This is a genomic window from Winogradskyella aurantiaca (assembly GCF_003362725.1).
Lineage (GTDB): Bacteria > Bacteroidota > Bacteroidia > Flavobacteriales > Flavobacteriaceae > Winogradskyella_A > Winogradskyella_A aurantiaca.
This window is the reverse complement of record NZ_QKTV01000009.1, coordinates 1-115,343: the sequence shown is the minus strand read 5'-3', so window position 1 is coordinate 115,343 and position 115,343 is coordinate 1. Positions and strand designations below refer to the sequence as shown.

112 protein-coding genes, 2 tRNA genes, 1 rRNA gene and 1 pseudogene (1 of these 116 running past the window's edge) are annotated in these 115,343 nt (G+C 37.0%); 36 read left to right on the top strand and 80 right to left on the bottom strand.

The features are described from left to right. Positions 1–1,219, top strand: partial view of an ATP-binding protein gene (locus DN064_RS13840; protein WP_115463252.1) — the 3' portion only. It extends 824 nt beyond the left edge of the window; the window shows 1,219 of its 2,043 coding nt (coding positions 825–2,043); its start codon lies off the left edge, out of view; its stop codon occupies positions 1,217–1,219. Positions 1,220–1,253: 34 nt separating this feature from the next. Continuing rightward, positions 1,254–1,880: pseudogene (locus DN064_RS13835) on the top strand (chromophore lyase CpcT/CpeT). On the opposite strand, the gene ctlX reads toward DN064_RS13835, so the two are convergent. Continuing rightward, entirely contained in the window at positions 1,877–2,809 is a 933-nt protein-coding gene (ctlX, locus tag DN064_RS13825; protein WP_115463250.1) for a citrulline utilization hydrolase CtlX, read from the bottom strand. The pseudogene DN064_RS13835 and the gene ctlX overlap by 4 nt on opposite strands. Before the next feature lie 107 nt (positions 2,810–2,916). On the opposite strand from ctlX, the gene DN064_RS13820 reads away from it, so the two are divergent. Further along, positions 2,917–4,656 carry a M14 family metallopeptidase gene (locus DN064_RS13820; protein WP_115463289.1) on the top strand — a complete coding sequence of 580 codons (1,740 nt, stop codon included), beginning with the start codon at positions 2,917–2,919 and terminating at the stop codon, positions 4,654–4,656. On the opposite strand, the gene DN064_RS13815 is transcribed toward DN064_RS13820, so the two are convergent. Continuing rightward, positions 4,649–5,230 carry an NUDIX hydrolase gene (locus tag DN064_RS13815; RefSeq protein ID WP_115463249.1) on the bottom strand — a complete coding sequence of 194 codons (582 nt, stop codon included), beginning with the start codon at positions 5,228–5,230 and terminating at the stop codon, positions 4,649–4,651. The two genes, DN064_RS13820 and DN064_RS13815, sit on opposite strands and share 8 nt — an antisense overlap. A 119-nt stretch (positions 5,231–5,349) precedes the next feature. Between DN064_RS13815 and pyrE the strand changes: the two genes are divergently transcribed. Beyond that, positions 5,350–5,994 carry an orotate phosphoribosyltransferase gene (pyrE, locus tag DN064_RS13810; protein ID WP_115463248.1) on the top strand — a complete coding sequence of 215 codons (645 nt, stop codon included), beginning with the start codon at positions 5,350–5,352 and terminating at the stop codon, positions 5,992–5,994. An 8-nt stretch (positions 5,995–6,002) separates the two neighbouring features. Further along, positions 6,003–6,398 carry an SRPBCC family protein gene (locus tag DN064_RS13805; RefSeq protein ID WP_115463247.1) on the top strand — a complete coding sequence of 132 codons (396 nt, stop codon included), beginning with the start codon at positions 6,003–6,005 and terminating at the stop codon, positions 6,396–6,398. Between the two features lie 6 nt (positions 6,399–6,404). Here DN064_RS13805 and DN064_RS13800 read toward each other — a convergent pair whose 3' ends face one another. Next, a complete protein-coding gene (locus tag DN064_RS13800) occupies positions 6,405–7,136 on the bottom strand; it encodes a biotin--[acetyl-CoA-carboxylase] ligase (protein WP_115463246.1) in 732 nt (243 codons plus the stop codon). A gap of 95 nt (positions 7,137–7,231) precedes the next feature. Between DN064_RS13800 and rsfS the strand changes: the two genes are divergently transcribed. From rsfS to DN064_RS13770, 6 genes are all read left to right on the top strand, one after another. Beyond that, positions 7,232–7,603, top strand: coding sequence for a ribosome silencing factor (rsfS, locus tag DN064_RS13795; RefSeq protein ID WP_115463245.1), 372 nt, complete (start codon positions 7,232–7,234; stop codon positions 7,601–7,603). A 20-nt stretch (positions 7,604–7,623) separates the two neighbouring features. Beyond that, positions 7,624–9,597 carry an ATP-dependent zinc metalloprotease FtsH gene (ftsH, locus tag DN064_RS13790; protein WP_115463244.1) on the top strand — a complete coding sequence of 658 codons (1,974 nt, stop codon included), beginning with the start codon at positions 7,624–7,626 and terminating at the stop codon, positions 9,595–9,597. A gap of 105 nt (positions 9,598–9,702) precedes the next feature. Next, positions 9,703–10,311, top strand: coding sequence for an LUD domain-containing protein (locus DN064_RS13785; RefSeq protein ID WP_115463243.1), 609 nt, complete (start codon positions 9,703–9,705; stop codon positions 10,309–10,311). Then, positions 10,312–11,133 carry a phosphatidate cytidylyltransferase gene (locus DN064_RS13780; RefSeq protein WP_115463242.1) on the top strand — a complete coding sequence of 274 codons (822 nt, stop codon included), beginning with the start codon at positions 10,312–10,314 and terminating at the stop codon, positions 11,131–11,133. After that, positions 11,123–11,776 carry a phosphatidylserine decarboxylase family protein gene (locus DN064_RS13775; RefSeq protein ID WP_115463241.1) on the top strand — a complete coding sequence of 218 codons (654 nt, stop codon included), beginning with the start codon at positions 11,123–11,125 and terminating at the stop codon, positions 11,774–11,776. Before DN064_RS13780 ends, DN064_RS13775 begins: the two co-directional genes overlap by 11 nt. After that, positions 11,773–12,039 carry an acyl-CoA-binding protein gene (locus tag DN064_RS13770; RefSeq protein WP_115463240.1) on the top strand — a complete coding sequence of 89 codons (267 nt, stop codon included), beginning with the start codon at positions 11,773–11,775 and terminating at the stop codon, positions 12,037–12,039. Before DN064_RS13775 ends, DN064_RS13770 begins: the two co-directional genes overlap by 4 nt. 3 nt (positions 12,040–12,042) lie before the next feature. Here DN064_RS13770 and DN064_RS13765 read toward each other — a convergent pair whose 3' ends face one another. The 37 genes from DN064_RS13765 to rpsL form a co-directional block, all read right to left on the bottom strand. Next, on the bottom strand, positions 12,043–12,954 hold the full coding sequence (locus DN064_RS13765; RefSeq protein WP_115463239.1) for a dimethylarginine dimethylaminohydrolase family protein: 912 nt from the start codon (positions 12,952–12,954) through the stop codon (positions 12,043–12,045). A 45-nt stretch (positions 12,955–12,999) separates the two neighbouring features. Beyond that, a complete protein-coding gene (locus tag DN064_RS13760; RefSeq protein ID WP_115463238.1) occupies positions 13,000–14,286 on the bottom strand; it encodes a citrate synthase in 1,287 nt (428 codons plus the stop codon). A 162-nt stretch (positions 14,287–14,448) separates the two neighbouring features. Beyond that, the gene (locus DN064_RS13755) at positions 14,449–15,990 is read right to left on the bottom strand and encodes a glycogen synthase (protein WP_115463237.1); all 1,542 of its coding nucleotides are present in this window, start codon (positions 15,988–15,990) and stop codon (positions 14,449–14,451) included. A 157-nt stretch (positions 15,991–16,147) separates the two neighbouring features. Next, complete coding sequence (gene eno / locus DN064_RS13750) at positions 16,148–17,437, bottom strand: phosphopyruvate hydratase (RefSeq protein ID WP_115463236.1); 1,290 nt, start codon at positions 17,435–17,437, stop codon at positions 16,148–16,150. A 152-nt stretch (positions 17,438–17,589) separates the two neighbouring features. Then, positions 17,590–18,693, bottom strand: coding sequence for a glutamine-hydrolyzing carbamoyl-phosphate synthase small subunit (gene carA, locus DN064_RS13745; protein ID WP_115463235.1), 1,104 nt, complete (start codon positions 18,691–18,693; stop codon positions 17,590–17,592). A gap of 116 nt (positions 18,694–18,809) precedes the next feature. Further along, complete coding sequence (rplQ, locus tag DN064_RS13740; RefSeq protein WP_115463234.1) at positions 18,810–19,283, bottom strand: 50S ribosomal protein L17; 474 nt, start codon at positions 19,281–19,283, stop codon at positions 18,810–18,812. Between the two features lie 69 nt (positions 19,284–19,352). Then, positions 19,353–20,345 carry a DNA-directed RNA polymerase subunit alpha gene (locus DN064_RS13735; protein WP_115463233.1) on the bottom strand — a complete coding sequence of 331 codons (993 nt, stop codon included), beginning with the start codon at positions 20,343–20,345 and terminating at the stop codon, positions 19,353–19,355. Between the two features lie 94 nt (positions 20,346–20,439). Next, positions 20,440–21,045 carry a 30S ribosomal protein S4 gene (rpsD, locus tag DN064_RS13730; RefSeq protein ID WP_115463232.1) on the bottom strand — a complete coding sequence of 202 codons (606 nt, stop codon included), beginning with the start codon at positions 21,043–21,045 and terminating at the stop codon, positions 20,440–20,442. Between the two features lie 89 nt (positions 21,046–21,134). Further along, on the bottom strand, positions 21,135–21,518 hold the full coding sequence (gene rpsK / locus DN064_RS13725; RefSeq protein ID WP_115463231.1) for a 30S ribosomal protein S11: 384 nt from the start codon (positions 21,516–21,518) through the stop codon (positions 21,135–21,137). 106 nt (positions 21,519–21,624) lie between these two features. Then, the gene (gene rpsM / locus DN064_RS13720; RefSeq protein WP_115463230.1) at positions 21,625–21,999 is read right to left on the bottom strand and encodes a 30S ribosomal protein S13; all 375 of its coding nucleotides are present in this window, start codon (positions 21,997–21,999) and stop codon (positions 21,625–21,627) included. A gap of 2 nt (positions 22,000–22,001) precedes the next feature. Beyond that, on the bottom strand, positions 22,002–22,118 hold the full coding sequence (gene ykgO, locus DN064_RS13715) for a type B 50S ribosomal protein L36 (protein ID WP_008269159.1): 117 nt from the start codon (positions 22,116–22,118) through the stop codon (positions 22,002–22,004). Between the two features lie 22 nt (positions 22,119–22,140). Beyond that, positions 22,141–22,356: a translation initiation factor IF-1 gene (gene infA / locus DN064_RS13710; protein ID WP_007094967.1), complete on the bottom strand. Its 216-nt coding sequence runs from the start codon at positions 22,354–22,356 to the stop codon at positions 22,141–22,143. A 9-nt stretch (positions 22,357–22,365) separates the two neighbouring features. Then, on the bottom strand, positions 22,366–23,718 hold the full coding sequence (gene secY, locus DN064_RS13705) for a preprotein translocase subunit SecY (protein WP_115463229.1): 1,353 nt from the start codon (positions 23,716–23,718) through the stop codon (positions 22,366–22,368). A gap of 12 nt (positions 23,719–23,730) precedes the next feature. Further along, complete coding sequence (gene rplO, locus DN064_RS13700) at positions 23,731–24,183, bottom strand: 50S ribosomal protein L15 (protein ID WP_115463228.1); 453 nt, start codon at positions 24,181–24,183, stop codon at positions 23,731–23,733. A 13-nt stretch (positions 24,184–24,196) separates the two neighbouring features. Further along, the gene (rpmD, locus tag DN064_RS13695) at positions 24,197–24,379 is read right to left on the bottom strand and encodes a 50S ribosomal protein L30 (protein WP_115463227.1); all 183 of its coding nucleotides are present in this window, start codon (positions 24,377–24,379) and stop codon (positions 24,197–24,199) included. 11 nt (positions 24,380–24,390) lie between these two features. Then, positions 24,391–24,915, bottom strand: coding sequence for a 30S ribosomal protein S5 (gene rpsE / locus DN064_RS13690; protein WP_115463226.1), 525 nt, complete (start codon positions 24,913–24,915; stop codon positions 24,391–24,393). Positions 24,916–24,921: 6 nt separating this feature from the next. Continuing rightward, a complete protein-coding gene (gene rplR, locus DN064_RS13685) occupies positions 24,922–25,278 on the bottom strand; it encodes a 50S ribosomal protein L18 (protein ID WP_115463225.1) in 357 nt (118 codons plus the stop codon). A gap of 10 nt (positions 25,279–25,288) precedes the next feature. Then, on the bottom strand, positions 25,289–25,831 hold the full coding sequence (gene rplF, locus DN064_RS13680; protein ID WP_115463224.1) for a 50S ribosomal protein L6: 543 nt from the start codon (positions 25,829–25,831) through the stop codon (positions 25,289–25,291). A 12-nt stretch (positions 25,832–25,843) separates the two neighbouring features. Continuing rightward, positions 25,844–26,242 (bottom strand): 30S ribosomal protein S8, encoded by a 399-nt coding sequence (gene rpsH, locus DN064_RS13675; RefSeq protein WP_115463223.1) that lies wholly within the window; start codon positions 26,240–26,242, stop codon positions 25,844–25,846. 65 nt (positions 26,243–26,307) lie between these two features. After that, entirely contained in the window at positions 26,308–26,577 is a 270-nt protein-coding gene (gene rpsN / locus DN064_RS13670; RefSeq protein WP_115463222.1) for a 30S ribosomal protein S14, read from the bottom strand. 1 nt (position 26,578) lies between these two features. Beyond that, positions 26,579–27,130, bottom strand: a complete 552-nt coding sequence (gene rplE, locus DN064_RS13665) for a 50S ribosomal protein L5 (RefSeq protein ID WP_115463221.1) — start codon at positions 27,128–27,130, stop codon at positions 26,579–26,581. Positions 27,131–27,132: 2 nt separating this feature from the next. Continuing rightward, on the bottom strand, positions 27,133–27,444 hold the full coding sequence (rplX, locus tag DN064_RS13660; RefSeq protein ID WP_115463288.1) for a 50S ribosomal protein L24: 312 nt from the start codon (positions 27,442–27,444) through the stop codon (positions 27,133–27,135). 11 nt (positions 27,445–27,455) lie between these two features. Beyond that, positions 27,456–27,824 carry a 50S ribosomal protein L14 gene (gene rplN, locus DN064_RS13655; RefSeq protein ID WP_115463220.1) on the bottom strand — a complete coding sequence of 123 codons (369 nt, stop codon included), beginning with the start codon at positions 27,822–27,824 and terminating at the stop codon, positions 27,456–27,458. Between the two features lie 2 nt (positions 27,825–27,826). Next, complete coding sequence (gene rpsQ / locus DN064_RS13650) at positions 27,827–28,084, bottom strand: 30S ribosomal protein S17 (protein WP_053991431.1); 258 nt, start codon at positions 28,082–28,084, stop codon at positions 27,827–27,829. Between the two features lie 16 nt (positions 28,085–28,100). Beyond that, complete coding sequence (rpmC, locus tag DN064_RS13645; RefSeq protein ID WP_115463219.1) at positions 28,101–28,292, bottom strand: 50S ribosomal protein L29; 192 nt, start codon at positions 28,290–28,292, stop codon at positions 28,101–28,103. A gap of 13 nt (positions 28,293–28,305) precedes the next feature. Further along, the gene (rplP, locus tag DN064_RS13640) at positions 28,306–28,725 is read right to left on the bottom strand and encodes a 50S ribosomal protein L16 (RefSeq protein WP_115463218.1); all 420 of its coding nucleotides are present in this window, start codon (positions 28,723–28,725) and stop codon (positions 28,306–28,308) included. 20 nt (positions 28,726–28,745) lie between these two features. Further along, positions 28,746–29,456, bottom strand: coding sequence for a 30S ribosomal protein S3 (gene rpsC, locus DN064_RS13635; RefSeq protein WP_115463217.1), 711 nt, complete (start codon positions 29,454–29,456; stop codon positions 28,746–28,748). A gap of 9 nt (positions 29,457–29,465) precedes the next feature. Further along, entirely contained in the window at positions 29,466–29,873 is a 408-nt protein-coding gene (rplV, locus tag DN064_RS13630; protein ID WP_115463216.1) for a 50S ribosomal protein L22, read from the bottom strand. 5 nt (positions 29,874–29,878) lie between these two features. Continuing rightward, a complete protein-coding gene (gene rpsS, locus DN064_RS13625) occupies positions 29,879–30,157 on the bottom strand; it encodes a 30S ribosomal protein S19 (protein WP_115463215.1) in 279 nt (92 codons plus the stop codon). A gap of 10 nt (positions 30,158–30,167) precedes the next feature. After that, positions 30,168–30,995 carry a 50S ribosomal protein L2 gene (gene rplB / locus DN064_RS13620; protein ID WP_115463214.1) on the bottom strand — a complete coding sequence of 276 codons (828 nt, stop codon included), beginning with the start codon at positions 30,993–30,995 and terminating at the stop codon, positions 30,168–30,170. Between the two features lie 10 nt (positions 30,996–31,005). Next, positions 31,006–31,296: a 50S ribosomal protein L23 gene (gene rplW / locus DN064_RS13615; RefSeq protein ID WP_115463213.1), complete on the bottom strand. Its 291-nt coding sequence runs from the start codon at positions 31,294–31,296 to the stop codon at positions 31,006–31,008. Positions 31,297–31,304: 8 nt separating this feature from the next. Next, positions 31,305–31,934, bottom strand: coding sequence for a 50S ribosomal protein L4 (rplD, locus tag DN064_RS13610; RefSeq protein ID WP_115463212.1), 630 nt, complete (start codon positions 31,932–31,934; stop codon positions 31,305–31,307). Beyond that, positions 31,934–32,551, bottom strand: coding sequence for a 50S ribosomal protein L3 (gene rplC, locus DN064_RS13605; RefSeq protein ID WP_115463211.1), 618 nt, complete (start codon positions 32,549–32,551; stop codon positions 31,934–31,936). The genes rplD and rplC overlap by 1 nt, the downstream gene beginning before the upstream one ends. Positions 32,552–32,689: 138 nt before the next feature. Then, complete coding sequence (gene rpsJ / locus DN064_RS13600; RefSeq protein ID WP_007650482.1) at positions 32,690–32,995, bottom strand: 30S ribosomal protein S10; 306 nt, start codon at positions 32,993–32,995, stop codon at positions 32,690–32,692. 11 nt (positions 32,996–33,006) lie between these two features. Next, positions 33,007–35,133 carry an elongation factor G gene (gene fusA, locus DN064_RS13595; RefSeq protein ID WP_115463210.1) on the bottom strand — a complete coding sequence of 709 codons (2,127 nt, stop codon included), beginning with the start codon at positions 35,131–35,133 and terminating at the stop codon, positions 33,007–33,009. Between the two features lie 7 nt (positions 35,134–35,140). After that, a complete protein-coding gene (gene rpsG / locus DN064_RS13590) occupies positions 35,141–35,617 on the bottom strand; it encodes a 30S ribosomal protein S7 (RefSeq protein ID WP_115463209.1) in 477 nt (158 codons plus the stop codon). 22 nt (positions 35,618–35,639) lie between these two features. After that, positions 35,640–36,014, bottom strand: coding sequence for a 30S ribosomal protein S12 (gene rpsL / locus DN064_RS13585; RefSeq protein ID WP_008269190.1), 375 nt, complete (start codon positions 36,012–36,014; stop codon positions 35,640–35,642). A 260-nt stretch (positions 36,015–36,274) separates the two neighbouring features. Here rpsL and DN064_RS13580 point away from each other — a divergent pair, with 260 nt between their 5' ends. From DN064_RS13580 to rlmB, 6 genes are all read left to right on the top strand, one after another. After that, positions 36,275–37,879: a POTRA domain-containing protein gene (locus DN064_RS13580; RefSeq protein WP_232827501.1), complete on the top strand. Its 1,605-nt coding sequence runs from the start codon at positions 36,275–36,277 to the stop codon at positions 37,877–37,879. Positions 37,880–37,926: 47 nt separating this feature from the next. Further along, entirely contained in the window at positions 37,927–39,570 is a 1,644-nt protein-coding gene (locus DN064_RS13575; RefSeq protein ID WP_115463207.1) for an aryl-sulfate sulfotransferase, read from the top strand. A 729-nt stretch (positions 39,571–40,299) separates the two neighbouring features. Further along, entirely contained in the window at positions 40,300–43,533 is a 3,234-nt protein-coding gene (locus DN064_RS13570; protein WP_232827500.1) for a SusC/RagA family TonB-linked outer membrane protein, read from the top strand. 13 nt (positions 43,534–43,546) lie between these two features. Further along, positions 43,547–45,220 carry a SusD/RagB family nutrient-binding outer membrane lipoprotein gene (locus DN064_RS13565; RefSeq protein ID WP_115463206.1) on the top strand — a complete coding sequence of 558 codons (1,674 nt, stop codon included), beginning with the start codon at positions 43,547–43,549 and terminating at the stop codon, positions 45,218–45,220. Positions 45,221–45,229: 9 nt separating this feature from the next. Beyond that, positions 45,230–46,156, top strand: coding sequence for a hypothetical protein (locus DN064_RS13560; protein ID WP_157962321.1), 927 nt, complete (start codon positions 45,230–45,232; stop codon positions 46,154–46,156). A gap of 96 nt (positions 46,157–46,252) precedes the next feature. Then, positions 46,253–46,984 carry a 23S rRNA (guanosine(2251)-2'-O)-methyltransferase RlmB gene (rlmB, locus tag DN064_RS13555; RefSeq protein WP_115463204.1) on the top strand — a complete coding sequence of 244 codons (732 nt, stop codon included), beginning with the start codon at positions 46,253–46,255 and terminating at the stop codon, positions 46,982–46,984. Here the strand turns inward: rlmB and DN064_RS13550 are convergent. Further along, a complete protein-coding gene (locus DN064_RS13550) occupies positions 46,981–47,706 on the bottom strand; it encodes a rhomboid family intramembrane serine protease (RefSeq protein WP_115463203.1) in 726 nt (241 codons plus the stop codon). The two genes, rlmB and DN064_RS13550, sit on opposite strands and share 4 nt — an antisense overlap. A gap of 75 nt (positions 47,707–47,781) precedes the next feature. On the opposite strand from DN064_RS13550, the gene DN064_RS13545 reads away from it, so the two are divergent. Next, entirely contained in the window at positions 47,782–49,059 is a 1,278-nt protein-coding gene (locus DN064_RS13545) for a replication-associated recombination protein A (protein ID WP_115463202.1), read from the top strand. Here DN064_RS13545 and DN064_RS13540 read toward each other — a convergent pair. From DN064_RS13540 to radC, 4 genes are read right to left on the bottom strand one after another with little or no spacing between them, the layout of a single operon-like run. Continuing rightward, entirely contained in the window at positions 49,053–49,904 is an 852-nt protein-coding gene (locus DN064_RS13540) for a hypothetical protein (protein ID WP_115463201.1), read from the bottom strand. The two genes, DN064_RS13545 and DN064_RS13540, sit on opposite strands and share 7 nt — an antisense overlap. Before the next feature lies 1 nt (position 49,905). Continuing rightward, positions 49,906–50,595, bottom strand: a complete 690-nt coding sequence (locus DN064_RS13535) for a YjjG family noncanonical pyrimidine nucleotidase (protein WP_115463200.1) — start codon at positions 50,593–50,595, stop codon at positions 49,906–49,908. After that, on the bottom strand, positions 50,585–51,883 hold the full coding sequence (locus DN064_RS13530) for a polysaccharide deacetylase family protein (protein WP_115463199.1): 1,299 nt from the start codon (positions 51,881–51,883) through the stop codon (positions 50,585–50,587). Before DN064_RS13530 ends, DN064_RS13535 begins: the two co-directional genes overlap by 11 nt. Positions 51,884–51,900: 17 nt before the next feature. After that, positions 51,901–52,599 (bottom strand): RadC family protein, encoded by a 699-nt coding sequence (radC, locus tag DN064_RS13525; protein WP_115463198.1) that lies wholly within the window; start codon positions 52,597–52,599, stop codon positions 51,901–51,903. A gap of 60 nt (positions 52,600–52,659) precedes the next feature. Here radC and DN064_RS13520 point away from each other — a divergent pair, with 60 nt between their 5' ends. From DN064_RS13520 to DN064_RS13505, 4 genes are read left to right on the top strand one after another with little or no spacing between them, the layout of a single operon-like run. Then, the gene (locus DN064_RS13520; RefSeq protein ID WP_115463197.1) at positions 52,660–53,103 is read left to right on the top strand and encodes a DUF1569 domain-containing protein; all 444 of its coding nucleotides are present in this window, start codon (positions 52,660–52,662) and stop codon (positions 53,101–53,103) included. Next, entirely contained in the window at positions 53,103–53,693 is a 591-nt protein-coding gene (locus DN064_RS13515; RefSeq protein WP_115463196.1) for an FMN-binding negative transcriptional regulator, read from the top strand. The genes DN064_RS13520 and DN064_RS13515 overlap by 1 nt, the downstream gene beginning before the upstream one ends. Before the next feature lie 13 nt (positions 53,694–53,706). Then, positions 53,707–54,594, top strand: coding sequence for a dienelactone hydrolase family protein (locus DN064_RS13510; RefSeq protein ID WP_115463195.1), 888 nt, complete (start codon positions 53,707–53,709; stop codon positions 54,592–54,594). A gap of 26 nt (positions 54,595–54,620) precedes the next feature. Further along, entirely contained in the window at positions 54,621–57,095 is a 2,475-nt protein-coding gene (locus tag DN064_RS13505; RefSeq protein WP_115463194.1) for a mechanosensitive ion channel family protein, read from the top strand. Between the two features lie 17 nt (positions 57,096–57,112). On the opposite strand, the gene DN064_RS13500 is transcribed toward DN064_RS13505, so the two are convergent. The 10 genes from DN064_RS13500 to DN064_RS13455 form a co-directional block, all read right to left on the bottom strand. Continuing rightward, positions 57,113–58,465 (bottom strand): UDP-N-acetylmuramate--L-alanine ligase, encoded by a 1,353-nt coding sequence (locus DN064_RS13500; RefSeq protein WP_115463193.1) that lies wholly within the window; start codon positions 58,463–58,465, stop codon positions 57,113–57,115. A gap of 69 nt (positions 58,466–58,534) precedes the next feature. Then, entirely contained in the window at positions 58,535–59,959 is a 1,425-nt protein-coding gene (locus tag DN064_RS13495; RefSeq protein WP_115463192.1) for a TolC family protein, read from the bottom strand. A 3-nt stretch (positions 59,960–59,962) separates the two neighbouring features. Continuing rightward, complete coding sequence (locus DN064_RS13490; RefSeq protein ID WP_115463191.1) at positions 59,963–61,312, bottom strand: HlyD family secretion protein; 1,350 nt, start codon at positions 61,310–61,312, stop codon at positions 59,963–59,965. An 11-nt stretch (positions 61,313–61,323) separates the two neighbouring features. Next, positions 61,324–62,982 carry a peptidase domain-containing ABC transporter gene (locus DN064_RS13485; RefSeq protein ID WP_115463190.1) on the bottom strand — a complete coding sequence of 553 codons (1,659 nt, stop codon included), beginning with the start codon at positions 62,980–62,982 and terminating at the stop codon, positions 61,324–61,326. Next, complete coding sequence (locus tag DN064_RS13480) at positions 62,972–63,661, bottom strand: TetR/AcrR family transcriptional regulator (RefSeq protein WP_115463189.1); 690 nt, start codon at positions 63,659–63,661, stop codon at positions 62,972–62,974. The genes DN064_RS13485 and DN064_RS13480 overlap by 11 nt, the downstream gene beginning before the upstream one ends. A 105-nt stretch (positions 63,662–63,766) precedes the next feature. Next, a complete protein-coding gene (locus tag DN064_RS13475) occupies positions 63,767–64,729 on the bottom strand; it encodes a tetratricopeptide repeat protein (protein WP_115463188.1) in 963 nt (320 codons plus the stop codon). Positions 64,730–64,810: 81 nt separating this feature from the next. Continuing rightward, positions 64,811–65,341 carry a DUF4136 domain-containing protein gene (locus DN064_RS13470; protein WP_115463187.1) on the bottom strand — a complete coding sequence of 177 codons (531 nt, stop codon included), beginning with the start codon at positions 65,339–65,341 and terminating at the stop codon, positions 64,811–64,813. Between the two features lie 44 nt (positions 65,342–65,385). Continuing rightward, on the bottom strand, positions 65,386–66,108 hold the full coding sequence (locus DN064_RS13465; RefSeq protein WP_198659450.1) for an ion transporter: 723 nt from the start codon (positions 66,106–66,108) through the stop codon (positions 65,386–65,388). 1 nt (position 66,109) lies between these two features. Continuing rightward, entirely contained in the window at positions 66,110–67,108 is a 999-nt protein-coding gene (gene obgE / locus DN064_RS13460; protein ID WP_115463185.1) for a GTPase ObgE, read from the bottom strand. 21 nt (positions 67,109–67,129) lie between these two features. After that, entirely contained in the window at positions 67,130–68,239 is a 1,110-nt protein-coding gene (locus DN064_RS13455) for an adenylate kinase (RefSeq protein ID WP_115463184.1), read from the bottom strand. A gap of 148 nt (positions 68,240–68,387) precedes the next feature. Here DN064_RS13455 and DN064_RS13450 point away from each other — a divergent pair, with 148 nt between their 5' ends. Both DN064_RS13450 and purE read left to right on the top strand, forming a co-directional pair. Beyond that, the gene (locus DN064_RS13450; protein WP_115463183.1) at positions 68,388–69,545 is read left to right on the top strand and encodes a 5-(carboxyamino)imidazole ribonucleotide synthase; all 1,158 of its coding nucleotides are present in this window, start codon (positions 68,388–68,390) and stop codon (positions 69,543–69,545) included. 11 nt (positions 69,546–69,556) lie between these two features. Next, positions 69,557–70,036, top strand: coding sequence for a 5-(carboxyamino)imidazole ribonucleotide mutase (purE, locus tag DN064_RS13445; protein WP_115463182.1), 480 nt, complete (start codon positions 69,557–69,559; stop codon positions 70,034–70,036). Positions 70,037–70,205: 169 nt separating this feature from the next. Here purE and DN064_RS13440 read toward each other — a convergent pair whose 3' ends face one another. Next, a complete protein-coding gene (locus DN064_RS13440; protein ID WP_115463181.1) occupies positions 70,206–71,225 on the bottom strand; it encodes a LamG-like jellyroll fold domain-containing protein in 1,020 nt (339 codons plus the stop codon). Between the two features lie 91 nt (positions 71,226–71,316). Between DN064_RS13440 and DN064_RS13435 the strand changes: the two genes are divergently transcribed. Genes DN064_RS13435 through DN064_RS13425 form a run of 3 tightly spaced genes read left to right on the top strand, consistent with a single transcriptional unit; the run spans position 71,317 to position 74,242 of the window. Further along, positions 71,317–73,344, top strand: coding sequence for a M3 family metallopeptidase (locus DN064_RS13435; RefSeq protein ID WP_115463180.1), 2,028 nt, complete (start codon positions 71,317–71,319; stop codon positions 73,342–73,344). 51 nt (positions 73,345–73,395) lie between these two features. Beyond that, positions 73,396–73,950, top strand: a complete 555-nt coding sequence (locus DN064_RS13430) for a sigma-70 family RNA polymerase sigma factor (protein WP_115463179.1) — start codon at positions 73,396–73,398, stop codon at positions 73,948–73,950. Between the two features lie 25 nt (positions 73,951–73,975). Next, a complete protein-coding gene (locus DN064_RS13425) occupies positions 73,976–74,242 on the top strand; it encodes a hypothetical protein (RefSeq protein WP_115463286.1) in 267 nt (88 codons plus the stop codon). On the opposite strand, the gene DN064_RS13420 is transcribed toward DN064_RS13425, so the two are convergent. Continuing rightward, positions 74,210–75,049, bottom strand: a complete 840-nt coding sequence (locus tag DN064_RS13420; protein WP_115463178.1) for a UbiA prenyltransferase family protein — start codon at positions 75,047–75,049, stop codon at positions 74,210–74,212. The two genes, DN064_RS13425 and DN064_RS13420, sit on opposite strands and share 33 nt — an antisense overlap. Positions 75,050–75,167: 118 nt before the next feature. Between DN064_RS13420 and gcvP the strand changes: the two genes are divergently transcribed. The 4 genes from gcvP (at position 75,168) to DN064_RS13400 (ending at position 80,642) form a co-directional block, all read left to right on the top strand. Further along, a complete protein-coding gene (gcvP, locus tag DN064_RS13415) occupies positions 75,168–78,017 on the top strand; it encodes an aminomethyl-transferring glycine dehydrogenase (RefSeq protein ID WP_115463177.1) in 2,850 nt (949 codons plus the stop codon). A gap of 150 nt (positions 78,018–78,167) precedes the next feature. After that, the gene (locus DN064_RS13410; protein WP_115463176.1) at positions 78,168–79,232 is read left to right on the top strand and encodes a 3-oxoacyl-ACP synthase III family protein; all 1,065 of its coding nucleotides are present in this window, start codon (positions 78,168–78,170) and stop codon (positions 79,230–79,232) included. Positions 79,233–79,254: 22 nt separating this feature from the next. Then, complete coding sequence (locus tag DN064_RS13405; protein WP_115463285.1) at positions 79,255–79,785, top strand: class I SAM-dependent methyltransferase; 531 nt, start codon at positions 79,255–79,257, stop codon at positions 79,783–79,785. 8 nt (positions 79,786–79,793) lie between these two features. After that, positions 79,794–80,642, top strand: coding sequence for a glycosyltransferase (locus DN064_RS13400; protein ID WP_115463175.1), 849 nt, complete (start codon positions 79,794–79,796; stop codon positions 80,640–80,642). On the opposite strand, the gene pafA is transcribed toward DN064_RS13400, so the two are convergent. Next, positions 80,639–82,297, bottom strand: a complete 1,659-nt coding sequence (gene pafA / locus DN064_RS13395) for an alkaline phosphatase PafA (RefSeq protein ID WP_115463174.1) — start codon at positions 82,295–82,297, stop codon at positions 80,639–80,641. The two genes, DN064_RS13400 and pafA, sit on opposite strands and share 4 nt — an antisense overlap. Before the next feature lie 113 nt (positions 82,298–82,410). On the opposite strand from pafA, the gene DN064_RS13390 reads away from it, so the two are divergent. Continuing rightward, the gene (locus tag DN064_RS13390; RefSeq protein ID WP_115463173.1) at positions 82,411–83,148 is read left to right on the top strand and encodes an MlaE family ABC transporter permease; all 738 of its coding nucleotides are present in this window, start codon (positions 82,411–82,413) and stop codon (positions 83,146–83,148) included. After that, positions 83,148–83,915 carry an ABC transporter ATP-binding protein gene (locus DN064_RS13385; RefSeq protein ID WP_115463172.1) on the top strand — a complete coding sequence of 256 codons (768 nt, stop codon included), beginning with the start codon at positions 83,148–83,150 and terminating at the stop codon, positions 83,913–83,915. Before DN064_RS13390 ends, DN064_RS13385 begins: the two co-directional genes overlap by 1 nt. On the opposite strand, the gene DN064_RS13380 is transcribed toward DN064_RS13385, so the two are convergent. From DN064_RS13380 to porU, 11 genes are all read right to left on the bottom strand, one after another. Then, the gene (locus DN064_RS13380) at positions 83,916–85,418 is read right to left on the bottom strand and encodes a DUF389 domain-containing protein (protein WP_115463171.1); all 1,503 of its coding nucleotides are present in this window, start codon (positions 85,416–85,418) and stop codon (positions 83,916–83,918) included. 5 nt (positions 85,419–85,423) lie between these two features. Beyond that, a complete protein-coding gene (locus DN064_RS13375) occupies positions 85,424–86,509 on the bottom strand; it encodes a mannose-1-phosphate guanylyltransferase (RefSeq protein WP_232827498.1) in 1,086 nt (361 codons plus the stop codon). Positions 86,510–86,539: 30 nt separating this feature from the next. Then, on the bottom strand, positions 86,540–87,133 hold the full coding sequence (locus DN064_RS13370) for a SprT-like domain-containing protein (RefSeq protein WP_115463170.1): 594 nt from the start codon (positions 87,131–87,133) through the stop codon (positions 86,540–86,542). An 18-nt stretch (positions 87,134–87,151) separates the two neighbouring features. Beyond that, positions 87,152–91,195: an FG-GAP-like repeat-containing protein gene (locus DN064_RS13365; protein ID WP_115463169.1), complete on the bottom strand. Its 4,044-nt coding sequence runs from the start codon at positions 91,193–91,195 to the stop codon at positions 87,152–87,154. A 38-nt stretch (positions 91,196–91,233) separates the two neighbouring features. Beyond that, on the bottom strand, positions 91,234–91,866 hold the full coding sequence (locus tag DN064_RS13360; RefSeq protein ID WP_115463168.1) for an HAD family hydrolase: 633 nt from the start codon (positions 91,864–91,866) through the stop codon (positions 91,234–91,236). Between the two features lie 3 nt (positions 91,867–91,869). Further along, a complete protein-coding gene (locus DN064_RS13355) occupies positions 91,870–92,553 on the bottom strand; it encodes an SDR family NAD(P)-dependent oxidoreductase (protein ID WP_115463167.1) in 684 nt (227 codons plus the stop codon). A 74-nt stretch (positions 92,554–92,627) separates the two neighbouring features. Beyond that, the gene (locus tag DN064_RS13350; protein ID WP_115463166.1) at positions 92,628–94,253 is read right to left on the bottom strand and encodes a pyruvate dehydrogenase complex dihydrolipoamide acetyltransferase; all 1,626 of its coding nucleotides are present in this window, start codon (positions 94,251–94,253) and stop codon (positions 92,628–92,630) included. A gap of 3 nt (positions 94,254–94,256) precedes the next feature. Next, positions 94,257–95,255, bottom strand: a complete 999-nt coding sequence (gene pdhA / locus DN064_RS13345; RefSeq protein WP_115463165.1) for a pyruvate dehydrogenase (acetyl-transferring) E1 component subunit alpha — start codon at positions 95,253–95,255, stop codon at positions 94,257–94,259. 154 nt (positions 95,256–95,409) lie between these two features. Continuing rightward, entirely contained in the window at positions 95,410–95,892 is a 483-nt protein-coding gene (gene cdd, locus DN064_RS13340) for a cytidine deaminase (protein ID WP_115463164.1), read from the bottom strand. A 24-nt stretch (positions 95,893–95,916) separates the two neighbouring features. Then, on the bottom strand, positions 95,917–97,164 hold the full coding sequence (gene porV / locus DN064_RS13335) for a type IX secretion system outer membrane channel protein PorV (RefSeq protein ID WP_115463163.1): 1,248 nt from the start codon (positions 97,162–97,164) through the stop codon (positions 95,917–95,919). A gap of 62 nt (positions 97,165–97,226) precedes the next feature. Then, a complete protein-coding gene (porU, locus tag DN064_RS13330) occupies positions 97,227–101,093 on the bottom strand; it encodes a type IX secretion system sortase PorU (protein ID WP_115463162.1) in 3,867 nt (1,288 codons plus the stop codon). Positions 101,094–101,344: 251 nt separating this feature from the next. On the opposite strand from porU, the gene gldJ reads away from it, so the two are divergent. After that, positions 101,345–103,024 (top strand): gliding motility lipoprotein GldJ, encoded by a 1,680-nt coding sequence (gldJ, locus tag DN064_RS13325; protein WP_198659449.1) that lies wholly within the window; start codon positions 101,345–101,347, stop codon positions 103,022–103,024. 70 nt (positions 103,025–103,094) lie between these two features. Next, positions 103,095–104,381, top strand: coding sequence for a UDP-N-acetylmuramoyl-tripeptide--D-alanyl-D-alanine ligase (locus DN064_RS13320; RefSeq protein WP_115463161.1), 1,287 nt, complete (start codon positions 103,095–103,097; stop codon positions 104,379–104,381). Positions 104,382–104,430: 49 nt separating this feature from the next. Here the strand turns inward: DN064_RS13320 and DN064_RS13315 are convergent. The 8 genes from DN064_RS13315 to DN064_RS13280 form a co-directional block, all read right to left on the bottom strand. Further along, positions 104,431–104,505 (bottom strand) — tRNA-Val (locus DN064_RS13315). Positions 104,506–104,540: 35 nt separating this feature from the next. Next, positions 104,541–104,615, bottom strand: a tRNA-Val gene (locus DN064_RS13310). Between the two features lie 61 nt (positions 104,616–104,676). Then, entirely contained in the window at positions 104,677–105,852 is a 1,176-nt protein-coding gene (locus DN064_RS13305; RefSeq protein WP_317047374.1) for a bifunctional folylpolyglutamate synthase/dihydrofolate synthase, read from the bottom strand. A gap of 47 nt (positions 105,853–105,899) precedes the next feature. Beyond that, the gene (locus DN064_RS13300; RefSeq protein WP_115463159.1) at positions 105,900–106,748 is read right to left on the bottom strand and encodes an energy transducer TonB; all 849 of its coding nucleotides are present in this window, start codon (positions 106,746–106,748) and stop codon (positions 105,900–105,902) included. Between the two features lie 3 nt (positions 106,749–106,751). Continuing rightward, complete coding sequence (locus tag DN064_RS13295) at positions 106,752–107,144, bottom strand: ExbD/TolR family protein (RefSeq protein ID WP_115463158.1); 393 nt, start codon at positions 107,142–107,144, stop codon at positions 106,752–106,754. Further along, positions 107,144–107,839, bottom strand: coding sequence for a MotA/TolQ/ExbB proton channel family protein (locus DN064_RS13290; RefSeq protein WP_115463157.1), 696 nt, complete (start codon positions 107,837–107,839; stop codon positions 107,144–107,146). Before DN064_RS13290 ends, DN064_RS13295 begins: the two co-directional genes overlap by 1 nt. Positions 107,840–107,907: 68 nt before the next feature. After that, positions 107,908–109,299, bottom strand: a complete 1,392-nt coding sequence (gene nhaD / locus DN064_RS13285) for a sodium:proton antiporter NhaD (protein ID WP_115463156.1) — start codon at positions 109,297–109,299, stop codon at positions 107,908–107,910. A 115-nt stretch (positions 109,300–109,414) separates the two neighbouring features. After that, positions 109,415–110,488: an anhydro-N-acetylmuramic acid kinase gene (locus DN064_RS13280; protein ID WP_115463282.1), complete on the bottom strand. Its 1,074-nt coding sequence runs from the start codon at positions 110,486–110,488 to the stop codon at positions 109,415–109,417. An 89-nt stretch (positions 110,489–110,577) separates the two neighbouring features. On the opposite strand from DN064_RS13280, the gene DN064_RS13275 reads away from it, so the two are divergent. Then, the gene (locus tag DN064_RS13275; protein ID WP_115463155.1) at positions 110,578–111,720 is read left to right on the top strand and encodes an acyl-CoA dehydrogenase; all 1,143 of its coding nucleotides are present in this window, start codon (positions 110,578–110,580) and stop codon (positions 111,718–111,720) included. 46 nt (positions 111,721–111,766) lie between these two features. Here the strand turns inward: DN064_RS13275 and DN064_RS13270 are convergent, their stop codons facing one another. From DN064_RS13270 to rrf, 3 genes are all read right to left on the bottom strand, one after another. Beyond that, the gene (locus DN064_RS13270) at positions 111,767–112,960 is read right to left on the bottom strand and encodes an acetate/propionate family kinase (protein WP_115463154.1); all 1,194 of its coding nucleotides are present in this window, start codon (positions 112,958–112,960) and stop codon (positions 111,767–111,769) included. A 3-nt stretch (positions 112,961–112,963) separates the two neighbouring features. Continuing rightward, positions 112,964–115,063, bottom strand: a complete 2,100-nt coding sequence (gene pta / locus DN064_RS13265; RefSeq protein WP_115463153.1) for a phosphate acetyltransferase — start codon at positions 115,061–115,063, stop codon at positions 112,964–112,966. 170 nt (positions 115,064–115,233) lie between these two features. Next, positions 115,234–115,341: ribosomal RNA gene (rrf, locus tag DN064_RS13260) — 5S ribosomal RNA — on the bottom strand. Between the last annotated feature and the right edge of the window lie 2 nt (positions 115,342–115,343).

Sequence of the window (115,343 nt, the reverse complement as noted above, 5' to 3'; positions counted from 1 at the left end):
TTCTGAAGGACTGGCTATTTCATTAAATGGACTTGGCAACTTAAACTATCAGAGAGGTAAGTTAAGAACAGCTGAAAGCCAATTATTAGAAGCCTATGCAATTGCAGATAAAAGCGATTTAAAACCAGAACTTTTAGAAAATTACCTAATTCGTATTCAATTAGATTCGACTAGGGGTTACTTCCAAAATGCTTTCAAATGGCAAAGTGCGTATTACGAGTTACGAGATACCATGACTTCTTCAAAGGATTCAAAAACTAATCTCAACTCAGAAACAACAAGAGTCAACCCTATTGATTTTGGTTCAGTTGATTCCGACACCAAAGTCTCATTAGAAAATCCTTCCAAGACTCCAGACTGGTGGTTCTATGGATTACTTGTTATATCATTTGGGCTTTTATCCCTACTAATTATTCAAGCAGTTAGAAATCGTGGTATTCGAGCATCACTTTCAGATCAAAAGGAACAAATTGGAAACTTAAGAACTGAGACTAAATCCCTAAAAATTACCAAAGACGAACTTGAAGAAAGCAATCAGGTAAAAGACAAGTTATTTTCTATTGTATCCCACGATTTAAAGGATTCCATATCATCCATTAAAGCGTTTCTGGATCTGTTGAGAGAAGACAGTATTAGTAAAGAGGAGTTTAATGAGCTGATTCCCGAATTGAGTGAAAATGCCAATAATGCTTCTGCTTTACTGTTTAATTTATTGAATTGGTCGAAGTCTCAGCTTCAAAGTTTGGAGCCTAAACCAGAGATGTTTAATATCCAGGAAGTGTTTAGGGATAAGATGGATCTCGTAGAGCAAAAGGTTGAAGAAAAGAGTATAATTCTTATTGATGAAAGCGAGCGGGATTTCGTCTATGCGGACAAGAGTATGATCGAAATTGTAATTCAAAATCTTATTACCAATGCCGTTAAGTTTAGCCGAAACGGAGACATGATAACCATTTCCAATATTGACAAAAATGGAAAATCCCTTATTTGTGTTGAGGATACTGGTGTTGGTATCTCTGATGAAAATCTTGATAAATTATTTAATGCAGCTAATAACTTTACAACCCGTGGTACTAAAAATGAAAAAGGTACAGGTTTAGGTCTGAGTATCGCCAAGGATCTTGTGGAACTAAACCAAGGAAAAATCTGGGTAGAAAGCACTTTAAATGTTGGTAGTAAATTCTTTATTGAACTTCCAAAAGCAGCACCTCAATCTTAATTTTATTTACATTAGCCCTCTAAATCAAGCTTAAATGAAGGCACCCGTAATTTTACTCATTTTATTATCAATTTTCTTCAAGCCAGAAATTGACACCACTCATACTTTTAATCAGGATAAAGAGCTAAGTGAACTTCATAAATTAATGCAAGGATCCTTCAATTCTGAGTTGCAATCTCAGCAGGATTCAAGCTACTATAACATCTCTTTGCATATGTATCCTATCTGGAAGGATCAAGGACATTTCCTCTACGTGGAACAGGCACTTAACAGCATGCAAGACAAACCCTATAGACAACGGGTCTATGAAATTACAAGAATAACTGACTCAACGTTTAGTTCTGCCGTGTATGCCCTTCCTAACGAAAAAGAATGGATAGGAAAATGGAAGACTTCAAAATCATTTAATAAGATTTCGAAATCAGATCTTATTCTACGAGATGGCTGCGAAGTCATTTTAAAACGACTTGACAAGAACCATTTCAAAGGAAGTACAGGCGAAAACTAATGCAACAGTTCCCTTAGAGGTGCCAGCTATGCTACGAGCGAGGTTGAACTAACCAAAGGAACCATCATTTCCTGGGACCGCGGTATGGACGGTGATGGTAATCAGGTTTGGGGCGCCGAAAAAGGCGGGTATGTTTTTAATAAGATTAACTAAGCCTTCGGTAAAAATACTTCGGCCATCATACAACGGGCCGATCCACCTCCTAAAGTTTCAATGGTATTTATATCGCTATACAAAATAGGGCAATGTTGTTCAATTTTTGCAACCTGATCAGGCCTAAGACTGTGGTAAGCAGTGGCACTCATAATTAATAGTGGCTGATTGTTTTTTGAGACTACTTGAAGCATATTGCCTGCAAATTGATGCATTTGCGCTTCGGTGATATCAATAACTTCTTTACCATCTTCCTTTAAGTTACTCAAGACCAGTTTGCGCTCTTTCTTGTCATCAATTGAAGCAGTACATATCACGGCAAATGTTTCGGCTATACACATCATTACATTGGTATGATAGATGGCCAAGCGCTGACCATTTACGCTTTGATACGCGTTGAAAATCACAGGAGTATATTCAAAGTCCTCACAAAATTCAATAACTAAATCCTCATCTGCTCTAGGTGACAATGCGCAATAGGCTTTTTTATTTTCTCTATCTAAGATGAGACTTCCTGTTCCTTCCAGAAACAAACCCTCATCTTCTGCACCGGTATAATCAACTATTTCGGCAATTTTAAAGCCGTCTGATTCTATGAGATCAAATACCTCCGTCCGTCTCTCTGTTCTTCTGTTTTCGGCAAACATAGGATATACAGCGACATCTCCATTGGCATGAAAACTCACCCAATTGTTAGGAAAAACAGCATCTGGTGTATCCTTACTGGCTCCACTACGATCAACAATTACGTTAACACCCGCATCTTGTAACTTCTTTACAAAGGCATCAAACTCCTTCTGAGCTTGTGCATTAATTTGCTCTGCTGACCCTTCTAATTGTTTTTGAAAATAGTTATTAACTGCTGTCTGTTCATTGGCCCTTATTCCATCCGGGCGAATCATTAAAATTGAATTGCTTATTTGTCGCATGAATAAAATTTAGCAGCACAAAATTATGGTTTTATACGTATTTACAAATTGTGTTTAACAAAAGAATTTGACTAAGTTTGAAGTTTAATTCCAGACCCAACTTTCAAATGAAAAAACTTCTAATTGTACTTATTCTTGTAACCTCATGTGCCAAGAAAAGTCCTTATGTTGATTTTGATTTCACCACTACATTTGAATCTTCAGAAGGACAAGAGACGGCTACCTATCCAGAAGTTATTGAATACTACAAGGCTTTAGCTGACACCTATTCTGAAATTTCAATTGACAGTATGGGTCTGAGTGATTCAGGAGAACCACTACACTTCGTTACCTATAATCCATCCTCCAATGGGACAGATTTTAATACACTGCGCAAGGAGCATAGCATTTTACTCATTAATAATGGCATTCACCCTGGAGAATCAGATGGTATCGACGCCACCATGATGCTCTATAGAGATTTAGCACAAAATAAAATCGACTCTCCGGAAAACCTCATACTTGTAACCATCCCTGTCTATAATATTGGAGGAAGTCTTAATAGAAATTCTGGAACCAGAACCAATCAAAACGGACCAAAATCCTACGGGTTTAGAGGTAATGCTCAAAACTATGATCTCAATAGAGATTTCATAAAAGCCGATACACGCAATGCTCAAGCCTTTGCTCAAATTTTTAATACAATTCAACCCGACGCATTTATAGATAACCATGTAAGCAACGGTGCTGACTATCAGTATACTCTAACCCATCTTTTTACACAACACAATAAGCTTGGTGGTCCCCAGGGTACTTATCTGCATGAGTTTCTTATGCCTCAATTAGAAAAGGACCTCCTAGACAATAACTGGGATATTACCCCTTACGTCAATGTATTTAATAGAGTCCCTGAAACTGGTTTTTCGCAGTTTATGGATTCACCAAGATACTCAACTGGCTATACCACCTTATTTAACACTCTAGGAATGATGGTGGAAACGCATATGCTAAAGCCTTACAAGAAACGAGTGGAAAGCACCTATCAGTTAATGAAATCTATGATTACAATTGTTGATTCCAATTCAGAAACTATTAAGTCTTTGAAACAAGACCAATTAAATTTCTGGCAATCATCTAGCTACTACCCTACCCAATGGGCCATTGACACCACTAAAACAAGTACCCTTAATTTCAAGGGCTATGAAGGCACATACTTAGAAAGTTCCTTAACTGGTGGCCAGCGTCTAAAATATGACCAAAGCAAACCCTTCACAAAACCCGTAACTTATTCTAACTACTTTAAAGCTACAGACAGTATATCAATTCCTGAGGCTTACATTATTCCCAAAGGTTGGCATCATGTTATTGATCGCTTAACAGAAAATGGAATTGCAATGCAGCAATTTGAGAAGGATACAATGATCAAGGTGGAACAATATAAAATTAAAGATTACAAAACCCGGACCCGACCTTACGAAGGGCATTATTCACATTATAGGACAACCGTTTCTTCGAAAGAAACTGAACTACAATTTTATAAAGGTGATTATATTGTAAAAACGGCACAACCGGGGATTCGATACCTAATTGAAACTTTAGAGCCAACTGCAGTTGATTCGTTCTTTAATTGGAATTATTTTGATACCGTTTTACAACAAAAAGAAGGATTCTCGCCTTACGTTTGGGAAGACAAAGCTTCTGAATTGCTCAGGGCTAACCCTCAATTACAAATTGACTTTAATCTCAAGAAAACATACGACAGTGATTTTGCCAATAATTGGTATGCACAATTAGACTGGTTACACAAACAAAGTAATAATTATGAGAAGGCACACATGACCTATCCGATATTCAGGGTAGCTAAATGAGGATCCTGATATTAGCATAGCTATGTTCTAATGCTTGCCTGGATTCTTTCTTATTTAGCCATTGCACTTTGGTAATTCCTTCTTTAATCTGTGGTTTTAGTTTTCCACTGTAGTTTGTAGTCATTTCAAACCAATAGGTCACTTTTATACGGTGCTTTCCGTTGCGTTTGAATATATGATAAGTGGTCTGAAGGGGTTTAGAAATTTTAAGTCCTTCCACACCAGTTTCTTCTTCAACTTCTCTAATGGCAGTTTCTTCAATACTCTCTTTGGCCTCGGCTCGTCCTTTAGGCAGATCCCATTTATCATTTCTGTAAATAAAAAGTATTTCGTTAGCATCATTAAAAACCTTACCACCGCCGGCAACAGTATTTGGAAGTAGCTTTAAAAATCGTTTTAATAAATTTTCAGAATCCTTGTCATATAAATGAACAGCCTTCAAATCAGTTTGGTTTAATAACTTAATAACCTTACCAATATTAACAGTACGTAAGAGAAAGGTTTTATGATTGGTCTCTTTCTCGAAATTTGAAGTTAGAATAATGGGTTTATTCCCGACAAAAATGGTTTGCACTCTTACAATTTTATCACCTTATTATTGGACTAAATTATCAAATTAAAATTTCAAGTCACAAAGGCATAAATTAAGTTATCAATAAATAACTGTTTACTAAAATTAGTTAATTTTGCCGCATGATTTTAAATGAGCAAACAGCCAAAAAAACTGCAGAACTTTTATTGCAAATTAATGCGATAAAGTTAAGTCCAGAAGATCCTTTTACATGGGCTTCAGGATGGAAATCTCCAATTTACTGTGATAATCGAATTGTATTATCTTACCCGCAGATAAGAAACTACGTAAAGTCAGCAATGGCAACTGGTATCGAGGAATTATACGGAAAACCAGATGTGATTGCCGGTGTTGCTACGGGTGCCATTGGTATTGGGGCATTGGTTGCTCAAGAAATGAATCTTCCCTTTGTTTATGTACGCCCAGAAGCCAAAAAGCATGGTCGACAAAATCAAATTGAAGGTCAACTTGACAAACACCAAAGAGTAGTTGTTATAGAAGATCTAATAAGTACTGGAAAAAGTAGTCTTAATGCTGTCAAGGCCTTGAAAGACGCCGAAGCAGACGTCAAAGGTATGATTGCTATATTCTCATACGGTTTTAATGTGGCTCTAGAGAATTTCAAAGCAGCTAATGTGCAATTACACACTTTAAGCAATTATGACAGCCTTTTAAACGAGGCACTGGAAACAAACTACATAACCAACAAGCAGCTTGAGGTGTTATCCTCCTGGAATAACAACCCAAGTGAATGGTCACTTAAATAAAAACACCTATGAAATTAGAATCTCCCAAAGTATCAGTACCTAAAAACCAGCAGGCTATTTTTGACTTTTTATCGGATGTCAAAAATTTTGAAAAATTAATGCCTGAAAATATCAGCAAATTTGAATTGTTAGAGGAAGACAAATTTTTATTTGCCTTAAAAGGTATGCCTGAAATTGTATTAAAGAAAAAAGAGGTTCAGGCACCAAACAAAATTGTTCTTGGAGCAGCAGGAGGAAAACTCGACTTCTCATTGACTGGAGAAATTCAATCTACCGATAGTGACAATAGTGATGTGCAACTTAAGTTTGAAGGTGATTTTAATCCAATGATGAGTATGATGATTAAAGGTCCCATAACTAAGTTCATAGAGACCCTCAGCAAGAATATTCCTGAAGCTCTATAACACCATCTAATAGAGTAGGCGTATTTCTTTCATATCATAAGTTCTGATAATGGCGTCCTCGGTTAGGACCTCCAAATGGCCCTGATGATTAATACCATTAATATAGCCTGTCAAATGCTGCCCGTCTTCTACCATAAAAGTGGATGGTTTATGGATTCTAAACAATTGTTCTTCGTATTCGGATTTTAAGGCACCCAACTCTTTATTCATGAGTCTTTGGAAAAAGTGCATTAATTCTTTTATAAATACATCTAATACCTCATCAACGTTATAAACTTTTCCAGACTGCAGTAAAACCGAAGAGGCCTTAGGTAAATCATCAAAAAAACGCTGGTTAACATTAATACCAACTCCAACAATGGCGCTTTTAAGCTCATTGTTTTTAACTACGTTTTCTATTAATATCCCTGAGATCTTGAAAGTTTCTGACAAAATGTCGTTAGGCCATTTAATCTTAATGTTAGGAGTTTTGAGTTTTTTTAAAGTTTCAGCAACTGCTAAAGCCGTGACAATACTAATAAAATACTGCTCTTCAAATTTTAAAAACGAAACATCCTTAAACACACTGACAGTAAGGTTTTTGCCAGATTCGGATTGCCAAGAGGTTCCCATTTGACCACGACCTTTAGATTGTGTATTTGCCTGTATAATGGTATAATCTTCCAATGGCTGCTCCGCACTAATTCGTTTCAAATACGAATTGGTAGAATCAGTGGCATCAAGTTTGATTATAGGCATGATTGAGAAGGAATTATTTTTATGGTTTTCTTATGACTATAAGGTAAAACTTCAACAAAAATTATAATAAATTTGTATAAATATAATTCAATTGAATGACCAACAACAAAAGTAATGCAGACCTATTAATAACAACAATTTTAAGTGGTATTGAAGAGGTAAAAGGGAAGGAGATCACGATTTTAGATTTAAGGGAAATAGAGAATACGGTTTGTGATTACTTTATCATCTGCGAAGGTACATCTAATACTCAAGTTAGTGCCATCGTAAATTCAATCCAGAAACAAGTTAGCAAATCTTTAAAAGACAAACCTTGGCACGTTGAGGGTATGGACAATCAAGAATGGGTCTTGATTGATTATGTCAATGTGGTTGTACATGTATTTCAAAAACACATTAGAGAATACTATGACATTGAGAGTTTATGGGGAGATGCTAAAACCACAGAAATAACAACAAGCTATTAAATCTTAAGATTAATAATTAGATGGCAAATACTAAAAATTCTAATAAAAAACCGAAGTTCAGTCCCTATTGGATATACGCAATTATCCTTGCTGTTTTCTTTGGTATTCAAATATTTTCAGGAGGATTTGGAGGACAAAATGGTAACGAAACTACCCCTGCAGACTTTTTCTCCTTTCTTAAAGATGGTGACGTCAAGAATGTTGAAATCGTAAACAATCGTGAAGCACGGGTGTATTTAACCACCGAAGCCTCCCAAAAAGAAATTCACAAAAAAACCAGACCAGGTGGGATGTTTCCATCAGTAGGACCAGTTCCTAATTACCGTTTTGAGTTTGGTGATTTGAAACTTTTCCAGGAAGAGATTAATAAAATAAATCAGGAAAACAACTTAAACGTTCCCATAGCTTTTAAGACTGAGAGTAACGCCTGGGGAGAATTCCTTATCTCCTTGTTGCCCTTTATTCTCATCATTGGTGTATGGATCTTTATAATGAGACGTATGTCAGCAGGGGGCAGCGGTGGCGCTGGAGGCCAGATTTTTAATATAGGAAAATCTAAAGCCAAACTCTTTGATGAGAAGACAGATACTAAAACATCGTTTAAGGATGTGGCAGGACTTGAAGGTGCTAAAGAAGAAGTTCAGGAAATTGTAGACTTTTTAAAGTTTCCAGAAAAATATACCTCTTTGGGAGGTAAAATTCCAAAGGGTGCATTATTAGTAGGCCCTCCAGGAACAGGTAAAACCCTTTTAGCGAAAGCCGTAGCTGGCGAGGCCAAAGTTCCATTCTTCTCATTATCTGGATCAGATTTTGTTGAAATGTTTGTTGGTGTTGGAGCATCACGAGTAAGAGACCTATTTAAACAAGCCAAAGAAAAATCTCCTTCTATCATATTTATTGATGAAATAGATGCTATTGGCCGTGCACGAGGTAAGGCTAATTTCTCAGGTTCTAATGACGAACGCGAAAACACGCTCAATCAATTACTGACCGAAATGGATGGTTTTGGCACCAATACTAATGTGATTGTCTTGGCAGCTACAAACAGAGCTGATGTTCTTGATGGGGCGTTAATGCGAGCGGGAAGATTTGACCGTCAAATTTATGTTGATCTTCCAGATGTGAGAGAGCGTAAAGAGATATTTGAAGTACATCTAAGACCACTTAAAAAAGATGACTCACTCGATATTGAATTTTTAGCAAAGCAAACACCAGGATTTTCTGGTGCTGATATTGCCAACGTCTGTAATGAAGCCGCACTGATTGCAGCTAGAAAAGGAAAAAAATCGGTAAATAAACAAGATTTCCTTGATGCGGTAGATCGTATTGTAGGTGGTCTAGAAAAGAAAAATAAAATCATTACCCCAGAGGAGAAACGTGCTGTTGCTTTTCATGAGGCTGGACACGCCACCATTAGCTGGATGCTTGAACATGCCGCTCCTTTAGTAAAAGTGACGATTGTTCCAAGAGGCCGTTCCCTCGGTGCTGCCTGGTACTTACCAGAGGAACGATTAATCGTTAGACCTGAGCAAATGCTTGATGAAATGTGTGCTGCCCTCGGAGGCCGTGCTGCAGAAAAAGTAATCTTCGATAAGATTTCAACCGGCGCTTTGAGTGATCTTGAAAAAGTGACAAAGCAAGCAAGAGCAATGGTGACGATTTACGGCCTTAGTGATCAAGTTGGTAATCTCACTTATTATGATTCATCAGGTCAATCTGAGTATGGGTTTACCAAACCATATAGTGAGCAAACTGCCGAATTGATTGATAAAGAAATATCAGCAATTATTGAAGAACAGTATCAGCGTGCTATTAAAATTCTCGAAGCAAACAAAGATAAATTGACACAACTGGCTGAAGTACTTCTTGAAAAAGAAGTGATTTTTAAAGACAATTTGGAGAAGATCTTTGGGAAGCGAAAATTTGAGAAAGCAGAAACGCTTCAAATTGACAGTGAATCTCCTGCGCTCAGTGCTGCTGATGAAGAAGAGTAAAACCTCTCTTTTTGTCGAAAAAAAGCCTTACAACTAGGCGTTGTAGGTAGTTTTGTTATCTTTGGAAATATTCCTTTTAATTGACAGTAATAGCTAGGTAGTTAAATGAGTATATTTAAAAGGCTTTTCGGAAGAAAATCAGAAAAAACCGAGGAGCAAATTCCAAATCACGAACGGGGCAAATACATGCCTGAAGTGAAGTTGCCTGCAGACGAGAGATTTACAATTAATTTCAATGCTAATGGTGGCAAATTTCTCTATTGTGAAAATTTGCAAGAGATCAACGAAAGCCTACAGAATATACTCAGTGAAAATAACTGGTCAGACAAAACAGCCTTAATCTTAGATGATCGTTTGGAGCGTAAATTTGAGGGCTTCCAGTTAAAAACCAGTAAAAATCCTTCTGAAGCAACCTTTTTCTTTTCTACTTGTGAGTATTTAATTTCAGATGATGGCTCCTTACTCATTTCTTCCAACCAAATAGCGGAGAAGAAGTTAAAAGAATTGCCATCGAATTTTATCATTTTTGCCACAACCAGTCAGTTTGTAGAGACTATTGGCGAAGGATTAAAAGGCATAAAGGAAAAGAACAAATCTAAAATCCCCACCAATATCACAACGATAAAACACTTTAAGACTGTTGAGGATAAAGACTTTATGACTTATGGCAGCAGTTCCAAAAATCTTTACCTACTTCTACTTGAAGACCTTTAAATGAAAGAACTTGCAACTAGAGCTATATCCGGAGCTCTGTATGTATCGCTTTTAGTTTTATCGCTGTATACACGATTATCCCTGTTTTTGATTTTAATGGTATTTGGCCTTATGGCAACAGCTGAATATATCAAATTAATAGAATTAAGGTCTAAAATTGCCTATATCATATTTCTCTTGATATATATAAGCTTTGGTTATTGGATGCTTTATACAGACTATCAAAAAGGTAGCTCTGACGCCTTACAGATTTATCTGGTTACAACCATTTTTGTGAATCTGATACTTATTAAGGATTTACTATCTGAAAAAGTAATTCCTCTTTTTGAATCAAAGCGGTATTTAACCATTACCTTTTATCTAACGTCAGGATTTGTCTTTATGTTGATGATCGCTAACTACCAGAACAATTTTACTCCGTTTTTACTTCTTGGTAGCTTTATTTTAGTTTGGGTTAATGACAGTTTCGCCTATTTAGTGGGTAAAAACTTTGGTAAACAGAAACTCTTTCCACGTATTTCGCCTAAGAAAACCGTTGAAGGATTTCTTGGTGGGCTATTTTTTTCAGGGATTGCCAGCTATTTTATTGCAAAATTCACTGATACACTCGAATTTTCTAACTGGTTAATACTATCAATTATTGTAAGTGTTTTAGGCACCTTAGGAGATTTAATTGAGTCCAAATTCAAACGCCAAGCTCAGGTTAAGGACAGTGGCGTTATTATGCCTGGGCATGGAGGTATACTTGATCGCTTAGATAGTATTATCTTTGCGGCACCATTTATTTACTTATTTCTCAGAATCATCAATTATGTTTCATAAGGAAGGGCAAAGCATCATTTTTATTTCATTAGTAATTGTAGTACTCTCGTTTTTTACAATTGATTATTTTATAACCATTGAATGGCTGAGAATGACTCTCATGCTAGTTATATTGGCTTTATTTATTCTAATTCTACAATTTTTTAGAAATCCGAAGCGTTATACAAACCTTGACGATAATACCATAACATCTCCAGTGGATGGAAAGGTGGTAGTTATTGAAGAGGTTATGGAAAACGAATATTTTAACGATAAACGCATTCAGGTTTCCATATTTATGTCTCCTTTAAACGTTCATGTCACCAGATACCCAAATTCTGGTGAGGTTACTTTTAGTAAGTACCATCCTGGCAAATACCTAGTTGCTTGGCATCCCAAGGCCAGCGAAGAAAATGAACGTACCACGGTGGTTGTAAAGAATGCAACAATTGGTGAAATTTTATACCGTCAAATCGCAGGTGCTTTAGCTAAACGCATTGTAAATTATGCGCAGAAGGACTTAAGAGTCTTGCAAGGAGCTGACTCAGGATTTATTAAATTTGGTTCAAGAGTTGACGTCTTTCTTCCCCTTGATGCGGATATTAAGGTCTCACTTAATGATAAAGTTAGGGGTGGCGAGAGTATTATTGCCCAAATAAAATGAGTCCCGAAGAATTAGATAAGGAGTTTCATAAAGCTGTTGAGCAAGTGAATGCTCATATGGATCCATTTCCTGCTGATTTCTTGCTACGTCTTTATGCTTATTATAAGAAGGCCACCAATGATTATGGGCGTCCTAGCAGTAAAAAAGCGATTATTAATGCCTTTAAGACCAATGCCTTATTTCAAACCCAGGATATCACTCCTGAAGATGCTAAGCGAGAATATATAGAATTAGTGAGAAATTATTTTTTGTATCGGGAGTAAATTTTAATCCCTAATCAAGGGCATAGTCGAGCACCTTAAAAGCCCTTCTTGTTTTGCAATTTCAGAATACTTAACTTCTTCTACCTTTATAGAACAATCTCTTAACCAATTATTTAACCTGGTAAAATTTCTTTCAGAAATAACCACGTCTTCTGAAATTGAAAATACATTACTGTACATATCGTACATTTCGTCCTTTGTGATTTCAAATATATTTTCCTTTCCAAAGAAATTCACCAGCCATTGATATTCCTCTTCTACAAGAAATCCATTCTTATGAAGGATGGCTTTATCTTTTCCAACAGGTTGAAAACAACAATCCAGGTGTAGGGCATTTTCCTTGGGATTGGTATTATGCTTGCGTAGTTCAAAAGACTTGACAATCTTATTAGGAAAAAGCTCCCGAATCGCCGCCACTGCCGCCATATTAGTGCGGGCCGTGATATATGATGAATAATCAGATCCCGAATATGTTCCTATAAAAATATAATCATTCCATGGCATCACATCACCACCCTCTACGTGACACTCGTCGGGTAGAATAATACGATTGGCTTTATCGACATTTATCCAGACATATTCTGTGGCCTCGACCTCTCGTTTGCGGTCTGGCAAAATATTAGCAATAATAATCTTGTTGTCAATTACAAATGAAATATCTCTTGCAAAAATCTGATTGTAATTCTCCAGAACTTCGGGTCTGTAAACGGTAACATCGTATTTTTTCAACACTTCAGCTACTCCTTCCATTTCCAGAATCATATCGTTCTCTTTTGGGTAAGTTCCCGCAATGACGTGCTCCCGACTTTTTGGATCGTAACATTCCTCTACACTAGGTGTAGGTCCATTACTCTTAGCTGTACCAAGAATTACCGCTCTTAAACGCGATGTTTCATTTGTAATATTTAATTCCATGAAATAAATAGAAAAAGCTTCATTGGTATGATGAAGCTTTGCTGATTATCTTTCGCTAAGTGATTTAAATGGTCTATATGTTTCACCAACATATAATTGCCTTGGACGACCAATTGGTTCTTTTCTTAGTCGCATTTCTCTCCACTGGGCTATCCATCCTGGTAAACGCCCTAATGCAAACATAACGGTGAACATTTCAACTGGTATCCCCATAGCTCTATAGATGATACCAGAATAAAAGTCAACATTTGGATAGAGCTTTCTGTCCACAAAATACTGATCTTCTAAAGCCTCTTTCTCTAGCCCTTTGGCAACATCTAAAATTGGATCCTCAATCCCAAGATCACCTAAAACTTCATCCGCCGCCTTTTTTATAATTCTAGCTCTTGGATCGAAATTTTTATAAACTCTATGTCCAAAGCCCATCAATCTAAACGGATCTTCTTTATCCTTTGCTTTTGCCATATACTTCTTAGTGTCACCACCATCTTCCTTAATAGCTTCAAGCATTTCTAATACGGCTTGATTAGCTCCTCCATGCAATGGACCCCAAAGTGCCGAAATTCCAGCTGAAAGGGAAACAAATAAACCTGCATGTGATGAACCTGTGATTCTTACTGTTGACGCCGAACAATTTTGCTCATGGTCAGCATGAAGGATTAACAGTTTGTTTAAAGCATCTATCAAAACTGGGTTTTGTTCGTATTCGCTATTAGGACTCTTAAACATCATTTTAAGCACGTTCTCAACATAGCTTAGATTGTCATCTCCATAAATTAGTGGAAGCCCTTGCTTTTTTCGCATGGTCCATGCCACTAGTACAGGAAACTTACCGAGAATTTTAACTATGGCATTATACATCTCATCATTATTACGAACGTCAACAGTAGATGGATTAAATGCAGTTAAAGCACTGGTCAATGACGATAATACTCCCATTGGATGGGCCGCCTTTGGAAAAGCATCAATGATTTTTTTAACATCCTCATCAACAACAGCATGTGACTTAATATCTGTATAGAACTTGTCCAGTTCTTCACCAGTTGGTAATTCTCCAAAAATCAAAAGATAAGCCACTTCTAGAAAGCTTGCCTTTTCAGCGAGTTCCTCTATTGAATAACCGCGATACCTTAAAATACCCTTTTCACCATCTAAGAATGTAATTGCACTCTCACAACTACCCGTATTTTTATATCCAGGATCAATAGTAATGGCACCTCCAGTAGACGATCTCAGCGCCTTAATATCAATTGCAACCTCATTTTCAGTTCCTTTGATAAGAGGCAATTCATGCTTATTTCCATCGATTTCTACTATAGCTTTGTCTGACATTTAATAATTGATTTTTTGATTCTAAAAAAGGTACGCGAATTTACGAAAACTATAACGATTTCGAAAGTAGAATTAACATGGATTTGGTAAATTGAAATAGCTATTCTATTAGAATGAACGGAATTTTAACACGTATTTTCTTACTGATGTCATCTCTTTGTATCACGAGTCAATCAGGTAAAGACTTTTGTAGTATTCCTCCACCGATTTACTCCAAGTAAATCGTTGTTTTTTCGCGGATTTTTTAACACTTTTCCACTGTTTCGGGTCATTAAAAAATAAGTCCAATACTTTGGTGAATGAATTAATAAAATCAACACCCTTTTCTTCTAGGTTATTTCCTTTAAAATGAAATCCTGTTTCTTGATCTTCCACGGTATCTATGAGACCACCTGTAGCATGTACCAGGCAAGGCTGACCATTACGCATTGCCAGCATTTGACTAATACCGCAGGGTTCAAATAGACTTGGCATCAAATACAAATCTGATTCAGTATAAATTGAATCTATTACCTCCTCTGACTGGCCATTAAAGAACACCAGATTCTTATGTTCTCTACTGATATTGCGAAGTAGTTCTTCATATTCCGGAGCACCTGTCCCAAGAACCACATAAATTCCATTGCGTTCTTTCAATAGATCAAGTATCTCAATTAAAATTTGAGGATTCTGTTTAAAAATGTAGAACTTCTGTTCCGTTAACCTGGCGACACTGGCACAAACAAAGTTGGGCTTGTCCTTCATTAAATCGGCTATTTTTTCGCCTGTATGTATGAGAAACTCATACTTGTATTCCTTGTCAGGTTTCTGAAGCCATTTAAAAATGGCCTGAACAGCATTTGAATAGAAGGCACCTCTTTTAGCCTTATTAATGTTCTTATAATTACAACCATTAAGGATTCCAAATAATCTTCCTTGCCCGTTCGCTTCTATTAAATCCCGCTCTAGTCCTTCTCCACCGACAAAATTTGGGAAATCACTTGGTTTCTGAATATCCTCCATATAAGATGGAGATACCGTATGAACAGCATCTGCTAATCTAATTCCAACAGACATAAGATTAATACAATCCAAATACCTGTGATCCTGGATATCAGCATCCACTAATTCGAGTTCTGGATAGAATGCTTGTATAGACGCATAATTATCCCGTAAGGGACGAATACCTTGAATTGCCAGATTATGTATAGAATAGACCATTGTTATATTCTTAAGACGGCCAAAATCAGGATGATATGACCTTAAAAAGAGAATAAGACTGGTATGCCAATCATGCAAATGAACAATGTCCAGGATACCAAAAACTTCATCCTTAATAGCCTGCGAAACGGCAGTACAGAATAAAGAAAACATACAGGAATCTGTAAAAAATGGCTGATCCTCATCATTAAAATAAATATCGGCTATGTTCCCTGACTCAATATCGTCATGATGAATTACATAGTGTGTCAGTCCCTCAAACTCCTTTTTGGGCGGCACTCTATATAATTCAAGAATTGTAGTCTTACCACGATAGTTAATTTTAATTTCTGAGATTACGCTACCATTCTTATGAAGTCTGCTATAAGATGGGGTGACAACATGAACGGTATCTCCCTTTTCTGCAATAACTCTGGGTACATCTCTAACAACATCTCCCATGCCACCAGCCTTGCAATTTGGAATACCGTCATTTTCTGCACATACGAATAAGAAATTGGCCATAGTCTAATTCTCAGTTTGAATATTTAAGCCTCGAAATTAACCAATTAGAACATATGAATACCGCAATGTTCTTTAAATTGAGGTTAATATTTATTTCAATTACAATAACTAAAAAAGCCCTCTTAGCAGAGGGCTTCTTATTTGGATATAATATCCATTAGTTAATTTTAAATGCTTTCTCTTTTGGATAGTAAGCAACATCAGCCAATTCTTCTTCAATTCGAAGTAACTGATTGTATTTTGCCATACGATCACTTCTGGAAGCTGAACCGGTTTTAATTTGACCCGTATTCAGCGCAACAGCTAGATCAGCAATTGTATTATCTTCTGTTTCGCCAGATCTATGAGACATCACGCAAGTATATCCTGCATTCTTAGCCATATTAACCGCTGCAATTGTTTCGGTCAATGATCCAATCTGGTTTACTTTGATAAGGATTGAATTACCCACACCGGTATTAATTCCTCTTTCTAAACGTTCAACATTAGTTACAAATAAATCGTCACCAACCAATTGAACTTTATCCCCTATTAAACTTGTTAAGTACTGCCATCCTTCCCAATCATTCTCATCCAATCCATCCTCTATTGAAATTATTGGATACTTTGAAGCTAGTTCTGCCAAATAATCGGATTGTTCTTTACTACTGCGTACTGCGCCTGATTCTCCTTCAAAAATGGTATAATCGTATTTTCCATCCTTATAGAATTCTGCTGAAGCACAGTCTAAGGCAATCATAACTTCATCTCCAAACTTATAGCCCGCTTTTTCAACTGCTTTACCAATGGTATCAAGTGCATCTTCTGTTCCGTCTAAAGTAGGAGCAAATCCTCCCTCATCACCTACAGCAGTACTTAAGTTTCTATCGTGAAGAATCTTCTTAAGGTTATGGAATATTTCGGTTCCCATTTGCATAGCATGGGTAAAGGATTCTGCTTTAACAGGCATGATCATGAATTCCTGAAAGGCAATTGGAGCATCTGAGTGCGATCCACCATTAATGATATTCATCATAGGAACGGGAAGTGTGTTAGCAGACACACCTCCTACGTAGCGATAAAGTGGCTGACCCAATTCATTTGCAGCCGCTTTAGCTACTGCCAAAGATACACCCAATATGGCGTTAGCACCTAACTTCGATTTATTTGGGGTTCCGTCAAGATCAATCATAATCTGGTCAATCAGGTTCTGTTCAAATACAGAAACACCCAATAATTCCTGAGCAATTATGGCATTGACATTCTCAACTGCCTTTAAAACACCCTTCCCCATATAGGTATCACCACCATCTCTAAGTTCTACAGCCTCATGTTCTCCTGTAGATGCACCAGATGGAACCGCTGCTCTACCCATTACACCATTTTCTGTGATGACATCAACTTCTACAGTTGGATTTCCACGGGAATCTAAAATTTGTCTCGCATGGACGTTAATTATAATGCTCATAATGATTGTTTTAATCGTTTTTATTCACTCAAAATTACGAAAATATGAAACTCGTAAAACTAGCATTTATCATATTTACGATTAATATTTACGATAATGTTTTCGGAACGAAAAAACCGCAACAGAATCGAAATTTTGTTGCGGTTTTTTTACTAGTTTTTACTGATATTCTCTATAAACTGATCAAACAAGTACATAGAGTCATGAGGCCCAGGGCTTGCCTCAGGGTGGTATTGAACTGAAAAACAGTTTTTGTCTTTAATTCGTATACCTGCAACAGTGTCATCATTTAAATGAAGATGTGTAATTTCTACATTAGGGTTGGCTTCAGTTTCGTCACGATTAATGGCGAAACCATGGTTTTGTGAAGTGATCTCACCTTTTCCACTTAAGAGGTTCTTTACCGGATGATTGATACCTCTATGACCATTGTGCATCTTATAAGTAGAAATACCATTTGCTAAGGCTATAACCTGATGCCCTAGGCAAATTCCAAATAATGGTAGATCGCGTTTTAGTACTTCTTTAGCCAGTTCCTGTGCCTCTACCAATGGTTCTGGATCACCAGGTCCATTGGATAAAAAGTAACCGTCAGGATTAAATGCTTCTAGCTCTTCAAATTTAGCATTGTATGGAAACACCTTTATATAAGCTCCACGCTTAGCGAGGTTTCTTAGAATGTTCTTTTTAATTCCAATGTCTAAGGCTGCAATTTTATACTGAGCACTTTCTTCACCATAATAATAAGGTTCTGTTGTAGACACCTGAGAAGCTAATTCCAATCCATTCATGGATGGGACTTCTGCTAATTGTTTTTTTAAGCCTTCAATATTATCAACCTCGGTTGAGATAACGGCGTTCATTGCACCATTTTCTCTAATGTAACTCACCAAAGCTCTAGTGTCTACATCTGAGATGACCATCTTATTATGTCTTTCAAAAAAGGACTGCAATGATTCATCGGCAGCAGGTCTGGAATATTCGAAACTAAAGTTTCTACAAATTAATCCAGCTATTTTAATATCATCAGATTCTACTTCATCGTTGGCTGCTCCATAGTTTCCTATGTGCGCATTTGTAGTCACCATTAATTGTCCATAATAGGAAGGATCTGTAAATATCTCCTGGTATCCTGTAGTCCCCGTATTGAAACAAACCTCCCCAAAAGATGTTCCTTCCATACCAATTGATTTTCCATAAAAAATGGTTCCATCTGCTAAAAGAACCAAGGCTTTTTTTCTTTGCGTATACTTCATTAGAGCAACTATATTATTTGATTAAGATGGGTGGGCATTTTAGCCACACAAAAATCCAAAAAAAAGGGATAAACTTAAAAAGCTTACCCCTTATATTTATCAATGCTTATTAACATTTATTCTTCTTCGTTAGAAGCGTTAGTTTCTGGTACGACAGCTGTTGCAGCTTTCTTACCTCCTCTTCTACTTCTTCTCGTTGTTTTCTTAGCAGGCTTACCGGCATTGTAAAGCTCGTTGTAATCTACAAGCTCAATCATGGCCATATCAGCATTATCACCAAGTCTGTTACCAAGTTTTATGATACGTGTGTATCCACCTGGTCTGTCACCAACTTTTACAGCCACATCCCTGAACAATTCAGTTACTGCATCTTTTTGTCTTAATCTAGACATTACAACACGTCTGTTGTGAGTAGTATCTTCTTTAGACTTTGTAATAATTGGTTCTACAAATTGCTTAAGAGCTTTGGCCTTAGCCACGGTAGTATTGATACGCTTGTGCTCAATTAATGAACAAGCCATATTAGCTAACATAGCTTTTCTATGCGCTGTCTTTCTACCTAAGTGATTGAATTTTTTTCCGTGTCTCATGACATTCTTTTAAGTAACCATCTTGCTTCCAGATTCTAACAACAGTTAGAAGAGCAAACTATGGTTAAGTTAATCCTTATCTAATTTATATTTACTTAAGTCCATTCCGAAATTAAGACCCTTTACACTAACAAGCTCTTCAAGCTCAGTTAAGGACTTCTTACCGAAGTTTCTGAATTTCATTAAGTCATTTTTGTTAAATGAAACTAAGTCACCTAAAGTATCAACTTCAGCAGCTTTAAGACAGTTTAAGGCTCTTACAGAAAGATCCATGTCTACAAGCTTTGTTTTAAGAAGTTGTCTCATATGTAATGACTCTTCATCATATGTTTCAGTCTGTGCAATCTCATCTGCTTCTAATGTAATACGCTCATCAGAGAATAACATAAAGTGGTGGATCAGGATCTTGGCTGCTTCTGTTAAGGCATCTTTAGGATTGATTGACCCATCAGTGATGATTTCAAAAACTAATTTTTCATAGTCAGTTTTTTGTTCAACACGAAAATTCTCAATGCTGTATTTTACATTCTTGATTGGAGTGTAAATTGAATCTGTAAAGATGGTTCCAACTGGTGCTGAAGATTTTTTGTTTTCTTCAGCAGGAACATAACCTCTACCTTTCTCAATAGTTAACTCCATATTGATGTTAACTTTAGGATCAAGATTACAGATTACCAAGTCTGTGTTTAACACCTGGAATCCTGAAATAAACTTCTGGAAATCACCAGCAGTAATTTGATCCTGACCTGAGATAGAAATAGTTACTGTCTCGTTATCAATCTCATCAATTTGACGCTTAAAGTTCACTTGCTTTAAATTCAAGATCATCTCTGTAACGTCTTCAACAACACCAGAAATTGTAGAAAACTCATGATCTACTCCTTCTATTCTAACAGATGTTATTGCAAAGCCTTCTAAAGAAGATAACAACACACGTCTAAGTGCATTACCAACTGTTAATCCATATCCTGGTTCTAATGGTCTGAATTCGAATTTACCTTCGAAATCAGTAGAATCAATCATGATTACTTTATCAGGTTTCTGAAAATTTAATATTGCCATTTTTTTCTTCGTTTTAATTGTTATCTGGTTGCGCGGTTTAAAAGTTTGAAGAAGACTTTAAACCCTTTGGCCAAATACCAATGTGATTAATTTATTATTTAGAATACAATTCAACGATGAACTGCTCGTTGATCTGCTCAGGAATTTGAATACGTGCAGGAACAGATACATAAGTACCTTCCATAGTATCGTTATTCCACGTAATCCACTCATAAACCTGGCTTGCATTTGCCAATGAATTCTGGATAACTTCAAGAGACTTAGATTTTTCTCTTACAGCAACAACATCACCTGCCTTTAATTGGTAAGAAGGAACATTTACTTTCTTTCCATTTACTGTAATGTGTCTGTGAGATACTAATTGTCTTGCAGCACTTCTAGAAGGAGCAATTCCCATTCTAAACACTACATTGTCTAATCTAGACTCACAAAGTTGAAGTAATACCTCACCAGTAATTCCTTGTGCAGCGGTAGCTTTCTTAAACATGTTTCTAAACTGACGCTCTAATACACCGTACGTATATTTAGCTTTCTGCTTTTCCATTAACTGGATAGCATATTCAGATTTTTTACCACGTCTACGGTTGTTACCGTGTTGACCAGGAGGGTAGTTTCTTTTTTCGAAAGATTTATCTTCTCCGAAGATAGGTTGCCCGAACTTACGAGCGATTTTAGTTTTTGGACCAGTATATCTTGCCATTTTAAATTGTTATTGAGAGGTTCTTTTAAATTAAGGTCTATATCTTATCCTTTAAAAGATGGATTCCCCTCGGTTGATACTTAATTAAATTAAACTCTTCTACGTTTTGGAGGACGGCATCCGTTATGTGGTAGTGGAGTTACATCGATGATCTCTGTAACTTCAATTCCTGAATTATGGATAGATCTGATAGCAGATTCTCTTCCGTTTCCAGGACCCTTAACATAAACTTTTACCTTTTTTAATCCAGCCTCTTTAGCAACACCAGCTGCATCTTCAGCTGCCAATTGTGCTGCATATGGAGTATTTTTCTTAGATCCTCTAAAGCCCATTTTACCGGCTGATGACCATGAAATAACATCTCCTTTTTTGTTTGTTAAAGAAACGATGATGTTGTTAAAAGATGCGGCGATGTGCGCTTCTCCAACTGCATCAACAATTACTTTACGTTTTTTAGTACTTGACTTTGCCATATTACTTTAGTTTCTAGTTGTTAGTTTTAGTTATTAGAATCCTAAACATTTCTATTTCAAACAGATTCATCTAACTTCTAAACACTAATTGACTAACGTCTATCTTTTATTTAGTTGCTTTTTTCTTGTTTGCTACGGTTTTTCTTCTTCCTTTACGTGTTCTTGAGTTGTTTTTAGTTCTCTGACCACGTAATGGTAAACCAGCTCTATGACGGATTCCTCTGTAACAACCAATATCCATCAAACGCTTGATGTTTAATTGTGTTTCAGAACGTAATTCACCCTCGATTGTGTATGAACCTACAGCTTCACGGATTGCCCCGATTTCAGCGTCAGTCCAATCTTGAACCTTAGTGCTTTCGTCAACTTTTGCAGTGGCTAAAATTTCTTTAGCTCTACTTCTACCTATACCAAAAATATAGGTTAAAGAAACTACACCTCTTTTGTGCTTTGGAATGTCTACACCTGCTATTCTTGCCATAATTACCCTTGTCTTTGTTTGAACCTTGGATTCTTTTTATTAATTACGTAAAGTCTACCCTTACGACGTACCAACTTACAATCGGCACTTCTCTTCTTAACTGATGCTCTTACTTTCATCTGTCTAAATTTTTAAATACTACTAGTATCTATAAGTTATACGAGCCTTCGTTAGATCGTAAGGACTCATTTCTAATTTTACTTTATCACCTGGTAATAATTTAATGTAATGCATACGCATTTTACCAGATATGTGTGCTGTCACAATGTGACCATTCTCTAATTCTACACGGAACATGGCATTAGATAATGCCTCTATTATCGTCCCGTCTTGCTCTATTGCTGCTTGTTTTGCCATAGTATATGCTTAAGCTACTGCTTTTCTATTTTTACCAGATTTCATCAAGCCGTCATAATGCTTATTTAACAAGTATGAATTTACCTGCTGCATAGTGTCGATAGCCACACCTACCATAATTAATAGTGATGTCCCACCAAAGAACAAGGCCCATCCCTGTTGTACATTCATAAGCTTAACAATAAAGGCAGGAAATACTGCAATTAATGCTAAGAATATAGACCCAGGTAATGTGATATAAGACATGATCTTATCTAAATATTCTGATGTTTCAGAACCAGGTCTGATTCCTGGAATAAAACCACCGCTTCTCTTAAGATCATCAGCCATTTTATTAGTAGGAACAGTGATTGCCGTATAGAAATATGTAAATATGATAATCAACAAGGCAAAAACTAAGTTGTACCAGAAACCAAAAATATCAGAGAAATTAGCCTGCATCCACTGACCAGCACCTGTATCTTTCATTAAAGACGAACCACCTATCAAGCTTGGCACAAACATAATTGCCTGAGCAAAGATGATTGGCATTACACCAGAGGCGTTTAACTTTAATGGCAAGAATTGACGCGATCCAAATACATTGCGCTCATAACCACCAGAAGCAGTTCTTCTTGCATATTGTACTGGTATCTTACGCACTGCCATTACCAATAATACTGAAGCCAAGATGATTAAGAACCAGATAACTAGTTCTATTAAAATCATCATGAAACCACCATTACCAGCACCTTCTAATCTAGAAGCAGAATTCAACAAGAATGCCTGAGGCAATGTAGCGATGATACCTACCATAATTAATAAAGAGATACCATTACCAATACCCTTATCAGTAATCTTCTCACCCAACCACATCGCGAAAATACAGCCTGTTACCAGGATTACAATTGATGAAAAGTAAAACAATCCACCTGTTCCTAATAAGAAGGCACTTTGAGGAATACCTAAAGATGGTAAACTAGCCAAATAACCTGGTGCCTGCACCAAACAAATTGCTATTGTTAACCAACGTGTGATCTGGGTTATTTTTTTACGTCCACTTTCACCTTCCTTTTGTAGCTTCTGTAAATAAGGAATAGCAATACCCATTAACTGCACTACAATTGAGGCAGAAATGTACGGCATAATTCCTAAAGCAAATACAGAGGCATTGGCAAAGGCACCGCCAGTAAAGGCATTTAATAAACCAAGTATACCACCATCAGTGCTATCTTGTAAACCACCTAACTGACTGGCATCAATACCAGGAAGTACTACTTGAGCACCAAAACGATAAACCAATAACATTCCTAAGGTTAGTATAATTCTATCCTTTAGTTCTGTTATCTTCCAAACGTTTTTTAATGTTTCAATTAATTTCATGGGCGCAATATCTTATAAAGTTACAGCCTCACCACCAGCAGCTTCGATTGCAGCCTTAGCAGAAGCGGTAAATTTATGAGCAGTTACATTTAATTTAGACGTTAATTCTCCTCTACCTAGAATCTTTACAAGATCGTTCTTGCCTGCAAGACCTAAATCAACAAGAGTATTAAAATCTACTGTGTCTTTTATCTTTTTATCATCCACCAATTGTTGTAGGGTGTCTAAGTTGACTCCTTGATATTCTACTCTATTGATGTTTTTAAAACCGTATTTAGGAACACGTCTTTGAAGTGGCATTTGACCTCCTTCAAACCCTAATTTCTTAGAATAACCTGAACGAGACTTTGCCCCTTTGTGACCTCTGGTAGCGGTACCACCTTTACCAGATCCTTGTCCACGACCAACGCGTTTTCCCTGACTTTTTACTGAACCTTCTGCAGGTTTTAAATTACTTAAATCCATTATCTTTTAAGTATTATTTTGTTTCCTCTACAGAAACTAAATGTTCAACTTTTCTAACCATTCCAAGGATGTTTGGAGTCGCATCATGCTCAACAACCTGACCAATTTTCTTTAAGCCTAAAGCCTCTAAAGTTAGCTTTTGGTTTTTAGGACGATTGATAGCGCTCTTTACTTTCGTTACTTTAATCTTTCCCATTCTTCCTTGAATTATCCGTTAAATACTTTTTCTAGTGAAATACCTCTTTCTCTAGCGATTGTTTGAGCGTCTCTCAACTGTAACAACGCATCGAAAGTGGCCTTTACAACATTGTGTGGGTTAGATGAACCTTGAGACTTTGAAAGTACATCATGTACTCCAACAGCTTCTAAAACAGTTCTCACAGCACCACCAGCAATAACTCCTGTACCAGGGGCAGCAGGAATAATATTTACTCGTGCACCACCATATTTACCTTTTTGCTCGTGTGGTAAGGTTCCTTTAATGATAGGAATTCTAACTAAGTTTTTCTTAGCATCTTCTACCGCCTTAGCAATAGCAGTTGCCACATCCTTAGATTTACCTAAACCATGACCTACAACACCTGCTTCGTCACCTACAACAACAATTGCAGAGAAACCAAATGCTCTACCACCTTTAGTTACTTTAGTCACACGCTGGACACCAACTAATCGATCTTTAAGATCTAATCCGCTTGGCTTAACTAATTCTGCATTTTTATACTTCTGATACATAATTTCTTAAAATTTTAAACCAGCTTCTCTGGCGCCTTCAGCTAATGATTTTACTCTACCATGATACAGGTAACCACCTCTATCAAATGAAATAGTCTCTACCCCAGCCTTAACTGCTTTATCGCCAACAGCTTTACCTACTAACTTAGCAATCTCAGACTTGGTTCCTTTTTCTTTATTTATGTCTTTATCTCTTGAAGATGCAGCAGCAATAGTCTTACCAGTCACATCATCAACGATTTGAGCATAAATCTCTTTATTACTTCTAAAAACAGACAATCTTGGTCTTTCTGTAGTACCAGAAACAACTTTTCTAATTCTGTTTTTTATACGAGTTCTTCTTTCGTTCTTTGTTAATGCCATAACTTAATTATTAAGCTGATTTACCTGCTTTTCTTCTAATTTCTTCACCAACAAACTTCACACCTTTTCCTTTGTATGGCTCTGGCTTTCTAAATCCGCGGATTTTAGCAGCTACCTGACCTACAAGTTGCTTATCGTGTGATGTTAATTTTACTATTGGGTTCTTTCCTTTTTCACTTACTGTTTCAATTTTCACCTCAGGAGCAATGTCCATAACGATGTTGTGTGAAAATCCTAAAGCAAGATCTAATTTTTGACCCTGGTTAGAGGCTCTGTAACCTACACCAACTAATTCTAATTCTTTAGTCCATCCTTGAGACACACCGTGAATCATGTTAGCGATAAGAGCTCTATATAAACCGTGCTTAGCGCGGTGATCTTTCTTATCTGAAGGGCGACTTAATGTCACTACACCTTCTTCGATTTTAATATCGATATCTGAAAACTCTTGAGTTAACTCACCTAGTTTTCCTTTTACTACAATTGTGTTGTTGTTTACTTCAACAGTAACACCATCAGCAATTGAAATTGGATTATTACCTATTCTACTCATGACTTACAGTTTTTAGTAAACGTAACATAATAATTCACCACCAACATTGGCCTTGTTAGCTTGCTTACCTGTCATTACTCCGTGAGAAGTAGAAACAATAGCAATACCTAATCCATTAAGGATACGAGGCATTTCGTTGGCACCTGCATACTTACGTAAACCTGGTGTACTAATTCTTTGAATTTTCTTGATGACAGACTCTTTAGTGTCTTTGTTATACTTCAGGGCAATTTTAATAGTACCCTGAGCAGTTGAATCATCAAACTTGTAACTTAAAATATACCCTTGATCGAATAATATTTTAGTCATCTCCTTTTTTAAATTAGAAGCAGGAATCTCTACCACTCTGTGGTTGGCTTTCACAGCATTTCTAATTCGCGTTAAAAAATCCGCAATTGGATCTGTATACATAACTATTGATTTACGGTTTTGGTTTTTGCAGCAACTGCAAACCTAAAACCCATTACTAATTTATTTTACCAGCTCGCTTTTTTCACTCCAGGAATAAGACCTTGATTAGCCATCTCTCTGAAGGTAACACGAGAAATTCCAAACTGACGCATATAACCTTTTGGCCGTCCCGTTAATTTACAACGGTTATGCATACGGATTGGAGAAGCGTTCTTTGGTAGCTTTTGTAATGCCTCATAATCTCCAGCCTCTTTAAGGGCTTTACGCTTAGCGGCATATTTTGCTACTGTTTTTGCACGCTTCACTTCACGTGCTTTCATTGATTCTTTTGCCATATTAATTCTTTTTAAATGGTAATCCTAGTTCTGTTAAAAGCGATTTTGCTTCTTTATCAGTCTCAGCTGAAGTTACGAAGGTGATGTCCATTCCAGAGATCTTGTTGATCTTGTCAATATTGATCTCAGGGAAGATAATCTGCTCAGTAATACCTAAGTTATAATTACCTCTACCATCAAATCCGTTAGCCTTGATACCGTTAAAGTCTCTTACACGTGGTAAAGCTGAAGTAACAAGTCTATCTAAAAACTCATACATCTGCTCACCTCTTAAAGTAACTTTAGCGCCAATTGGCATTCCTTTTCTAAGCTTAAATGAAGCAACGTCTTTTTTAGAAATTGTAGCCACGGCTTTTTGTCCAGAAATCTTAGTTAATTCCTCAACTGCGTGATCAATTAATTTCTTATCAGCTACTGCAGCACCAACACCTTTAGAAATAACAATTTTCTTAAGTTTTGGAACTTGCATTACGTTCTCATATCCAAATTCGTCTGTAAGGGCCGGAACAACTTTTTCCGCATACTCCTTTTTTAATCTTGCAACGTAAGCCATAATTAAATTACTTCATTTGATTTGTTAGAAAATCTAACTTTCTTATCGCCTTCCATTCTATATCCCACTCTTGTAGTCTCACCTTTAGCTGTTAATAACGAAAGGTTTGAGATATGAATAGCTGCTTCTTTCTCAACAATTCCACCTTGAGGATTCTGAGCACTTGGCTTTGTATGGCGTTTCACCATATTAATACCCTCAACAATAGCTTTGTTCTTATCTCTTAGCACTTGTAACACCTTACCTTCAGATCCCTTGTGATCTCCAGCAATAACTTGTACAGTGTCTCCTGATTTAATTTTCAATTTTGTCATCATACTAGCTTTTAAAGCACTTCAGGTGCTAATGAAACTATTTTCATGAATTGCTTGTCACGTAACTCTCTGGCCACAGGACCAAAAACACGTGTTCCTCTCATTTCACCTTGAGGGTTCAATAAAACACAAGCGTTATCATCAAATCTAATATAAGAGCCGTCTGGTCTTCTTACTTCTTTAGCAGTTCTCACTACTACAGCAGTAGAAACAGCACCTTTCTTAACACTTCCATTTGGAGTGGCAGATTTAACTGATACTACAATTTTATCACCAACAGAGGCATAACGTTTCTTCGTACCTCCTAAGACACGGATCGTTAAAACTTCTTTAGCGCCCGTATTGTCTGCAACTTTAAGTCTTGATTCTTGTTGTACCATAATTACTTAGCTCTTTCTATAATTTCTACTAATCTCCAACACTTGGATTTACTCATAGGTCTTGTTTCCATGATCTTTACAGTATCACCAATGTTGCAGTCGTTTGTCTCGTCGTGTGCAACGTATTTCTTCGTTTTTAAAACGAATTTCCCGTACATAGGGTGTTTTACTTTTTTAACCTCAGATACAACAATTGACTTTTGCATTTTGTTGCTGGTTACTACACCAATACGTTCTTTTCTTAAATTTCTTTTTTCCATCTTTCAGCAGATACAATTATTGATCGTCTCTTTTACTTAACTCAGTAGCCATTCTTGCAACACTTCTTCTGAGGTGCTTTAATTGAATTGGATTCTCCAACGGCGAAATGGCATGAGCCATTTTAAGATCAGTATAACTCTTTTTCGTTTCACCAAGTTTTTCTTGTAACTCAGCTGTAGATAAGCTTATAATTTCAGATTGTTTCATAATAAACTACTTTTTAAGCTTCGTAATCTCTAGCTACGATAAACTTAGTTTTAACTGGAAGCTTTTGAGCTGCCAAACGCAATGCTTCTTGAGCAACGTCTAATGGCACACCACTAACTTCAAATAAAATACGACCTGGTTTTACAACAGCTGCCCAGTATTCTACCGCACCTTTACCCTTACCCATACGTACCTCAAGAGGCTTTTTAGTAATAGGCTTGTCTGGGAAAATTTTGATCCAAAGAGATCCTTCCCTTTTCATGTAACGTGTAGCGGCAACACGAGCTGCCTCAATTTGTCTTGCTGTTATAAATGAAGAGTCTAACGACTTGATTCCAAAGGTACCGTTTGACAACATATGACCTCTTCCAGAGTTACCCTTCATGCGGCCTTTCTGCTGCTTACGAAATTTTGTTCTTTTAGGCTGTAACATTTCCTTTTTGCTTTAAAAAATTACTTTCTGCGACGCATCTTGTTATTTCCGCGTCCACCTTTACCTTGTTTCTTAGAAAGGCCAACTAATGGAGATAGCTCACGCTTACCATAAACCTCACCTTTCATGATCCAAACCTTTACACCCAATCTACCGTAAGTAGTATGAGCTTCAACTAAAGCATAATCAATGTCTGCTCTGAATGTTGATAATGGAATTCTACCTTCTTTATAGTGCTCAGAACGTGCCATTTCAGCACCGTTTAAACGACCACTAATTTGAATTTTAATTCCTTCAGCATTCATACGCATTGCCGCAGCAATAGCCATCTTAATTGCACGTCTGTATGAAATTCGGCTTTCAATCTGACGAGCAACACTTGACGCTACTAAATACGCATCTAGCTCAGGTCTCTTAATTTCAAAGATGTTCAACTGAACCTCTTTGCCGGTAATTTTCTTAAGCTCTTCTTTTAACTTGTCTACCTCTTGGCCACCTTTACCAATAATGATACCAGGTCTTGCCGTAGTGATAGTAACGGTTACAAGCTTTAAAGTACGCTCGATAATTACTCTTGATACACTAGCCTTAGAAAGACGAGCGTGAACATATTTTCTAATCTTATCGTCTTCAGCAAGCTTATCTCCATAATCATTGCCACCATACCAGTTAGATTCCCATCCTCTGATAATTCCTAAACGATTTCCGATTGGATTTGTCTTCTGTCCCATATCTCTATCTTAGCTTTGTGTATTGTTTAATGAATCTACAACCATAGTTACATGGTTAGATCTTTTTCTAATTCTGTGTGCTCTTCCCTGAGGTGCCGGACGTAAACGCTTCAGCATTGTACCACCGTCAACTCTTATTTCCTTGATAAAAAGATCTGCCTCTTCAATATCAGCATCCTCATTCTTAGCTTGCCAGTTAGCTATCGCAGAAAGCAATAACTTCTCTAGTCTCTTAGAAGCTTCTTTTGGACTAAATCTTAATATCTGAAGCGCCTTATCAACTTTCTCACCTCTTACTAAATCCGCAACTAAGCGCATTTTTCTTGGCGAAGTAGGACAGTTGTTTAGCTTAGCAAAAGCAACTTGCTTCTTTTCGGCTTTAATGGCTTCTGCCATTTGTTTTTTACGACTTCCCATTGCGCTTATTTTTTACCTTTATTTTTAGCACCAGCGTGACCTCTAAACGATCGTGTTGGTGAAAATTCTCCGAGTTTGTGACCTACCATGTTCTCAGTAACATATACTGGAACAAATTGTCTTCCATTATGAACCGCAATAGTCTGTCCAACAAACTCAGGTGAGATCATTGAAGCTCTAGACCAAGTTTTGATTACGGTCTTTTTGTTAGCTGCAACATTAGCTGCAACTTTCTTTTCTAATGAATGATGGATGTATGGTCCTTTTTTTAATGAACGTGCCATAGTCTTCTAATTATTTCTTTCTGCGTTCTACGATGTACTTGTTACTAGCTTTAGTCTTAGAACGGGTTCTGTAGCCTTTAGCTGGAATTCCTTTTCTTGATCTTGGGTGTCCACCAGACGAACGGCCTTCACCACCACCCATTGGGTGATCAACTGGATTCATTACTACAGCTCTAGTTCTAGGTCTGCGTCCTAACCATCTACTCCTACCTGCCTTACCAGATACCACTAACTGGTGATCTGAATTGGAAACCACACCAATAGTAGCCATACAGCTAACTAAGATTAAACGGGTTTCACCTGAAGGCAATTTAACAGTAGCAAACTTTCCATCTCTCGCCATTAACTGTGCAAATGCACCAGCACTACGAGCCATTACAGCTCCTTGACCAGGATGTAATTCAATACAAGAAATAATTGTTCCTAATGGAATTTCACTCAATGGCATCGCATTCCCAATTTCTGGGGCAACTCCTGTTTTACCAGAAACGATTGTTTGACCAACAGTTAATCCATTTTGTGCAATTACATAACGCTTTTCACCATCTTGGTAATTTACCAAAGCGATGAACGCAGTTCTGTTTGGATCATATTCAATTGTTTTAACCTCGGCTGGAATACCAACTTTCTCGCGCTTAAAATCAATGATACGATACTTCTTTTTGTGACCACCACCTAAATAGCGCATGGTCATTCTACCTTGACTGTTTCTACCACCAGACCTTTTTTTCGGAGCAAGTAAACTTTTCTCCGGCTTGTCAGTAGTAATGGCGTCAAATCCATTAACTACTCTAAAACGCTGGGCTGATGTGATCGGCTTTAACTTTCTTACTGACATTGTTGTCTAATTACATGTTAGCGTATATATCTATAGTCTCACCTTCCGCCAGTTGTACAATCGCTTTTTTAACAGCGTTTGTTTTACCATGCTGAATACCTGTTTTTGTATAACGGGTTCTTCTATCTGGACGGACGTTTATTGTACGAACTTTTTCAACAGAAACACCATAAGCTTCTTCAACAGCTTTTTTGATTTCTACCTTGTTCGCCTTTGTATTCACCTCAAATGCGTACGCATTAAGCAACTCACTTTGCATGGTCGCTTTTTCGGTGATGATAGGTTTTATTAAGATACTCATCTCTGTTTCTATTTACTTAAATTCGATTCAATTCCTTCTAACGCACTTTCTAAAAGAACTACTTTATTAGCTCTCATAATCTTGTAAGTACTTAATTCTGAGTTGGTTACAACTTCAGAGCCTTTTAAATTGCGCGACGACAAATATACGTTATTATTTGAGTCACCCAACACGAACAAAGACTTTTTGTTTTCTATCTCTAATGCCTTTAGCACGTTAACAAAATCCTTAGTTTTTGGAGCTTCAAAATTAAAGTCCTCTACAACCACGATGGATTTGTCATTTGCCTTAAGAGTTAAGGCAGACTTTCTAGCTAAACGCTTAAGATTTTTGTTCAATTTAAACCCGTAATTTCTAGGTCTAGGACCAAACATACGTCCACCACCTTTAAACACCCCAGACTTGATACTTCCCGCACGAGCTGTACCAGTTCCTTTTTGTTTTTTGATCTTACGAGTACTACCAGTAATCTCACCTCTTTCTTTAGCCTTGTGAGTTCCTTGTCTTTGATTAGCCAAGTATTGCTTCACATCTAAATAAACAGCGTGATTGTTTGGTTCAATAGCAAACACTTCTTTAGAAAGCTCTGCTTTTCTACCAGTGTCATTTCCTTTAATATCTAAAACTGCTACCTTCATTACTTCTCAATAATTACATAAGAGTTCTTATGACCAGGCACACATCCTTTAACAACTAATAAGTTCTTTTCAGGAACAACCTTGTACACTCTTAAATTTTGAACTTTAACTGTTTCACCGCCCATTCTACCGGCCATTTTCATTCCTTTAAATACTCTTGCAGGATATGAAGCGGCACCAATAGAACCTGGAGCTCTTAAACGGTTATGTTGACCGTGAGTTGCTTGACCAACACCAGCAAAATTGTGGCGTTTAACAACCCCCTGGAATCCTTTACCTTTAGAAGTTCCAGAAATATCAACAAACTCTCCTTCCATAAAGTGATCTACAGTAATAGCATCACCTAATTTGTACTCCTCATCAAAACCTTTGAATTCAACGACTTTGCGCTTTACAGAAGTACCAGCTTTCTTAGCATGACCTAAGTCTGCTTTAGTAGCACTTTTCTCTGTCGCGTCATCGAAACCAAGTTGTAAGGCATTATAACCATCAACTTCTTCGGTTCTGACTTGGGTAACGATACATGGACCTGCTTCAATAACGGTACATGGAATATTCTTTCCATTCTCGTCGAAGATGCTGGTCATACCGATTTTCTTTCCAATTAACCCAGACATTTTAATTATTATTTATTGTTACTATTTATTATTCAAAATTCAAGGCCGAAATACATTTCAGCCTTGAATTGTATTTTTACCGTTTTTCCTTCGCTCGCAGCTCCGGACATGTTTTCCTGAACAATTCAGGATTTATACTTACACTTTGATCTCAACTTCAACCCCACTTGGCAACTCTAACTTCATTAAAGCATCAATTGTCTTTGAGGACGATGAGTAGATATCCAATAATCTCTTATAAGAACTTAATTGGAACTGCTCTCTCGACTTCTTGTTTACGTGAGGAGAACGTAATACTGTAAAGATTTTTTTGTGAGTTGGTAACGGAATTGGACCTGTTACAACCGCTCCTGTACTTTTTACAGTTTTTACAATCTTATCAGCAGACTTGTCTACTAAGTTGTGATCGTATGATTTTAATTTTATTCTGATTTTCTGACTCATTTTCTTAAAATTTAAGCTTCAACTCCTTTTGCTGCTTTAATCACCTCTTCCGAAATGTTAGAAGGTGTTTCAGCATAGTGTGAAAATTCCATAGTAGATGTTGCTCTACCTGATGATAATGTTCTTAATGATGTTACATAACCAAACATTTCAGATAATGGCACATTTGCCTTAACAACTTTAGATCCTGCTCTATCGCTCATGTCATTTACCTGACCACGACGACGGTTAAGATCTCCAACAATATCTCCCATGTTTTCTTCAGGAGTTAACACTTCCAATTTCATAATTGGCTCCATGATGACGGCTTTAGCAGCTTTAGCAGCAGCTTTAAAACCTAATTTAGCAGCCAATTCGAATGATAACTGATCAGAATCCACATCGTGGTAAGATCCATCAGTTAAGGTAACCTTCATAGCATCTACTTCATAGCCTGCCAATGGGCCATTTACCATAGCTTGCTTAAACCCTTTCTCTACGGATGGAATAAATTCTTTAGGTACGTTACCACCTTTGATATTAGAAACAAATTCTAAACCTTGCTTTCCTTCTTCAGCAGGCTCAAGAGTAAATACGATATCAGCAAATTTACCACGTCCACCAGATTGTTTCTTATAAACTTCTCTGTGTTGTGCAACTTGGGTAATTGCTTCTTTGTACTCTACCTGAGGCTGACCTTGGTTAACCTCTACCTTGAACTCACGTTTAAGACGGTCTACAATAATATCTAAGTGAAGCTCACCCATACCAGAGATAATCGTCTGACCAGAAGCTTCATCAGTTCTAACAGTAAATGTTGGATCTTCTTCAGCTAACTTAGCTAAAGCAATGCCCAACTTGTCAACATCTGCCTTTGTTTTAGGCTCAACTGCAATACCGATTACCGGATCAGGGAAGTCCATTGATTCCAATACAATTGGAGACTTCTCAGCCGATAATGTGTCACCAGTTTTAATGTCTTTAAATCCTACAGCAGCTCCAATATCACCAGCCTCGATATACTCGATAGCATTTTGCTTATTAGAGTGCATCTGGTAGATACGTGAAATACGTTCCTTTTTACCAGATCTATTATTCAATACGTAAGAACCAGCGTCTAAACGACCTGAATAAGCTCTGAAGAATGCTAAACGTCCAACAAATGGATCTGTAGCAATCTTAAATGCTAAAGCTGAAAATGGCTCTTTAACATCTGGCTTTCTTGAAACTTCCTCATCAGTGTCAGGATTAGTTCCAACGATAGCGTCTTTATCAACTGGTGATGGTAAATAACGACATACACAGTCTAATAAGAACTGAACCCCTTTATTTTTGAACGCAGAACCACATACCATAGGAATGATAGCCATATCCATAACGGCAGCTCTCAATGCCGCATGAATTTCTTCTTCAGTAATAGAGTCTTCATCTTCGAAGAACTTCTCCATTAACTCCTCATCATATTCAGCAACAGCTTCGATTAACGCAGCTCTGTACTCGCTAACTTCATCTTGCATCTCTGCAGGAATATCTACAACATCGAATGTAGAACCAAAGTTCTCTTCGTGCCATACAATAGCTCTATTTTTTACAAGGTCAACAATACCTCTAAAATCAGCTTCGTCACCAATTGGCAATACAATTGGCACCGCATTAGACCCTAACATATCCTTTACTTGCTGACATACCGCTAAGAAATTAGATCCTTGACGGTCCATTTTGTTTACAAAGCCCATGCGAGGTACTTTATAATTATCAGCTAGTCTCCAGTTAGTCTCAGATTGTGGCTCAACACCATCAACAGCACTAAATAAGAATACTAATCCATCAAGTACACGTAATGATCTATTTACCTCAACAGTAAAATCAACGTGACCTGGGGTATCAATAATATTGAAATGGTAACCCTTAGCATCTGCAGTTGGTTTACCTTGCTCAGTTGGAAACTGCCAAGTACAAGTTGTTGCAGCTGAAGTAATAGTAATACCTCTTTCTTGCTCTTGCTCCATCCAGTCCATAGTAGCAGCACCATCGTGAACCTCACCAATTTTATGCGATACACCCGTGTAAAATAAAACACGCTCTGTAGTAGTAGTTTTACCAGCGTCAATATGCGCGGCTATACCTATATTTCTAGTATATTTTAAATCTCTTCCCATTTGTTAATTAGAATCTAAAGTGAGAGAATGCTTTGTTAGCTTCTGCCATTTTATGAGTGTCAACTCTTTTCTTCACTGCAGCACCTTCTTCTTTTGAAGCGGCTATGATTTCAGCAGCTAGCTTTTGAGCCATAGACTTCTCATTTCTTTTACGGGCATATCCAATCAACCACTTCATTGCAGTTGACACCTTTCGGTCTGGACGTATTTGCATTGGAATTTGGAATGTAGCTCCACCCACTCTTCTACTTCTTACTTCTACGTGTGGCATTACATTAGATAACGCATCTTTCCAAAGCTCTAATGCTGTCTTTTCTTCGTTATTGTTTTTTTCTTCAACAATATCAATGGCATCATAGAAAACCTTAAATGCCACAGACTTCTTTCCATCCCACATCATCATGTTAACGAATCTAGTTACTAACTGATCGTTAAACTTTGGATCTGGTAAAAGAGGTCTTTTCTTTGCTTGTCTTTTTCTCATGTCTTCTTCTTAAAGTGTTTAATTACTTCTTAGGGCGTTTTGCACCATACTTAGATCGCCTCTGTGTTCTACCTGCTACACCGGCTGTATCCAATGCACCACGAACAATGTGATATCTAACACCTGGTAAATCTTTTACCCTTCCACCTCTAACCAATACTATCGAGTGCTCCTGGAGGTTATGTCCTTCACCACCGATGTATGCGTTAACCTCGTTTCCGTTTGTTAAACGAACCCTTGCAACCTTTCTCATTGCTGAGTTAGGTTTCTTTGGAGTCGTTGTATAAACACGAGTACATACACCACGTCTTTGCGGACACGAATCCAAAGCAGCCGATTTACTCTTCTTGGTTATTTTGGCTCTTCCTTTTCGTACTAATTGTGAAATTGTTGGCATATAATATTATTATATAAATTTAAAACCCTCACTTTTGAGGGCTGCAAAGGTAGAAATTAAAATCAATAATTCAAATAGTACTTTCCTTATTTTCAAAAAGAAAAAAGCATCAAATCAAATTGCTTATATAATAAGGTCTATTTTTACGTTCTTAAGATAGTTTTTGAACGGAGTCAATGATACCAAATCGGTTTCTTTATTTTATACTACTTCTCTTTATAAGTTCTCTTAAGGGAGTTGGCCAAACACTCCAACTTAACTTGTCGACTTTAGATTCAATAAACCAGCGCACTTTAGATTCTATTGGTTATCAAAATAAACATGCCAGTATTAAAAGTCTGACAGCTGAGATTGATACACTGCAATACAAAATTATAAGACTAGGGTACATCGATTCTTATCATACCGAGATAATGAAAGAAACCGACTCGCTTTATACATCTGAATTCTATCTCGGCGAACGCGTAAGGAGTATACAAATACAGCTAGATTCGACTATATCTGATAAGATACGACTTCAATTTCTACAAGATCCCAAATTAAATTATTTGGAGATCCCAATAGACCAATTAGAAACTGTTTTAACCAATTTAAATACAGCCTTTATTGAAGATGGGTATCCATTTTCAAAACTCAAACTCGACAACATACAAAAGGTCAGTCCTTCTTTGATGAGTGCAGATTTAAAGATCATCTCAAACCAAGCCAGGCGTATTGACAAAATAGTCGTCAAAGGTTATGAGAAATTCCCGAAGTCATACGTAAGACGCTATTTAAAAATTAAAGAAGGAGATATCTTTAAGCTGGCAGAGCTCAAAGAACGAACCGATCAGCTATCAAATTTGATTTTTGCCAATCAAGTAAGAGAACCCGAAGTACTATTCACAAAAGATTCAACTGTATTGTATCTATATATAGAAAAGGACCCCAGTAATAATTTTGACGGTTTTCTTGGTTTTGGCACCAACGAGCAAACGAACAAACTAGAACTGGATGGATATCTAAACCTTCATCTTATTAATAACCTTAATTACGGTGAGTCCTTAAAAATCTCATACAAGAGTGACGAAATAGATCAACAAACAATTGATGTTCAAGTCTCAACGCCTTACCTATTTAGGTCGCCAATTGGAGCAGAATTCAGACTCAATATCTTTAGGAAAGACACCACATTTGTAACCACCAATCAACATTTAAAAGTCAATTACCAGGTCAACCCAAAAAGTCGGCTAAGTCTTGGTATTTCTGGCATTACTTCAAGTAATTTACAAGATGATACTAGTACCTTCATTGAAGACTATAAAAGCACCTTTTATTCATTAACATATGACTTTGTGATACCCCAGTATTACGATGATCTTTTTCCAGTTAACTTTTTAGTGGATCTAAGTCTTAATCAGGGTAATAGAAAGACAGATGTAGAGACTACCAATCAATCCAAAATATTACTCAATACTTATAAATTGTTCAATTTAAACACACGCAATAGTATTTATCTTAGGTTTAATGGCGCAGCCTTAATATCTAACAATTACTTTGACAACGAACTATTTAGGTTTGGCGGTATTAATTCCATTCGTGGATTTGAAGAAAATAGCCTAGTGGCTAATCTTTATGGAGTCATTAATACCGAATACCGGTATCGCCTTAGCAATAACCTCTTTGTCAATTCAGTCATTGATGGTGCCTACTATCAAAACCAGTTAATAGATGTTGAAGAAAAATTGTTTGGATTTGGTTTTGGGTTTGGTCTATTAACAAACACAGGTTTATTTAGATTCAATTATGCAGTTTCAAAGGTTGATAATCAACCCTTTCGACTCTCAAATTCAAAAGTTCATATAAGCCTAGTTGCCAGATTCTAATGCGTTGATATTTTCCTTTTATATTTACGACCAATTTTAAAAAGCACATGATCAATAAAATTACTCTTCTCATATTACTCTTGTCCTTGATCGGGCATTCTCAGAATACCATTGGAACGATAAGCATAGAAGAAGGTGTTTATGACGCTTACACCTTGGCGACGGTCCATAGAGAGTCTTATTTAATAAACAATTGCGGTGAGATAATTAATCAGTGGACAAGTGATTATTTGCCCGGCACATCTGTTTACCTCCTTCCAAACGGCAACTTATTAAGACCAGGAAGGTTAGATGATGGAAGTAGTGATATTGGTTTTGGTGGGCAAGGTGGTATTGTGGAATTATTCAATTGGGAAGGTGATAAAATTTGGGAATACGTCTACAGTAGTAATTCTTTTAGACAGCATCATGATGTTTACCCCCTACCAAATGGAAATATCTTGATTTTGGCAGCTACGGTTGTTGAAGGTACCGATGCCATCCAGGCAGGGCGCAATCCGGCTTTATTATCAGAAACCAATTTATACAATGAACGGATTTTTGAAATTGAACCCAATGGCTCTAATGGTGGGACTGTAGTCTGGGAATGGAATGCTATTGATCATGTGATTCAAGATTTTGACAATACCAAAGATAATTTTGGAGTGGTTGCTGATTCCCCAGAAAAAATTGATATCAATTTCCTCAATGGTAATGATCCCAATTTGAATTGGCTTCATATAAACTCAATTCAGTATAACGAGGATTTAGATCAAATTGTCATTAGCACCCGTAACCTTTGTGAAATTTGGATTATTGATCATTCAACTACCACGGCTGAAGCGGCATCCTCAAGTGGGGGCACCTATGGCAAAGGCGGGGATCTTTTGTACCGTTGGGGAAACCCACAAGCATACAAGCAAGGAGATGCTTCTGATCAAAAATTATTTGGCCAACACACTCCATATATCATACCTAATGGTTTACCAAATGCAGGAAAACTAATGGTTTTCAATAATGGGTTTAAAAGAAGTCCAAGTTTCTCTCAAGTGGATATTATAAATCTACCAACAAGCGCACCTGGATTTTACCAATACACCCCAGGCACTGCCTATGGTCCATCGGAAACTGACTTTACATTCCCAGAGACCCCCCCATTTGAAGATTCTGAATTTTACTCGGCTATTGTGAGTAATGCCCAACAATTACCCAATGGAAATATCTTAGTTTGCGAAGGACGTGAGGCCATTTTCTTTGAACTTGACAACAACAATAATATTGTTTGGAAATACCTTCTACCAGTTAGTAATGCTGATGGTACTTTGTACCAACAAGGAGATACCCCCCCGGTCAACGCATTCTCTTTTAGAGCTATTAAATACCCATTGGATTATGAGGCATTCGATGGAAGAGATCTAACACCGGGTGACACAATAGAATTTAATCCTGATCTATCACCTTGCGAATTATTAGGGATGGAAGAAGATAACTTCACCAATGTATTACTCTATCCCAACCCAAGTCGAGACTTCGTTACTATTAGAAGTGCAGACCCAATAACTTCTATCAGCTTATTTAATATAAATGGGCAATTAATCTCTACTCAAACAGGAGGGAACAGTATTGATTTGCGTCGAATTGAAGATGGCATTTACTTTGTAAAAATTTCATCAAATTTTGGAAGTTTTGTAAAAAAATTAATTAAAAAATAAATCCATCGCTTTGTTTATTCTAGAAATAAATTTGCAATGGCTTTTCCTTCAATTTAGTAATATATGTTTATCAAGTGGTGAATCTTCAATTATTTGAAAAGAAAATATGATTTCTTTTAGTTGTATTTTTATGAATCCGCCTTTCTACAGGGACCCCTCGATTCAGAGTAAAAAATATCCATAGATAATTAAATTCAATAATAATTACTGCTACAGCTTTAGGTACCTTTTATCACTTCCCAGTTCCGCATTTAATAAAAAACATACGTAGCATGATTATACAATCGTGGTAGTATTGTTTCTAAAAACTCATTAATAAAACGAGTCATAGGTTAGAGATGAACATTTTTAAAACAGAACTCTATCATCGCTGAGTTACATGATTTATTTCCCTGATATTCTCATCTTTAGATAGCAAATCTGAAAAATTCATCTTGCTTTTTATTAAGTATACAGACTTAGTCATTATTGTATTTATACTTTTTTAACTCTTTTACTGTGATTTTTCTATTAAAAACCAAAATAATTTAAAAATAAATATTTTTTATTAACAAGTAAATCTAACTTGATAATTAAATTTTATTACTGAATATCAGAACATTACAGTTCCTTTCTAAATTTAATATTACATTACATCTATTACATGTTAACATTTTGTTAAGTCGCTATTTTTGGATATTAACATTTATTTAGCATTTTCGCCCCAACTAACACATTCAAATATTATTTATGAAGTCAAAAATTCTACGATTTTTGGTGTTCTTCTTTGCTCTTGGTGTGCTTTCCATGCAAGCCCAAGAAAAGGAGATTACCGGTACAGTAACTGACGAATCTGGCATTCCACTACCAGGCGTTAGTGTTTTAATTAAAGGAACAACTAGTGGAACCCAAACGGATTTTAATGGTAACTACAATTTAGCCGTTAATCTTGGCGATATTGTTGTTTTTTCCTACATTGGAATGACAACCCAAGAAATCACTGTGGGCGATAATTCCGTTATAGATATTTCATTGAAAGAAGACAGTGAGGTACTTGAAGAAGTTATTGTAACGGCACAAGGGATTAAGAGAGAAAAGAAAGCTCTTGGATACGCCGTGAGTACAGTCGAATCTCAAGAAATTGAAGACAGACCTGAAGGAGATGTTGGTAGAATTTTAAGAGGAAAGGCATCTGGTGTTCAAATCACTCAACAAAGCGGTCTATCTGGTTCTGCAACAAACATCAACATCAGGGGGCAAATTTCATTTAATCAAAATAATCAACCTTTATTCATTGTTGACGGTGTACCATTCAGTTCGGACACCAACGCCTCTGGGGATTTCGTTGATGGAAACTCGGGTTCAAGTAGATTTTTAGATCTAGATCCCAATAATATCGAAAGTATCAATATCCTTAAAGGTTTTTCTGCTGCAACTATCTATGGTGAAGCTGGTAAAAATGGTGTCATTCTTATTACGACAAAAGGTGGAGCACTGGGGCAAACAGCCAAAAAAACTGAAATAACTATTAATCAAGGATTGTTTTTTAATGAAATTGCTTCTATGCCAGATTACCAATATCAATACGGTAATGGCTTCGACCAGGCTTTTGGTTGGTTTTTTAGTAATTGGGGCCCAAGTTTTAATGAAGACGGCCCTGCAGGTTGGGGTAATCAAAGTTCTATAGATGAAAATGGAACATTAGCGCATCCTTATTCAACGGCTTCATCAGCAACGGGAATTCCACAGGCCTTTCCAGAATTCGCGGATGCAAGATATGATTGGAAACCCTACAGAAGTGTTGAGAACTTCTTTAGAACAGGTGCTGTTGTGAGCACTTCAATTAATGCCGCCGGTTCAAGTGCTGATGGCAGAGTTGCTTATAATGTCAATTTTGGCCGTTTAGAAGATGAAGGTTTTACACCAGGTAATAAGCTTACAAGAACCAATTTTAGCGTTGGTGGAAGAGCTCAATTGAGTAATAACTTTACCGTTTCAGGTACAATGAATTTTAGCCGAACTGATTTCACAACTCCTCCATTTGCTGCGAGTCAAGGTAATGGTTCATTCGGTGAAGGATCTTCCATATTTGGAAATCTATTCTTCACTCCAATTAGTGTCGATCTGTTAGGATTACCATACCAGAACCCCGTAACTGGTGGGAGTGTCTACTACAGGCAAAATAATAGTATTCAGCACCCTCTATGGACTCTTAATAATGCTCAAAATCGTCAGTTGACTAATCGCGTTTACGGAAACTTGACTACGCAATATGATTTCAATGACAATTTAAATCTAGTATATAGAGTTGGCTTTGACTTCTATAATGAGCGGAATATTAATTTTCAAAATAAGGGTGGAGTGGATCTGCCTGCAAGAACAATTAGCGGTGTACTAGATACGTTTGACAATAATAATATGATTTGGGATCATAATTTTATTTTAAGTGGAAATTATGATTTAACTGACAAATTGGATTTACGATTTAACGCTGGTGCAACCTCAAGATATACCAATTATGACCGTCAAGGCGTAAGTAGCTCAGGTCAAAATGTCTTTGGTGTATTAAGACACTTCAATTTTGATTTACAACAAGATATTCAGTTTACAACTTACCAAAATATTGTTGGATTGTATGGACAATTTGAATTTGGCTATGATGACTTTTTATTTTTAACACTCAACGGTCGAAATGACTGGGCTTCAAATCTGCCGGAGGCCAATAATTCACTATTTTATAAGGGGGCTTCTGTTTCCTTTTTACCAACAGCTGTATTTGAAAATTTAAAATCAAACACCCTTAATTATCTTAAGGTAAGATTGGGCTATGGTGAATCTGCTGGATTTGCTACTGGGTTTCCAGCATCGAGCAATCTATTTATAAATACCCAAGCTTGGCTTGATGAAGGAACCACAGTAGTAACCAATACATTAGACAATGTTTTAGCTAATCCAAATATTAAGCCAGAACGTTATACAGAGTTTGAAGCAGGTTTTGAATCTCGATGGTTGGATAATAGAATTAGATTTGATTTCTCGTTTTTTGATAGAGTAACTAAAGATTTAATTGTTAATAGGCCATTGGATCCCGCTACTGGTGGGACTGAAATTCAAACCAATGTTGGAGAGGTAACCGGATGGGGGTTAGAAGCTGATTTAGGTATAGACATTATAAGAAGTGCTGAACCGACTGGATTTAATTGGGATATTAAATCAAACTTTACGTTGCTAAGATCCAAGGTTACAGATTTGGGTGCTGATACAGATATCATAATTTATGAAGGATTTTCTAATTTAGGAAATGCAGCTATTGAAGGGTTTCAACTAGGAACAATGGTTGGAAGTCGAATTGGAAGAGATGAGAATGGGAATTTTTTAGTTGATGCAAATGGTGATTATATAATTGAAAATCAAGATGAAAATGGCAGAATCCCAGTGATTGGTGATCCTAATCCAGATTTCATTTTAAACGTTGGAAGTGGCTTAAAGTTTAAAAACTTTAATTTCAACTTTTTATTCAATTATGTGCACGGAGGTGATGTCTATAGTTCAACAGTTGCCACCCTACTTGGTAGAGGATTAATTACAGAAACTGTTGATAGAGAAAGTACCTATATTCTTCCAGGAATTAATGCTGCCACTGGTGAGCCAAATACCACACAAATTAATAACTCAACATATTATTTTAATAATGTACTATTTGGTCCAAATGAGCTTCAGGTATATGATGCTACAACTATTAGACTTCAAGAGATATCTCTTAGTTATTCATTACCAAAAGAATTTCTTAAGAAATCCCCATTCGGATCAGTGACTTTTACAGCCCAAGGGTTTAATTTATGGTATAGAGCTGTAAACATTCCTAAGGGAGCAAATTTTGATCCTAATGTGGCAGGTCTAGGGGTCGGTAATGGCCAAGGCTTCGACTTTTTAAATGGCCCGAGTAGCAAAAGATATGGGTTCAGCGTTAATTTAACTTTTTAAGAACTAGATGATCATGAAAAAATTAATAAAATATACAGCAATTTTTATAGTCTTAGCATCATACATTTCTTGTGAAACCACAGATCTTGATTTAAGAACTAATCCAAATGCGCTTAGCCCTGAACAGGCTGATCCTAACTCTCTACTGAATAATATCCAACTGGAATTTATTGATGCAATTGATGGTAATGGCGATGGGTTTGGGAGAGTCGGTGCTGAGTTATCCAGAATCGACTACATGTTTGGTAGAAACTACACTAACAATTATAGCCCTTCAGATTTTGATGATGAATGGCAAAGCACTTATGCAGATATGATGGCAGATATAAGGGTCTTGACGCCATTAGCCGAAGAAGCTAATTTCACTCATCATCTTGGAATTGCGAAAACTCTAGAAGCCTATCTATTGATAACCTTAGTCGATTTTTTTGGGGATGTACCCTATTCTGAAGCAATTCAAGGAATAGCTAATCCAAACCCTAAACTTGATACTGGCGAGGAGGTATACAATAGTGCTTTGGCATTATTAGATGAGGCTATTGCCAATTTCGAATCTGATGCCTCCGCTGAACCAACTTCAGATTTTTTCTACAGCGGGAATACTGATAAATGGATTAAGGCAGTAAATACAATTAAATTAAAAATTTATGTTCAGACTAGATTAGTTGATGCAAATGCTGTTTCCAACTTTAACACTATCATAAACAATGGAAATTACATCTCCTCATCAGATGATGATTTCCAATTTAATGGTTGGGGGACTAATGAAGTTCAACCAGATGTGCGTCATCCACGTTACAGCAATAGTTATACTGTAACTGGCGGTGAAGACTACATGTCTAATTGGCTCATGAGTTATATGTTGAACAACAATGACCCAAGAATACGGTACTATTTTTATCGTCAAGTCAATGCCACTCCAGGTACAGGTACAGATCCAAATGAAGAGACTCTTCAATGTTCAGTGCAAGATGTTCCGGTACACTATTTAGGCACGCCTTTTGAAAATATTTGGTGTTCCTTACCTAATGGCTATTGGGGTAGAATTCATGGAAATAACGAGGGAATTCCACCTGACGGTTTCTTAAGAACATTAGCAGGAGTCTATCCAGCAGGAGGTGCCTTTGATGACGATCGTTTTGAAGCGCTTTCACAAGGAGATGGCGCAGCTGGTTTAGGCGCAATAACACCATTAATATTAGCTTCCACAGTTAGCTTTTATCAAGCTGAGATGGCCATGGTTAACAATAGTCCCCTCGAAGCTAAATCCTTTTTACTTGATGGATTAGCTAAATCTGTCACGAAAGTTACATCCTTTGGATCTTTTGATACCACAGCAGATTTGTCTATCGCACCAACTGCGCAGGATATCGCAAGTCATGCTGCTGATATCGAAGCAAAATTTGATTCTGCTTCCACTGAAGATCAATGGAATATTATTGGAGAAGAATTTTTTACTAATTTGTATGGAAATGGTATTGATGGTTATAATTTTTACAGACGTACAGGATTTCCAAATACTGTACCACCCAATATTGAACCAAATCCAGGAGCTTTTATAAGATCATTGTTCTATCCTGCTAATTTTGTAAACAATAATTCTAACGCCACTCAGAAAGCAGCAGTAACCGAACAAGTGTTTTGGGATACTAATCCGGCTTCACCTGGCTTTCCAATAGCTAATTAATTAAAAAAAATGATGAAAAAAAACGTATATATTTTTAGTCTTTTTGCATTACTAATTGTTCTCGGATGTTCAAAAGATGACAGCAGTATTATAAGTCAAGTAGACAGTAATGTAGAAAGAGGCGCAATTCTGAGAACAATTAGTGTTGACCCATTAAATTTCGATTTAAGAGACCCAGAAAGATCGTGGAATCTACAAGTTGAAATGGAGGATAATAGAAACGGCAATCTATTAGATTTTGTGAATGTTTTTGTAACCTTCTTTGATAACACCCCAGAGAATGGATCTAATGATGTAGACAAGTCTTTTGTTAAACAAATCCCTGCTAATGCATTTTTTACTGGGGAAAATAATTTACCAAGAGCTGATCTTGAACTAACTTTACCTGAGGTGGCATCAGCGGCTGGTTTGACCCCAGAACAATATCAAGGAGGTGATGTTTTTAGAGTTGAACTTGAATTAAACTTAACCGATGGAAGAATCTTCACAAAAGATGATGTTAATGGTGGTGTTGCTGGCGGTTCTTTTTTCCGTTCACCATTTCAGTACAGACTAACGATAGTTGGATGCCCGCCACGACCAGGAACTTATACTATAAACATGACTGATGCTTATGGTGACGGATGGCAGTCCACCACTGCCGATGACGGGCCAGGAATTCAGGTCTTTGCTGATGGTATTTTAATCGCTGAAGTAGGTATTTGTACCGATTACAACGACTCTCAAGATGCGTGGTGTTCAGGAGGAGGTAGTAGCGGCAGCGATACTATCGATATTCCAGATGGTGTTGAAAATTTAGAATGGATATTTCCCGGAGACTTCTGGGGAGAAATGGGTTTTGAAATCTTAGGTCCTGAAGGTCAGGTATTATATACCGCCGCTGAAGGTTCACAAGCCGAGGGTGAGTTTTTTGTTGTCTTATGTAGATTTGATTAAGTATTAAATTAACATAGAAACAATTATTTGATGTTTTGACAAAGCTTTAGATTTTTAATCTAAAGCTTTGTTTATTGTAATATATTTAGACATTATATGAAGTATCATGACATATATGGAATCAGGGCTATTATTGAAGCTCTTGGTGCCAATCAATCCATCGACAAAGTTTTTATTCAGCAAGGCCTGGATGGTCCTTTAATTAAGGAATTAAAATCAGCACTTAAAAGAAATGGTATTACCCCTCATTATGTTCCTCAAGAAAAACTCTACCGGCTAAGTAAGGGCAATCATCAGGGTGCCATTGCTAAAATTTCACCCGTTAGTTTTATTGGAATTGAAGCGTTGGTTGAAGAAAGTCTTTCTAAATCTTCAAACCCGGTCTTTCTTATTCTTGACCAACTTAGCGACGTGAGAAATTTTGGAGCTATCATTAGAACAGCTGAGTGCACTGGAGTATCAGGAATTATTATTCAGAAACAAGGTAGTGCACCTATCAATGCTGACACCGTAAAAACAAGTGCTGGTGCAGTTTTTAACATGCCAATTTGCAAAGTAGATCATGTTAAAGACGCTATTTATTTTCTTCAGGGATCAGGCATAAAAATAATTGCTGCCTCTGAAAAAGCTACTGATTTGGTTTATAATCTAGATTTAAAGGAACCCATAGCACTAATTATGGGGTCGGAAGGTAAAGGAATAAATCCGTCTGTTTTAAAAATTAGTGATCATCTTGTAAAACTCCCAATAATAGGGAAAATTGATTCTTTAAACGTTTCTGTGGCCTGTGGTGCCATTCTATATGAAGTAGTTCGACAAAGGATTTAGTTGTCTTTTTTTTTGAAGATATAGTTGACATTTATTTTGTTAGTTTCTTCCTGATCTTCTTCATTCTTGTCGATATGTTCAATAAAATTTCCGTGTTCATCGAAGTGTCTCATAAATGGATCATCTTCCTCGTCGTAGTCAAGTTGTTCCCAACTATATTTTTCAGGCTTAGCAATAGACTTTCTAAAAATTAAAGCAAAAACAAAGCCTACAATCAACCCACTTAAATGCCCCTGCCAGGACATACCTTCTTTAATGGGAAATATATACCACACCATACTTCCGTACAAAAACACGACCAAGAAAGACAGTGCTACAAGCCTGTAATGACGTGCGAAGATCCCCTTAAAAAAAATAAACCCGAAAAGGACATAGATAACCCCACTTGCTCCAATATGATTACCCCGATTGGCAATAAGCCAGGTTAGCAAACCAGAAAAAAGAGCCCCTAATAACAAAACCTTCCATGCAATCTTTGGATAGAAAAAAAACAAGGCCATTGATAAGACAAATATGGGAATCGTATTATTATACAGATGGGAAATATCCCCATGCAGAAAAGGACTTGTAAATGCACCAAGAAATCCCCATGTTTCACTGGGGCGAACACCGAAACTTTTTATGCTATAATCCACTCGAACCTGATACCAGAATACCAGCCAAAGCAGCAATACAATAAGAACTGGATAAATAATAACTTTGGGTGAATACTTGAATTGCATGCTCAATCTTAAACAAAGATTTTACCAAATATAGTTTAATGAAATATTGTCATGGTCTTTTTGTAATTTCGATCAATGATCTCACCACTTGCAGAGCGCTTAAGGCCAAAATCATTAGACTCTTATTTAGGACAAGAACATCTTGTTTCTAAAGGGAAACCTGTGTATCAACAGATTAAAAACGGAGTCTTACCCTCAATACTCTTTTGGGGACCACCTGGTACTGGTAAGACTACTCTTGCTCAAATAATTGCACAAGAATCTGACAGACCTTTTTTTAAATTAAGTGCCATAAACGCTGGGGTCAAGGATGTACGAGATGTGATTGAAAGAGCCAAAAAAAATGACGGTTTATTTACCACTAAAAACCCCATACTATTTATTGACGAGATTCATAGATTTAGTAAATCGCAACAAGACTCTCTTCTGGAAGCAGTAGAAAAAGGATGGGTAACCTTGATTGGAGCTACTACTGAAAACCCAAGCTTTGAAGTAATCTCGGCCTTACTTTCAAGGTGCCAAGTTTATATTCTCAAATCACTAACCAAAAAAGATCTGGACGCCCTTTTAAAAATTGCAGCTGAAACGGATGAATTACTCCAAAAGAAATCTATTGAATTAAAAGAAACTGAGGAAATTATTAGATTGTCTGGAGGAGATGCACGCAAACTTTTAAACCTATTCGAACTTATTGTCAATAATATCAATGAAGATACTATAGTCATTACAAATCGGCTGGTAAACGAACAAATCCAATCCAAATCAGTTAGATATGATAAAACCGGAGAGCAACATTATGACATCATTTCGGCCTTTATTAAATCTATTAGAGGGAGCGACCCAAATGCAGCAGTCTATTACCTAGCACGAATGATAGAAGGTGGTGAAGATGTCAAATTTATAGCTAGACGACTCCTAATTTTGGCGAGTGAAGATATTGGCAATGCCAATCCAACAGCATTAGTAATTGCCAACAATACATTTCAAGCTGTTTCTGTTGTAGGAAATCCAGAATCAAGAATAATACTGAGCCAGTGTGTTATTTATTTAGCATGTTCTATAAAAAGTAACACCTCATACATGGCTATCAATAAGGCTCAAAAATTAGTTAAAGAAACTGGTGATCTTGAGGTTCCTATACACTTACGCAACGCACCTACCGCCTTAATGAAAGAGATTGGTTATGGGAAGACCTATAAATACGCACACGACTACGATGGGAATTTTATTAATCAAGAATTCTTACCGGAAGAAATTGCCAATACAACACTATTTGAACCTGGAGATAATCAGCGAGAAACAGCACAAAAATCCTATCTAAGAGAAAAATGGAAGGATAAGTATGGCTATTGAAATTTTAAATTTATCACCTCAACAGTTGTAACAGATGTGCCATCATTAGCAGAAATTTTCCACTGGCCATTGTGCTTAAAAACAATAGCATCCTGTCCCTTTACCATATATATACCCTCAGCAGCAGTAGAAAGAAGATTCATAATAATTGTGTCGGTCAAATCCTTTACCTCATAGCCATAATTGGTTTTTGTGGCTCTTAAAATAGCATCTGCCTCTACCTTTTTCTTTTCAAAACTAACTTCTGGACTGGTCGTAGCTTGAGGTTCAGTCGCGTCCACTGCTACCCCACTTACCGCTGCCAGGTCACCCGATACAGGCACTGAAGGACTCTTCAGGGGCACCTCAACTGCCTGTGGCTTAGATTTAGTTGCAATTACTTCCTTTTCGGAGGTCTCTTGTTGATCAACAGGCATGTACTTGTAAGGTAAATTGTCTATTGTTACAAAGGCGTCTCTTACCGATTCTTGATAGGCTCTCTCATGGTTGTTAGTACCCGATTTACCAATTCTGGATTCTAGTAAAATATTGTTTCTACAATCTTTAACGACGACCACTAGACGTTTTTGTCTGAAGCCGCCCTTGGCAGGAACAACCTCTGCATATGCCGCGAGGCACCGATCTTGAAATAGGTCTTGAGGTAATTCATCTTCTTCCAAATAAGCCTCAAATCCTTTACGATTAAATAAGAACTTAGTTAGTGAGTTTAAATTATAAGTATCCTTACCTTTTAAAAAGACAAACTGATTGGGAATGACAACATACTTGTATCTATCAAGTTGGCCTTGAGCTAGAAGAATTGTTGTAATTGATATTAACAAAATAGATAACTGTAGTCTCTTCATTTTAAAGCCAGTTTTTTAATTCGTTAAGTTTAGAAATTCTAAGTTTAGTGTAATCCTTGTTGCTGTTTTTATAATCAAACCAAACAGAATTCATACCAACATTTTCAGCACCTTCTACATCTGCCTCAATATTATCTCCTATCATAATGGATTCATCTGGTGCAGCTGAGGCCACTTGCATGGCAAAGTTAAAGATTCTTGGATTAGGCTTTTTGACTCCTACCTGTTCTGAATTGGTGACGGTCTGGAAATAATCAAGGATATTGGAATTGATAAGTTTGCGCTCTTGAGCCTCGCTGAAACCATTGGTAATAATATGAAGCTGATAATTTTGCTTTAAATATTCTAAAAGATCTACAGTCCCTTCAAATAAATAATTAATGGTCGTTAAATGTTCAATGTACGAAATAGACAAGATATCAATGACTTCATCTGCTGGAAAATAGGCTACAGAATCAAATGCCTCTCTCAAGCGATTATACCTGAGATCAGGTTTAGAAATACGCTCTTCTCTATAGAGTTTCCAATATTTTAGATTTATAGGTTCATACACATTTAAGAAATTATTCAAGTCCACTTCTATATTGTGAATCTCGAAAATACGTTTAAAGGTTAGTGCAGAGTTTTTATCAAAATCCCACAAAGTGTGATCCAGATCAAAAAACACGTGTTTAATATTTTTAAGTTTCAACTGAATCAATGATTTGATTAAACATTTCTCTAAACCCAGTCCAACGGGCTTCACTTCCCAAAGAATAATTATGAAAAACAGTTACAAAGGTACCATCAACACCTTTGATTACATTTACAATTCTATCAATTAGTTGTTTTCTATCGAGTTGCGATTTTAGTTTTAATAAGGCAAAATCCATACAATGATATGGAACGACCTGCAATGGGGTTTGAATTTCATAATCCAGATCATAGAAAAGAAATGGTGTACAGCTACCAGCTCTGAAACCAATATGGTTTACATACCCCATTGTAAAGTCTTTTCGTATTTCCAAATCATTTAAATTTCTATAAGTTGTAGGTAAATTTAGTTTTGAATACGAGTTTCTTACGGCAATAACTTCTCTATGTGTAATGCGCTCCATTCTATCTTTATCTCTTTTCAATTGCAGTGGATCTTCAAGGGAATTGTAGGATGCCTTGAGACCAACATCACAATAATCCGCAATAGATTTTATTAATGATACAAATATCTTTTTATTAGGACTAATATTCTTGTCATAGGTAGAGTAATCACCAATTAAGAAAAAGAATTGAAACTTTGTCTCTGCCGCTTTCTGTCTTTTAACAATCCATTTAAACGAATCATATGGATCACGCCGAAAGCCCGACATTACCAGAAATCGTTGATATAGTTGAAAAAACTTAAACCGAAGAATATCACTAGCATAGCCTCCAAAAGATCTCAGGAGTCCTTTGTGCTTAAAGTAATAAGCAATGGGAACATCAATGACTGGAATAATTTGGTATCTTTTCTTAGGAAAGATATAGCTAGGAAATTGAAGCTGTAGTTTAGTTTTTAGTTTTAAAGCCCAAATATCCACAACCGGTTGTTCTAAAAACCCATTTTGAAATGCAAGGCTCTCCGAAGCCATAAATCTTCCAAAATCATCACTAACATGTGGCCAATACTCCTCATATCTGCTCAGTAAAAAAAAGGAAGCAGCAAAAATATCAAAAGGTAAATCGCTACGTTCATTGGTTGGAAAAAAACCTTTAGTTTCCTCCCAATTCTGTACCTTGATATCAAAATCAGATAAGCCTTGGTCAAAAAGCAAATCATGACTTTTAACATGAAACTCGTTGCTCAAGGGCTTTTTTGAATACGACATCTTTATAGAATCATGAGCTATAAAGTCTTCAACCTTAGAGGTATAATTAACCTCAAGTAATAACACCCTTTTAAAAATATGATTAAAGGTATAGGTCAGTCTTGGTGTTATTTTATGCGTATAAACTAAAAGCATTAAGAACAGAACATTAATTAGAGGAAGCCTTCATCTGCGAAGCTAAAATACGCATGTTCTGTTACAATTAAATGATCCAAAACCTTCACATCTAATAATTCTCCAGCTGCCTTTAATTTTTGTGTAATAGACTTATCGGCTTTGCTGGCTCGAAGTGTACCTGATGGATGGTTATGAATTAAGATTATGGACGTAGCACCTTCCTCCAAAGCCTGTTTCATAACAAGTCTGGTATCTACCAATGTACCAGTCATACCACCTCTACTCAACTGTTGTTTTCTTAATATCTTATTAGAATTATTAAGGAATAAAATCCAAAACTCTTCATGAGGTAAGTCTCCAATTATTGGTTGCATAATTCTAAAAACAGTATTACTGGACTCAATTTTGTCCAACACAATTTCACCTTCAACACCCCTTCTTCTCCCTATCTCAAGAGCCGCGGCAATTGCAATAGCCTTAGCTTCTCCTATTCCCTTGAACTTCATGAGTTGTTTTAAGGATAACTTCCCTAATGAATATAAGTTGTTATCAACACTCGAAAGAATACGTTTACTTAGGGCAACAGCTGACTCGTTCTTGCTTCCTGAGCCAATAAGTATGGCGATTAATTCTGCATTGCTCAAAGAGTTTCTTCCCTTATCTCTTAACTTCTCACGAGGTTGATCGTCTTGAGACCAGGATTTAATGCTCATTGAGTTTGAAAATTCTGCCATAGGTTAAAGATAAAAAATTGAAAATTTCAATATCTTAACCAAAATTAGTTTTGTAAATCCATGAGGTCTTTTTTCAATAGTGGTATTTATGATGAGATTATTTCCAGGGTAAATCAACTCAATGAAGACACACCTGCACTTTGGGGCAGGATGAATCCTGCGCAGATGATGCATCACTGTCAAATGCCCTTACATATCATTCTTGAAAAGAACGATTATGGGGTGAAACCCAACTGGTTAATCAACCTACTCTTTAAAAAATCAATGTATAGTGATAAACTATGGCGAAAAAATATGCCTACGGCTAAAGGCTTTGCAGTAAAAGCAGATTATGATTTTAATAATGAGAAAGAAGAACTGCTAAGCCTCCTTACAGAATTGAACCAGCATAAAAATAAAACTGAATGGCAAGATCATCCGGCTTTTGGAAAGTTAAGCAAAGATCAATGGGGTAAAATGCAGTATAAACACCTGGACCATCACTTGAGACAATTTGGAGTTTAATGAAATACCCACCACAGCACCATCAAGACGACACACGTGAACACATGATTGCCGTTATAAAGCATTATCCGCTTGCAACTGTTATTTCTGTGCATGAGAATGAACCATTTGTAACTCATCTGCCCCTCGTGTTTGAAGACAATAAACTAATTGGGCATATAGATATTTTTAATCCACATGCCAAACTTCTGAAGGATAGCAAACCGGTAACAATAATTTTTCAAGGACCACAATGCTACATTTCACCCAGTGTATACAGCACCACGCAGTTGCCAACTTGGAACTATGTTAAGGTGCATATAAAGGGAATAGTTAATGCCATAGAAAACAAAGAGGCCTTAAAAGAATCTCTAATTACTATGACAGAATTTCTTGAAGGTGAAAACCCAAAATATACTTTAGATGCTGACAATCCCAGAATGCAGAGGAATTTAGACTATATTGAAATGTTCGAAATTAGTATCTTAGAATGGGAAGGGAAATTTAAATTATCACAGGATAAGAAACCAGGGGATAGAATGGCCGCAAGAGAAGAGCTCATTTCATCAAATCAAAAAAGTATCAGGCTCTTTTTAGATCTAATTTTTTAACAAATTCCGCACTATGAATAACATAAAAAAAGAAGACATAAGTCAGGATGTTTTTGATTTGTACGATGATTATGCGCATAACAAGCTCAATAGGAAGCAATTTTTAGAAAAGCTTTCTATTTATGCGGTAGGTGGGCTTACCTTACCCTCACTTTTAAATTTTATTTCACCAAACTATTTAGACACCTTATTGGTTCAACCAGATGACCCAAATCTTGATTCGAAGATGATTAATTACCGTTCACCCAAAGGTGGTGGCACTATCAGTGGTCTTTTTTCTATGCCTAAGGACCCAAGCGAAAAATTGCCTGGAATTGTTATTGTTCACGAAAACAGGGGGTTAAATCCATATATAGAAGACGTTGGGAGGCGCGCTGCTCTAGAAGGATTTATATCATTGGCACCTGATGCTCTATCCCCCCTTGGTGGTTATCCTGGAAATGATGATGATGGCAGAACAATGCAACGACAAAGGGACCGCAACGAGATGTTAGAAGATTTCATAGCTGCATTTGAACACCTCAGAACTCACGAGAAATGCAATGGCCGGATTGGGGTTGTTGGTTTTTGTTTTGGGGGGTGGATCTCTAATATGATGGCTGTAAAATTACAGGAATTAGGTGCGGCAGTACCTTATTATGGACGACAACCTCAGACCTCAGCGGAGGTTGCTCAAATAAAGGCACCTCTGATGCTTCATTATGCAGAATTAGATAAGCGCGTAAATGCCGGATGGCCAGATTATGAAATTGAACTAAAGAAAAACAATATTACCTATGAAGCCTATATTTATCGAGAGGTTAACCACGGCTTCCATAATAACACCACCCCACGTTATGATAAAGCTGCGGCCAATTTATCATGGGAAAGAACCATCAAATTCTTTAAAACTCACTTGTAGAATAGTTAACCACTAATGCTATTAAAATGAAATCTACCAACAAAACTATATTATTCTTATTAATCCTTTTGGGAATAGTTGCCAACATCAAGGTTTATTCCCAAGAAGTAGAGGTCACGAACGATTCCATTAAGCAAGTCCCTGTTCCTGTCAATATTGTTGACATTATTAAAGAAATAAGGGAGGTAAATAATGATTTAAAACTCATCAAGAAAAAGGCTAAGCCCTCAAAGGACCTTATTCAGATTGATTCAATTTATCCTAGCTATAAAGAGTTTTTAAGTAAACAAGAGGCTGTTTCGAGAGCGTTCGTTTTATCAAATCCTAACCGTCAAAAGATTGAGAATCAAATAAAAAAATGGGGGGTTTATAAAGAGGCCATATCTAAATGGGAAAGTAAAATTAATGATTATAACAACAAAAATTCAGCATTGATCCATGATCTCAATTCTAAAATTAAAACCTGGAACCTCACCTATAAAAATGCCAATGAAAATAATGCACCCAGAGAGCTACTGGGGTATGCACAAGGGATAAGAGATAGTCTATATTTAGCCGATAAAGCAATTACACGGACCACAACAAAATACCTGAGATTACAAACCAAATTTGCACGACTTGGTGAGATTGTAGACGAAATTAGAAGTGAACTTCAGCAATTTAAAAGATCTAAACAATACCATGTATTGCACAAACGCCACACAAATATTTGGAACCCTGAGGATCGAGATTTCAAAACTAACGATGATGGAAAGGAAGCCTTAGAATCCTATGAAACTGCTATGGTAGACCTATACAGATACGTTATTAGTAAACCAGAGTTTTTAATAAATTATGTAATCACAATGGTGGTGTTCTTCTTCCTGTTGCGCTATTTCCGAAGAGCATTTATTAAATACCCATTAGAAGAGAAGAACTCAAGGTTGAAGCGATTTGGAACACTTCTAACCCAACAAAGCACCTTAATTCTTATTTTCGCAGGTCTCGCCTTTTTAAGGTTCTATATTGTCGGCAATGAACGTATTTTTTCCGATGTGATCAATGTGGCAATGATGTTAACCATTATTCCTATCGTAAAATTATATGAACCCAAGTTTTTTAGAAGTTTCTTTTATTTCTTAACTGGAATGTATGTACTAGATGCATTCAAAACCTATGCTTGGTTTAGTTCACTAGATTACAGATTATTTCTTTTCTTAGAATTTGGATTACTCATAGTACTGGTATTGCGTTATTCCTCATCGTATCTGCTTCAAAACAAGCGCCCCGAAACTCGCCGTTTTTCCAAGTACTTTCAATATCTCAGACCTGCCATCTTATCAGGTATTCTAGTCGGAATTATTGCCAATATTTTCGGGTACACTAATCTAGCCGATATTGTCCTTATAGTATCCATACAAAGCGGTATCGTCTCGGTTTTTGCCTACGCCATTTTACTAATTGTAGAAAGTATGGCTATTAGTGTTGTTTATAGACATTATGAACGCCCATTGCAGAAAACAAAGAAGAATCAGTTAGTAATTGAAAAAGATGTTCTTAAATATATTAAGATTATAGTCGTCACAATATGGGCAGTTCTATTTTTGGGAATAATTGACAGGCTTGAAGACTTTATTGATTATTTAGAACTTTTTCTCTCTGAAACGTATACAATTGGCAGCATCTCTTTTACTTTAGGAGCGATTTTTTCATTCTTCTTAGTCCTTTTCATTTCTTACACACTCTCGAAGCTCGTCTCCTTTTTTGTCAATGAAGATAACGAAATCTTAAAAGTGTTTAATTTCTCAAAAGGAGTTCCCACCGCCATTTCGGTTGTTTCTAGATATGCAATTATAGGTTTCGGGTTCATTTTTGCTCTTTCGATTTTGGGTATAGATTTAAGCACATTTAATCTAATGGCAGGAGCCCTTGGTTTAGGTATTGGCTTTGGGTTACAAACAATAATATCCAATTTCGTATCTGGACTTATTCTGATTTTTGAACGTCCAATACTACCCGGCGATTCGGTTGAATTTAATGATTTGTGGGGGACAGTTACAAAGATAGGTATAAGAGCCTCTGTCGTTAATACTTATGATGGGGCAGAAGTTATTGTACCAAATAATAATTTAATAACGAACGATTTGATCAATTGGACTCACTCGAGTAAAATAAGAAGAATGCAAATAAACATAGGTACATCCTATTCGAGTGATCCAAACAGAGTATTAGAAATACTTAGTAACGCTGCTAAAAAACATTCTGCAGTCTTAAAAGATCCAGAACCACAGGTTCTTTTTATGGAATTTGGTGAGAGCTCACTTAATTTCAGTTTAAGATATTGGGTTTATTTTGAGGACGGATTTGCTTCCAAAAGTGACATTTCAATAGCAATTTATAATGCCTTTAAAGAAGCTCAAATTGAAATTCCGTTCCCACAACGGGATTTACATATTAAAAGCATCACCAAAGGGGAAAATCCAACTACGGAAATTGGATTCAATCCTAGTACAGATGACTAAGATGTTATAGGATTTGTCTAATAGAATTTTTTAAGTTCTTCGATATCCAAACCACCGTAGTTACCTGAACTCATTAATAACAAGGATTTATTTCTAAAATTTTGCTCTAACAAAAAGAATTTAAACAATTCTGGATTGGTGAATATTTTCAAATCATTCCTATTAAATGCTTCTGAAATTTGAGATTCAGAGACTTCGTCAAGCTTCTTAATTTTAACTGCATGTGGAGAATAAAAAACTACGGCAATATCAGCTGCATTTAGAGCCCCTTCATATTCTTTTAGAAATTTTGCATTAAGACTACTATATGTGTGTAGTTCCAAACAAGCTAACAATTGGCGATCTGGATACTGAGATTTTACAGCTTTTGTGGTTGCTTTTACCTTACTTGGTGAATGTGCAAAATCTTTAAAGGCAACTGAATTTGAATTCTCTGCAATTTTTTCGAGACGCTTACTAGCACCTTTAAATGTGCTTATAGCCTCATAGAAATCTTCTTCATCAACTCCCATATGTTGACAAATCCATTTGGCTCCAGCCAAATTATTAAGATTGTGTCGCCCAAAAAGTTCAATAGGCATGGGGCCATCTTCTGTTTCTAACATAGTTGTTCCTTCTTCGACATAATACTCAGGAGTTTCGTAGGGCAACTTTCTAATTTGGTTTTCGGTAGCTTCTACAATTCTAGCGACCTTCGGATCCTCTGAGTTATAATTAATACTTCCACCTCTAACTATAGAATCAAGGAATATCTCAAACTGCTTCACATAATTTTCATAGGTTGGAAAGACATTGATGTGATCCCAGGCAATCCCACTTAGCAAGGCAATGTTAGGCTTGTATAAATGAAATTTAGGACGTCTATCAATTGGAGAACTCAAGTACTCATCCCCTTCTAGAACTATAAAATCGTTATCGTCTGTTAGTTTTACCATAACGTCAAACCCTTCTAGTTGGGCACCCACCATATAATCCACCTCTCGGTCATGATAATTCATAACATGTAAAATCATAGCCGTAATTGTAGTCTTTCCATGACTACCACCAATAACAACCCTAGTTTTATCCTTAGATTGCTCATAAAGAAATTCAGGGTAACTATACACTTTAAGACCTAATTCCTGAGCTCTCAATAATTCAGGATTATCGACCTTGGCATGCATTCCTAGGATAATAGCATCTAATTCCTCTGTTATTTTATCTGGAAACCAGCCATATTCTTGGGGCAATAAGCCAATTGTTTCCAACCTTGATTTTGATGGGTCAAAAATCGTGTCATCACTTCCTGTGATGTTATAACCTTTATTGTGCAACGCAATTGCCAGGTTGTGCATAGCAGCACCACCAATAGCTATGAAATGGATATTCATACCAAATATATTCTACAGTAAAAATACATTAAGTTTTGAGAGAACTGATGGTATTTTTATGGAATATACCTAGTATAAAAAATCAGGATTTAGAGCCAAACTATTAAATAATTTTGCCTTTGTAGAAAAGTACTTGTTTTGAAGTTCAATGGCCTTTAATTGACTATTAATAAGACTGGACTCACGTGAGTTCACAAGAAACAAGGAACTCTCTCCTATATCAAATTTTCTTATTTCTGCACGTAGCATTCGCTCATAATCAGATACCATTTGTTCTGTTACATCATTTTGCACAATAAAAGAAGCTAGCTCCTGTCTTATAGCTTCAATCTTGTTTCCAAGGGTAATTCGTGTGGCGTCAATTTCAAATTCAGCATCTCTAATTTTCAACTTAGCCAAGTTCAACTCACCTCGTTCTTTTCTTAAAAATAAAGGAAAACTAAAATTAACTGCGGCTTTATAATTTGAAGTTGTAAAGGCATCAATTGAGTTGTTTCTTTCATTTAAAAAATTGTACTCAAGATCAATCCTAGGTAAGAGCATATTGGACTTTAGTTGACGATCTACCTGCAAATTTTGCAACTTATAATCTAATGACAAAAGTTTAGGGTGCGCATCTAACAACAAGCTGTCTGGTTCAAAAGATGATAAATTAAATGTATCATCAACTACCGTTTCAGTTTCCAAATCAGGAATTACACCTGGCTGTAATTCTATTGGAATATTACCATCAAACCACAAGTAATTGGTCAACTCAAAGCTAGCCTTAACAAATTTGATTCGAGTTTGTTCTGCCTTTAATACTCTGTCATTAACCGCTATTCTGGCTTCCACAGAATCAATAGCGGCAAACTGCCCAGTTTCTGCCCCTCGTTTTATTCCCTGAAAACGTTGTTCAGCATTAACTAGAAAGCGTTGAAACAATTGATTCTCTTTATACGCTTGCAACCACTTAAAATAGGCCAATGAAGCTTCATACAAAATGTTATTGACCAACAAATCTCTATCCGCCTTGGCCTGCTCTCTAAATAGTTTAGCTTGCTTCAATTGGGCCATTCGCTTGTTGATTAATAGGCCTTGGGCTAAGGAAAAGGATACCCCTGCACTATACAAACCTTCCGCTGAAGTATCGTTCTCGGGATTTAAAAAATCTCCCCTATTATCTTCAAAATTACCTTTCAATTCAATACCATACCATGTCGGTATTTTAAAGGTAGCATTGAGTTTGTCATAGTACTCTGTATTCTTAAACTTCTTACGGTCATAATCAACCTCTATTTTTGGGTCAAATGCACCTCTTGATCGCATTAGATTCGCCTGACTTTCATCTATAACTAATTGTGCTTGTTTTACAACTGGATGAAAACGTTTGACATATCCCAGATATTCATCAAATCGAAAAATCTTATTGAGACTATCCAGCGGCAATTCTACCTGACTACTTCCTACCTGAATGACAAGAAGACACAGTATGTATTTTAGGTAAGATCTCATGGCTTACTTTTTAGCGGTTTTACCAGAATCTATAGGTTGGTAGTAATTTGGAGGAAACCCATTTAACTGCCTCCAAATTTCAAACCAAATTGGAACATCCTCTAATAATGCCATAGTAAAGGCACCTGAACCAGCTCTAATTTCTTGCGGCCATGGGTGATCATCTGGATCTGGTTTTAAAAGAATTCTGAACTTACCATTTGAACTTATAAAGTTCTCAACAGCAACAACTTCCCCACCATAAGTTCCATAGGACACATTTGGCCAACCTCTAAAAATAATTGCTGGCCAACCATCAAACTGAATTCTTACTTTTTCACCTAAATGCATTAATGGTAAATCAATTGGATCTACATAAGTTTCGACCGCCAAATCAACTTGTGCAGGCATAATTCCCACCAATTCCTCTCCTTCCTTAAATGTGACACCAATACCTCCTCTAAGGGCTTTATTTATATAGCCATCAAGCGGAGCGGTTATAAACAATAAACTATTTCGAATTTGATAGTTAGATACTTCATTGTCTAATTTGGTCACCTGCGCCTCTGTATCTAGTTGGCCAGACATCGCTGCAAACTTCTCACTCTCTGCCTTTGAAATCTTATCGATGTATGAAGCATCTGTTGATGAAATATTTACCTCTGCATTGATAACTTCATTCTGACTTGCCGCCAGTTTGGCTTTCTGCGAAATGAGTTTAGCTTCATTTTCCTGAAACTTTAGTCTGGCTTCCTCAAAATCTTTTAAGGATATAATTCCATCGTTTTCTAGCTCCTGAGCACGATCAAATCTTGTCGTAGCAATGCGCATATTCGTCTTAGCGGCCTCTAGATTAATACTATCTTCTTGCACCTTAAGTTTTGATTGGTATAATTTGTTTCTAGCCTGCTTGAGCTTTAAAACTCGCTCTTTTTTAAGGGCCTCAATCTGAACCTCTTTAGCCTTCACCTTTTGCTCATAAGACTTTGCAGAAAAGGCTTTTGCATCTCTCATCTGACCAGTTCTCTCTACCAATTGAGGATCAAAATACTCACTTTTAACTTCGGCAATCTCCATAATAGTATCACCCTTCTTTACCAAATTACCTTCACGTACATGCCAGGCAACAATTCTTCCGGGAATAGGAGATTGTATTGTCTGTGGTCGTTGGTCTGGAGTTAAGGTAGTGACCTCCCCTCTACCAGTAATATTCTGCGTCCATGGGAAAAACAAGATAATAAAAGCAGTCAAGGCAAAACCAGTTAAGAATCGGTTGAAATACTTATAATATTGTTTTCCAAATACATGACCTGCAGATCTGTATTTTGTGAGATCTACTTTTTTATTTAAAGGATTATTTGAAATGTTTAGCATGATTCTATTCTTTAAACAATTACACCTTTTTTAAGTTGAATTACTTGTGTACACTTATCAACCCACTCATTATTAAAACTCACTACAATAAGTGACCATGGATGCTTAGGATCAGTTAACCTGTCAATAATCCTTTTAACCTCATATTTCTCAAAATGCTCAAGCGGCTCTTCTAAAATCAAAGCTTTAGGTTTTACAATAATGGCTCTGGCTAGAATAATTTTCTTCGCTACTGTAAAGGACATCTGACGGCCTTCGGGATAAATGATGGTATCCAAGCCTTTTTCAGACTCTCTCATATATTCCAATAGTCCAACTAGTTCTATAACTTCATATATCTGATCATCAGTTATATTTTTGTCTCCTAATGTGATGTTCTCACGAATACTTCCTTCAAAGGGTGTTTCATCCACTAATGACATTCCCAGCTGAGCTCTGTAAGAATTAATCTTTAAATTATCTAAGGCCTGATCATTCACATAAATACGACCTGATGTGGGCTCGATAATTCCAGATATCATTCTCAATAAACTGGACTTCCCAGAACCACTCTCGCCTTGAATTAAGATCCGACTCTTAGGAGTTATGGTTAAGTTGATATCCTTTAAAATATGAAGAGACCTATTGGGTACTTCATAAGCAATATGATCCAATTCAATTTTAAAATCATCAATACTGCGGACTTCATTACCTTCTTGATCTTCAATTTGTTTGTCGACAACCTGTCCCATTTTCTCTAATGAGGTTAAAACATCATAAAAGGATTCCAGTCCGAGAATTAATTTTTCAACTGAAGATATTACCAATAAAATGATGATCTCTGCGGCGACAAATTGCCCAATATTCATTTCCTGAGATAGCACAAGTAAGCCACCAATAATTAATAGCCCTCCTGTTACAAGAACTTTAAATCCAATCATTTGAATGAACTGTAAGACTAGAATTCTAAAGTGCGATTCTCTTGCAATAAGATATCCATCAACCAATCTATCGTTTTTATCCACTGCTAATGAGGTGCGTCCAGACACTTTAAAACTGGTAATGGCCCTGGCAACTTCTTGAATCCAATGTGCCACCATATACTTTTTCTTAGATTCCATTAAACTCGTCTGCATACCGCGCTCGATAGTAAACTTAAAGACCACATAGATTAGAATGACTAATAGTAATCCAAAAGCAATAAAAAACGGATGGTAAAAGGACAATAGAATCAATGCAAATACAATTTGTAAAACCGCTGCTGGAACATCTATTAACAATTTATCAAGTCCCTTCTGAACTGTTAATACGTCAAAAAATCTATTGGCCAACTCCGGCGGGTAGTAATTGCGCAATTCATCCATTTTAATCTTTGGAAACCTATATGTAAACTCGAATGAGGCACGCATAAAAACACGCTGCTGAACCGTTTCAATAATGCGCATCTGCATTAGTTGAAGTATTCCCACAAATGCTACACCAATGGTCACCAATATAACCAACACGATCCAGGAGGTACTTACCTGTGCTCCTTGAATAAGATTTATAATGGCTTGGATTCCTAGGGGTAATGTTAAACTAATTAACCCTGAGAAAACGGCATAGTAAATCACCTGTAACAGGTCCTTTTTTTCTAATCGCAGCAATCCAATAAACCTCTGCCAAGGGGTTAAAAGTGGTTTATTTGTCATGTGTAGTTTGTTTTAAGGTTGATAAGACCAAATGTGTAAAGTACTCGGCCGGGGTTGTTGTTTCTGAACAGTCCGTAATGGACCTGAAATGATCTTTGAGATAGTGCTGATGCAGTGACCCTTCAATGATGGTGCTCGCCAAACTAGCAGGGTACTTATAATTAGAGTTGATTATCAGAATCATATCTTTAAGTCTAGTTACCAGTCGTTTATAAACAACAAAGTATCCTTCTTTATTCTCACTATCTACCTCCTTAGTGAGATAAGATTTTGAATATTCATTAATAATAATTCGGTTAAGAGCTACCTCATTAATATGGGAAAAGGCCTGATCTTCTTCAACATTCTTGGATATAATTTCAATGGCTTTTGATAGTTGCAACTCGGGGTCCGATACATTAAAAGTTGCGAATACCAGATGGTACTCGATCCATGCCCAATACCAAGATGTCAAATACAATAACAACTTGTGTTTACTCTCAAAATAGCGGTAAATAGAGCTCTCATTGGAACCAATTTTAGCTCCCAATTTTTTAAAGGTAAAACTATCGAAGCCTAACTCATCTATAAGTACTATACTGTGCTGAATAATGCGCTTACCAAGATCAGAAGACTCTGGATCTTTGATATAAATCTTGTCTGGTACTGCAATTTTTAAATTTGATAGCAATTTTATCATTTCTAAAATATTTAATTGCAAATATAATAGTATTACTATTAATTTAAAATAATTAACAGTTATTTAGCAGATTAATTCTACCATTCTCAACTGATTATCTAATAGTTATAAATTCTGGATTCGTTTCCTTTCTTGGAGCGCCTGAGGGAAATCCGCACGCAAGGACAAGGCACGATCAATGTGTTGCAAGGCCTCTTCTTTGTTATTCTGATGGCGATAGATCTGGGCACAACGGTAATAAGCCCATTCAATTGGAACTCCGTCCTTTGATGTATAGTTCTTTATATAGGTATTAAGGCAAATCAATCCTTTGTCAAGGTCTACCTTATAATCTGCAGATACCTTACCAATTTGATAATGCAAGGCATTTCTATGGTGTAATTCTTGAGCTTCTTCTAGGGTTTTAATGGCTTTATCAGGTTGGTTTTCCTCTTGGTAAAACTCTGAAAGCTCCCTGTAACAGACCACGGAGCCACCAACCTCCACAGCCCTTAAATAATTGAATTCAGCCAGCTCTGGTTCATCGTCGTACTCATAAATATATCCCTTGGCCAAATAACAATCCACCGCAGAAACGTCCATTAATTTGGTAGCATAATCAAGTGCTTTTTTATTGCTACCTCCTAGAATTCCAGGTAAGGCGATATACAATTCTATGAGAGCCCAGTGCGCCTCAATGTGATTTGGATCTATACGTATGGCCTCTTTTAATGCCTCTTTAATATCTCCAACATAAGTGATGGCTTTTAATTTATTAACAGATTGGGCCTTTAGCCCCAAAGAACCACCCAATTTGTAATATAAATCAGCATCTTCAGGATATTGGCTTACCAGACTTGAATAAATTTCTATTGCCGCATCCCATGCACGTTGATACCCATAGGCATCCCCTAATAATTCATAAGCTTCTTTATCTTCTGGTCGCGTTTTTAAATACTCATTTAAAATTTTCGCCGCAGTATCATACTCTCTTTTTTGAAACAGACCATCCACTTCTAAGGTCAAACTTTGACTGTTGACAACATTTATGAGTATAGTAGAAAAAATGAATAAAAGTAGGTATCTCATAAAAAAGTAGTTATGTGTATCTAGTCGTTAATTTTAATTCAAATTACAATTCTATCGAACTTTAGTTCCTAAGGAAAGCTGTCACTTCTTTTTTTTAGGTGGATAATTACTAAGTATCTTATTCACAAGGTTTTGGAAATAGGCATCGCGATTTTCAGGAGTCTCTGAGTTAGGAACAACAACATTAACATCAGCCAACCAAATTGTAGTCTCCTTTTTCTCATCTACAAATTCAATCACCAATTCATCATAAGTTTTATAGTTATTTATAGGAACACTAACACCAATACTACCAGAAGTATTACCCCCGGTACCTCCAACTCCAAGCCCAACACTTGACGTATTGTTGGTTTCATAGGCATTTCCACTAATATTAATTATAAAGTCGGGCTTAGAAGATTTGGTATAGCCCATAACTTTTAGCTGGCTGTCAAGAGCTCTCAATAAGCGTCGCTCATCCAAGGTACTTAATCCTGATTGAATATCGCTGTAATAGAGATAGGTCTTATACGCACCGAAATCCGCGTTTCTATCATAGTCATAGTTAATCGCTGGACCACAACTTAAAACAAACAGAAATACTAAGAAGCTAACACCGTTTTTCACCACCATACTTTTCTTTAAAATTAAGAAAAATGAGGATAGAATTTTGTTCTTTAACGCTTCTCGTGAGATTTATCTTCGATGGTTTTAGTTAGTGATGAGGAAATAATACCGGTTGGAATGGCAACAATTCCTAATCCTATAAGAAGAATAAAAAATGTAAACACTTTACCGCCAACAGTAATTGGATAAACATCCCCATAACCAACCGTTGTTAAGGTTACAATAGACCACCAAAGACTATCAAAAACAGAAGAAAAATGATCTGGCTGCGCCTCATTTTCAAAGTAATAAATACCCACTGCTGAGAAATATATAAGTATTAAGGTTACGCCCATAAATAAAATTATCTGCTCCTTTGCCAAAAGCATAGCCTCAGTAAAATGACGCATCGCCTTATTATACCGCACAAGCTTAAGCAATCTGAACAACCTAAACAGACGCATAAGTCTTAGAGATCTTAAATCAACACCGAATGAGAGGTAAAATGGAAGTATCGCCAATAAATCAATGATGCCAAAAAAACTGAATACAAACTTTAATTTATGATCAGCGACATAAATACGCGCCAGGTATTCAATGGTGAATACTATGACACAAACTACTTCGATTATATGCAACAAAAACTTGGTGCTTTCTGATATATTTGGAAGCGTTTCAAACGAGAAGGTAATAACAGAGACAATTATGAGAAACTGAATAAAGTAGGCGAAGTAATGACTCAAGGTGTTGTCATTATATTCAACAATACTCTTAATTCGTTGTTTAAAACTCATTTTACTCATTAAGCATCGACCAAAGCTTATCTTTCAATTCTACAAGTCCTTGTTGTGCCACACTTGAAATAAACATAAATTCCAACCCGAGTTCTTTATGTAGTTCTTCAGTTAACTCAGATTTGAGTTCATCATCCAGCATGTCCGATTTAGATATGACTATAAACCGTTCTTTGTCCAGCATCTCAGGATTATATCGACGCAATTCACTCAATAATATATGATATTGCTTAGCAACATTATCAGCATCAGCAGGAATTAAGAATAATAATACCGAATTTCTTTCAATATGCCTTAGAAAATAATGACCAAGACCTTTACCCTCGGCAGCACCTTCAATAATTCCGGGAATATCTGCCATCACAAAAGACTGATAATCTCTGTATTTGACAATCCCTAAATTAGGTTTCAAAGTTGTGAACTCGTAGTCAGCAATTTTTGGCTTGGCTGAGGTTATGACGGACAGAAGTGTTGATTTCCCAGCATTAGGAAATCCAACCAATCCTACGTCTGCTAAAACTTTTAATTCAATGGTTACATTGACTTCCTCTCCAGGGATTCCAGGCTGCGCGTACCTTGGAGTTTGATTGGTTGGGCTTTTAAAATGCCAATTACCACGACCTCCAAGACCACCCTTGGCAACAATTTTTTCTTCCTGGTCTTCTGTAATTTCAAACAAGGTTTTACCAGAATCTGTATCTTTTATAACAGTTCCTAAAGGCACCTCAATAAAAACATCAGACCCATCCGCTCCAGTACTTCTGGAAGAACCTCCATGCTCCCCATGTCCAGCCTTTAAATGTCGCTTATACTTTAAATGTAATAAGGTCCAAAGATTGGCATTACCTTTAATTATAACATGACCACCACGACCACCATCACCTCCATCTGGCCCACCCTTGGCAATGTATTTTTCTCTATGCAGGTGTGCAGAGCCCTTGCCACCATTACCAGATGTGACATGCATCTTTACATAATCAACAAAATTGCCTTCGGTCAAATTCTAATATTTTAATTAAGCTTATAAGGCATCTATTACAGTGCTAAGGCGATTGGTGATTTCAGAGATATCACCAACACCATCAACACCAAAGTACTTGTCTTGCTTGGTGTAATAGTCTTTTAAAATCGCTGTCTTATCGTAATACTCTTTAATACGATTACGAATAATACTCTTATCAGCATCATCAGAACGGCCACTAGTTTTGCCACGCTCTAAAAGACGATCAACAAGAATATCATCTTCAACTTCAAGAGCTACCATAGCGTTAATTTGAGAATCTTTGGAATCCATAAGTTTATCCAATGCTTCAGCCTGTGCGTTGGTTCTAGGGAAACCGTCAAAGATAAATCCGTTGGCATCGGCATTTTTCTCAACCTCATTATTCAACATATCAATCGTCACCTTATCTGGAACTAATTGCCCTTTATCCATATAGGACTTTGCTAACATCCCAAGTGCTGTTTCATTTTTTATGTTGTATCTAAATACATCTCCTGTAGATATGTGTACAAGACTATATTTTTCTTTTAAAAAGTTTGCTTGAGTACCTTTACCAGCCCCTGGAGGGCCAAATAGGACAATATTTGTCATGTGTTGTGTTGTTTTTAACTGGTATACTTCTGGTAAATCCCTTCCCAAACCTTCGTAGTCTAAACCATAGCCAACAATAAATTTATTAGGGATGTTTATCCCTACATAATGCAATTTAAAGTCCTTTTTATAGGCTTCTGGCTTATGAAACAGTGTAGCAATGGTCAGAGATTTTACATTTTCATTTTTAAATATGCGGTGTACCTCTGCAAGTGTATTTCCAGAATCAATAATGTCCTCCAAAATCACAACTGTTCGTCCAGTTAGATCTTGAGTTAATCCTATCAGGCGTTGGATATCTTCTGTAGATTTAAGTCCTGCATAGGAAGCCAATTTAATAAAGGTAACCTCACATGGTTTAGGATATTTCTTTACGAAATCACTAACAAACATGAAGGATCCATTCATGATCCCAACAAATACTGGAACCTCATCACCAAGATCAGTAGCTATTTCATCCACCATTCTTGTTACAGCAGCGTCAATTTGCTCTGCACTAATGAACGGTTTAAAATATAGATCATGTAACTTAATCATCTGTATTGCAGAAATTAGAAGGGCAAAGATAATCATACTAGTATTAATTATCGTTTTTGATGGTATATTTTAAAGTATGCTTTCCTATCGTGTATTTTTGCCTTACAGATAAAATGCACTTACTTTTGCATCTTATAGAATTACTGAAATGAATTATTTCTCTTCGGATTTTAAACTTGGAATTTTAGGTGGAGGGCAGCTGGGTAAAATGATGCTTTATTATACCAGAATGTATGATATTTACACATTAGTGATTGACCCATCCCTGGAAGCCCCTTCTAGATTGGCTTGTAACGAGTTTTACAATGGTGATTTAATGGACTATGATACAGTGCTTGATTTTGGAAGAAAGGCGAACATGATCACCATTGAGATTGAAAATGTCAATGTTGATGCACTTGAGCAATTAGAAAAAGAAGGAAAAACAGTCTACCCACAATCCAAGGTTTTAAGAACCATACAGAATAAAGCAAAGCAGAAACTGTTTTATAGAGATCATAATATCCCAACAGCTGATTTTAACCGTTTTGCTTATACTTCAGAAATTGATGAAGCGGTTGAAAATGGAGGCTTATCCTATCCATTTGTATGGAAAAGTGCTCAATTTGGTTACGACGGTACGGGAGTTAAGATAGTACGTCGCTATACAGATTTAATTGACCTACCAAATGTAGAATGCATCACTGAGGAATTGATTCCCTTTAAAAACGAGCTTGCTGTTATTGTAGCTAGAAATGCCAATGGCCATTTAAAAACCTACCCAACTGTTGAAATGGAGTTTCACCCTGAAGCTAACCAAGTGGAGTATGTTATTTGCCCTGCTAGGATACCCATTGAAATTCAACGAAAAGCTGAATTGATAGCCTTAAAAACTGCTGCTGCATTTGAACATGTAGGCTTATTAGCCGTAGAAATGTTTCAGACTGAGGACGACGAGATTCTAGTGAATGAAGTTGCTCCAAGACCTCATAATTCTGGACATTATTCAATTGAAGGAAGTTATACCTCGCAATTTGAGCAACACATTAGGGCTATATTAAATTTACCACTAGGGAATGCAGACAGTAAAGTTGCTGGAGTTATGGTTAATTTAGTAGGAGAAGAAGGGTATACTGGCCCGGTGGTTTATGAAAATATTGAGGAAATTATGGCTCTAGATGGTGTGACACCACACATCTATGGAAAACAAATGACAAGACCATTCAGAAAAATGGGCCATGTAACCATTGTTAACAAAGACATGGACAAAGCCCGAATAATGGCGGAAAAAGTAAAACGAACCATTCGTGTAATCAGTAATAATTAGAGAAATAATAAATGGCAAAGGTTGGAATAATTATGGGTAGCAATAGCGACCTTCCGGTGATGCAAGATGCAATTGATATTTTAAGTGAATTAGGAATCCAGACCGAAATTGATATTGTCTCGGCGCACAGAACACCCGAGAAGATGTTTGATTATGGAAAAAATGCACATCAACGAGGACTAAGAGTAATAATCGCTGGTGCTGGTGGTGCTGCTCATCTCCCCGGCATGATTGCTTCTTTATCCCCTTTACCAGTGATAGGTGTACCTGTTAAAAGTCGCAACTCAATTGATGGTTGGGACTCTGTTTTATCGATCTTACAAATGCCTGGAGGTGTCCCTGTGGCCACAGTGGCCTTAGATGGAGCGAAAAATGCCGGGATCTTGGCAGCGCAGATAATTGGGTCTTCTGACGCAGAGGTACTGGATAGAATTATTGCCTACAAAGAGAGCTTAAAAGCTAAAGTAATCGAAGCTTCAAAAAACCTCTAAACCAGAAAAGCCTCAACCTGCGGTTGAAGCTTTTGGCTATTAATCAATCTTTGTACAAGACAATGTCTTTAAAAAGATGGCACAAAGATACAAATCGTTGTATCAATGCGCCTCTTAATATGTTGTTAAATTAAAGATTATCAGTTAGTTAATAACCTTTAATTCAGATTTAATACTTACGTTGTATTAAAACCTTCTTACTCACACTCATTCCCTGATGGTTAATTCTAAGAATATAAACACCATCTGATAATTCACTTACCGGCAATTGAGTGGTATTAGTGTTCTCAGCCGCTACTTTCCCAATTAAATCATATAAAACTAATCCTTCAGGTAAAATCCCGTCTGTAGACTCTACATTTAAGAAGTTATTTTCTACGTAAATCTTAAACTCACTTTGTGTAAAATCCTCAAGGCTAAGAACATTTCCTGAAGATTCCTGAGTGTCAAAATCGCCATCATCATCCTTAAACACCATCACATTACCATCAATAAATGCAATCAAATCTTCACCTCTATCAGAGGTAGGATCAGTAATAAGAACATTCATGTTTGTCATAATTTCTTGCTCTGTTCTTACATCATCCCAGATTCTGAATCCATAAATTCTACCTTCATAGAATAATTGAATATTATCTGTATTGGTAACATCACCTAAACATTCTTCAACGTTTCCATTGGTACCCCAGGTATCACAATCAGGATATCTTGCTGGACCTTGAGTTCTTGCAATCTCAAAATTTCCAGGATGGAATGGCAATTCAAAATAATTGGTATTAGTTGCCTGAAGTTGTCCGTTTAAATAAAATAGTAATCTTGATGCATTGTCCAATACTAAAGCAACATGATACCAAGTATTATTGGCAACAGGAGTTCTAAACCAGATTGATTTGTTATTTCCACCATTGTTTCGGTAAGAACCAACATACAGCTCACCGTTTTCAACATAGAACTTAATAGTGTTTACCTGTGCACCTTCCTTGTAAAAGACCTGACGATCAGTACCATCGGTTACTTTAAAATAGGTTTCTATAGTTCTATTCTGAACTGTTGTCGTATTAATATTGTCAGAATCTGGCATGATAAAGAATTGATCAACACCATTAAATGACAACCCATCATTTGGCCCTGGTTGAGCCACTAACATAAAGGTTAGCGTTAATGTAATTAATAAAGTAATTTTTTTCATGTTATAATAATTTGATTTGAGATTTTGGCAGCAATTAACAAATAACACTAAGAATACCTGTAATTTTGCAGTTTAACAGTTAATATTTGCGATGAGAGGCATTTCTTATAACGGAATCTATAAATCCGCTGAATTCAGCAAGATAGATGAAAACGAATGGTTAAATGCGTTTAAAACAGCTATTGCTGAAGCTAAAATTGAGATAGAAGAAATAACAGCAAACTCAGAGTTACCCAGTTTTGAAAACACAATTGAAGCTCTGGACTATTCTGGTGAAGGTTTAGATCGTATTAGCAGTATGTTTTTCAACCTTAATTCGGCAGAAACGAATGACAATCTACAGGCCATTGCACAAGAAGTATCACCACTATTATCAGAATTTAGTAATGACATTACCTTAAACAAAGAGTTATTTCAAAGGATTAAAGTACTTTATGATCAAAAGCATAAATTATCCTTAAATCCAGAACAAGATACCTTACTAACAAAAAAATTCAAGTCGTTTTCTAGAAATGGGGCCAACCTTCCCGACAATAAAAAAGCAGAGCTCAGAAAAATTGACAAACAACTAAGTCAACTCAAACTAAAGTTTGGCGAAAATGTGCTAGCCGAAACCAATGATTATCAGCTACATATCATCAACCAAGAAAATCTTTCTGGGTTGCCTGAGGGCGCCATTGAAGCGGCTAAACAAATTGCAAAAAACCAAAGTAAAGAGGGTTGGGTTTTTACGCTTGATTACCCTAGTTATATACCTTTTATGACTTATGCTGATAATCGTTCTTTGAGAGAAGAACTTTCAAAGGCGTTTGGAAAAAAGGGGTTTGCTAATAATAGTTTTAATAATGAAGAGATTGTTTTAAAAATTGCCAACTTAAGACATAAACGCGCCAATCTACTGGGCTACAAAACTCATGCTCATTTTGTACTGGAAGAGCGTATGGCCAAATCTCCAGACAATGTGATGGAGTTCTTAAACTCTCTTCTTGAAAAGGCAAAACCGGCGGCAAAGAATGAGTTTGAAAGACTTGAAAAGTTTGCAAAGGAATTGGATGGTATAACATCCTTAGAAAAATGGGACTCCGCCTACTATTCTGAAAAATTGAAACAAAAGTTATACCATTTAGATGAAGAACAGTTAAAACCCTATTTTAAACTTGAGAATGTTATCAATGGTGCTTTTACTGTTGCTGAAAAACTATTTGGGTTAAGATTCCAACCGATTTCTTCAATTGATGTCTACCATAAGGACGTTAAGACTTACAAAGTCGTTGATGATGAAGGAAATTATGTGTCCCTATTCTATGCAGATTTCTTCCCGCGACCAGGAAAAAGAAACGGGGCCTGGATGACCTCCTTTAAACCTCAAATGTTTAAAGATGGTGCCAATGAACGCCCGCATGTTTCAATTGTATGCAATTTTACCAAGCCAACTGAGACTAAACCTTCACTACTAACCTTTAATGAAGTAACAACACTTTTTCACGAGTTTGGCCATGCCCTTCACGGTATATTAGCAAATACCCAGTATCCAAGTCTTTCTGGAACTAATGTGTTCTGGGACTTTGTAGAGTTGCCTAGTCAAATATTAGAAAATTGGTGTTATGAAGAAGAGACACTTAAATTGTTTGCCACTCATTATGAAACTGGTGAGGCCATTCCAATGGAGCTTATTCAAAAAATCAAGGATTCATCAACTTTCCATGAAGGCTTACAAACCTTAAGACAAATTAGCTTTGGCTTGTTAGACATGAATTGGCATGGCATTGAGGACATTTCTAATGTTGTTTCTGTAAAAGAACATGAGTTGGAGTCCTTTAAGCACACACAACTATTTCCAGATGTAGCCGATAATTGTATGAGCACATCTTTTGCGCATATATTCCAAGGAGGTTATTCATCTGGTTATTATAGCTATAAATGGGCAGAAGTACTGGACGCTGATGCTTTTGAATATTTTAAAGAAGAAGGGATTTTTAATAAATCGGTTGCCAATAAATTTAAAGCCTTTGTACTGTCCAAGGGAGGCACAGAAGATCCCATTAAACTTTATGAACAATTTAGAGGTAAAAAGCCCGAACCTGAAGCACTATTGCGTCGTGCCGGATTGATAAATTGATTCCTATAATAAAATAAAAAAAGTCTATTTTTGGATTGAAAGAAGTTGTCAATGGCCCAACACCAAATTGATCCCAATAAGTGGATAACACAGTATTCTGACTATCTCTTCAATTACACGATTACCAGAGTTAATGACAGAGTAATTGCTCAGGATTTAGTCCAGGAAACCTTTCTGGCTGGACTTAAATCAATGGCCAATTTTAAAGGCGAATCCAGTGAGCGCACCTGGTTGATTGCTATTCTTAAAAGAAAAATCATTGACTATTACCGAAAAATAAATTCTAAAAAAGGTAAAGCTGAAGTACGCGTTAATTATAACTCTGACAGTGAAAATGAAGGTGATTGGCTTGAAGAACAAGTGGCTGACCCCTTTGACAAAACTGCAGAAGATACCATAGAAAACAGTGAACTAGGTGATGCCATATACAACTGTATGGACAAGTTGCCAGAAAAACAAGCGCAAGTATTTAAGATGAAGACCATTTTAAATTATGATACTGAAACAATTTGTAATGAATTAAATATCACTCCGTCTAACCTGTGGGTCATTATCCATAGAGCCAGAACAGCATTAGCGGAATGTATGGAAGACAACTGGTTTTAAGTTGGCTAGAGATTGGGAAGAAATTATGAAAAAGAGTTTTTTATTTATTAGCTGCGAGGAAGCGAAACACATCTGCGACAAGGTACAGTACAATGAAGCTACGGGGTGGGAGCGCTTTAAATTAGGTTTACGCTTAACCTGGTGTCAGATTACTCAAAAGTACTCCAAGCAGAACAACAAATTAACTGAGTCTATGGATAAAGCCTCTGTTGAGGCTATGACCCTTAATGAAAAAGAAGAATTACAAAAATCTTTTGAATCAGAATTGGCGAAATACCAAAATCAACCCTAACCAGAGTATAGGAATCCCTTCCACCCAAAAAGAACTGTAATATTCCGACTGCTTTTTTTCAGATTTCCATATGAGTAGTGCGGTGATCAGTATTACCGTTACTAGAATTAAAGTTTGAGTTACACTAATGCTCGTCTTTAAGAATTCCAAAAGGCAAATTACGCACAGCATAATATACCCTGCTATTTTAGCATTGAAAACCCCCAACACCTGAGGTATGGTTCCAAGGGACTTATGATCATATTTCAAGTCTCTAATCTCAAATGGAATCATCAAGATCAAAACCCAAAGGAATCGTTGGATTACTAGAATCAAATCCCCCAACAGCAACATTCCTCTCGCATCCATAATAGGAATAACAACCGTTGTAAAGGTCCAAACTGTAGCAATAATAAAGACCTTTACACCACTCAGCCCTCTAAGGTTGTTCATCGTTATAGAATTTGATCCTTTAATTGAAATTGGCATAGCGTAGAAAAATGTCAGGAGTGTCATAAAGCAAAGCGCAATTAGTAAATCGCTTTTAAATCTCGAAACATAGCTCAAAACCATTGCTAAGGAAAAAATTGAAAGTATTTCAATTAATCGGTACCAGGTAGGTCTTCCCTTTTCAAAAATTACGTGAAAGCCTAGATACTTTACAAAGTTATAACCCAGAACTGTTGCAAAAAATACAAATCCAATAACCGTATTTGAAACCTCTAGTTGTAAATCCCAATAAGAAATATAGGTAAAACTCACGACGGCAAGAGCAACGTGCAGACTCGCATTTAAATAAAAATTCATTAGAGTCTTAAGGACCTTCATAAAGCTAAAATAATCATTGTGTTAATAACCATCTGAATCGGTTAAAAACTTAAGTTATTCTTAGCACTTAACCATGTAATAATATGTATTTTTGCAACTTAAAAAAGCTATTCCAAAAATGAATACATCCTCTTTTGCGTTAAGACACATTGGCCCTAGTGAAAAAGAGCAAAATCAAATGCTTGCAGCTATTGGGGTATCATCTAAAGAACAACTTATTTCGGAGACTATTCCTGCCGAAATTAGACTTGAGAAGCCTTTAAATTTGGATAAAGAATTAAGTGAATTTGAATTTTTAAATCATATTTACGAATTATCTCAGAAGAACAAGCTCTTTAAAACTTACATTGGACTGGGATACCACCCCTCCATTTTGCCATCTGTGATCCAAAGAAATATTCTTGAAAATCCAGGATGGTATACAGCATATACTCCTTATCAGGCCGAAATTGCTCAAGGACGACTTGAAGCACTTCTCAATTATCAAACCATGATTATTGATCTGACGGGAATGGAAATTGCCAATGCCTCACTGCTTGATGAAAGTACTGCCTCGGCTGAAGCTATGAGCCTTCTTTTTGCCGTAAGAGAACGTGATCAAAAGAAAGCTGGTGTCAACAAATTTTTCGTGTCCGATCGCATTTTACCTCAAACCTTGTCGTTGCTGCAAACCAGGGCTAATCCAATAGGTATCGAATTGGTGGTTGGTAATGAGGAAGAGTTTGATTTTTCAAATGAGTTTTTTGGAGCCATTATTCAATATCCAGGAAAAGAGGGTGATATAACGGATACAAAGAGCTTCATTGAACAAGCTAACGCCAATCGCATTAAGGTTGCCGTTTCAGCAGATATATTAAGCCTTGTATTATTGGAAGGACCCGGGAAATTTGGGGCTGATGTTGTAGTAGGAACAACCCAACGATTTGGAATTCCTATGGGATACGGTGGTCCTCATGCTGCCTATTTCGCTACAAAAGAGTCTTATAAACGCGACGTACCAGGACGAATTATTGGTGTAACTAAAGATTTGAATGATCAGCGTGCATTGCGTATGGCACTCCAAACACGCGAGCAACATATTAAACGAGACAAAGCTACTTCAAACATATGTACAGCTCAGGTTTTATTGGCTGTTATGGCTGGAATGTATGCGGTATATCACGGTCCTGAAGGACTTAAAGATATAGCAAACCGTGTCAATAAATCAGCCGCAAAGCTGGCTAGTTCCCTGGAGCATTTAGGATTGAATCAAGTTAATAGACACTACTTTGATACAATTAAAATCGAGGCCAGTGCCAAGGAAATTAAAGAATTAGCAGAAGCAGCAGGTATCAACTTTTACTACCCAGGTGAGGATACTGTTTCAATTTCTGTAAACGAAACAACGAGTCTTTCAGATTTAAATGAAATCATTGGACTTTTTGAAACCTATACTGGTAAAAGCACACCAAAAATCACTGCGATTGAAAGTGCGGATACCCTTCCAAACAATCTCAAACGTCAATCTGAGTTTTTAACGTATGATGTGTTTAACAGCTATCACTCTGAGACAGAGTTGATGCGTTACATCAAAAGGCTTGAACGTAAAGATTTAGCATTAAATCATTCCATGATTTCTCTTGGGTCCTGTACAATGAAATTAAATGCGGCTACAGAAATGCTACCGCTTAGTTGGAGTAGTTGGGGTAGTATTCACCCCTTTGTGCCAATTGAACAGGCTCAAGGTTACCAGGAAATGCTGAAAGCTCTAGAAGACCAATTAACCGAGATTACTGGATTTGCCGGAACATCATTACAACCAAATTCAGGAGCTCAAGGAGAGTTTGCCGGATTAATGGTTATTAGGGCTTATCACGAATCAAGAGGTGATCATCATAGGAATATATGCCTGGTACCATCGTCAGCGCACGGAACCAACCCTGCTAGTGCGGTTATGGCAGGAATGAAAGTGGTAGTAACTAAAGCAGATGAACACGGAAACATTGATGTGGAAGACTTACGCCAAAAAGCTGAAATGCACAGTGCCAATTTAGCAGCATTAATGGTGACCTATCCATCTACTCATGGGGTTTACGAATCAGCGATTAAACAAATAACACAGATCATACATGACCATGGTGGACAAGTGTATATGGATGGGGCCAACATGAATGCTCAAGTAGCACTAACCCATCCTGGAAATATTGGAGCCGATGTGTGTCATCTTAACTTACACAAGACTTTCGCCATACCTCATGGTGGAGGTGGCCCGGGTGTGGGACCAATTTGTGTTGCTAAACAATTAGTGCCATTCTTGCCAGGAAATCCCATTATTTCGACAGGTGGCGAAAATGCTATTACCGCTATTTCAGGAGCGCCATTTGGTTCAGCCTTAGCCTGCATAATTTCTTATGGCTATATTAAAATGCTTGGCTCTCAAGGTTTAAAAGATGCAACGGAGGTTGCTATTTTAAATGCTAACTATATCAAAGAACGGCTGGATGGATACTTTAACACACTATACACTGGAGAAAATGGTCGTGCTGCCCACGAACTTATTATCGACTGTAGAGAATTCAAGGCAAAAGGAATTGAAGTTACTGACATCGCCAAACGGTTAATGGACTATGGCTTCCACGCTCCTACAGTGTCTTTTCCAGTGGCCGGTACCATGATGATTGAACCAACTGAAAGTGAAAGTAAAGCTGAGATGGATCGTTTTTGTGATGCCATGATTTCTATTCGAGCAGAAATTGATAAATCATCTCAAGATGAGCCAAATAATGTGCTAAAAAATGCACCGCATACCTTGGCAATGGTAACCTCAGACGAATGGCTGTTCCCTTATTCGAGACAAGAAGCAGCATATCCATTACCATTTGTTGAAGACAACAAATTCTGGCCTACTGTGAGGCGTGTTAATGAGGCCTACGGGGACCGGAATTTAATCTGTAGTTGCGCACCAATTGAAGACTATATCGAAGCATAATTTAAACCGTCCTTTTGGGCGGTTTTTTTATGAATTTTTCATATTTATATCCGCTTGGATGCGTAATTCGCAAAAATACATCCAACCTATGCTATTTTAACTAATAAATGGGTTCATTTAAGTAGTTTCGTTAAAATAACTAACAATGCTATGGGAATTCAAATAATTGGAACTGGGAGTTATGTGCCTAGTAGTATCGAAAAAAACGAAGATTTCATAAATCATCAATTCCTAAATAATGATGGTTCGGCCTTTAAACACGCGAATGATGTCATCATCAAAAAGTTTAAATCTATCACCGGAATAGGTGAAAGACGCTACGCCGACAACCATCTTACATCATCAGACCTGGGCTATCTTGCTGCTGAACGTGCTATTGAGGATGCGGCTATCGATCCTGAGACGATTGATTACATAATTGTTGCGCATAATTTTGGTGATGTAAAACATAATACGGTCCAAAGTGATATCCTACCTTGTCTGGCAGCTAGGATTAAGCATCATCTTAGAATAAAAAATCCAAAATGTGTGGCCTATGATATTTTATTTGGTTGTCCAGGTTGGGTTGAAGGTGTAATTCAAGCACAGGCCTTCATGAAGGCCGGAATGGCTAAGACTTGCCTTGTTATAGGAACTGAAACATTATCGAGAGTGGTTGATGTGCATGATCGGGACTCAATGATTTATTCAGACGGCGCTGGGGCAACTGTTTTGTCTATCGATAATTCAGAATATGGTATCATGTCACATGAAACGGCAAGCTACACCTTGGATGAAGCATTTTACTTGCATTTTGGAAAGTCGTTTAACAAAGACCTTTGTCCCGACACCAAGTATATAAAAATGGACGGCAGAAAAATCTATGAATTTGCGCTGACTAACGTTCCTAAAGCTATGAAAGAGTGCCTTGATGCAAGTGGTTGTGATATTAAAGATTTGAAGAAGATTTTTATTCATCAAGCCAATGAAAAAATGGATGATGCCATCCTTGAACGTTTTTACAAACTCTACAATACAGAGATCCCTGATGATATCATGCCCATGAGCATCCATAAATTTGGAAATAGCTCCGTGGCCACAGTACCAACCCTATTCGATCTTGTAAAAAATGAAAAGTTGGGAAGTCATGAGCTAGATACAGGTGATATTATTATGTTTGCAAGTGTAGGTGCTGGCATGCATATCAATGCCATCACTTATAGATATTCTGAATGAGTTTATTGTTTGTAAATGGTCAATGTATAAAACTGTTCCTAAAAAAAGGTATGAGCTTACCTTAGATTTCATTGGTACACATTTAAGTACAGAAGAACTTATTTTAGATCTTGGTGTTCCAAACCCGTTGGCAGAATTAATGAAACAAAAAGGTTATTCTGTTACCAACACCCAAGGAGAAGATTTGGATGAAGACCAAAGTGCAATCTCCAATTCAAATGCTACTGTGGTTACAGCTTTTGAAATATTTGAACATTTACTGTCGCCGTACGAGGTCCTCAAATCTATTAAAGCAAGAAAACTTGTAATCAGTGTACCTCTCCGATTATGGTTTTCCCCAGCTTACCGAAGTAAAACTGATCCATGGGACAGGCATTACCATGAGTTTGAAGATTGGCAGTTAGATTGGCTATTAGAAAAAACTGGATGGAAGATAATCAATAGAAAAAAATGGACGCATCCTGTTAACAAACTCGGACTAAGACCAATTCTGCGCTATTTTACAAACCGCTATTATATAGTTTATGCTGAACGCACACAAACTCCGAAATAGGATACATCTTGAAAGTTGCGATCATCATACCGGCCCATAACGAAGCAGATTTCATTTGTCAAACACTTGATTCATTAATTGAACAAACCATTACACCATATCAATTAATTGTCGTTAACGATAATTCCAGTGATGAGACTGGAAATCTGGTTCTAGAATACTGTAGTCAACATACTTGGATTGAATTAGTGGATATTGAAAGCTCAAATGATCATCTCCCTGGTTCTAAAATAATTAATGCCTTCAATGAAGGTTTTAAATTGGTAAAACAAGATTATGACTTCATTTGTAAGTTCGATGCAGACTTAATTTTTCCAAAGAACTATCTAGAAAAACTTATGTCCCATTTCGATGGACATCACAAACTTGGTATGGCATCAGGATTTTGTTATATCGAAAAAAAAGGCACTTGGGTGTTAGAAAATCTAACCCGGAAAGATCATATTCGAGGTGCTTTAAAGTGTTACCGTCGTGCCTGTTTTGAAGAAATTGGTGGCCTCAAACCAGCTATGGGCTGGGATACTGTTGATGAGCTCATTGCCTCATATTATGGTTGGGAAATATTAACTGATGACTCTTTAAAGGTAAAACATCTAAAGCCTACTGGACACACCTACAACAAAGCAGCAAAATTATTGCAAGGTGAGGCAATGTATAGAATGCGCTATGGTTTAGGTATAACAGCTATTTCAGGCTTAAAGCTAGCTTTAAAAAAACAGAAGCCACGTTTGTTTATGGACTACCTACAAGGTTATTTTAAAGCTAAAAGAATTAAGCAAGAACCTTTAGTTACAAAGGATCAAGGGGCTTTTATCCGCCAAAAGCGATGGAAAGGAATTTTCCAGAAATTATTTTAATCTAACACAATTTCTAAGGGTTTTCCAGTAGCTCCGTTTGGAAAACTAATACCAAGTAACGCTGACATAGTTGGTGCAATATCTGGAATTGTCGTTTTTTCTAATGTTTGACCGTGAGATATTCCTTTCCCAAAAAATAAAAGAGGAACATGGGTGTCATAATTAAGACCACTTCCATGAGTTGATCCTGTTTTACTATATGCTATGTGAGCAATATCATCCACAATTATTACGTCTCCTGATCTTTTCTGGTTAAACCCATTTTGTAGCAATGCTTCTATACCATGAGTAAAATTGGTGCTGTTCATGGTCGTTGCTGTATAAACCTTTGAAATATTAGGATAGCTTATTTGTTCATCAACCAAGGCTTGTTCAACTTCGTGAATATCCAAATTAAGTTCTTTTAGAACTTTTTTGTTAAGGAAAATTTGATTGTTACTTACATTCTCAACCAATTCATTAGTGCCATAAGTATTAAATAAAAATTCCTGAAAACGCCTTTTTCGATCATTGTAATCCAGATAGCCAGCTGGTATATTTACCGATTGCAAATATGCAGGGACGTCTACAGCACCATGGTCTGCCGTTAAAAATACAGTATATTCACCTTCACCAACAAACTCATCTAGATAATTAAATAAACGCTCTAGGTCTTTATCTAATCTAATATAAGTGTCTTGAACCTCTTTAGAATTAACGCCAAAATTGTGTCCTATGTAGTCGGTGCTAGAATAACTTAGAGCTAATATATCAGTATCCGAGTCTTGACCAAGTTGCTCACCTTTAATAGCCGCTATAGCAAAGTCAGTAGTTAGTGCATTCCCAAAAGGTGAGGTTTTTATAATGTCATATCCACCATTAGCATCTTTTAACTTGTTAAGATCATAAGGAAAAGTTGCGGTTTCCTGTCCGTTAAAACCTGTCTCAAAATTATTAAGATCATCCCCGCTTTGCTTGTAGGTATCTATTGGGTCATATGTGTCCCATACTTTTAAATACGCCTTAACAGCGCCAGATGCGTTAAACTCATTGACCCATTCTGGTAATTCCTCTCTGTAAAAATCACTAGTGATCCACAATCCTTCATCAGCACCATGAAACCAATAAGCAGCATTGGCTGTATGGCCTGCTGGCAAGATAGCACCCCTATCCTTTATGGCCACTCCTATTGTTTTTCCCCGCATTTGAGTAAACAAACGATTTTCATCTGCAAAACTTGTAGTCAGCATCTTATTTGGCGACATCTTACCAGCCATAGACTCTGTTCCCACAGATCTAACCTTGTAATCAGATGCACAATAAACTGTTTTCTTTAATTCTTTATCGTACCAATTATTAGAAATAATGCCGTGGTATTTAGGCGTGGTACCTGTATAAACCGATGCGTGCCCTGGTCCCGTATAAGTAGGCACATAATTAAAGTGATTGTTTTTACAATTAAATCCTTCTCGCATCATACGCTTAAAGCCACCTTCACTGTAGTGCGATTGGAATCGCGTTAAATAATCATATCGCATCTGATCAACCACAATTCCTACCACAAGTTTCGGAGCTACCTCAGATGAACTTGATCTCGAAGTGTTTGATTTTGATTGATCAATACAAGAAGAAAAGCTTAAGGTTATAAAGAGTAAATAAAGAACTGTTTGCTTCATTTTAATGGTCTTTCGTCACTGTTGTCAAAATTACAACTATTGTTTTATCTTCATTTAAAATTGCATTAATAAACTAGGCTTTTTTTATACTTTAGCAAACGATTCGAGCGTCTATGAAGTACCTTCATAATATTGGTGTTTATTTCCTGATGATTAAAGATATGTTCAGAAAACCAACCAAATGGTCGGTGATGAAAAATCTTATTCTTAAGGATATTGATGACCTTATTATCAATTCTCTCGGAATTGTTGCTTTCATTTCCTTTTTTGTAGGTGGTGTTGTAGCTATTCAAACTTCTTTAAATATAAGTAACCCATTAATCCCCAAATATTTAGTTGGGTTTGCAACAAGACAGTCCATTATCTTAGAATTTGCACCAACTTTTATTTCCATTATTATGGCCGGAAAAGTTGGTTCGTTTATCACTTCAAGTATTGGAACTATGAGAGTAACTGAGCAGATTGATGCACTTGAAGTCATGGGAATCAATTCTCTTAATTATCTAGTCTTCCCTAAATTAATTGCCTTATCGCTTTACCCCTTTGCAATTTCAATCGCCATGTTTCTCGGAATTTTAGGTGGTTTAGTGGCTTGTGTTTATGGAGGTTATGGTTCTTATGAGGATTATATTCAGGGGGTACAATTAGACTTCATAACGTTTCATATTATTTATGCCTTTATTAAAACTCTGGTTTTTGCTTTTATTCTAGCCACAATACCTTCTTTTTATGGTTATTACATGAGAGGTGGTGCTCTGGAAGTGGGCAAGGCCAGTACAACCTCATTTGTATGGACTAGTGTGGTTATAATATTATTAAATTACCTCATAACCAGTTTACTTTTAGGCTAATGATTGTTGTCGATAATTTACATAAGTCATTCGGAGACGCCCATATACTCAAAGGTATTTCTACCTCTTTTGAAAAGGGTAAAACCAATTTGATCATCGGGCAAAGCGGATCTGGAAAAACTGTATTTCTTAAATGTTTACTAGGTCTCTATTCATATGAAAAAGGAAGTATTTCCTATGAAGGAAAATCTTTAAATGATATGACCCCAAATGAAAAACGTGATTTAAGAGCTGATATAGGCATGGTATTTCAAGGCAGTGCCTTATTTGACTCCATGACTATTGCAGAAAATGTCATGTTCCCACTCCGCATGTTCACCAAACAGTCAAAAAGCGAAATGGAGGACAGAGTAAATCAAGTCTTAAATCGAGTTAATCTTGATGGCGCCCAACATAAAATGCCTAGCGAAGCCTCTGGTGGGATGCAAAAACGCGTAGCCATTGCAAGGGCCATAGTCAATAATCCAAAGTTTCTTTTCTGTGATGAGCCTAATTCAGGTTTGGACCCTAAAACAGCCATTGTCATTGATAATTTAATTCAGGAGATTACCGATGAATTTAATATCACCACTGTTATCAACTCACATGATATGAACTCGGTCATGGAAATTGGTGAGAAAATTGTCTTCCTAAAAAATGGTCACAAAGAATGGGAAGGGTCTAAAGACACTATTTTTAAAACCGATAATGAAGCCGTTACCAATTTCGTGTATTCTTCAGAATTATTTAAAAAAGTACGCAAAATGTACTTAGAAGATAATACCTAATTAACGCACGTGGCTTACAACTAGCTTATCCATTTTAAGTTTATACTTTAGCCATGCTTCCACTTTTTCACTATCCTCTTTAAAGACTTTGCGTTTCATTTTCTCATTCCATTTTATAACAACCACAGGAATAGTATCTGTCTTTGAGAAGTTAGTAGACAAGCGATTATAAAAGCTAAAATTCTCAATATCCTTATAATTTATCCGTGCCTCCTCAGCAACTTCATTAAAAGGAATCTCCAATCTTCTATAATTTGCTAATTCAAGCGCTTGGCTTTCAAGTAACTTGATACGGTTGGCATTATTAACCAATTCAATAGAATCTCTAATTCGCAACTGCTGAATATATTTCATTTGGTCCTGCTGCGGATCCATATCCTGATTCACGAATAACCTAGCATTTTGAAGTGCAGGATAATCTTGCATTCTACTTTCAAGTATGGAAATGGTACTTTCTTTTATATCATCCAGTCCATAAGAATTTATCTCAATATACTTGTTGTCTTTATCTTGGTAAACTGCAACAGTATTTCTTTTGAGATACTCATAATTTCCAATTTCAATGGTAGCCAGTTCCTTCAATTCCTTATCCATGAACCGTTCTGCATCTCTATAAAAGTTACTTTCACGGAGTACATCAACAAAGGTCCAAATTGCTGGCACCATGGCAATAATAGCCAATACTGTAGCAACTCGAGATATAAACCTTCTGCGCTTCGAATTTGCATATTTCAGCATTGGAAACTTTAAGATCTTTACAGTTAAGAAGGTAGCCAAGGCTATAAATATGGTGTTGATAGTAAACAAATACATGGCCCCGGCAGCAAACCTGATACCAGTGTCAAAATTATCTTGTAACGCATAAGAAAGTCCAAATCCTACAGTACACAAAGGAGGCATTAAGGCCGTTGCAATGGCAACACCAAAAATAACAGAGGCAATAGTACCCTTCTTTGTTCTTGCGATTATTAAGGCCAAACCACCAAAGAAGGCAATTAGAACATCTCTTATATCTGGTCTTGTCCTGGCTAGCAATTCAGAAGAATCATCACTTAAAGGAAATAACCAGAAAAACAAAAAGGCGGTTAAAACGCTCAAGAGAATCATGACACCAAAATTGATTAATGACTTTCGTAATGTGTCAATATCATTCACCGCTACCGAGAGCCCAATTCCTAAAATTGGACCCATTAATGGTGAAATTAACATGGCACCTATTACCACTGCAGTAGAATTGGCATTCAAACCAATTGAGGCAACAAATATGGAACAAATTAAAATCCATGCTGTGGCTCCCTTAAAAGGTATGTCGGCCTTTATTGCTGCAATAGTTTGTTCCCGATCCGTATCGTGTCTAAAATCAAGCAATTCACTCAAAAACCCCCTAACATTAGTAGCTAGTTCCTTGGCATCTTCCTTAATAGCCTTTTTTGATTCCGCTACCTTTTTATCTTGTATTTCGTCCGGGGTCTCTTCTGAGAAATTAAACTTGTTTTCTTCCATAAATTTTAGCTGTATGTGTTACCAAACTTATCTTTCACTCCTTGTAAAAGTGATTTAATATCTTGTTCTTTCTTTTTAGGGTATATAAGAAGCACGTCTTCTTTATCCACGATTATATAATCTTCTATTCCATCCGCTACAATAAGTTTCCCCTTCTTACTTCGAATCATATTTGATGACGACTCCAAGACATAGGTTTCAGAATTGACAATAGCGTTATTTTGTTCATCTTTGTCTAATTTATCATATAGACTTCCCCAGGTGCCTAGATCATTCCAATCAAACGTAGCAGCAATAACATAGACATTCCCTGAAGGTTCCATTATAGCATAATCAACTGATATATTCTCGGCCATCTCATAATGACTCTTAATAAACTCAGTCTCTCCGTCTGTATTGTACACATCCATTCCCTTTTCAAATAACGCATACAAACCAGGCTGGTAAGATTGAAAAGCTTTTAATATAGATGAGGCACTCCACATAAAAATACCGGCATTCCAAAGAAAATTTCCTTTTTCTATAAACTCTTTAGCTGTTTCGTAATCTGGCTTTTCCCGAAATTGATGTACTGGTTTAAGTCTATTATCAGATGTCTTATCAAATTCAATGTACCCATAACCTGTATTTGGAAATGTTGGTTGAATACCAAGAGTTACAAGGGCGTCATTATTTTGACAATAGGATAATGCCGCAGCAACATTTTCTGTAAAGGCCGCTTCATCTTCTATCCAATGATCACTTGGTGCAACAATCATAACCGCATTCTGGTTTTCTTTCTTAATTTTCATTGCTGCATACAAAATACATGGGGCTGTGTTGCGCATTGCAGGCTCAAGCACCACCTGTCTTTGGGTGATTTCTGGGAGTTGCTCAAGAACAAGATCGTTATACCTTTCATTCGTGAGAATGAATATGTTTTCTTTTGGAATGAGGTTCGCCAAACGATTAAACGTTTTTTGGATTAAGGTATCACCTGTTCCAAGCATGTCGTGAAATTGTTTTGGAAAATCCTGAGTGCTAATTGGCCAAAATCTTGAACCAACTCCACCTGCCATAAGAATAGCGTAATTATTTTTATGATGTATCATGTAACTTCTTCCTTACTAATTTATTGATTTTTATTTGATTATGTCAACCTCGGCATAAGGATTAAATAAATACCATTTACCTGATTGAATTTCTTTACATTCTATGCGCTTCCTACGTTGCACCCCTCTTTCAAACACCTTACCGTTATGCAGTTTAAATTTTCGCCCTTCCGCTATCTGTACAACCATAATTTTATCCGTATCAGCATTATATTTCCTAAGCGCCAATGCCAATTGACCATCAGTATCGCTACTGGCTTTAGGATTAATAAAATGCTTGGCCACCTTAGCCAAAAGTTCCTCTGGGAAAATGTTAGGATGTATTAGTGGTAGCATAAGCTTTTGAAAGGTTTGTTTCCATTCGCGACCATGAGGTTTGATTTGGTTACCATATTCCTTATATGCTCGTAAATGAGCAATCTCATGAATAAGCGTAATAAGAAACTTATAGGGGTTTAGATTTGAATTGACTGTTATTTGATGCTTTCCATTTGGCAATCTCCGGTAATCACCATGCCTAGTTTTTCGCTCATTTTTAATTTTGATCTCAAGGTCCTCATCCTTAATTAGTTGTAAGACATGAGTAACTGAGTGAGACGGAATGTATGAGGGAAGAGAATCCAAATAATGAGAATAGTTTATCTAGTTTTCAATAACTACCATTCTAGTTTCACCATTAACCACTAGCAAATAGGGACCCGAGGAAGTAGATGATGAAATATGAATTGTACTTATTTTGGATTGACCATCGTAATCAATTCTTGGTATGGCTATCAAACGCCCACGCAAATCGAATATTTGAATTTCTGTATTCTCATTGGTGTTAGTCACATTAAGTCGCCTATCCTGTGTTGGAACTGGATATACTTTAATTGGTTCATTTGGGTCTAGAGGTACTTCCTCTTCACTAAAATATGGAAGTGCTAACTCCCAGGTATCTTGTGCTACCTCAATTCCAATTAATCGCCCAGGAATGTCATCTGCCGGTGGATGAATACCTCCCCATATACGTGATAAACTGGTTTGATCGGACGCATCTCTATATGTAGCCCATTGAAGAACAACATCTTGAGAAGGTCCTTCTTCAAAAACCAGGAATTCATTTTTCCGAGCGACAAATTCACCCATCCCCCCCGGAAAATATTCAGAACCTGTTAACTTCGTTAGAATTTCTGCAGCTGCGCGTGAATAGGTAGAATGTCCTGAAACAAACCCAGCAAATGGTGGTGTTACAAAGGTAGGTCGTTGATAAGGATACCAATCCTCAGCCAAAATCCATCCAACACCAGCAACATCTACATCGGTATCATCAATGTAATCATGACCACGCCATGTATAAAGTTTGATTTTTCCAACATTAACATTGCCAGGACCAGCCAAGGCATCCCCTTCTTCGACCATTTCAATATAACCATCTACTAATGGTATTCCCGAGATGCTATAATTAGGTAATTCTGGACTAGAACTCTGACCTTGTTCCGCAGCCATATATCTCAAGGCAGATATAGGTCGAATGTAATCGTACCAACCTTTAACACTCCAAGCTGCAATCGCCGCATCATGCATTGTGGCCCCAAGAATAAAATAAGACTTTACATCCCACTCTAAATCGTTTAGTATATCACCTTCACCTCGAAATTTCTTTTCGAACATTGGATGATCATTCACGTAATTCAAAATAGTGAACCAATGTCCAGGTGGCGTTTCTGAATCAGGTCCATCTGCCCAGAATTCTGCAAGAACTCTTGCATAATCGCCCCTTGGTACCATATTGGGTTGGTATGGGCTGCCGGTTACCGGATTTATTGTATGACCAATATTGGTAGCGCTCCCTTCAAAAAAATTGTAAAAATTGGGGTACTCGTCATAGCCAGACGGATATAAACTAATGTCAACATTTCCCTTTGATGCCGGTGAAATATCCCACATAACCCCATCAGCGGGATCTAAATGAGATTGCCAAACACTTACCATAGAAAATCCCCATTTATAAGCATCAGACATTGCATTGTTTTCAGTCAAACTTATATATGGCGGATCTTGAGGGTCATGATATACCTTAAAGGTATTTTCATCCCGCTCATAGCTTGTTAAATCCTCATCTTTAAGAGCAAAACTAAATACATTTCCCCACTCAGGGCTCAAAAACTCAGGCACATTGCCATCCACAACATTACCGCCTTGATCGATAAATATATCTAAGCCAAGTGGCCTCCATCGATTCGGGTGTTCGGTTGGTGGGTTATTTGTTAATTCCAATCCATACGGCTCGTTAACTGGCTGATAATATGCATTATCATATCCTGAGGTTTCACGTGAACCATCCTGTAAGCCATAATTTATGATCACCTGAGCCACATAATTTCCAAATGCAGCAGCATTTCCAAATTCATAAAGCACGGACGAGTAATTGGTATCGTAATCTAACTTTTCCATTATCAAATCAATCCTTCTTTGAATTAGCTCAAATTCAGGTGCCGTCTGAAAGCGATGTGAAATAATGCGATACATAGCATAACTGATTGCTCTGTTCATGGCATCATCAATAGGTTCTATTGGAATGAATGTTTCGAGATCAGATGTAAACCCATTTACACTATTACCCAGTAAATACGGCCGTGCTCCTTCGTTATAAGTAGCCCAAATATCATACATAGCAATACTGGTATGAAATAAATTACGCGCATGTACTGTTGGTCTTGCAAAGTCATTACGAATTGCCTCAAGTAATGCCTCATTCCATAACCTGGAAATTGAAATGTTATCTGGTAAATCGGATGCTGACAAACTCACGGAAATATTGCGTTCCTCACCTGCACAATTTTCACCAAATTCTCTAACAGACACTTGCCCCTCCTCTTCAATTTCCCATTCAACGGTAATTGATCCTGTGCCTTGGCCATTCTCGATATGCCCACCAATAACAGACCACTGAGCTGTTGAACCAGCTGCTATAGGAAAACTATAAGTTTCAACGCTTAAAAAACTTGAGTTGGTATTTCCAGAAATAGCTCCAGTTTCTAAGTAAGTGCATGAACCGTCATCAAGTGTTGCGTCAGGATTGTAGCTGCATGATGTTGGATCTGTACACCCATAAATCTTTTCGCTCGGTTGAATATTCAAATTTTCAATACCCTGAGCCTCCGTCAACTTATAAGTTTGATTTACTTCTAAATCTTCATAAGTTTCTTCCAAACCAGAAGGCCATTTTACAGTAATCTCTTGAATCTCACCGATCTGATTTAACCCAAAATGCACAGGCCTTAAACTTTGCCCAAGAAATCCAACTCCGGAATAATAACGACTATAAGTACCTTCAGTGGTGGTAATCTCAACTACTGTTCCAATGGCGTCCCTATTAGAAATGGTTCCTTGTAACTTAATTTTCAACCAGTTCCTAGTTGGAGCTGCATCGTCAAAATTTAAAACCTTATTTTCATAAAAAAAGGAGTTGGTATTGCTGTTAGTAACAAATAAATCTAAATCACCGTCATTGTCATAATCCCAATCAATGGCCTCTACACTAATGGTCTCTTCGTTTAAGCCGAGTTGAGCTGAAATGTCTTCAAATGAATTACCTCCCTCTATGAAATTATTGCGATAATAAAAATTGGGTTCTACATTTCGTGTTTCAAACTCATATCCATTGGCCACAAATAGGTCTTCATCACCATCCAGATCGAAATCTGCAAAACGCGTCCCCCAAGCCCAAAAAGAGTTACCGACATTTAAGGCATCTGCATTTTCACTGAATGTATTATCACCATTATTGGTTAAGAGAAAGTTATTGTCAATAGCGGTTATAAAAATATCAAAGGCACCATCAAGGTTATAGTCTCCAACCGTAATTCCCATATCATCTCCCATCGTATTTACACCAAACGCTTCACTCTGGTTAGAAAATGTATTTCCTTCATTATTTATGTACAAATCATTTGGTTCATCAAAATCATTTGAAATATAAATATCCATATAACCATCTTCATTAAAATCGAAGGGAACGGCCGTATAACTTGCCAATCCATTGGTTGCCTGGATATTTGTTTGTGAAGTCACATTGGTAAATGTTGAATTCCCATTATTTCTAAAAAGTTGATTACTATCACACTCGTCCCAGTCACTTATGTAAATATCTAAATAGCCGTCATTGTTATAATCAAACCATGTAGCACCCGTATTTCTGCATTCGTTTAATCCATCAAAGCCCGAAATACCAGTGACATTTACAAAGGTACCATTGCCAATATTTCGCCATAACTGAACCTTGTAGGAATTAGTTAAAAATAAGTCTGGGAAACCATCATTGTTATAATCGCCCCACGATGCACCACTCTTGTGTCCCGCCAAGCCAAAATAATCATCACCCCCTTCTTCCTGACTTAGCAATTCCGTCAACCCAGCAAATTCCGTGACATCAGTGAATGAGCCGTCATTATTATTACGAAATAATCTACTAATGGTTTTGGAATTAGTGGGATCATCTTTATCTATGGCTACAACAAATATATCCAGGTCATTGTCCCCATCGTAATCCGCAACTGCTACCCCATTATTTTCCTCTAATACTGACAATCCAACAGTTGTTTCTACTCTCTCAAAAGTTTGGGCTGAGATGAGGAAAACGTTTAAAAATGAAACCAACCACAAACCACATTTAAGCGTGGTTTTCCCTACACAATGCGTCATTTTAACATTTTTTATAAATATATAAATTCAAGTTTATTCTAGAGATAGTCCTTTAATTTTAACATGCTATCAATTGAAAAATCCACTATATTTTCAATTGATTCGTCATCATCTGGATTATATGCACAAACCGTAAATCCACCCGAAAGTGCCGCCTGAATTCCTAAGATGCTATCTTCAACAATAAGGCACTCACTTGGTTGTAGTTTCATTTGGTCTGCAGCCCATAAGAAAACCGCAGGATCAGGTTTCCACTTATTGATACTATAGCAACTAAAAATATTGTTCTCAAAATATTTTAGCAGGCCTGTTAATTCTAAATTAAGTCTGATTTTGTTTTCTGGTCCACTTGAAGCAACGCAATATGGTATTTTTAGATCCTTGATTAAGGACTCAACACCGGGAACAGGTTCTAGCTCAATTTTAAATGCTTCGAAAGATCGTCTTCTAAACTCCACTTCAAATTCAGTCACAGAACTAATGCCAGCCAACTCTTCTATGAGGGTGATACATTTTTTTAACGAATTACCTTTAAAGTGATTAAAAGCATATTGCAAATTAATATTAGCACCTACTTCATTAGCCATATCAACCAAAACGCGATTTGAAATGGGCTCACTATCAACTAGGACACCATCACAATCAAATATTACTGCCTTAAAGTCAGCCACGAATTATGGGGTAGAATTGGATACCTGGAGTAACTTTCCGTTGTAAATTTTATTCCCTGTTAGAGCAAAATCTTGAATATAATTGGCCATCTCCTCTGCAGTTAAGGGTGCCTTATATCCGGGAAAAGCTTCTTCAAGCATTTCTGTTTGTACGGCACCTAGGGCCAACACATTAAAAGCTATACCTAGTTCCTTGTACTCTTCTGCTAATAATTCTGTTAGTGTAATTACGGCTCCTTTACTAGAGCTGTAGGCTGCCAAGCCAGGGAATTTCATACTTCCCTGGACCCCACCCATAGAACTAATTGTTACAACATGACTTCCAGTTTCCATAAACGGTATTAGTCTCCTTGTCATTTCAGCAACACCATAAACATTGGTTTGATATACATTTTGAAAATCCTCCATTGTAGTTTCTTCAAAAGGTTTATTTAAAATGGCACCGGCATTATTAATTAAAATATCAACCTTCCTCCAACTAGAGGTCACAAAATCAATCACTTTGTCAAAGTCCTCTTCGAGACTTAAGTCACAGGATAATGACATGACATTGCTTAAGTTCAAAGATTCACATGGCTTAGAATTTCTTGATAAAGCAAGAATTGAATGCCCTTGACTCGCCAGTTGTTTAACAAGTTCAAGACCTATCCCTCTGCTAGTTCCTGTAATTACAATGTGTTTGACCATATTCTCTATTTATGAAAAAATCCTATATCAATATGGAATATAGGATCTTTATATCGTACATGTACGCTACTAACCTATACCAACATGGTAATAGGATTTTCAATATAACCTTTAAGCGTTTGTAAGAATTGGGCGCCAGTTGCCCCATCCACTGTACGGTGGTCACAGGCTAAGGTCAATTTCATAGTATGACCTACTACAATTTCGCCATTCTTTACAACCGGTTTCTCAACGATGGCCCCAACAGATAAGATTGCTGAATTGGGTTGATTTATTATCGAGGTGAAGCTTTCGATTCCAAACATTCCAAGATTTGAAACAGTAAATGTACTGCCTTCCATTTCAGCTGGAGTCAACTTTTTATTTCTTGCTCTTCCAGCGAAATCTTTAACTGCAGCACCAATTTGAGGTAAAGATTGTTCATTTGCAAACTTTACTACTGGTACAACCAGCCCATCTTCTACCGCCACGGCTACTCCAATATGCACATGATTATTTAAACGCATTCTGTCATCAAACCATTGGGAGTTTACTTGTGGATGTTGCTTTAGAGCAAGCGCACAAGCTTTCACTACAATGTCGTTAAATGATATTTTAGTATCAGGTATAGAATTGTATTGTTGTCTGAATGCCATAGCGTTGGCCATATCAAACTCCACATTTAAATAGTAATGTGGTGCCGTAAATTTAGACTGTGCTAAACGCTTAGCAATTGTTTTTCTCATCTGAGAGTTAGATACCTCATCAAAGTCTTCCTGGCCAGAGGGTACAAACTTACCAACGGAAGTTGCCGCAGCAGCTTGGGGAGTATAATTTTCTATATCGCGCTTAACAATTCTACCGTTCTCACCAGTTCCTGGCACTTGACTTAAATTGATTCCTTTTTCTTCGGCCATTTTCTTTGCCAAAGGTGAAGCTAAAACACGGCCATTTGAACTAACTGGTGCAGGTGCAGCAACTGCCTCTGCCTTTGGAGTCTCCGTTACTTTTGCTGGAACTGGTGTTGCAGCTGCCGGTTCAGGTGCTTCTGCTGTTTCCGGCTCAGAACTAGCAGAAACAGCTGGTTTAAAGTTTTTGGCAATTCTTTCAACCTCTGTTCCTTCAGGTCCAATTATAGCTAACAGATCGTCAACTTTAGCAGACTCTCCTGCTTGTAATCCCACAAAAAGCAAAGTTCCTGACTGAAAAGATTCGAATTCCATCGTAGCCTTATCTGTTTCAATTTCAGCCAAAATATCACCTTCTTCCACTTGATCACCAACATTCTTCAACCAGCTCGCAACCGTTCCTTCTTCCATAGTATCACTCAACCTAGGCATGGTCACTACTGTAACTCCTTCAGGAAGTTCTTCAGGTGCAGCTTCTTCAAAATTCACATCGGATATATCTTGTTTAGCATCAGCCTCACCAGATTCTACTGGAGGCTCAGAGGAACCATTTAACAGGCCTGATATATCCTCTCCTTCGTCACCAATTATCGCTAATAAAGCATCCACCTTCGTCGTTTCTCCCTCCTGAACACCAATGTGCAAGAGTGTTCCTTCATAAAAGGATTCAAATTCCATGGTGGCTTTATCAGTTTCAATTTCTGCCAGGATATCACCTTCCTCAACTTTATCTCCAACTTTCTTTAGCCAGCTAGCCACGGTTCCTTCTTCCATGGTGTCACTAAGACGCGGCATATTAATTACTTCAGCCATAGCTTATAATTTATGTGGAATAAACGGATAATCTTTTTGTTCATATACTGCATCATACATCACGTTCTTTTCTGGGAAAGGTGACTCTTCTGCAAATTTTTCACACTCTGAAACACGTTCTTTTACGCGCTTATCAATAGCTTTTATATCTTCTTCGGAGGCATAACCTTTTTCAAGAATTACATCCTTCACTTGAGTAATCGGATCTATCTTACGGTATTCTTCAACCTCATCTTTGGTTCTGTACTTTTGAGCATCAGACATGGAATGCCCTCTGTATCGGTAAGTCTTCAATTCTAGAAAGGTTGGTCCTCCCCCTTTACGTGCTCTTTGAATGGCCTCATCAAAAGCCTCAGCAACTTTCACAGGGTTCATGCCATCAACCGGGCCACTTGGCATCTCATATCCTAAACCTAATTTCCAAATCTCGCCATGATTAGCCGTACGCTCAACAGATGTCCCCATGGCATAACCGTTATTCTCACACACAAATACTACGGGCAGATTCCAGAGCATTGCTAAATTAAAGGTTTCGTGCAAGGAACCTTGTCGTGCTGCACCATCACCAAAACAACAAAGCGTAACTGCATCACTTCCATGGTACTTATCTCCAAATGCGATCCCGGCTCCTAAAGGAATCTGACCGCCAACGATACCATGACCACCATAAAAACGGTGTTCTTTAGAAAAAATATGCATGGATCCTCCTAAACCTTGAGAAGTACCCGTCGCCTTACCATATAATTCTGCCATGACCCTTTTTGGATCAACACCCATACCAATTGGTTGCACATGATTACGGTATGCTGTTATCATTTTATCCTTGGTTAGATCCATAGCATGAAGCGCTCCTGCTAGGACGGCTTCCTGTCCATTGTATAAGTGTAAAAAACCTCTAACCTTTTGCTGAATATATACAGCAGCCAGTTTATCTTCAAACTTTCTCCAAAATAGCATGTCCTCATACCATTTTAGATATACTTCTTTTGTGATTTTTTGCATTCGTTTTCGTCTTAGTTGCGTAAGTTATTCTCAAATATTGAGTACACTCTTAAATGAGCACAAACAGAAAACAAAAATAACATTTTAGACAGTATTGCCCACATCATTAATATCAAAAAAAATGGCGGTTTAATACAATTTATCCACGAAAACGTTATAGCATAGAACTCTTAAAGCCAAAGGGAAGTAAATTAGACAGTGAATGGGATCGTGCAACAGAACCTGTCTCTCCCATAAAGAAGATTTCAATACTAGAATTCTGTCGGTCTTCATATTCTGCTATTGCTTGTCTGCATGCGCCACAGGGAGGAATTGGATTTTTAGTTGCTTCATTAGAAGAAGCAGCCGTTATAGCCATCGCCTTAATAACAGAGTCTGGATATTTAGCGCCGGCATAATATATAGCAGTGCGTTCAGCACACAGGCCTGAAGGATATGATGCATTTTCTTGATTTGAACCAACTACAATTTTCCCATTTGACAGAAGTAATGCCGCCCCAACATGGAAATTGGAATACGGTGCGTAGGCCTTTTTTCTTGCTTCAATGGCTTCAAACATTAAATTTGAAGCATATTCTGGAAGTGCATTAATGTCATCAAAAACATCGATTTTGATTTCAATTTTAACTTCCTTCATGAATAATTATGTGATTACATAGTACTAAAATTCCTGATACGTTTCTTCACCAAAATTAAAGGTTAGTGAGAATCGCAAGGTATTCTCTAAAGGATTTTGAAGTGCACCAGTAGCAAACAGGTATGACAAATCTATTTCAATGGTGGTGTACTTAAAACCTGCACCCAAGGAGAAAAAGGATCTACCACCTTTATCTGATGCTTCGTTAAAATATCCTCCCCTCAATGAAAAGGAATCCTGATAACGGTATTCAGCGCCTAGTGCCCAGGTAATTTCTCTAAGTTCTTCACTAAAGCCACCTGGGGCATCCCCAAAGGATTGAAAAACACCTGATAAAAAGTCAACGTTATCATCTCTTCCCGCAAGAATAACACCTTCGTCATAACTAATTTCATTATCAACATCTGGGTCATAAACTCCATCACCATCAACATCCTCAAACGTACGACGATCACCTCTTAATGGCGGTGTTGGCACTAATAACTTCGTAAATTCTGCATTAAGGGCTAACGTATTGTACTGATCAAAAATAAAGTCAAACCCACCCCCTAAACGTAAATTAGACGGTTGAAAGTTTTGTTGCCCTCCATCATCATATCGAAATTTTGGTCCCAGATTTTGGATAGCAAATCCGCCATGCCATCTACCATTAAAGTCAGTATAAGCAATTTCCTCGCTTTGATAATATCCGCTAATATCCACATTAAATGTATTAGCAGCCTGAGCATTTGAATTTGGATCTGCGGCTAATCTAAGGTCAGACCGCACATAACGCATTCCAATTGACATTGCAAACTGGTTTGAAAGTCTTAGAGAATATCCTAAATCCAGAGCAAACTCGTTAGGGTTTACTAACACGCCTGGGTCATTTGGCCCTTGAGTCAATAATATCTCACCCAGTCCAAAATACCTGAAACTTCCAGAAACAGCACTGAATTCGTTAAGTCTATTGAAGTATGCTACATATCCTAAATCAATATCATTGGCTAATCTAGAGAGATATGGAGTATAACTTATTCCTAATCCTGATTTCGCTTCTGAGAAGGCATATTTAGACATGTTCCAGTGTTGTGAAAAAACATCTTGACCTGTGGCAACACCTTGGTCACCTAAACTTGCAGCCCTAGCATCAGGCGCGACTAATAAAAAGGGAATACCAGTTGTAATTACACGGCTATCATTAGGGTCTGGAATATCCTGCACAATTATATCCTGGGCATTGAGTGTCATTACTGCTAAAAAGCAGAATAAGATCGGTAAGTAATTTTTCATGATTTATTTGGTTGCTTAATCACTGTTGTTTTTATGCAGCGTCCTTTAACAAATATACTTTATTAAAGAATAACAAGTTTTTGAATTTTTTGAACTTGTTTATTTAAACGGTTAGATTTTACTTTTAGTTTATATATATAAGTTCCTTTACCTATTTTTTCACCAAAATCATCGCGACCATCCCATATTATATCTCGTGATAGAGACGACGTCGTTTTTCCACCCGCTGCTGTTTGTCCGTTTAAGGTTCTAACCAGCTTTCCAGAGACAGTGAATATTTGAACTGAAATATCCAATTGATCCGGGCTATTATGGTTAAACCAAAATTCCGTGTAATCTACAAAGGGGTTCGGATAGTTTAAAACATTATCGATAACAAGCTCTTCGTTCTCGTTGAAAACATTAAATTGAAGTTCAGATATGGCGGAATTATTGTAAACATCCCATGCTCGTAGTGTCAATGTATGTATACCTGGCTCTATATCTCTTAAAGCAAAGGACACCACACCATTTGTATAATCATCCACTTCCGCTTGATAATAGTCGTTTAGAACTATTGGATTGGTCTCATCCCCATCCAATATAGCAACAATATCATGACCTATACCACTGGCAGTATTAATTCCATTTTCGTCTTGGAGTTTAGCTATCAGGGTAGGCGATGATCCTGTAATTCCACCATCTACAAAATTCTCATCATTCATAAATAGACGTATTTCAGGACCTTGATTGTCTTCAGTGGCATTTTCATTAATTCCACCAATATTTATGTCAAAACTGTGTCCTGCCCTATCCACTAAGACATTGTTCTCCTTAGCGTAAAAACTAACCTTACCCCGACCAACTGGAATTCCAATGTCTCTTGGCACAATAAAATCGACATCAAATATGCCATTCGTAACCGTTGCCTGACCTTTAAAGACTACCTCACCTAAGGTATTAAAATCCATTTTTATCAATTGACCTGTTGCATCGGTAACCCCATCATTAGCTAAGGTCTGCCTGTCTATAGGTTTATCATAAACGGTCACGGTCACCACACCGTTAAAATCATCAATCAATTGATTATTCTCATCGAGAACTTCGCCACCAATTTTAGCATAAGATAAAGCCTCTAAGACATCAGTTACCTGGTCAATAGGAATATCATTTATTGAAGCCAATCTAATGTTTGGTTTTGGAAAAGTGAGTTTCATGGCTGGATCACCGATAAAATAAACAAGTCTTTTTTGACTACTCCCTGCTATCCTCGGATCAATCTTTGTTAATCTTAAGGCTTCAGCAGCGGAAGGATAATCATTTGATCCAAATGCAAACAAATATTCCTCGAGCACAATATTATAGGCAACCCCAACTGTAACAAATATTTGCCGAGTTGTTGTAATCATACTAGTTGATCCCCCATTGGTATTCCAATAAGTAAACTCCCCTGCAGTAGTTCTGTTAGGATCATCAAACTTAGTGTATTCACAAGTAACTGTAACAAAACAATTGTACTTGCAGAGGTTACTAAACTCTTGTGCATCATTTTTATCCAGAATTCTTTCCTTAGCCAAACCATCTTCACCCCCATGTCCAAAATAATTAACAACTAAGGCCCCAACATCCACACGATCCTTAAACCGCTCATTGACTTCTGGGTAGCGATCACCTGCAGGAGATGATTCTTGAATAAAGGCATCCGAATGAATCTTTACCATGTTTAAAAATGGTTTTTCACCTTCTACTGCAGTTCCAATGTCATCAGTGGTTTGTTGCAATATCCGCTCCCAACTTTCATCAACATCATCGGAGACTAAGAGGACATTATTACGCCAACTACCAAAGGACTCCTCTTCATAATATTGCTGAATTTTATCCACCATTTCTCGAGCGCGTTTCGGATTTTCTGCGAGTATTCTACCCATGGCAATATCAAGACGGTCTGTGATTAACATTTGACCCTCAAATTCATCCATCATTCCATAATAATCATCCGAAACAAAAGAACCTGTTAAACTAAAACTATTCTCACTATACCAAGGTGGTGCTAAATTGGTGTTATTAGGTATTCTATCCTTATAATCATAGGATCCATCACCAAACAAGCACACATATTTTACCCGATTATTTGGAGAACTCGCGTTGGAATATACATATCGAATAAAATTCCTAATAGCACTAATATCTATATTCCCTGAACCAAACTCGTTATAAATACTCGTTAGGGATACCACACGTATGTTAAGATCATAATTTGACCTGTTGATATCTGCAAGACGTTCCGCCTGACTAATAAGAATATCTGGTGAAACCATTATATAATCAACATCTTCGAACTGATTATTATCGTTTTGAAATACAGTACCTTTTAAGTTTTGATTGATTACTCTAGAATTCACATCTCTCGACGGCACAGGAACATTAGAATAACTGAAGGCTATGTATTCTCTTTCTTCCCCTGAAATTGCTTTAAAGGAATAATTACTATCTCCATCTGTATTTGTGTAAGACCCAATATTAAATCTATCAGTAATGTCCCAAATCTGGGCGACTTGACTTGCAGAAGACAGATTATATTGTACTATACCGGGTGAAGTCGGTACGGATTTATTACTAAAATGCAAAGGTACTCCTTCAAAAATAAGTTGCCGTGTCGCTTCAATATTAATGTAATCTAAATAGGCATTAGCTGTAGGATTACCGCCATTATTGTAATTTAATTGAACGCTAACTGCGTCCGTGTTTAAGTTCACTTCTCTAAAAAAAGTTGATGCTGATGCCAGTATGGAGCCATTTAAATCAACCGAAATTAAACTCTGGTTAAACGATTGTCCATTAATACTTATGTCCATAGATGTTTGCGTTGGGATAGGCGCTACTGATCCAAAAGCGATATCAAATACTAGGGGCTCTGATGAAACCAGGTTAGGAAACTCAAATTCAAAGACACGCTCATTCTCAAAACTGAAGTCCTCACCAAACCACCTGCGGCCAATCTTAACCAGGTTTTCCTCATCTACCTCATAATATTGGTAATCTTGAAAGGTATCTATTTGAATATTTGCTTCTTCATCAGGCTGGATCCTATTTTGTACACGTTTTCCATTTGCCGAACTAACGTTCACATAATAATAGGTTCTGTCTGTGAATAGATTAATATTCGAATTGAACTGTTGATTGTAGGAACGTTGATGTATACCATGGGGTCCTTGTGCATAGAACAAGACAAAATCACCATTATCAAAAGAACCGTCATCTTCACCTGAAACCCAAATCGCTAATTCCGTCGGATCAATGGGGTAAGGCACTGAATTTCTTTGAGGAATCATTTGTCCGCCATTTCCAAAAATCCTAATTGTTCTTGGATCAAGGTTATTGGTGTTTATGCCCAAATCGTTTAAAAAACCTCTGTCTAATCGAAAAACACCAGAATCCTCGACATAAAAACGATACCAATCTCCAGTAGCCAGAACCGAATTAGTTATTGTGTTATTATCAACTGATGAATTAAGATTTGCCGTGAATGATGATGAAAATGTCAATTCAAATGACACCAGGCGTTGATACACACCATCAACCTTGATGATGGGGCTTAAATAAACGAACCCTTTTCGCTGGCCTCTTGAAGTAGTAACCGAATAGTCAGCTTTTACTTCAGCTGGTAAAAGATCCAAATCAAGATCGAACAACTGTGAAGCTGGTACAATTTCATATTTCAAATTACTAAAACTCGCACTCGGTGAAACAGATTGTTCAAGTTCTTTGTAGATATAAAAGCCACGCTCATCGTCGTATGACGACCTAAAATTTTCAACAACTGGAACTTTAATCGCCCCGTAGCCAGTATCCAACGATTGGGACTCTCCCCAAATAATGTTAAATTCTTGGTTTTGCGCAAAAGAAATAAGAAAAGAGAAAAATAAAACAGCAAGAAGGCTCGTTCTCATAGAAAAATAACGCCTTTTGATAAGGCTTATTATTATGGGTCAATTTTTAACTCAAAAGTACAATATTAATTTAATTTTTAACTGTTATTTCAGGTGTGTATTTCATCGATGAAATGTGCAAAAATCCGATATTATGCATAAAAAAACGGATGAAATACACTATTTTTTGCAATTTCACACAAAAAAAAGTTGGAGGTTTAGGTTTAATTACTATATTGCACACCTAAAATTTAACGAGCTTACTTAATCTTATGGATATGAAAACTGTATTTAACCTTAGATTTATAACGCTGATAGCCCTCTCAGCGGTCGCATTCAGTTGCGGTAGATCCTCAAACGGAAACATTGATAGCGCTACAGGGTGGCAGATCAATAATAGAAATGGAGGATTTCAATATAATACCAATTATAAGGAGCAAGAAACTCCTCCAGGGACAGCCTTTATAGAAGGTGGAACTTTTACAATGGGTAAGGTTCAAGATGATCCTATGCACGATTGGAATAATACTCCTACCCAACAACACATCCAATCCTTTTACATGGATGAACATGAGGTGACCAACCAGAATTACTTAATGTACTTAGATTATTTAAAAACAGTATATCCTCCAGAGGATCCTAATTATGCCAATATTTATAAAGGAGCATTACCAGACACTCTAGTTTGGAGAAATCGATTGGGATACAATGAGATGATGACTGAAAATTATTTGCGTCATCCTGCCTACGGAGATTACCCTGTTGTAGGTGTGAGTTGGATTCAAGCAGTTGAATACGCTCAATGGAGATCAAACAGAGTAGCAGAAATGTCATTACAGAATGCTGGTTATCTTAAAAGAGATTCTCAATACACAGATCTCAATGCTGAAAGTACCTTTGACATTGATACTTATGTAAATGCCCCTAATCAAGTATATGGAGGTAACGAAGAAGTACTTCAAGGCGGAAAAAGACGTCAGCAAACCGATGCCGATGGTAATCCAATCAATGTTTATGCAGGACTTGAAAGTGGTTTGATTACTGTTAAATATAGGTTACCTACTGAAGCTGAATGGGAATATGCCGCTCTTGGATTAAGTGAATTAAGAGATTACAATGTCTACAGAGGACGTAAAAAATACCCTTGGGATGGTCAATACACAAGATCAGGAAAGCGTGTAAATCGCGGTGACCAATTGGCCAACTTCAAACAAGGTAAGGGTGACTATGGTGGAATTGCAGGATGGTCTGACGATGGTGCAGATATCACTGCAGCTGTGATGACTTATGCACCAAACGATCATGGTTTATATGATATGGCTGGTAACGTTGCAGAATGGGTTGCCGATGTTTACAGACCAATTGTTGACGATGAATTTAACGACTTTAACTACTACCGTGGGAATGTATACACCAAGAATTTATTGAATGATGATGGTTCTGTGAAAGTTGTAACTGCAACTGAAATTGTTTATGATACCTTAAGCAGTGGTCGTGTTATAGCCAGAGATTTACCTGGAGAAATAGCTACCGCGCCTGTAGGTGACTCTGAAACTTACTTAAGAACGAACTTCGATAGAAGTGACAATAGAAACTACCGCGATGGTGATAAAAATTCTTCTAGAGCTTATAGAGATAGTTTTGATGAAACTCCAATTGCGGATAATACCGACACAAAAGAAATGTATAACTCTCCAAGTCATAAAGTAGAACTAGACCCTGAAACCGGGGAACTTGTTAGATCTTTTGATGACTCTAACGGAAGAACCACCCTTATCAGTGATGAAGTAAGAGTATTCAAAGGTGGATCATGGAGAGATAGAGCTTACTGGTTAGACCCAGCACAGAGACGTTATTTCCCCCAGGATATGGCCACGGATTACATTGGCTTCAGATGTGCTGTATCTAGAGTAGGATCTAAATCATTGAACCCTACTAAACGAAGAAATTAGTCTAAATACAGTTTTAATTATATATCAAGAGTCCTGGTTATTTTGCCAGGACTTTTTTTATTTTCGTTTTATGACCACAGATGAATTATATCAATATTTCAAAGAGTGTTCGGGGGTATGCACAGACACTAGAAAAATTAAAGAAGGATGCTTATTTTTTGCTTTAAAGGGTCCTAACTTTAATGCAAATCAATTTGCACAAAAGGCTATAGAACTTGGTGCGAAATACGCAGTTATAGATGATGCCAATTACAGCAGTGATGGTACTATTTTGGTTGATGATGTTCTTGAGTGCTTGCAGGATCTCGCAAGACTTCATAGATCACAATTTACCTTTCCCATTATTGGATTAACAGGCAGTAATGGAAAGACCACAACAAAAGAATTGATTTACAGTGTGTTGGCTATTTCCAAGAAGGTGTCATGTACTCAGGGAAATCTCAACAATCATATCGGCGTCCCCTTAAGCATTTTATCCTTTGATCTGGATTTAGATTTTGGTATTGTAGAGATGGGAGCCAATCATCAGAAAGAGATAGAATTTTTATGCACTATATCCCAACCCGATTTTGGTCTTATTACCAATTTTGGAAAAGCACATTTGGAAGGATTTGGAGGCGAAGAAGGGGTTATTAAAGGAAAATCTGAATTGTATGATTATTTAAAATTAAATGGGAAGTATGCTTTCATAAATAATGACGATGAAAAACAACTTAAACAAATTGGAGATTACGCTAATGTCATAGGTTTTGGCAGTGCAATAGCCAATAATTTCAGGATTCAATTGGAGTCCGTGGATCCTTATGTAACCATTAGCTATAATGAAACGATCATAAATAGCCGATTAATTGGCGACTATAATTTTGGAAACATTGCAGTAGCAGTGGCCATTGGAGGGTATTTTAAACTATCCCTAGAATCAATAAAATCTGGTATTGAAGCATACGTACCCGATAACAACAGATCAGAAATTATAAGTCGTGGCAGTAATCAGATTATCATGGATGCCTATAATGCCAATCCAACAAGCATGATCGCCGCTCTTGTTAATTTTAATAAGCTAAATTCCAATAATAAGTTTTTATTCCTAGGAGATATGTTTGAATTGGGAGAAGATGCACAAAAAGAACATCAGGAAATCGTTGATTATGCTGAAAAGCATTTCAATACTAATGTCTATTTATTGGGAAATCATTTTTATAGTACGGTGACCGAGAGCGCGACTCAGAAATTTGAGTCTTTCAGTACGGCGATAGACACTTTAAAATCAATAAAACTCAAAAATGCGCAAGTATTGATCAAAGGATCCCGTGGCATGGCACTCGAACGTATTTTGGATTATCTAGACTTTGAATAGGTTGTAATCTATACGAAAAAAGTCCAAACATATGTTTGGACTTTTTTTGTGGGTCATACTGGATTCGAACCAGTGACTTCTACCCTGTCAAGGTAACACTCTGAACCAACTGAGTTAATGACCCTAAAAAATAAAAGTCCGTATTGCTACGGACTTTCGTGGGCGCGAAGGGATTCGAACCCCTGACCCCTTGGGTGTAAACCAAGTGCTCTGAACCAACTGAGCTACGCGCCCGATTATTGGACTGCAAATATAACCTAGTTTTTAATTCCTCAAAAACTTTTTTATAAAAATGTTAGACCACTTCTGCCACCACAAATGTACTGCCACCAATAAAGATCATATCTTCTTTATTAGCCTGTTTCTTAGCGGCCTTAAATGCCTTACTAACGGAGTCATAAGCAGTACCATTTAAACCTAATCTACTTGAGATTTCAATCAATGAATTAAGTGGTAAACCTCTGGCAATCTTAGGTTCACAAAAGTAATACTGAGCTTTTGCCGGAAAGAATGATAACAGCTCTTCAATGTTCTTGTCATTAACAAAACCAAGTACCAGATGTAGTTGGTTAAATGATTGATCATTGATCTGATGCACCACCTCCATAATTCCCTCCTTATTATGAGCTGTATCTGCAACTGTCAAAGGCTCGTTATTAAAAACCTGCCAACGTCCCATTAGGCCGGTATTCCTTTCAACATTGGTAAATCCGTCAGAAATATTTTTTGTATTGATTCTGTTAAATCTATTTCTGAGCTCTTGAAGCGCTACTAAGGCTGTCCTCAAATTTTTTTTCTGATAAATGCCCTTTAAATCACTGTTCGGTACTTCATTAAGGATTATATCTTCTGCAAAAATTATTTTAGCACCTTGTTCCTCTGCTTTTGCATTAAAAACCGGTTTGGTTTCTCCAACAGTTTCTCCAATGACTACAGGAATCCCAGCTTTAATTATACCTGCCTTTTCTGCGGCAATTTTCTCTAAGGTATCCCCTAAAAATTGCATATGATCATAGCCAATATTGGTTATAACAGCTAGCTCTGGTTCAATAATATTTGTAGAATCAAGTCGACCACCAAGCCCCACCTCAATAATCGCAATATCGACCTTCTCATCTCTAAAGTAGGTAAAGGCCATACCAACTGTCATTTCAAAAAATGACAAACTATTCGCTTCAAAAAACGATTTATTCTCTTCAACGAAGTTCACGACATAAGACTCTTCAATCATTTTACCGTTTATTCTAATGCGCTCTCTAAAATCTTTTAAATGGGGGGACGTGTATAAGCCAACCTTATAGCCAGCCTCCATTAAAACGGAGCATAGAATATGGCTGGTGGATCCCTTTCCATTGGTACCGCCAACATGGACCGATTTAAAATCAGACTCAGGATTTCCTAAATGTTTAGTGAGTAGAATTGTATTAGAGAGATCGGCTTTATAGGCTGTTTTTCCCTGCTTTTGATACATGGGTAGCTGATTGAACAACCAATTTATAGTCTCTTGATAAGACATTATTATTGAGAAACGTCAAAGTTGATACTTACAAAACCAACCTGTTCAGCTGGTGCCTTTGAATCTGCTGGCCATTTATGAGATAGCGCTATCTTTCTGGCTGGATCTATTAGACAGGGATGGGAATTTGTTGTTCCTTTAATTCCTGTCTCAGCACTTATCACCTGCCCATTTCGATTTACCTTAATTCTAACGACTACAATGCCGTACTCATTACAGTCTTGCTTAAATATCTGTTTCTGAGGTCTACCTCGACCATTGAGTCCATATCCCACTCCTCCTTTACCAGGTCCTGCTCCCCCAAAATAACTCGGAGCATATGGGTCGCCATTAAGCTGTCCCTTGTTGCCAGCACTGTTGTCAGGACCTTCACCACCCTCATCTGCACTTGTGGAATTTTTAACCCCACCTATTAGGTTATCCAGTTTTTTACGTTTCTCAGCCTCCTCCTGCAATCTCCGTTCTTCAGCTTCACGCTTTTCACGCTCAATACGCTCTGCTTCTGCCTTAGCCTTCGCCTCGGCCTCTTTCTGTTTTTTTATAGCAATGCTCTCAGCAGTTTCATTGGTAAGTACATCTTCCGCTTTAGGCATTTCCTGTACTTTTTGAGGTTCAGCAGGTTTGGGCTGTGATTGCTCAATAGGTTTTTTAACAGGTGCCTTGACGGGTTGTGCTTTTGGCTTAGAACCGCTGCCAACATTACTGGTTCCAAAATTAACAGCAACACCATACTCCAAAGGAGGATCCATATAAGGTGGTCCAACCACAAATAACAACAGTAATACTATAATCACTATAAGAGTGGTGATCTTAGCTGAATTTCGTTCGTGTTTGGTCTCCAAATACTTCATATACTAATTTGGTCGTACAGCAAGTATAACTTTGAATTTGTTCCTATTGGCAATATCCATAACCTTAACTACATTCTCAACAGGGACAGATTCCTCGGCCCTTAAAACAATGGTTGGTTGATCCTGTGACGATAAAGCATCTACAAGTTGACGCTCTAAAGAGGCGACACCAACACGTTTTTGATCAATATAATAAGTTAGATCCTTCTTAATACTTACTGAAACTGACCTTTTATTTTCAGTTTTTCCACTCGCTTTTGGAAGTATAATATCTATAGCGCTAGTAGTTACCAATGTAGAAGCCAGCATAAAAAATACGAGTAACAGGAATACAATATCTGTCATGGAAGACATATTAAATTCCGGAGTTACTTTATTTCTTCCTCGAATATTCATTAGATGGGCTCATTTAGATGGTCTAAAAACTCAACCGAGTTCGCTTCCATTTGATAAACAACCTTATTGGTTCTTACTACCAAATGATTGTAGGCTATGTAAGCCACAATTCCCACAATTAAACCACCAACAGTAGTAGTCATCGCTGTATACAATCCATCGGCCAGGAGTTTTATATCTATTTGACCTCCAGAATTGGCTATTTCAAAAATAGATAAGATCATCCCTATTACAGTTCCCAAGAAACCAATCATTGGGGCTGCACCTGAGATAGTTGCTAAAACGCTGACATTTTTCTCTAGTTCATATACCTCTAGTCGTCCGGCGTTTTCAATAGCGGTGTTTATATCATCCAAGGGTTTGCCAATGCGTGAAATTCCTTTACCAATGAGCCTCGACACTGGAGAATTAACTTGAGCACATAACAATTGTGCACTTTCAATTTTGCCATGACTAACATGATCTTTAATCTGATTCATAAAATTGGAGTCGACTTTCGAAGCTGCTTTTATCGTAAAAAGTCTCTCAAAATAGATATAAATGGCTACTACCATAAGGACAAATAAAATCCCAATGATAACTATTCCAGCGGTTCCTCCACTGCCTATAAGTTCAATAATGGAAAGTGTCTTTTCAACAGACTCTTCGCTATTTAGCGCTTGAACATCTTCCTGAAGCGTATTCAGTAATAACATATAATAAATTTGGGTTGTTTCTTTAAATTAACTTAATAACGTAAGAATAAATTCTTAAGTATATCAACTTAGAATATTGATCGTGTAACCATGAAGGCTACCGCCCCAGCCATAAAACCAACAAGGGCCAACCAGGATATTTTTCGCAGGTACCAAAAGAAGTCGATTTTTTCCATTCCCATGGCTACTACTCCAGCTGCAGATCCAATAATCAACATACTTCCACCTGTTCCAGCAGAGTAGGCGATAAAGTGCCAAAGCTCATTATCTAGAGGTTCAGAGAACATACCTAAACTTGCAGCGACCAGTGGTACATTATCAATTACTGCTGAGCCTACACCAAGCAATAATACCACCAAGTCAGATACCCCATTTGGATCTAACTCTGTACCCATCATTGGCATCGTTTCTTGTAAGGAATCTGCAAATCCAAATAAGATCCCTAACGATTCTAGTGCAGCTACTGCCATTAATATTCCAAGGAAAAACAGAATACTTGGCATTTCAATTCGTGACAAGGATCTATGTACAGGACTATGATGTTCGTGAGCAACACTTTGTCCTGAATCTACCTGAGACATTGTAAATCTTGAACTCGTATATATTTCAGCAAAAGTAGCCACAACACCCAATGACAGCATCATCCCCACGTATGGAGGTAAGTGCGTCAATACCTTAAAAATTGGAACGAAAACAATGGCGCCCAAACCAAGGAACAACATTGTTGAACTGTATTTATTTACAGATTTATTGTCTGATTCTACTAACTCGAGTTCCCCTCTAAATGGAGGTAAGAAAGAAGCAATTACAGATGGCACTACCATACAGAGAACAGAAGGAATAAATAGATAAACTATGAGATATTGGGTAGATACTTTATTGCCAATCCATAACATGGTTGTAGTAACGTCACCAATCGGTGACCATGCACCACCGGCATTGGCGGCGATAATTATTAATCCCGCATACCAGATTCTAATATCTCTATCCTTAACAATTTTCTGTAATATGGAAATTAGAACAATTGTGGCCGTAAGATTATCTATAATAGCAGAAAGAAAAAAGGCCAAAATAGAAAACAACCATAGTATTTTGCGTCTACTTTTGAACTTTACTGCGGCCTTAATGGTTGAGAATCCATCAAAATAATCTATGATTTCAACAATGGTCATGGCCCCTAATAGAAACACAAGTATTTCAGCAGTCTTTCCTAGGTGATGCAACAAGGTTTCTTCCATAAGGTGCATCTTATCTTCATGTCCTAAGGCCCCAAAGTTCTCTAATAGTGCATGCTCACCAGAATCAAACCAACGTGGAAAGGCATCAATACCAAGTGAGATTAGTGCCCAACTTATTGCCATCATGACCAACGCAGGTATTAGCTTGTCTATTTTAATACTGTGTTCCAAGGTAATGGCCAAATAGCCAGCAATAAATACTAATACAATAATGGTTTCCATATGGTTCTGATTAAGTTAGCCTTAGTTAGTGATAATTATGAATACGGAATAGAAGTTCTTCAATTCTTGTAAGCATTGTAGTTAAACAAATATAACAAACTCTTATTCTCATAGGTTAAGTAATCACTATTTTTGGTTCAATAATCCTCCCCGAAGAATGATCACGGCTTGCACCTGTAACAGAACTCAAACAATTGATCTCATTCCGGATTTTTAAGACACCAAGCAAGGCAAATATTAAAGCCTCCTTATATTCAATAATTTCCTTTTCTGGCAGGATAAAACTAGCTTGTGAGCCATTTCTAATTCGCTTCATTAAAAAGCTATTAAAGGCACCTCCTCCAGTTACAAGAACTGTAGTTCCAGGATCAATGGTGGATTTAACTTGAATAGCAATGTGTTCTACAAACGTTTTTAATACATCTTCAACTTTTAGATTATACGATCTAATTAATGGTAATACGACCGCATCAACCCATTCTTTACCCAAAGATTTAGGCCATGATTGTTTATAATATTCCAGATTATTAAGCTGTTCCAAGAGGGACTTATTTAAATTGCCGGATTCAGCTAATTGACCATCTTTATCATATTCCAATCCCATTTTATTAGCACAATAGTTGAGGACGATATTCACAGGACTTATATCGAAGGCATGTCGATCTGCATTGGATTGAAAAGATACATTACTGAAGCCGCCCAGGTTTAAACAGTAACCAAATTCACCAAAAAAGAGTTGATCACCTATGGGTACCAGCGGTGCCCCTTGCCCATTTAATTCGACATCCTGAACTCTAAAATCGCAGACGATCCTTTGGTTGACTAGGTCAGCCAATTCATCAAGATTGCCAATTTGATAGGTTAGCCCTTCATCAGGTAAATGTCTTGCGGTATGACCATGAGAAGCTATTAAATCAATATCTGAAATGTTATGTTGAGAAATGAAACTGATTATCTCTTTTGACAATAATCTTGTATAGTCTTGGTCAGTTAAGAGCAATTCTTTATCTGTTAAACTAATTAGATTCTCCAGTTTGCTTTTCCATTCTATGGAATAGGGCCGCGTTTCAGTGGCCAAAATTTTAAATTTCCATTCATCTTCCAGGCTAATTTCGCACCAAATAAAGTCAATTCCATCAAGAGATGTACCTGACATCACTCCAATAACTTTATACCTATTCTTTAACATATTATTAAAAATATAAATCATTATTGAAAATACCCTATTAAAGAGTTATCTTTGTCAACCTTTTTTAAAAAATCAATAATTTTTCAACAATGGAATTTAGCTTAACTGAAGAACATTTAATGATCAAAGAAGCGGCGAGAGATTTTGCAAGAACAGAACTTTTGCCTGGTGTAATTGAAAGAGATGAGAAACAAGTTTTCCCAGACGAACTAGTAAAGAAAATGGGAGAGCTAGGATTCATGGGAATCATGGTTGATCCAAAATATGGCGGTAGTGGTATGGATACCATATCATACGTACTTATTATGGAGGAATTATCTAAAATTGATGCCTCAGCATCTGTTATTGTTTCAGTGAATAATTCTTTGGTCTGTTATGGTCTTGAAAAATTTGGAACTGAAGAGCAAAAACAAAAATACCTGACCAAACTTGCTACAGGTGAAATGGTTGGAGCCTTCTGTTTAAGTGAGCCTGAAGCTGGTAGTGATGCTACCTCACAAAAGACTACGGCCATAGACATGGGAGACCATTATGTGATCAACGGCACTAAGAACTGGATTACAAACGGAGGTCGCTCTGATGTTTACCTTGTTATAGCTCAGACTGATCGTGAGAAGGGTCATAGAGGAATTAACTGCTTTATTGTTGAAAAAGGCACACCAGGATTTGATATTGGTCCAAAAGAAGATAAACTTGGCATTAGAGGAAGTGATACGCATACGCTTCAATTTAATGATGTAAAGGTGCCGAAAGAAAATAGAATTGGAGAAGATGGTTTTGGATTTAAGTTTGCCATGAAAACACTATCAGGTGGAAGAATTGGAATTGCCTCTCAAGCCCTTGGAATTGCTGCAGGTGCCTATGAATTGGCCTTAGAATACTCCAAAGTAAGGAAAGCATTTGGCACAGAAATCTGTAACCATCAGGCGATTGCTTTTAAATTAGCCGACATGTATACCGAAATTGAAGCTGCTCGTTTATTGGTAATGAAAGCCGCCTGGGAAAAAGACCAAGGTTTAAATCATGACATGTCTAGTGCCATGGCCAAATTATATGCTTCTAAAGTTGCCATGGAACAAACTGTTGAAGCTGTACAAATCCATGGAGGAAATGGTTTTGTGAAAGAATATCATGTAGAACGTCTAATGAGAGATGCTAAAATCACTCAGATATACGAAGGCACTTCGGAAATACAGAAAATTGTGATCTCTCGAGGAGTCATAAAAGGATAAAATCATTGAAAATGATCCTAAAAACCGAGATTATATCTCGGTTTTTTTATGCCCTTTGTTTAGATAGAGCATAAGTCTGTTTGGCAATCTCAAGCTCTTCATTAGTAGGTATGATGAGTATTTTGACGAGAGATCCCGGTCTATTAATTTCCAAAATTTCTTTCGTTCGTTCTATATTTTTAGAAGGGTCCAGTTCAATACCAAAATACTCTAGTCCTTCGCATACCAATTGACGGACTAAGGCTGAGTTCTCACCTATTCCGGCTGTAAAGACAATGGCATCCAATCCGTTCATTGCAGCAGTATAGGCACCTATATACTTTTTAATTCTATAAGATGTCATATCTAATGCCAGTTGGCATTGGAGGTTGCCTTTTTCAGCTTCTTCCTGAACATCTCTCATATCGCTAAACCCTGTTAGTCCAACTAAACCACTATTAGATTGTAATAAGGTATTAACATCATTAAGATTGTATTTTAAGACATTAACCAAATAGAAAATTAAAGAGTGATCGATATCACCCGATCTAGTTCCCATAATTAAACCATTAACCGGCGAGAATCCTAAACTATGATCTAAGCTTTTACCATTCTCAATGGCGGTCATACTACAGCCATTGCCAAGGTGAATCGTTATTATTTTGGAATTTGGTAATCCTAAATAGTTAATAGCCTGCTCAGACACGAACTTGTGACTGCTTCCGTGGAATCCATAAAGTCGAATATGCTGTTCTTCTAGAAACTTATTAGGAATGGCATATTTATAGGCCTTAGGTGGAATTGTTTGATGAAAAGCCGTATCAAAAACAGCGACCTGAAGAGCTTCTGGAAAAACAGATTCGGCAACTTTTATACCGTCCAAGTTTGCTGGATTGTGAAGAGGTGCCAGGTTAAATAACGATTTAATAGTCTTTTTAACCTCCTCAGTAATAACAGTGGTATTTTTAAAAGAAGAACCACCATGAACAACGCGATGTCCTACTGCCTTTATCTCATTTATGGAAGATACAACACCCATTTGATCATCTAACAATAGCTCAACCACATGCTTTAGGGCCTGGCCATGATCATTTATGCCTTTGCTATTTTCCAAAATATTAGTTCCGGATTTATGCTTGAATTTAGATTCGGCTAACCCAATACGCTCAACAAGACCTGAACACAGAACCATTTCATCTGGCATTGAAAATACCTGATACTTTAATGATGAGCTGCCAGAATTTAGTACTAATAACTTCATTTCTTAGCTTTTGTCTTGTGCCTGAATGGCTGTAATAATCACAGTGTTAAAAATGTCTTCAACGGTGCATCCACGAGATAGGTCATTAATAGGTTTATTTAAACCTTGTAACATTGGACCAATTGCCAATGCCCCGGTTTCTCTTTGTACCGCTTTATATGTATTATTTCCCGTATTTAAATCAGGAAATATTAACACACTTGCCTGACCGGCCACCTCGGAATCAGGTAACTTCTTTCTTCCAACCTCAGGATCAACTGCAGCATCATATTGAATAGGTCCTTCGACCTTAAGATCTGGTCTTTTGGACTTAACAATGGCCGTTGCTTCTTTTACAATTTCAACATCCGCTCCCTTTCCAGATACACCTGAAGAATAGGATAGCATAGCTATTTTGGCATCTATCCCAAATGCCATACTTGAATCTGCAGAGGCAATAGCAATATCTGATAGCTGTTCAGCGGTTGGGTTTGGGTTAATGGCACAATCCCCAAAAACAGAAACCCTATCTTCTAGACACATAAAAAAAACTGATGAAACTACAGAAAACCCAGGCTTCGTTTTAATAAACTGAAGTGCGGGCTTAATGGTATGTGCAGTGGTGTGAGCAGCCCCAGAAACCATACCATCGGCTAGCCCCTTATACACCATCATTGTACCAAAATAGGAAACATCAATCATCAAATCTTCAGCCATTGCTGGACTCAGACCTTTGTGCTTCCTCAGTTCATATAGCGTATTAGTAAAATCAGCGAAATGCTCGGATTCCTCAGGGTTAATGACGGGGGTTTTATTAAAATCAAAGGAAAGATTAAGCCTCTTTACTGAGGATTCAACTTTATCTTGTTCACCTAAAATAGTAATGTCAATAATATCTTGCTGCTGAAGTTTAGAAGCGGCGATTAAAATACGGTCATCACTTCCCTCTGGAAGTACAATGTGCTTTCGCTCTGCCTTGGCTCGTTGCACCAAATAATACTGAAACATTCTTGGGGTCATATCCTTACTAACCTCATAGGACTCCAAATGTGTCATTAACCCATTAACATCAACATTGGATTCAAATACATCAATTGATATTTTTATTTTTTCCTTATTCGTTGCGTAAATGTGAGATCTAACATTCACCAATTGCGATGCAATGTCGAAAGTGGCTTCATTTACAGATATAATCGGTATAATTTTATCAAGACCATCTATTAATTGTTCTACCGAATCCGACAGCTTCATACTTCCCGTTAATATAATTCCTGAAAGATTTGGGTAGTTGCTTGAAATATTAGCTTGCAAACTTCCCATAAGAATATCCTCTCGATCCGCTGGAGTCACAATAACGGCATCATCCGTTATGTGTTCTAAAAAGTGGCTCAATTGCATAGCACCAATTTTTATGTCACCCGTAGGTCGATCTAATAAGCCCTCGCCAAAAATCACATTCGCTTTTATAGCCTCTGATAATTCTTTCATGGTTGGATTCTTGAGTTTCTCATTAATTGGAATCGTATTCACCACTACAGACTCAGGTAGCATTTTAACTAACCTTGAATTGATTTCGCTCAAATGTTCTGGCATCGCCTTATTGGCAATTACAGCAATAACATTAACATCCTTTTCATCAAATGAGTCATAGGTCAATAGTAAATTATCAAGACTTCTCTCTATCGAATCATCAAATACATTTGAAATTAGAATTACAGGAATACCTAAGTTCTTAGCAATAAGAATATTCAAATCCAATTCAATTATAGAACCGAATTGCGAAAAGTCACTGCCTTCAACAATTACAAAATCATACTGATCCTCAATCCTTTTATATTTTTCAATGATGGTATTTAAAATGAGTTCTCGTTTATTACCGTTCCAAAATCGGATGAGATTTGACATGGTATATCCATAAGTATCCTCATAACGGGCATCAATTGAGAAATAAGAAAGTACCGTGTTAATATGATTGTCTTTTTTAGGGTCTACAGTGTCATCAATTACCGGACGAAAATACCCTACTTTAGGTTTATGCCTAAGTAATGAGTTCATAAGTCCAATTGTTAAAATAGATTTTCCGCTTTCTGCACTGTTTGAAGTAATATAGATAGCCTTATTCATAGTTTACTGTGTTGAATACCAAGCTTTAGAATATTTTTTACATCTGTTTAAAAGTAGCAGGAAGATAGCGATTTATCAAATCAGAATCACGGATAATACTTGAAGAATAATTCACTTAATATTAAAGTTAGGAGCAAAAAAAACCCTTACTGTTAAGTAAGGGTTTTCAAAAAAGGCGGCGACCTACTCTCCCACGAGTGCAGTACCATCGGCGCTAACGGGCTTAACTACTCTGTTCGGAATGGTAAGAGGTGAGCCCCGTCGCTATAACCACCTTAAG

Coding starts and splice junctions, on each gene's coding strand:
- ctlX (WP_115463250.1), bottom strand. CDS start 2,809: ATGCGACAAATAAGCAATTCAATTTTAATGATTCGCCCGGATGGAATA.
- DN064_RS13820 (WP_115463289.1), top strand. CDS start 2,917: ATGAAAAAACTTCTAATTGTACTTATTCTTGTAACCTCATGTGCCAAG.
- pyrE (WP_115463248.1), top strand. CDS start 5,350: ATGATTTTAAATGAGCAAACAGCCAAAAAAACTGCAGAACTTTTATTG.
- DN064_RS13805 (WP_115463247.1), top strand. CDS start 6,003: ATGAAATTAGAATCTCCCAAAGTATCAGTACCTAAAAACCAGCAGGCT.
- DN064_RS13800 (WP_115463246.1), bottom strand. CDS start 7,136: ATGCCTATAATCAAACTTGATGCCACTGATTCTACCAATTCGTATTTG.
- rsfS (WP_115463245.1), top strand. CDS start 7,232: ATGACCAACAACAAAAGTAATGCAGACCTATTAATAACAACAATTTTA.
- ftsH (WP_115463244.1), top strand. CDS start 7,624: ATGGCAAATACTAAAAATTCTAATAAAAAACCGAAGTTCAGTCCCTAT.
- DN064_RS13785 (WP_115463243.1), top strand. CDS start 9,703: ATGAGTATATTTAAAAGGCTTTTCGGAAGAAAATCAGAAAAAACCGAG.
- DN064_RS13780 (WP_115463242.1), top strand. CDS start 10,312: ATGAAAGAACTTGCAACTAGAGCTATATCCGGAGCTCTGTATGTATCG.
- DN064_RS13775 (WP_115463241.1), top strand. CDS start 11,123: ATGTTTCATAAGGAAGGGCAAAGCATCATTTTTATTTCATTAGTAATT.
- DN064_RS13770 (WP_115463240.1), top strand. CDS start 11,773: ATGAGTCCCGAAGAATTAGATAAGGAGTTTCATAAAGCTGTTGAGCAA.
- DN064_RS13765 (WP_115463239.1), bottom strand. CDS start 12,954: ATGGAATTAAATATTACAAATGAAACATCGCGTTTAAGAGCGGTAATT.
- DN064_RS13760 (WP_115463238.1), bottom strand. CDS start 14,286: ATGTCAGACAAAGCTATAGTAGAAATCGATGGAAATAAGCATGAATTG.
- DN064_RS13755 (WP_115463237.1), bottom strand. CDS start 15,990: ATGGCCAATTTCTTATTCGTATGTGCAGAAAATGACGGTATTCCAAAT.
- eno (WP_115463236.1), bottom strand. CDS start 17,437: ATGAGCATTATAATTAACGTCCATGCGAGACAAATTTTAGATTCCCGT.
- carA (WP_115463235.1), bottom strand. CDS start 18,693: ATGAAGTATACGCAAAGAAAAAAAGCCTTGGTTCTTTTAGCAGATGGA.
- rplQ (WP_115463234.1), bottom strand. CDS start 19,283: ATGAGACACGGAAAAAAATTCAATCACTTAGGTAGAAAGACAGCGCAT.
- DN064_RS13735 (WP_115463233.1), bottom strand. CDS start 20,345: ATGGCAATATTAAATTTTCAGAAACCTGATAAAGTAATCATGATTGAT.
- rpsD (WP_115463232.1), bottom strand. CDS start 21,045: ATGGCAAGATATACTGGTCCAAAAACTAAAATCGCTCGTAAGTTCGGG.
- rpsK (WP_115463231.1), bottom strand. CDS start 21,518: ATGGCAAAGTCAAGTACTAAAAAACGTAAAGTAATTGTTGATGCAGTT.
- rpsM (WP_115463230.1), bottom strand. CDS start 21,999: ATGGCAAGAATAGCAGGTGTAGACATTCCAAAGCACAAAAGAGGTGTA.
- ykgO (WP_008269159.1), bottom strand. CDS start 22,118: ATGAAAGTAAGAGCATCAGTTAAGAAGAGAAGTGCCGATTGTAAGTTG.
- infA (WP_007094967.1), bottom strand. CDS start 22,356: ATGGCAAAACAAGCAGCAATAGAGCAAGACGGGACGATAATAGAGGCA.
- secY (WP_115463229.1), bottom strand. CDS start 23,718: ATGAAATTAATTGAAACATTAAAAAACGTTTGGAAGATAACAGAACTA.
- rplO (WP_115463228.1), bottom strand. CDS start 24,183: ATGGATTTAAGTAATTTAAAACCTGCAGAAGGTTCAGTAAAAAGTCAG.
- rpmD (WP_115463227.1), bottom strand. CDS start 24,379: ATGGGAAAGATTAAAGTAACGAAAGTAAAGAGCGCTATCAATCGTCCT.
- rpsE (WP_115463226.1), bottom strand. CDS start 24,915: ATGTATCAGAAGTATAAAAATGCAGAATTAGTTAAGCCAAGCGGATTA.
- rplR (WP_115463225.1), bottom strand. CDS start 25,278: ATGGCATTAACAAAGAACGAAAGAAGAACTCGTATAAAAAACAGAATT.
- rplF (WP_115463224.1), bottom strand. CDS start 25,831: ATGAGTAGAATAGGTAATAATCCAATTTCAATTGCTGATGGTGTTACT.
- rpsH (WP_115463223.1), bottom strand. CDS start 26,242: ATGTATACAGATCCAATTGCGGATTTTTTAACGCGAATTAGAAATGCT.
- rpsN (WP_115463222.1), bottom strand. CDS start 26,577: ATGGCAAAAGAATCAATGAAAGCACGTGAAGTGAAGCGTGCAAAAACA.
- rplE (WP_115463221.1), bottom strand. CDS start 27,130: ATGGCTTACGTTGCAAGATTAAAAAAGGAGTATGCGGAAAAAGTTGTT.
- rplX (WP_115463288.1), bottom strand. CDS start 27,444: ATGACAAAATTGAAAATTAAATCAGGAGACACTGTACAAGTTATTGCT.
- rplN (WP_115463220.1), bottom strand. CDS start 27,824: ATGGTACAACAAGAATCAAGACTTAAAGTTGCAGACAATACGGGCGCT.
- rpsQ (WP_053991431.1), bottom strand. CDS start 28,084: ATGGAAAAAAGAAATTTAAGAAAAGAACGTATTGGTGTAGTAACCAGC.
- rpmC (WP_115463219.1), bottom strand. CDS start 28,292: ATGAAACAATCTGAAATTATAAGCTTATCTACAGCTGAGTTACAAGAA.
- rplP (WP_115463218.1), bottom strand. CDS start 28,725: ATGTTACAGCCTAAAAGAACAAAATTTCGTAAGCAGCAGAAAGGCCGC.
- rpsC (WP_115463217.1), bottom strand. CDS start 29,456: ATGGGACAGAAGACAAATCCAATCGGAAATCGTTTAGGAATTATCAGA.
- rplV (WP_115463216.1), bottom strand. CDS start 29,873: ATGGGAAGTCGTAAAAAACAAATGGCAGAAGCCATTAAAGCCGAAAAG.
- rpsS (WP_115463215.1), bottom strand. CDS start 30,157: ATGGCACGTTCATTAAAAAAAGGACCATACATCCATCATTCATTAGAA.
- rplB (WP_115463214.1), bottom strand. CDS start 30,995: ATGTCAGTAAGAAAGTTAAAGCCGATCACATCAGCCCAGCGTTTTAGA.
- rplW (WP_115463213.1), bottom strand. CDS start 31,296: ATGAGTATCTTAATAAAACCTATCATCACCGAAAAAGCGACCATGCAA.
- rplD (WP_115463212.1), bottom strand. CDS start 31,934: ATGAAGGTAGCAGTTTTAGATATTAAAGGAAATGACACTGGTAGAAAA.
- rplC (WP_115463211.1), bottom strand. CDS start 32,551: ATGTCTGGGTTAATTGGAAAGAAAATCGGTATGACCAGCATCTTCGAC.
- rpsJ (WP_007650482.1), bottom strand. CDS start 32,995: ATGAGTCAGAAAATCAGAATAAAATTAAAATCATACGATCACAACTTA.
- fusA (WP_115463210.1), bottom strand. CDS start 35,133: ATGGGAAGAGATTTAAAATATACTAGAAATATAGGTATAGCCGCGCAT.
- rpsG (WP_115463209.1), bottom strand. CDS start 35,617: ATGAGAAAAAGACAAGCAAAGAAAAGACCTCTTTTACCAGATCCAAAG.
- rpsL (WP_008269190.1), bottom strand. CDS start 36,014: ATGCCAACAATTTCACAATTAGTACGAAAAGGAAGAGCCAAAATAACC.
- DN064_RS13575 (WP_115463207.1), top strand. CDS start 37,927: ATGATCAATAAAATTACTCTTCTCATATTACTCTTGTCCTTGATCGGG.
- DN064_RS13570 (WP_232827500.1), top strand. CDS start 40,300: ATGAAGTCAAAAATTCTACGATTTTTGGTGTTCTTCTTTGCTCTTGGT.
- DN064_RS13565 (WP_115463206.1), top strand. CDS start 43,547: ATGAAAAAATTAATAAAATATACAGCAATTTTTATAGTCTTAGCATCA.
- DN064_RS13560 (WP_157962321.1), top strand. CDS start 45,230: ATGATGAAAAAAAACGTATATATTTTTAGTCTTTTTGCATTACTAATT.
- rlmB (WP_115463204.1), top strand. CDS start 46,253: ATGAAGTATCATGACATATATGGAATCAGGGCTATTATTGAAGCTCTT.
- DN064_RS13550 (WP_115463203.1), bottom strand. CDS start 47,706: ATGCAATTCAAGTATTCACCCAAAGTTATTATTTATCCAGTTCTTATT.
- DN064_RS13545 (WP_115463202.1), top strand. CDS start 47,782: ATGATCTCACCACTTGCAGAGCGCTTAAGGCCAAAATCATTAGACTCT.
- DN064_RS13540 (WP_115463201.1), bottom strand. CDS start 49,904: ATGAAGAGACTACAGTTATCTATTTTGTTAATATCAATTACAACAATT.
- DN064_RS13530 (WP_115463199.1), bottom strand. CDS start 51,883: ATGCTTTTAGTTTATACGCATAAAATAACACCAAGACTGACCTATACC.
- radC (WP_115463198.1), bottom strand. CDS start 52,599: ATGGCAGAATTTTCAAACTCAATGAGCATTAAATCCTGGTCTCAAGAC.
- DN064_RS13520 (WP_115463197.1), top strand. CDS start 52,660: ATGAGGTCTTTTTTCAATAGTGGTATTTATGATGAGATTATTTCCAGG.
- DN064_RS13515 (WP_115463196.1), top strand. CDS start 53,103: ATGAAATACCCACCACAGCACCATCAAGACGACACACGTGAACACATG.
- DN064_RS13510 (WP_115463195.1), top strand. CDS start 53,707: ATGAATAACATAAAAAAAGAAGACATAAGTCAGGATGTTTTTGATTTG.
- DN064_RS13505 (WP_115463194.1), top strand. CDS start 54,621: ATGAAATCTACCAACAAAACTATATTATTCTTATTAATCCTTTTGGGA.
- DN064_RS13500 (WP_115463193.1), bottom strand. CDS start 58,465: ATGAATATCCATTTCATAGCTATTGGTGGTGCTGCTATGCACAACCTG.
- DN064_RS13495 (WP_115463192.1), bottom strand. CDS start 59,959: ATGAGATCTTACCTAAAATACATACTGTGTCTTCTTGTCATTCAGGTA.
- DN064_RS13490 (WP_115463191.1), bottom strand. CDS start 61,312: ATGCTAAACATTTCAAATAATCCTTTAAATAAAAAAGTAGATCTCACA.
- DN064_RS13485 (WP_115463190.1), bottom strand. CDS start 62,982: ATGACAAATAAACCACTTTTAACCCCTTGGCAGAGGTTTATTGGATTG.
- DN064_RS13480 (WP_115463189.1), bottom strand. CDS start 63,661: ATGATAAAATTGCTATCAAATTTAAAAATTGCAGTACCAGACAAGATT.
- DN064_RS13475 (WP_115463188.1), bottom strand. CDS start 64,729: ATGAGATACCTACTTTTATTCATTTTTTCTACTATACTCATAAATGTT.
- DN064_RS13470 (WP_115463187.1), bottom strand. CDS start 65,341: ATGGTGGTGAAAAACGGTGTTAGCTTCTTAGTATTTCTGTTTGTTTTA.
- DN064_RS13465 (WP_198659450.1), bottom strand. CDS start 66,108: ATGAGTTTTAAACAACGAATTAAGAGTATTGTTGAATATAATGACAAC.
- DN064_RS13455 (WP_115463184.1), bottom strand. CDS start 68,239: ATGATTAAGTTACATGATCTATATTTTAAACCGTTCATTAGTGCAGAG.
- DN064_RS13450 (WP_115463183.1), top strand. CDS start 68,388: ATGAATTATTTCTCTTCGGATTTTAAACTTGGAATTTTAGGTGGAGGG.
- purE (WP_115463182.1), top strand. CDS start 69,557: ATGGCAAAGGTTGGAATAATTATGGGTAGCAATAGCGACCTTCCGGTG.
- DN064_RS13440 (WP_115463181.1), bottom strand. CDS start 71,225: ATGAAAAAAATTACTTTATTAATTACATTAACGCTAACCTTTATGTTA.
- DN064_RS13435 (WP_115463180.1), top strand. CDS start 71,317: ATGAGAGGCATTTCTTATAACGGAATCTATAAATCCGCTGAATTCAGC.
- DN064_RS13430 (WP_115463179.1), top strand. CDS start 73,396: ATGGCCCAACACCAAATTGATCCCAATAAGTGGATAACACAGTATTCT.
- DN064_RS13425 (WP_115463286.1), top strand. CDS start 73,976: ATGAAAAAGAGTTTTTTATTTATTAGCTGCGAGGAAGCGAAACACATC.
- DN064_RS13420 (WP_115463178.1), bottom strand. CDS start 75,049: ATGAAGGTCCTTAAGACTCTAATGAATTTTTATTTAAATGCGAGTCTG.
- gcvP (WP_115463177.1), top strand. CDS start 75,168: ATGAATACATCCTCTTTTGCGTTAAGACACATTGGCCCTAGTGAAAAA.
- DN064_RS13410 (WP_115463176.1), top strand. CDS start 78,168: ATGGGAATTCAAATAATTGGAACTGGGAGTTATGTGCCTAGTAGTATC.
- DN064_RS13405 (WP_115463285.1), top strand. CDS start 79,255: ATGTATAAAACTGTTCCTAAAAAAAGGTATGAGCTTACCTTAGATTTC.
- pafA (WP_115463174.1), bottom strand. CDS start 82,297: ATGAAGCAAACAGTTCTTTATTTACTCTTTATAACCTTAAGCTTTTCT.
- DN064_RS13390 (WP_115463173.1), top strand. CDS start 82,411: ATGAAGTACCTTCATAATATTGGTGTTTATTTCCTGATGATTAAAGAT.
- DN064_RS13385 (WP_115463172.1), top strand. CDS start 83,148: ATGATTGTTGTCGATAATTTACATAAGTCATTCGGAGACGCCCATATA.
- DN064_RS13380 (WP_115463171.1), bottom strand. CDS start 85,418: ATGGAAGAAAACAAGTTTAATTTCTCAGAAGAGACCCCGGACGAAATA.
- DN064_RS13375 (WP_232827498.1), bottom strand. CDS start 86,509: ATGATACATCATAAAAATAATTACGCTATTCTTATGGCAGGTGGAGTT.
- DN064_RS13365 (WP_115463169.1), bottom strand. CDS start 91,195: ATGACGCATTGTGTAGGGAAAACCACGCTTAAATGTGGTTTGTGGTTG.
- DN064_RS13355 (WP_115463167.1), bottom strand. CDS start 92,553: ATGGTCAAACACATTGTAATTACAGGAACTAGCAGAGGGATAGGTCTT.
- DN064_RS13350 (WP_115463166.1), bottom strand. CDS start 94,253: ATGGCTGAAGTAATTAATATGCCGCGTCTTAGTGACACCATGGAAGAA.
- pdhA (WP_115463165.1), bottom strand. CDS start 95,255: ATGCAAAAAATCACAAAAGAAGTATATCTAAAATGGTATGAGGACATG.
- cdd (WP_115463164.1), bottom strand. CDS start 95,892: ATGAAGGAAGTTAAAATTGAAATCAAAATCGATGTTTTTGATGACATT.
- porV (WP_115463163.1), bottom strand. CDS start 97,164: ATGAAAAATTACTTACCGATCTTATTCTGCTTTTTAGCAGTAATGACA.
- porU (WP_115463162.1), bottom strand. CDS start 101,093: ATGAGAACGAGCCTTCTTGCTGTTTTATTTTTCTCTTTTCTTATTTCT.
- gldJ (WP_198659449.1), top strand. CDS start 101,345: ATGGATATGAAAACTGTATTTAACCTTAGATTTATAACGCTGATAGCC.
- DN064_RS13320 (WP_115463161.1), top strand. CDS start 103,095: ATGACCACAGATGAATTATATCAATATTTCAAAGAGTGTTCGGGGGTA.
- DN064_RS13305 (WP_317047374.1), bottom strand. CDS start 105,852: ATGTATCAAAAGCAGGGAAAAACAGCCTATAAAGCCGATCTCTCTAAT.
- DN064_RS13300 (WP_115463159.1), bottom strand. CDS start 106,748: ATGAAGTATTTGGAGACCAAACACGAACGAAATTCAGCTAAGATCACC.
- DN064_RS13295 (WP_115463158.1), bottom strand. CDS start 107,144: ATGAATATTCGAGGAAGAAATAAAGTAACTCCGGAATTTAATATGTCT.
- DN064_RS13290 (WP_115463157.1), bottom strand. CDS start 107,839: ATGTTATTACTGAATACGCTTCAGGAAGATGTTCAAGCGCTAAATAGC.
- nhaD (WP_115463156.1), bottom strand. CDS start 109,299: ATGGAAACCATTATTGTATTAGTATTTATTGCTGGCTATTTGGCCATT.
- DN064_RS13280 (WP_115463282.1), bottom strand. CDS start 110,488: ATGTTAAAGAATAGGTATAAAGTTATTGGAGTGATGTCAGGTACATCT.
- DN064_RS13275 (WP_115463155.1), top strand. CDS start 110,578: ATGGAATTTAGCTTAACTGAAGAACATTTAATGATCAAAGAAGCGGCG.
- DN064_RS13270 (WP_115463154.1), bottom strand. CDS start 112,960: ATGAAGTTATTAGTACTAAATTCTGGCAGCTCATCATTAAAGTATCAG.
- pta (WP_115463153.1), bottom strand. CDS start 115,063: ATGAATAAGGCTATCTATATTACTTCAAACAGTGCAGAAAGCGGAAAA.